The 115343-nt window shown below is 71.7% G+C and carries 85 protein-coding genes and 2 pseudogenes (2 of these 87 running past the window's edge); 52 read left to right on the top strand and 35 right to left on the bottom strand.

What is annotated here, in order from left to right; all coding sequences use genetic code 11:
- From AB0N90_RS00930 to AB0N90_RS00915, 4 genes are all read left to right on the top strand, one after another.
- Nucleotides 1-459, top strand: the 3' portion of a protein-coding gene (locus tag AB0N90_RS00930; protein ID WP_361669634.1) for an exo-alpha-sialidase. It extends 630 nt beyond the left edge of the window; 459 of the gene's 1089 nt are visible here — the last part of the coding sequence; the start codon falls outside the window, past its left edge; its stop codon occupies nt 457-459.
- Nucleotides 460-625: 166 nt separating this feature from the next.
- Nucleotides 626-1303: a uracil-DNA glycosylase gene (locus AB0N90_RS00925; RefSeq protein ID WP_361669633.1), complete on the top strand. Its 678-nt coding sequence runs from the start codon at nt 626-628 to the stop codon at nt 1301-1303.
- Entirely contained in the window at nt 1300-2343 is a 1044-nt protein-coding gene (locus AB0N90_RS00920; protein WP_365192129.1) for a BadF/BadG/BcrA/BcrD ATPase family protein, read from the top strand. The genes AB0N90_RS00925 and AB0N90_RS00920 overlap by 4 nt, the downstream gene beginning before the upstream one ends.
- 11 nt (nt 2344-2354) lie before the next feature.
- Entirely contained in the window at nt 2355-3281 is a 927-nt protein-coding gene (locus tag AB0N90_RS00915) for a sirohydrochlorin chelatase (protein ID WP_086812397.1), read from the top strand.
- A 99-nt stretch (nt 3282-3380) separates the two neighbouring features.
- Here the strand turns inward: AB0N90_RS00915 and AB0N90_RS00910 are convergent, their stop codons facing one another.
- Nucleotides 3381-4409, bottom strand: a complete 1029-nt coding sequence (locus AB0N90_RS00910; RefSeq protein WP_361669626.1) for a lactonase family protein — start codon at nt 4407-4409, stop codon at nt 3381-3383.
- A gap of 432 nt (nt 4410-4841) precedes the next feature.
- Nucleotides 4842-6332: an FUSC family protein gene (locus AB0N90_RS00905; protein WP_365192768.1), complete on the bottom strand. Its 1491-nt coding sequence runs from the start codon at nt 6330-6332 to the stop codon at nt 4842-4844.
- 249 nt (nt 6333-6581) lie between these two features.
- Here AB0N90_RS00905 and AB0N90_RS00900 point away from each other — a divergent pair, with 249 nt between their 5' ends.
- The gene (locus AB0N90_RS00900) at nt 6582-7058 is read left to right on the top strand and encodes an Lrp/AsnC family transcriptional regulator (protein WP_199573019.1); all 477 of its coding nucleotides are present in this window, start codon (nt 6582-6584) and stop codon (nt 7056-7058) included.
- 19 nt (nt 7059-7077) lie between these two features.
- Nucleotides 7078-7779: an HAD family phosphatase gene (locus AB0N90_RS00895; RefSeq protein ID WP_365192128.1), complete on the top strand. Its 702-nt coding sequence runs from the start codon at nt 7078-7080 to the stop codon at nt 7777-7779.
- Here the strand turns inward: AB0N90_RS00895 and AB0N90_RS00890 are convergent.
- Nucleotides 7721-8662, bottom strand: coding sequence for an alpha/beta hydrolase (locus tag AB0N90_RS00890; RefSeq protein ID WP_365192127.1), 942 nt, complete (start codon nt 8660-8662; stop codon nt 7721-7723). The two genes, AB0N90_RS00895 and AB0N90_RS00890, sit on opposite strands and share 59 nt — an antisense overlap.
- An 86-nt stretch (nt 8663-8748) precedes the next feature.
- On the opposite strand from AB0N90_RS00890, the gene AB0N90_RS00885 reads away from it, so the two are divergent.
- Together AB0N90_RS00885 and AB0N90_RS00880 are read left to right on the top strand one after the other, a co-directional pair.
- On the top strand, nt 8749-9252 hold the full coding sequence (locus AB0N90_RS00885) for a MarR family transcriptional regulator (protein ID WP_365192767.1): 504 nt from the start codon (nt 8749-8751) through the stop codon (nt 9250-9252).
- A 217-nt stretch (nt 9253-9469) separates the two neighbouring features.
- Nucleotides 9470-10945, top strand: a complete 1476-nt coding sequence (locus AB0N90_RS00880; RefSeq protein WP_365192126.1) for an MFS transporter — start codon at nt 9470-9472, stop codon at nt 10943-10945.
- Between the two features lie 37 nt (nt 10946-10982).
- Here AB0N90_RS00880 and AB0N90_RS00875 read toward each other — a convergent pair whose 3' ends face one another.
- Nucleotides 10983-11822 (bottom strand): LysR family substrate-binding domain-containing protein, encoded by an 840-nt coding sequence (locus AB0N90_RS00875; protein ID WP_365192125.1) that lies wholly within the window; start codon nt 11820-11822, stop codon nt 10983-10985.
- A 111-nt stretch (nt 11823-11933) separates the two neighbouring features.
- Here AB0N90_RS00875 and AB0N90_RS00870 point away from each other — a divergent pair, with 111 nt between their 5' ends.
- The 6 genes from AB0N90_RS00870 to AB0N90_RS00845 all read left to right on the top strand — a co-directional run bounded on the left by AB0N90_RS00870 (nt 11934) and on the right by AB0N90_RS00845 (nt 24979).
- The gene (locus tag AB0N90_RS00870) at nt 11934-12338 is read left to right on the top strand and encodes a DUF5997 family protein (RefSeq protein ID WP_365192124.1); all 405 of its coding nucleotides are present in this window, start codon (nt 11934-11936) and stop codon (nt 12336-12338) included.
- A 112-nt stretch (nt 12339-12450) separates the two neighbouring features.
- The gene (locus AB0N90_RS00865; protein WP_365192123.1) at nt 12451-13305 is read left to right on the top strand and encodes a DUF4132 domain-containing protein; all 855 of its coding nucleotides are present in this window, start codon (nt 12451-12453) and stop codon (nt 13303-13305) included.
- Nucleotides 13302-18296, top strand: a complete 4995-nt coding sequence (locus tag AB0N90_RS00860) for a hypothetical protein (RefSeq protein ID WP_365192122.1) — start codon at nt 13302-13304, stop codon at nt 18294-18296. Before AB0N90_RS00865 ends, AB0N90_RS00860 begins: the two co-directional genes overlap by 4 nt.
- 181 nt (nt 18297-18477) lie before the next feature.
- Nucleotides 18478-19647, top strand: a complete 1170-nt coding sequence (locus AB0N90_RS00855; protein WP_365192121.1) for an AAA family ATPase — start codon at nt 18478-18480, stop codon at nt 19645-19647.
- Nucleotides 19648-19652: 5 nt separating this feature from the next.
- Nucleotides 19653-23249: a DUF5682 family protein gene (locus AB0N90_RS00850; protein ID WP_365192120.1), complete on the top strand. Its 3597-nt coding sequence runs from the start codon at nt 19653-19655 to the stop codon at nt 23247-23249.
- Complete coding sequence (locus AB0N90_RS00845; RefSeq protein WP_365192119.1) at nt 23246-24979, top strand: hypothetical protein; 1734 nt, start codon at nt 23246-23248, stop codon at nt 24977-24979. Before AB0N90_RS00850 ends, AB0N90_RS00845 begins: the two co-directional genes overlap by 4 nt.
- A 97-nt stretch (nt 24980-25076) precedes the next feature.
- Here AB0N90_RS00845 and AB0N90_RS00840 read toward each other — a convergent pair whose 3' ends face one another.
- On the bottom strand, nt 25077-26381 hold the full coding sequence (locus AB0N90_RS00840) for a glycoside hydrolase family 3 N-terminal domain-containing protein (protein ID WP_365192118.1): 1305 nt from the start codon (nt 26379-26381) through the stop codon (nt 25077-25079).
- 215 nt (nt 26382-26596) lie between these two features.
- Nucleotides 26597-27592 (bottom strand): hypothetical protein, encoded by a 996-nt coding sequence (locus AB0N90_RS00835; RefSeq protein WP_365192117.1) that lies wholly within the window; start codon nt 27590-27592, stop codon nt 26597-26599.
- 1017 nt (nt 27593-28609) lie between these two features.
- Between AB0N90_RS00835 and AB0N90_RS00830 the strand changes: the two genes are divergently transcribed.
- The gene (locus tag AB0N90_RS00830) at nt 28610-33379 is read left to right on the top strand and encodes a DUF3883 domain-containing protein (protein WP_365192116.1); all 4770 of its coding nucleotides are present in this window, start codon (nt 28610-28612) and stop codon (nt 33377-33379) included.
- Between the two features lie 149 nt (nt 33380-33528).
- Here the strand turns inward: AB0N90_RS00830 and AB0N90_RS00825 are convergent, their stop codons facing one another.
- Nucleotides 33529-33951 carry a secondary thiamine-phosphate synthase enzyme YjbQ gene (locus AB0N90_RS00825; RefSeq protein WP_365192115.1) on the bottom strand — a complete coding sequence of 141 codons (423 nt, stop codon included), beginning with the start codon at nt 33949-33951 and terminating at the stop codon, nt 33529-33531.
- Between the two features lie 71 nt (nt 33952-34022).
- Between AB0N90_RS00825 and AB0N90_RS00820 the strand changes: the two genes are divergently transcribed.
- Nucleotides 34023-35102 (top strand): NAD(P)-binding domain-containing protein, encoded by a 1080-nt coding sequence (locus AB0N90_RS00820; RefSeq protein WP_365192114.1) that lies wholly within the window; start codon nt 34023-34025, stop codon nt 35100-35102.
- 60 nt (nt 35103-35162) lie between these two features.
- On the opposite strand, the gene mltG is transcribed toward AB0N90_RS00820, so the two are convergent.
- Together mltG and AB0N90_RS00810 are read right to left on the bottom strand one after the other, a co-directional pair.
- Nucleotides 35163-36086 (bottom strand): endolytic transglycosylase MltG, encoded by a 924-nt coding sequence (gene mltG / locus AB0N90_RS00815; protein ID WP_365192113.1) that lies wholly within the window; start codon nt 36084-36086, stop codon nt 35163-35165.
- 123 nt (nt 36087-36209) lie between these two features.
- A complete protein-coding gene (locus tag AB0N90_RS00810) occupies nt 36210-38012 on the bottom strand; it encodes an ABC transporter ATP-binding protein (protein WP_365192112.1) in 1803 nt (600 codons plus the stop codon).
- 114 nt (nt 38013-38126) lie between these two features.
- Between AB0N90_RS00810 and AB0N90_RS00805 the strand changes: the two genes are divergently transcribed.
- A complete protein-coding gene (locus AB0N90_RS00805) occupies nt 38127-38576 on the top strand; it encodes a MarR family transcriptional regulator (RefSeq protein WP_365192111.1) in 450 nt (149 codons plus the stop codon).
- Between the two features lie 46 nt (nt 38577-38622).
- Here AB0N90_RS00805 and AB0N90_RS00800 read toward each other — a convergent pair whose 3' ends face one another.
- Nucleotides 38623-40233: a peptide-N4-asparagine amidase gene (locus tag AB0N90_RS00800; RefSeq protein ID WP_365192110.1), complete on the bottom strand. Its 1611-nt coding sequence runs from the start codon at nt 40231-40233 to the stop codon at nt 38623-38625.
- Between the two features lie 196 nt (nt 40234-40429).
- Here AB0N90_RS00800 and AB0N90_RS00795 point away from each other — a divergent pair, with 196 nt between their 5' ends.
- Nucleotides 40430-41971 (top strand): M1 family metallopeptidase, encoded by a 1542-nt coding sequence (locus AB0N90_RS00795; protein WP_365192109.1) that lies wholly within the window; start codon nt 40430-40432, stop codon nt 41969-41971.
- 228 nt (nt 41972-42199) lie between these two features.
- A complete protein-coding gene (locus AB0N90_RS00790) occupies nt 42200-44206 on the top strand; it encodes an N-acetylmuramoyl-L-alanine amidase (RefSeq protein ID WP_365192108.1) in 2007 nt (668 codons plus the stop codon).
- Nucleotides 44207-44220: 14 nt separating this feature from the next.
- Here AB0N90_RS00790 and AB0N90_RS00785 read toward each other — a convergent pair whose 3' ends face one another.
- Nucleotides 44221-44967, bottom strand: coding sequence for a L,D-transpeptidase family protein (locus AB0N90_RS00785; protein WP_361669565.1), 747 nt, complete (start codon nt 44965-44967; stop codon nt 44221-44223).
- 149 nt (nt 44968-45116) lie between these two features.
- Here AB0N90_RS00785 and AB0N90_RS00780 point away from each other — a divergent pair, with 149 nt between their 5' ends.
- The 4 genes from AB0N90_RS00780 to AB0N90_RS00765 all read left to right on the top strand — a co-directional run bounded on the left by AB0N90_RS00780 (nt 45117) and on the right by AB0N90_RS00765 (nt 49729).
- The gene (locus AB0N90_RS00780) at nt 45117-46940 is read left to right on the top strand and encodes an ABC transporter ATP-binding protein (RefSeq protein ID WP_365192107.1); all 1824 of its coding nucleotides are present in this window, start codon (nt 45117-45119) and stop codon (nt 46938-46940) included.
- Complete coding sequence (locus tag AB0N90_RS00775; protein WP_365192106.1) at nt 46937-48718, top strand: ABC transporter ATP-binding protein; 1782 nt, start codon at nt 46937-46939, stop codon at nt 48716-48718. The genes AB0N90_RS00780 and AB0N90_RS00775 overlap by 4 nt, the downstream gene beginning before the upstream one ends.
- 210 nt (nt 48719-48928) lie before the next feature.
- Entirely contained in the window at nt 48929-49405 is a 477-nt protein-coding gene (locus AB0N90_RS00770; protein ID WP_361669556.1) for a DUF5709 domain-containing protein, read from the top strand.
- 60 nt (nt 49406-49465) lie between these two features.
- Complete coding sequence (locus AB0N90_RS00765) at nt 49466-49729, top strand: type B 50S ribosomal protein L31 (RefSeq protein WP_365192105.1); 264 nt, start codon at nt 49466-49468, stop codon at nt 49727-49729.
- Between the two features lie 14 nt (nt 49730-49743).
- Here AB0N90_RS00765 and AB0N90_RS00760 read toward each other — a convergent pair whose 3' ends face one another.
- Nucleotides 49744-50538, bottom strand: coding sequence for a metal-dependent hydrolase (locus AB0N90_RS00760; protein ID WP_085562886.1), 795 nt, complete (start codon nt 50536-50538; stop codon nt 49744-49746).
- Nucleotides 50539-50683: 145 nt separating this feature from the next.
- On the opposite strand from AB0N90_RS00760, the gene AB0N90_RS00755 reads away from it, so the two are divergent.
- Both AB0N90_RS00755 and AB0N90_RS00750 read left to right on the top strand, forming a co-directional pair.
- Entirely contained in the window at nt 50684-53197 is a 2514-nt protein-coding gene (locus tag AB0N90_RS00755; RefSeq protein WP_085562885.1) for a DEAD/DEAH box helicase, read from the top strand.
- 19 nt (nt 53198-53216) lie between these two features.
- Nucleotides 53217-54089 carry an acyl-CoA thioesterase II gene (locus AB0N90_RS00750; RefSeq protein WP_361669550.1) on the top strand — a complete coding sequence of 291 codons (873 nt, stop codon included), beginning with the start codon at nt 53217-53219 and terminating at the stop codon, nt 54087-54089.
- Nucleotides 54090-54390: 301 nt separating this feature from the next.
- Here AB0N90_RS00750 and AB0N90_RS00745 read toward each other — a convergent pair whose 3' ends face one another.
- The 4 genes and pseudogenes from AB0N90_RS00745 to AB0N90_RS00730 all read right to left on the bottom strand — a co-directional run bounded on the left by AB0N90_RS00745 (nt 54391) and on the right by AB0N90_RS00730 (nt 58626).
- A complete protein-coding gene (locus AB0N90_RS00745; RefSeq protein WP_365192104.1) occupies nt 54391-55983 on the bottom strand; it encodes an FAD-dependent monooxygenase in 1593 nt (530 codons plus the stop codon).
- A gap of 1 nt (nt 55984) precedes the next feature.
- A complete protein-coding gene (locus tag AB0N90_RS00740; protein ID WP_365192103.1) occupies nt 55985-56383 on the bottom strand; it encodes a hypothetical protein in 399 nt (132 codons plus the stop codon).
- Between the two features lie 911 nt (nt 56384-57294).
- Nucleotides 57295-58086: pseudogene (locus AB0N90_RS00735) on the bottom strand (DUF6397 family protein); the annotation flags it as partial.
- Between the two features lie 126 nt (nt 58087-58212).
- Nucleotides 58213-58626, bottom strand: a complete 414-nt coding sequence (locus AB0N90_RS00730; protein WP_361669545.1) for a roadblock/LC7 domain-containing protein — start codon at nt 58624-58626, stop codon at nt 58213-58215.
- Between the two features lie 92 nt (nt 58627-58718).
- On the opposite strand from AB0N90_RS00730, the gene AB0N90_RS00725 reads away from it, so the two are divergent.
- Both AB0N90_RS00725 and AB0N90_RS00720 read left to right on the top strand, forming a co-directional pair.
- Nucleotides 58719-59147, top strand: coding sequence for a PPOX class F420-dependent oxidoreductase (locus AB0N90_RS00725; RefSeq protein WP_365192102.1), 429 nt, complete (start codon nt 58719-58721; stop codon nt 59145-59147).
- A gap of 132 nt (nt 59148-59279) precedes the next feature.
- Complete coding sequence (locus tag AB0N90_RS00720; RefSeq protein ID WP_365192101.1) at nt 59280-59879, top strand: class I SAM-dependent methyltransferase; 600 nt, start codon at nt 59280-59282, stop codon at nt 59877-59879.
- A 5-nt stretch (nt 59880-59884) separates the two neighbouring features.
- Here the strand turns inward: AB0N90_RS00720 and AB0N90_RS00715 are convergent, their stop codons facing one another.
- Entirely contained in the window at nt 59885-60640 is a 756-nt protein-coding gene (locus tag AB0N90_RS00715; protein WP_365192100.1) for an alpha/beta hydrolase, read from the bottom strand.
- Between the two features lie 117 nt (nt 60641-60757).
- Here AB0N90_RS00715 and AB0N90_RS00710 point away from each other — a divergent pair, with 117 nt between their 5' ends.
- Complete coding sequence (locus tag AB0N90_RS00710) at nt 60758-61285, top strand: PadR family transcriptional regulator (RefSeq protein ID WP_365192099.1); 528 nt, start codon at nt 60758-60760, stop codon at nt 61283-61285.
- Here AB0N90_RS00710 and AB0N90_RS00705 read toward each other — a convergent pair.
- A complete protein-coding gene (locus AB0N90_RS00705) occupies nt 61268-62167 on the bottom strand; it encodes an oxygenase MpaB family protein (RefSeq protein ID WP_365192098.1) in 900 nt (299 codons plus the stop codon). The two genes, AB0N90_RS00710 and AB0N90_RS00705, sit on opposite strands and share 18 nt — an antisense overlap.
- Nucleotides 62168-62457: 290 nt before the next feature.
- Between AB0N90_RS00705 and AB0N90_RS00700 the strand changes: the two genes are divergently transcribed.
- Nucleotides 62458-63327 (top strand): hypothetical protein, encoded by an 870-nt coding sequence (locus AB0N90_RS00700; RefSeq protein ID WP_365192097.1) that lies wholly within the window; start codon nt 62458-62460, stop codon nt 63325-63327.
- Between the two features lie 23 nt (nt 63328-63350).
- On the opposite strand, the gene AB0N90_RS00695 is transcribed toward AB0N90_RS00700, so the two are convergent.
- Complete coding sequence (locus tag AB0N90_RS00695; protein WP_361669527.1) at nt 63351-63536, bottom strand: hypothetical protein; 186 nt, start codon at nt 63534-63536, stop codon at nt 63351-63353.
- A 307-nt stretch (nt 63537-63843) separates the two neighbouring features.
- Nucleotides 63844-65010 carry a xylose isomerase gene (gene xylA, locus AB0N90_RS00690; protein WP_365192096.1) on the bottom strand — a complete coding sequence of 389 codons (1167 nt, stop codon included), beginning with the start codon at nt 65008-65010 and terminating at the stop codon, nt 63844-63846.
- A gap of 207 nt (nt 65011-65217) precedes the next feature.
- Here xylA and xylB point away from each other — a divergent pair, with 207 nt between their 5' ends.
- From xylB to AB0N90_RS00655, 7 genes are all read left to right on the top strand, one after another.
- A complete protein-coding gene (gene xylB, locus AB0N90_RS00685) occupies nt 65218-66663 on the top strand; it encodes a xylulokinase (protein ID WP_365192095.1) in 1446 nt (481 codons plus the stop codon).
- A gap of 39 nt (nt 66664-66702) precedes the next feature.
- A complete protein-coding gene (locus AB0N90_RS00680; protein ID WP_365192094.1) occupies nt 66703-67911 on the top strand; it encodes an ROK family transcriptional regulator in 1209 nt (402 codons plus the stop codon).
- Between the two features lie 302 nt (nt 67912-68213).
- Entirely contained in the window at nt 68214-69698 is a 1485-nt protein-coding gene (locus AB0N90_RS00675; protein WP_365192093.1) for an APC family permease, read from the top strand.
- 234 nt (nt 69699-69932) lie between these two features.
- Nucleotides 69933-70946, top strand: a complete 1014-nt coding sequence (locus AB0N90_RS00670) for an acetamidase/formamidase family protein (RefSeq protein WP_361669516.1) — start codon at nt 69933-69935, stop codon at nt 70944-70946.
- Nucleotides 70947-71074: 128 nt separating this feature from the next.
- Nucleotides 71075-71671 carry an N-acetylmuramoyl-L-alanine amidase gene (locus AB0N90_RS00665; RefSeq protein WP_365192092.1) on the top strand — a complete coding sequence of 199 codons (597 nt, stop codon included), beginning with the start codon at nt 71075-71077 and terminating at the stop codon, nt 71669-71671.
- Nucleotides 71672-71773: 102 nt separating this feature from the next.
- Nucleotides 71774-73081: a GAF domain-containing protein gene (locus tag AB0N90_RS00660; RefSeq protein ID WP_365192091.1), complete on the top strand. Its 1308-nt coding sequence runs from the start codon at nt 71774-71776 to the stop codon at nt 73079-73081.
- A 56-nt stretch (nt 73082-73137) separates the two neighbouring features.
- On the top strand, nt 73138-74661 hold the full coding sequence (locus AB0N90_RS00655; protein ID WP_365192090.1) for an aldehyde dehydrogenase family protein: 1524 nt from the start codon (nt 73138-73140) through the stop codon (nt 74659-74661).
- Between the two features lie 460 nt (nt 74662-75121).
- Here the strand turns inward: AB0N90_RS00655 and AB0N90_RS00650 are convergent.
- Both AB0N90_RS00650 and AB0N90_RS00645 read right to left on the bottom strand, forming a co-directional pair.
- Nucleotides 75122-75214, bottom strand: a pseudogene (locus AB0N90_RS00650) (IS5/IS1182 family transposase); the annotation flags it as partial.
- A gap of 178 nt (nt 75215-75392) precedes the next feature.
- On the bottom strand, nt 75393-75578 hold the full coding sequence (locus AB0N90_RS00645) for a transposase (RefSeq protein WP_365192765.1): 186 nt from the start codon (nt 75576-75578) through the stop codon (nt 75393-75395).
- A 535-nt stretch (nt 75579-76113) separates the two neighbouring features.
- Between AB0N90_RS00645 and AB0N90_RS00640 the strand changes: the two genes are divergently transcribed.
- From AB0N90_RS00640 to AB0N90_RS00630, 3 genes are all read left to right on the top strand, one after another.
- Nucleotides 76114-76353, top strand: a complete 240-nt coding sequence (locus tag AB0N90_RS00640; RefSeq protein WP_365192089.1) for a hypothetical protein — start codon at nt 76114-76116, stop codon at nt 76351-76353.
- A 45-nt stretch (nt 76354-76398) separates the two neighbouring features.
- A complete protein-coding gene (locus tag AB0N90_RS00635; RefSeq protein WP_365192088.1) occupies nt 76399-78513 on the top strand; it encodes a BTAD domain-containing putative transcriptional regulator in 2115 nt (704 codons plus the stop codon).
- Between the two features lie 294 nt (nt 78514-78807).
- Nucleotides 78808-78939 carry a hypothetical protein gene (locus AB0N90_RS00630; protein ID WP_365192087.1) on the top strand — a complete coding sequence of 44 codons (132 nt, stop codon included), beginning with the start codon at nt 78808-78810 and terminating at the stop codon, nt 78937-78939.
- A gap of 46 nt (nt 78940-78985) precedes the next feature.
- On the opposite strand, the gene AB0N90_RS00625 is transcribed toward AB0N90_RS00630, so the two are convergent.
- Nucleotides 78986-79696 carry an alpha/beta fold hydrolase gene (locus AB0N90_RS00625; RefSeq protein WP_365192763.1) on the bottom strand — a complete coding sequence of 237 codons (711 nt, stop codon included), beginning with the start codon at nt 79694-79696 and terminating at the stop codon, nt 78986-78988.
- 95 nt (nt 79697-79791) lie between these two features.
- On the bottom strand, nt 79792-81399 hold the full coding sequence (locus AB0N90_RS00620; RefSeq protein WP_365192086.1) for an MFS transporter: 1608 nt from the start codon (nt 81397-81399) through the stop codon (nt 79792-79794).
- 99 nt (nt 81400-81498) lie between these two features.
- On the opposite strand from AB0N90_RS00620, the gene AB0N90_RS00615 reads away from it, so the two are divergent.
- Nucleotides 81499-82107, top strand: a complete 609-nt coding sequence (locus tag AB0N90_RS00615) for a helix-turn-helix domain-containing protein (protein ID WP_365192085.1) — start codon at nt 81499-81501, stop codon at nt 82105-82107.
- 113 nt (nt 82108-82220) lie between these two features.
- Here the strand turns inward: AB0N90_RS00615 and AB0N90_RS00610 are convergent, their stop codons facing one another.
- From AB0N90_RS00610 to AB0N90_RS00585, 6 genes are all read right to left on the bottom strand, one after another.
- Complete coding sequence (locus AB0N90_RS00610) at nt 82221-83561, bottom strand: cation:proton antiporter (protein WP_365192084.1); 1341 nt, start codon at nt 83559-83561, stop codon at nt 82221-82223.
- Between the two features lie 160 nt (nt 83562-83721).
- On the bottom strand, nt 83722-84207 hold the full coding sequence (locus tag AB0N90_RS00605) for a PaaI family thioesterase (protein ID WP_037659154.1): 486 nt from the start codon (nt 84205-84207) through the stop codon (nt 83722-83724).
- A gap of 12 nt (nt 84208-84219) precedes the next feature.
- Nucleotides 84220-85137: an SDR family oxidoreductase gene (locus tag AB0N90_RS00600; protein ID WP_365192083.1), complete on the bottom strand. Its 918-nt coding sequence runs from the start codon at nt 85135-85137 to the stop codon at nt 84220-84222.
- A 28-nt stretch (nt 85138-85165) separates the two neighbouring features.
- A complete protein-coding gene (locus AB0N90_RS00595) occupies nt 85166-86722 on the bottom strand; it encodes a tryptophan 7-halogenase (RefSeq protein ID WP_365192082.1) in 1557 nt (518 codons plus the stop codon).
- A gap of 39 nt (nt 86723-86761) precedes the next feature.
- Nucleotides 86762-95197 (bottom strand): SDR family NAD(P)-dependent oxidoreductase, encoded by an 8436-nt coding sequence (locus tag AB0N90_RS00590; RefSeq protein WP_365192081.1) that lies wholly within the window; start codon nt 95195-95197, stop codon nt 86762-86764.
- Nucleotides 95198-95257: 60 nt separating this feature from the next.
- Nucleotides 95258-96562, bottom strand: coding sequence for a cytochrome P450 (locus AB0N90_RS00585; protein WP_365192762.1), 1305 nt, complete (start codon nt 96560-96562; stop codon nt 95258-95260).
- A gap of 625 nt (nt 96563-97187) precedes the next feature.
- Here AB0N90_RS00585 and AB0N90_RS00580 point away from each other — a divergent pair.
- Nucleotides 97188-98408, top strand: coding sequence for a metallophosphoesterase (locus AB0N90_RS00580; protein ID WP_365192080.1), 1221 nt, complete (start codon nt 97188-97190; stop codon nt 98406-98408).
- A 136-nt stretch (nt 98409-98544) separates the two neighbouring features.
- On the opposite strand, the gene AB0N90_RS00575 is transcribed toward AB0N90_RS00580, so the two are convergent.
- A complete protein-coding gene (locus AB0N90_RS00575; RefSeq protein WP_365192079.1) occupies nt 98545-99462 on the bottom strand; it encodes a LysR family transcriptional regulator in 918 nt (305 codons plus the stop codon).
- Between the two features lie 99 nt (nt 99463-99561).
- Between AB0N90_RS00575 and AB0N90_RS00570 the strand changes: the two genes are divergently transcribed.
- From AB0N90_RS00570 to AB0N90_RS00545, 6 genes are all read left to right on the top strand, one after another.
- Nucleotides 99562-100722, top strand: coding sequence for an MFS transporter (locus AB0N90_RS00570; RefSeq protein WP_365192078.1), 1161 nt, complete (start codon nt 99562-99564; stop codon nt 100720-100722).
- A 141-nt stretch (nt 100723-100863) separates the two neighbouring features.
- Complete coding sequence (locus AB0N90_RS00565) at nt 100864-101844, top strand: DUF4129 domain-containing protein (RefSeq protein WP_365192077.1); 981 nt, start codon at nt 100864-100866, stop codon at nt 101842-101844.
- Entirely contained in the window at nt 101841-102377 is a 537-nt protein-coding gene (locus AB0N90_RS00560; protein ID WP_365192076.1) for a hypothetical protein, read from the top strand. Before AB0N90_RS00565 ends, AB0N90_RS00560 begins: the two co-directional genes overlap by 4 nt.
- Before the next feature lie 164 nt (nt 102378-102541).
- Nucleotides 102542-103549, top strand: a complete 1008-nt coding sequence (locus AB0N90_RS00555; protein ID WP_365192075.1) for a MoxR family ATPase — start codon at nt 102542-102544, stop codon at nt 103547-103549.
- A complete protein-coding gene (locus tag AB0N90_RS00550; RefSeq protein WP_365192074.1) occupies nt 103546-104892 on the top strand; it encodes a DUF58 domain-containing protein in 1347 nt (448 codons plus the stop codon). Before AB0N90_RS00555 ends, AB0N90_RS00550 begins: the two co-directional genes overlap by 4 nt.
- Complete coding sequence (locus tag AB0N90_RS00545) at nt 104889-105482, top strand: hypothetical protein (RefSeq protein ID WP_365192073.1); 594 nt, start codon at nt 104889-104891, stop codon at nt 105480-105482. The genes AB0N90_RS00550 and AB0N90_RS00545 overlap by 4 nt, the downstream gene beginning before the upstream one ends.
- 69 nt (nt 105483-105551) lie before the next feature.
- Here AB0N90_RS00545 and AB0N90_RS00540 read toward each other — a convergent pair whose 3' ends face one another.
- Nucleotides 105552-106106 carry a hypothetical protein gene (locus AB0N90_RS00540; protein ID WP_361669481.1) on the bottom strand — a complete coding sequence of 185 codons (555 nt, stop codon included), beginning with the start codon at nt 106104-106106 and terminating at the stop codon, nt 105552-105554.
- A gap of 331 nt (nt 106107-106437) precedes the next feature.
- Nucleotides 106438-107433 carry a hypothetical protein gene (locus AB0N90_RS00535; RefSeq protein ID WP_361669478.1) on the bottom strand — a complete coding sequence of 332 codons (996 nt, stop codon included), beginning with the start codon at nt 107431-107433 and terminating at the stop codon, nt 106438-106440.
- Between the two features lie 250 nt (nt 107434-107683).
- Between AB0N90_RS00535 and AB0N90_RS00530 the strand changes: the two genes are divergently transcribed.
- Together AB0N90_RS00530 and AB0N90_RS00525 are read left to right on the top strand one after the other, a co-directional pair.
- Complete coding sequence (locus AB0N90_RS00530) at nt 107684-108328, top strand: papain-like cysteine protease family protein (RefSeq protein WP_365192072.1); 645 nt, start codon at nt 107684-107686, stop codon at nt 108326-108328.
- A gap of 5 nt (nt 108329-108333) precedes the next feature.
- Entirely contained in the window at nt 108334-109194 is an 861-nt protein-coding gene (locus tag AB0N90_RS00525; protein ID WP_365192071.1) for a hypothetical protein, read from the top strand.
- Between the two features lie 384 nt (nt 109195-109578).
- On the opposite strand, the gene AB0N90_RS00520 is transcribed toward AB0N90_RS00525, so the two are convergent.
- Nucleotides 109579-110172, bottom strand: a complete 594-nt coding sequence (locus AB0N90_RS00520) for a TetR/AcrR family transcriptional regulator (RefSeq protein ID WP_365192070.1) — start codon at nt 110170-110172, stop codon at nt 109579-109581.
- Between the two features lie 95 nt (nt 110173-110267).
- On the opposite strand from AB0N90_RS00520, the gene AB0N90_RS00515 reads away from it, so the two are divergent.
- On the top strand, nt 110268-111515 hold the full coding sequence (locus tag AB0N90_RS00515) for an NADH:flavin oxidoreductase/NADH oxidase family protein (RefSeq protein ID WP_365192069.1): 1248 nt from the start codon (nt 110268-110270) through the stop codon (nt 111513-111515).
- Nucleotides 111516-111586: 71 nt separating this feature from the next.
- On the opposite strand, the gene AB0N90_RS00510 is transcribed toward AB0N90_RS00515, so the two are convergent.
- Nucleotides 111587-113419, bottom strand: coding sequence for a trypsin-like serine protease (locus AB0N90_RS00510; protein ID WP_365192760.1), 1833 nt, complete (start codon nt 113417-113419; stop codon nt 111587-111589).
- Nucleotides 113420-113588: 169 nt separating this feature from the next.
- On the opposite strand from AB0N90_RS00510, the gene AB0N90_RS00505 reads away from it, so the two are divergent.
- On the top strand, nt 113589-114497 hold the full coding sequence (locus AB0N90_RS00505) for a hypothetical protein (RefSeq protein WP_365192068.1): 909 nt from the start codon (nt 113589-113591) through the stop codon (nt 114495-114497).
- Between the two features lie 499 nt (nt 114498-114996).
- Nucleotides 114997-115343, top strand: partial view of a helix-turn-helix transcriptional regulator gene (locus tag AB0N90_RS00500; protein WP_361669462.1) — the 5' end (the start) only. The gene runs 532 nt beyond the window's last position; the window shows 347 of its 879 coding nt (coding positions 1-347); the start codon lies at nt 114997-114999; its stop codon lies beyond the right edge, outside the window.

Here is a 115343-nt window from a genome sequence, read left to right as displayed (position 1 = left end):
GCCCGGGACGCGGCCGACCCGGACCGGCTGTATCTCCAGAACCACTGGGGGGTGTACCGCAGCGACGACGCGGGGGCGCACTGGAGCGACATCGGCGCGGGCCTGCCGTCCACCTTCGGCTTCGCGGTCGCCGCCCATCCGCACCGGGGCGACACGGCGTACGTCTTCCCGATCAACGCGGACAGCGACCGGGTCCCCGCCGACCGCCGCTGCCGGGTCTTCCGCACCGCCGACGCGGGCAAGTCCTGGGAGCCCCGGTCCCGGGGCCTGCCGACCGGGGACCACTACGGCACGGTGCTGCGCGACGCCCTGTGCACCGACGACGCCGACCCGGCGGGCGTGTACTTCGGCAACCGCAACGGAGAGCTGTTCGCCTCGGCCGACGACGGCGACAGCTGGCAGCAGCTGGCCGCGCATCTGCCGGACGTCCTGTGCGTACGCGCGGCGCTGGTCGGCTGAGGCCGCGGGGCCGGAGAAGGAAGGAAGAGGGGGAGGCATGACCGAGGAGGGGGGCACAGCGGTGCCGGGAGAGCGGGTTTCCAGGGGGGCCGGGCGCGCGGGGCGTCCGGCCGGGTTCCGGCCATCGGTTGATCACCGGCGGCCGTACGGCAGTAGGGTGACGCCCGTGGCACCACGACCCTTGCATGAAATCGTCGAACCGGGCTGGGCGAAGGCCCTGGAACCCGTGGCCGGACGGATCGCCCAGATGGGTGACTTCCTGCGCACGGAGATCGCCGCGGGACGTACCTACCTCCCGGCCGGAAGCAACGTCCTGCGGGCGTTCCAGCAACCCTTCGACGAGGTGAGGGTCCTGATCGTCGGTCAGGACCCGTATCCCACCCCGGGGCACGCGGTGGGCCTGTCGTTCTCGGTCGCTCCCGAGGTACGACCCCTGCCGCCGAGCCTGATCAACATCTACCGCGAGCTGAGCGACGACCTGGGGCTGCCCCAGCCGTCCAACGGCGACCTCACCCCCTGGACCCAGCAGGGCGTCCTGCTGCTGAACAGGGCGCTGACCACCGCGCCGCGCAGCCCGGCCGCCCACCGGGGCAAGGGCTGGGAAGAGGTCACCGAGCAGGCCATCCGGGCCCTCGCGGCGCGCGGCAAACCGCTGGTCTCGATCCTGTGGGGCCGTGACGCGCGCAATCTGCGTCCGCTGCTCGGGAGCCTGCCGGCGGTGGAGTCCTCGCACCCCTCGCCGATGTCGGCCGACCGCGGGTTCTTCGGCTCGCGCCCCTTCAGCCGGGCCAACGACCTGCTGATCCAGCAGGGCGGGCAGCCCGTGGACTGGCGTCTGCCGTGACCGTCGCCGGGTATCTCGCCGTGGACTCCGGCGGCTCCGGCCTCCGGGTCGCCGTCGGCGTGCCGGGGCGAGCGCCCTCGGCACAGCGGGAGACCCGGGAGCCGGTCCGCACCGGCGCGCGCGGCATCGACCCGGCGCATCTGATGGCCCAACTCACCCCGCTGGCCAGGGAATTGGCAGCCGTGGCGGGGGTGGACGAGCTGGGTACGGCTGTCGTCGGCGCCGCCGGGTTCGCCACCCTGGGCGACGCCCTGCGCGCCGAACTGCCGGACGCCCTCGCCCGTGAACTGGGGGTACGACGGGTCGCGCTCGCCGCCGACGCCGTCACCGCGTATGCCGGGGCCCTCGGTTCCCGGCCGGGCGCGGTGCTCGCCGCGGGCACCGGGCTGATCGCGATCGGCACCGACCTGAGCGGCTGGCGTCGGGCCGACGGCTGGGGGCATCTGCTGGGCGACTGCGGCGGCGGCGCCTGGATCGGCCGGGCCGGTCTGGAGGCGGCGCTGCGGGCCCACGACGGCCGCGAGGGCGGCTCGGCCGCGCTGCTGAGGTGCGCGGAGGAACAGTTCGGGCCGGTGCGCCAGCTGCCCGGCCTGCTCTATCCGCGGACCGACCGGGCCGCCGTACTCGCCTCGTTCGCGCCCCGGGTGGCCGACCGCTGCGCGGACGACCCTGTCGCCGCGGACATCCTGCGCGCCGCCGCGCGGCACATGGCCGACTCGGCCGCGGCCGTGTGCCCGGCGGACGGGGCGCCCGAAGTGGCGCTCACCGGTGGCCTGTCCAAGATGGGCGAGCCCCTGCTCGGGCCGCTGCGCGAGGAGTTGGCGCGGCGGCTGCCGCATGCCCGCCAGGTGCCGCCCGAGGGCGACCCGTTGCACGGCGCCGTACGGATCGCGGCCGAGCTGGCCGCCGGGCGGCTCACGCTGCCGGGTGAACCGACAATGCTGCACGTCACAGCCGCCACCCGTAAGCGAGCAGACAAAACCGGACGGATACCGCTCACCTGTACCCTCCCCGAACAGGACCATCCGGGAAACCAGTAACATGCGGCGCCATGAGCTCCTCCACTGGACCCGAGTCCGGCCTCCCAGTACGAATGCCGCGACCCCGCCAGCCCGGACGGCACCGCCGGCCCGAACCGCTGGTGGCTCCCGAGGGCGCGCCCGCGCTCGTCCTCGCGGTGCCCGGTGTGCCCAGCGCTGCCACACGTGGCCTCGCCGAGGAGGTCGTGAGCATCGCCCGTTCCGAGCTGCCCGGCCTGAACGCCCGGATCGGCTACCTGGACGGTGACGACGCCGAGTTCCCCTCGCTGCGGTCGGTGCTGGCGCACGCCGCCGAGGAGCGCACGGCCCGTTACGAGCAGGCCGTCGCCGCCGGTGTCGAGGGCCTGCGGGAGCCCGACGGCCCGGTCGCCGTCGTCGTACCGCTACTGGCCGGTCCGGACAACGCGCTGCTGCGGCAGATCCGCCAGTCGGTGAACGACAGCCGGGTCGCGGCCGAGCTGACCGATGTCCTCGGCCCGCACCCGCTGCTCGCCGAGGCGCTGCACGTACGGCTGTCCGAGGCGGGCCTGGCCCGCGCCGACCGTGCCCGCCTGTTCACCGTGGCCACGGCCGCCGACGGCATCGTGCTGGCCTCCGTGGGCGGCGAGGAGGCCGTGCAGGCGGCCGGGATCACCGGCATGCTGCTCGCCGCGCGGCTGGCCGTGCCGGTGATGGCGGCGGCCCTGGACCAGGAGGGTTCCATCTCCTCGGTCGCCGAGCAGCTGCGTTCCTCCGGTTCGCAGCAGCTGGCGCTCGCGCCGTACCTGGTCGGCCCGGAGATCGACGCGACGCTGCTCGCGGCCGCCGCCGAGGAGGTGGGCTGCTCGATGGCCGAGCCGCTGGGCGCCTACCCGGCGATCGGCAAGCTGGCCCTCGCCAAGTACACGACGGCCCTGGGTATCGCGCCGCAGCAGGCGCAGGGCACCCCGGTCCGCTGACCGCACGGAACACGGAAGTCCGCACAGGCAGGGCCCGCTCCCCTCGGGGGCGGGCCCTTCGTCCTGCCGGGGATCCGGTGTCGTCCGGTGTCGTGCCGCTCAGCCGAAGACGACGCACGAAGCCGCGGCGACCTGCACCGAGCCGTCGTAGCGCGGTACCCCGGTCGCCTCGTCCACGGCGAACCAGCAGACATCGCCGGAGCGCTCGTTGGCCACGTACAGGAAGCCCTTGTGCTCGGCCAGGGCGCGGGGCCAGTGGCCGCCGCAGGGCACGGTACCGAGCGGCCTGAGGCCGTCCCCCTCGACGGCGAGCACCGACAGGACGTCCTCGCCCCGGGTCGCCGTCCACACGAAGCGGCCGTCGGGGGCGACCACGATCCCCGAGGGGTAGGCGTCGCCGGCCGGGGCGCCCGGCAGCAGGGGGACCTCGGTGAGCGGCTTCAGGGAGCCGGCCGAGGCGTCCCAGCGGCACACGGTCACCGTCGGGGTGAGTTCGTTGACGACGTAGGCGCGCTCGCCGTCGGGATGGAAGGCCAGGTGGCGGGGCCCGGAGCCGGGCCGCAGCGCGCACTCGCGGTGCAGCGCCGGGGCGCCGGCCTCCAGTGTGCACACCCGCACCGAGTCGGTCCCGAGATCGACGCTCACCGCCCAGCGACCGCTCGGGTCCGGCTGCACCTGGTGGGCGTGCGGGCCGCGCTGGCGGCGGTCGTGCGGCCCCGAGCCGGTGTGCTGGAGCCGCCCGGAGGGCTTCGCGGCGAGGGTGCCGTCCGGGCGCAGCGGTACGGCGGTGACGCTGCCGCAGCCGTAGTTGGCGGTCAGCACATGCCCGGCGTACAGGCTCAGATGGGTGGGTCCGCTGCCGTCCACCGGCACGGACGGTCCGGCGAGCTCCGTACGGCCGCCGTCGACACGGTAGGCCGCCACGGCGCCCTCGGCGGTCTCGCTGACCGCGTAGAGCATGCCGCCGTCCGGGGAGAGGGCCAGGTAGGAGGGGTCCGGTACGTCGTTGTCGGCGGCGACGAGGGTGAGCGCGCCGCCCTGTGCCGCGACCTCGGCGGTCACCAGCCCCGGGCCGCCCGCCGCCGTGAACGACCCGATGAACACCCTGCCGCCACCGCTCCGCACCACCGCTGTCCCCTCTCGGTCGAGCCCGTCACGGGCCGACGGTAGCAGCCGACCCACTTCGGTCTAGACCAAGAGAACGGCGTGGGCCGGGAGTTCTTCACTCCGGTGCGGCATCCTCCAGAGGGGACGGGGGGGGTAGGGCTGAGGCGGACGCGGGGCGGACGCGGGGCCGCTCGCCTGCGCTTGCGCGCGGCTGTGGCCGGGGCCGGCGGCAGCGGCGGGGCGGATCCGCAGCCCTTACGGGCGCGAGGCGGTGTTCAACGCGCGGCTCCCGTACGCATGCCGGGCCGGCGAGCCGTTCGCACGGAAACGTCAGCTTCTCGGCCGACGGCACGGCGGTCCCCCAGGGGCGCGGGGAACTGCGCGACCAGCCACGACGGACCCGCACCCTCGCCCCCTCGCCAGCCCCCAAGAAAGCTCACTCACCGCCAGCCATCAGGCCCCCGCCCCCACCAGCCTCGCCCCCCGCAACGGCTCCGCGAGCGCGGCCAGCGCATGCTCAAGTCCATGCACATGGGCCAGCGCCGGCGACGCCGGAGACTCGGCCGCAGCGACCACCGGCCCCGCGGAGCCCCCCGTCAGCGCCTCGACCGCCGACTCCACCCGTCCGCACGCCGCGGCGAGCCGCGCGTCGTGCGACGCCTCCGGGTCCGCCGCGACAGCGACCAGCCCCCGGATCTCGCGCGCGCAGTCGTCCAGCAGCGCCAGCACCCTGCGGGCCCGCCGCTTACGCGCCGGCAACGGGTTCAGCGGATGCACCAGCGGCGCCACGGACAGCCGTACCCGCCCGAGCAGCTGCTCCAGCTCGGCCACCCGCGGCCCGGGATCGGCCGTCGGTGAGCCCGCGAGCCGCGCCGCCGCCTCGGCCGTACAGGCGTGCACGCACCGCAGGGCCCGCTGGATCCACGCGTCCGTCGTGGCGTGCGTGGTCACCGGCAGCAGGAGCAGCACGGCGAGCGCGGCGCCGAGCGCGCCCACCGCGGTCTCGCCGAGCCGCAGCGCCAGCAGCCCGGGGGTGAGGACGCCGAGAAGGCCGTAGAGGAGTTCGGCGAGGACCGTCACCCCGAACATCATCCAGGTGTAGGAGACGGCGGCGGAGTAGAAGATGCCGAAGACGGCGACGGCGAGCAGCGCGGCCGTGGGCACCGGCGCGCCGTGCAGGGGTACGGCGACGAGGAAGCCCAGGCCGACGCCGATCAGCGTGCCGAGGACCCGGCGGAAGCCCCGTACCAGCGTCTCGCCACGCGAGGCGGTGTTGACGAAGACCCACCAGGTGGCGCCGACCGCCCAGTACCAGCGCTGGCCGGACACCAGCTCGCCCACGACCAGCGCGAAGCCCGCGCCCGTCATCGCCTGCACCGCCTGGCGCGTGGTCACCCGGGCGAGCCCGCCGCCGGTGGACAGGGGGGCGGGGACGGCGGCCGGGGGCAGCCGGCGCTCGTAGCACCACAGCCCGAAGCGCACCACGGCCGCGCTGAGCACGGACAGCAGTACGGCCGCGGACAGCTCGGGCAGCCGGTCGGGGGTGGCGTGCAGGAACTGGGCGGTGAAGAACATCATGAAGGCGAACACGCCGAGGCTGTGCCCGCGCGGCCCCCAGCGCCGGGCGTACACCCCGGCACCGACGACGGCGAGGAAGGCAAGGTCCCGCGCCACCGGGTACGGGTGCAGCGCGGCCGCGGCGCCGAGCACCGGCAGGCCCACGACCGGCAACAGCGCGGTGGTGACCGCCTGCCCGCGCACGGTGGGGTCGGCGACCGTGAACAGCGCGAGCAGCGCCGCGAGGCCGCCGGTGACCGCGCCGACGACGGAGTGCCCGACGAGCAGGCAGACCACCACGGCCAGCCCGATGCCGAGGACGGACCGGGACGCCCAGCGCAATCGCGCCCGGCCCGGGTCCGGAGCCACGAACATCTTCTTCAGCACTGCTGCCCTCCCCATGGACACCTTGGAAGACCAAGGAAGACCGGAAAACAAAAGGCGCCGCGGGGATCCGCAGCGCCATCGACATGTCCATAAGAGCATCCTCTACCGCAGTGGCTCAAGTGATGCCCGATTCAGTGGGCCAATGGTCCAGCAAAGAGCCCTGTCACGGACCCCGTGCGACGCCAACGGCGCAGGTCGAGCGGCACAGCCGTCCGAATGGGTACTGGGCCATTGGTACAGTCGTACATCATGGCCGTGGACGAGCTCGACACCCGCATCCTGCGACTGCTTCTGGAGCAGCCGCGCACCAGCGTGCGTGAGTACGCCCGGATTCTCGGCATAGCCCGCGGCACGCTCCAGGCCCGGCTCGACCGCATGGAGCGGGACGGTGTGATCACCGGTACGGGCCCCTCCCTGTCCCCCGCCGCCCTGGACCACCCGGTGCTGGCGTTCGTGCACATCGAGGTCACCCAGGGCCACCTGGACGACGTCGGGGACGCGCTGGCGGCGGTGCCGGAGATCGTGGAGGCGTTCTCGATCACGGGTGGCGGTGACCTGCTCGCCCGGGTGGTGGGCCGGGACAACGCCCATCTGGAGGATGTCATCCAGAAGCTGATCAGCCTGCCGGGCGTGGTCCGCACCCGTACCGAGGTGGCGCTGCGCGAGCGTGTCCCCTACCGGCTGGGGCCCCTGGTGGCGGCGGTGGGCCGCGCCGCCCGCGCCTGATCCCGGCATGCTGGAGCGCATGAGCGATCTCGGCGCCCTCGCGGTCATCTTCGATCTCGACGGAACGCTGGTGGACAGCGAGCCGAACTACTACGAGGCGAGCCGTCTGGCCCTGGCCGAGTACGGCGTGCCGGACTACACCTGGGCGGACCACGAGAACTACGTCGGTGTCAGCACCCGGGACACGGTCCTGCTCTGGCGGGAGCGCTACGGGCTGCGCGTCCCGGCCGAGGAACTGCTGGCCGCGACGGACCGGCGCTATCTGGAGCTGGCCCGTGCCCATACGCGCGTGTATCCCGAGATGCGGGCGCTGCTGGAGCTGCTGGCCGCCGACGGCGTGCCGACGGCGGTGGCCTCGGGTTCCTCGCCCGAGGCCATGGCCGCGGTCCTGACCGGCACCGGCCTCGACACCCTCGTCTCCGTGGTGGTCTCGGCGGCCGACGTCCCGCGTGGCAAGCCGGCGCCGGACACCTTCCTGGAGGCCGCGCGGCGGCTCGGCGCGGATCCGTACGACTGCGTGGTCCTGGAGGACGCTGCTCCGGGCGCGGCCGCCGCGCACGCCGCCGGGATGCGCTGCGTCGCCGTCCCCTATGTCGCCGAGCAGGCCGACGACCCCGGGTTCGCCACGGCGAGCCTGCTGCTGCGCGGCGGGCAGCAGGAGTTCACGGCCCGCTCGGCGTACGCCTGGCTCCGGGGGTCGGCCGCCACGGACTCCGCCTGAGAGCGTGATCTCCTTCAAACCGCGTCCGGGGCGGCTTGCTTCTCCTGTTGTCTGCCAGGAAGTCGGTGATCCGGTGGTTCGTCCGGGTCGGCATGGCGGTGGGGATGGCGAAGTGGGTGAGTTCGGCGAGGATCTCGATCCTGGCGTCGGGTACGGCTTTGCGGGCACGGGCTGCGATTTCGGCGGCGTCGTGGACGTCGCTGCGGCCGGCGAGAAGGACCAGGAGCGGAACGCTCAGTGCCGTGGGGTCCGGGCGTCGGCCGACGACCAGTTTCCGGTTCGCGAAGCCCGAGATCGCCAAGGCATAGAGCCGCTTCCAGCCCAGGTCGGTGTCGGTCCCCGCGGTCTCGCGGTCCAGGTAGGCGCGTGCGCGGGCCTGTGTCGGGCGGAGCAGCATCGGCAGCGAGCGCAGCAGGAAACCCGGGCGGAAACCGGCGAAGCACTGGGTCGGATCGAGCAGTACCAGCCGATCGACCCGCCGCGCGGCGTGCAGGGCATAGGTCAGGGCGATCCACCCGCCGTAGGAGTGGCCCACCAGGTGCGTGCGGGACACGGTGAGGCCGTCGAGCAGCGCGTCCAACCAGGCCATCAGGTCGGTGGTCGTACGCAGCGGACGCCCGCCGCGGATGCTGCGTCCGGCATCGCCCAGGATGTCCACGGCCAGCACCCGGTGGTGCGTGCCGAGCGCTGGGGCATTGGCGAACCAGACCGCGCCGGTGGAACCGCCGCCGTGCAGAAGGAGGACCGGGGTTGCGTCGGCGGGGCCGTAGGCGTGGACACGGGTGGTCCCGAACGGGGTGGGAACGTCGATCTCGGCGGTACCGGTGGGCCAGCGGGCGAGCAGAGCGTCGTAAGCGGCGAAGAACTCTTGGGATGAGGACACGGTGGACCCCCCAGGGAATCATCTCGTTGACCTAGTATCTCGCTTGGCGAGATACTTGTCCGGTGAGCGATGACATCAACCCCGCGATGCGGCTGGTCCATCTACTGCGCGCGGTGACCGTGGAACTCGATCTGCGCGGCGCCGAGTTCGCCGCACGAAACGGCCTGCACCCGACCGATCTGCGGGCCCTCATCCACCTGCTCGACGCCGACCGGGCGGGCACCGACGTCACCCCGGGACGACTCGGTGCGGCACTGCGGCTCAACTCGGCCGGCACCACTGCCCTGCTCGACCGGCTGGAGCGCCTGGGGCTCGTCCGCCGCAGACGCGATGAGAAGGACCGACGACGCGTCGTGCTGACGGTGGAGCGGAAAGCCGTGGAACTGGGTCGGTCCTTCTTCGGCCCGCTCATCGCCGACCTGGTCGAGGCGGCCGAGGACTTCACCCCCGGCGAACTGGACAGCGTTCACCGCTACCTGACCGCCGCCCTTCGAGCAGCCGCTCCCGGCCACGACGCGTCGACGCCCGCAGCCACCGCCGGGATGCCGCCAACACCACAACCGTTCCCACAGCGGTTCGGCCGGCCATGACGGCAGCGCGGGCACAGGACCTCCGGTGGTCCCGGAGCGTCGCAACTCCATGATCACGAAACCGTGCTTGCCCCCGTCTGTCGACCGGCTGCCCCCGCGACCTCCAAGGCGCCGAATACGACGTGACACTTGGCGCTCTATAGCATGACAAACACCGACGCGCCGGATTTTCCTCTCTTACCCGCTCACGGCCCGGCCGCTGCTTAGCGTGGCCCCCATGACCATGGACACGGCCCGGCCGGCCGACGACCGGCGCCGCTGGCAGGCGCTCTGGGTCTGTCTGACGGCGGGCTTCATGACGCTGCTGGACAGTTCGATCGTGAATGTCGCCCTCCCCTCGATGGAACGCGGCCTCGGCGCCGACACGGCCGCCCTGTCCTGGGTCGTCTCGGGCTACGCGCTCACCTTCGGACTCGCCCTCGTGCCCGCCGGACGGCTCGGGGACCTGCGCGGACGACGGACGGTCTTCCTGTACGGGCTCGCCCTGTTCACGCTGGCCTCGGCGGCGTGCGGGCTGGCCACGGACGCCGGCTGGCTGGTGTTCTTCCGGCTGTCGCAGGGCGTGGCCGCGGGCATCCTGGCGCCGCAGACCACCGGGCTGATCCAGCAGATGTTCCGGGGCACCGAGCGGGCGCGGGCGTTCGGCATGCTGGGCAGCGTCGTCGGGCTGTCCACGGCGATCGGCCCGCCCGCCGGTGGACTGCTGATCCATCTGTTCGGCACCGACGACGGCTGGCGCTGGGTGTTCTACGTCAACCTGCCGATCGGTGTCGCCGCCTTCTGCGCTGCGCTGCGGCTGCTGCCGCGCACCCCGCCCGCGTCCGGCCGACGCGAGGGCATCGACCTGCCCGGGGTGCTGCTCCTCGGCACCGGCGTGCTGGCGCTGATGCTGCCCCTGGTGCAGGAGCAGCAGTGGACGGGCCGGCTGAAGTGGGCGCTGCTGCCGGTGGCCGCGCTGCTGCTGGCGGGGTTCTGGGCGTGGGAGCGCTGGCAGGGCTGGTGGGGGCAGGCGCCGCTGCTGGATCTGCGGCTGTTCGCCCAGCGGTCCTTCTCGCTCGGGGTGCTGCTGAATCTGGTCTACTTCGCGGGTTTCACCACGCTCTTCTTCGTCTACACGCTGTTCCTGCAGAACGGCGTGGGCTACACCGCGCTCGCGGCCGGATTCTCCTCGCTGCCGTTCGCGTGCGGTTCGGCGATCGGCGCGGGGGTCAGCGGCCGGCTCGTCGTGCGGCACGGGCGCAAGCTGGTGGTCGCCGGTCTCGCGGTGGTGGCGCTGGGCCTGCTCGCGGTGATCGCGACGGTGCAGCTGGTGCCGGGGCAGGGCGTGGCCTGGGCGGCGGCGCTGCCCCTGCTGATCGCGGGCCTCGGCTCGGGCGTCACCATCTCCCCCAACACCACGCTCACCCTGGCGACCGTTCCCGTGCAGCGGGCGGGCGCGGCGGGCGGGGTGCTGGTGACCGCCCAGCGCATCGGTTCAGCCGCCGGGATCGCCGCCGTGGGCGCGGTGTACTTCGCCCATCTGGCCAACCACGGCAGCCCCGCGCGGGCGCTCCAGCTGGCGCTGCTGACGGCCGTGGGCATCATCGGCCTCGCCCTGGTCCTCGCGCTGGCCGACCTGCGGGAACGGCAGACGGAACCGCTGGGCACGGCACGCAGCGCGGCACGGCCGGAGGAACACGATCAGGCGGTTTGAGAAACGCTCGGCCCGAGAGCGCTGCGGCGTCCGCCGCCTATGAGCGCTTCTTCGGCTTCCCGCGCTTCGCCGCCGGCTTGGCCCCGCCCGTGCGGGCCCGCTGCCCCCGGCCGCCCGAGGACTTGGCGGCCCCGGGCTTCTGCCGGGCGCCGGAGGAAACGGCGCCCCGGGCCTTCTTGTCGCCCTGGGGCTTGCCCGCCGACCTGGCTCCCGACTTGGCCGTACGGCTCTCCGCCGTACCGCCGTCCGCCGGGCGCCCCGCCGCCCCGCGCCCCCGGGTGCTGTTGACCGTGCGGCCCCGGACGATGCCGATGAACTCCTCGACCAGGTCGGTGGTGGCCTCCTCCGGCCAGGACAGGGCGACACCGGACTGCGGCGCGTCGGTGACCGGCCGGTAGGTGAGGTCGCGGCGGTGGTAGAGGCGGGCGAGCGACTGCGGCACGACGAGGAGGCCGACGTTCGCCGCGACCAGCTCGATCGCGTCCTGGGTAGTCGCGGGCCGCTCGAACGCGGCCTCGCCGGGTGGCCGGTCCCAGTCGAAGACGTCGTCCAGGGGGTGGAAGAGCACCTCGTCGGCGAGGTCGTCCAGGGTGACCTCGTCGGCGGCCGTGATCACATGGTCCTTGGGGACGACGACCACGCTGGTCTCGGTGTAGAGCGGGATCGCGCTGAAGAAGTCGCGGTCGACGGGCAGCCGTACGAGACCCGCGTCGGCCTCGCCCGCGCGCATCAGCTCCGGTGCCTCGGCGGCGGGGACCTGCGCGAGGGTGAGCGGGATGTCGGGCAGGCGTTCGTGCCAGACCTTCACCCATTTGGCGGGTGTCACTCCGGGGACGTACGCGAGCCGGAACGACGGTGATTCCTCCGAGCCTGTCACCAGGCCAGGTTACCGGCCGCGGCGCCGCCCATGGTCACCGGCCGTGATCCCCGCCGTCCGCCGCCCGGCTCGTGGTCGGCTCCCGCACGCACGGCCGATACCCTTGTCCTCATGAAGTCGCAGCAGAGCACCCAGACGATGAAGCCCGCGACCGCGGCGAAGAAGCTGGGTGTGTACCTCCCCGCCACCCCCGCCTCCTTCCAGGAGGGTGTGGTCTCGCGTGCCGAGCTCAACGAGCTCCAGGCCGACCCGCCCCAGTGGCTGCGCGAGCTGCGTCTCAACGGTCCGCACCCGCGTCCGGTGGTCGCCTCGAAGCTCGGCGTCTCCATCGCCGGTCTGGCGCGCGGCGGCGTCACCGAGGCGCTGACCACGGAGCAGATCGAGGCGCTCAAGCAGGAGCGGCCCGAGTGGCTCCTCAAGGAGCAGGCCACCCAGGTCGAGGTCCGCAAGGAAGCGGCGCGGATCAAGGACCTCAAGCAGCAGAAGGACTCGGCGAAGGGCTCCGCACAGAGCTGATCGCCCGCTTCTCCACAGACGTATCCCCAGCGCCCTCCGTTCGTCGGAGGGCGTTGTCAGTGGTCGCCCCTAGAGTTCCCGTCACTTGATCACTGCGGTGCGGGAGGCACGTATGGGGTGGGTGTCGGCCGGTGACTACGAGGTCGCCCTCGACGGCAAGAAGGTGGTGTGCCGCAACGCGTCCGGGCGGTTGTTGAAGTCGGTGCCACCGAAGATCGCTGACGATCCCGCGGTCGTCGGTCTGAAGCAGCTCGTCGAGTGGCTGGAGCGGCATGAGGCGCAGTGCCTGGCCGATGCCGAGCGGTGGATGATCCGCTCGCTGCCGGTGCCGCTGGCCCTCCTCACTGGCGTATGGCCGGATCCCGCCTGGCAGTCGGCGCTGCGCGACCTCGTGGTCACCGGCGCGGACGGCGCGGTCGCCGGATTCCTGCGCGACGCCGACCCCGAGCGCGGTCTCGGCCTGGTGGACCTCGACGGCGACACCGTCCGCATCGCCCCCGAGCTGGTGCACATCCCGCACCCCGTGCTCCTCGAAGACCTGGAGGAGCTGCGGGAGTTCGCCGTGGAGCTGGGTGTCGAACAGCGCGCCCAGCAGCTGTTCCGCGAGGTCTGGCATTGCCCGGCCGTCCTGGATGCCAAGGCGACGCAGATCGAGGAGTACGCGGGCGGTGTCTTCAAGGAGCTGCGCTTCCTGCACGGCCGTACCGCCCAGCTCGGCTACCGCGTGCGTGGTGGCCACGCGGTGTGCTCCGTGGTGGAGGACGGCCGCGCCGTCGAGGCCCGCGTGTGGATCGGTGACTACGACGGCTACGCGCGGACCGAGACCGGCCCGCTGGCCTGGTCCGAGCCGGGCGGCCGGGTGCTGAGGCTCGATCAGGTCGGGCCGGTGGCCTGGTCGGAGGGCATGCGCATGGCGGCGGCGCTGTACGCGGGGCGGGACATCGAGGACGAGGAGCGGGCGGCATGACGTACGACGAGAAGACGGTCACCGCGCTGCTGGACGCCGGGGCCGTGCTGCCGCCCGGGAGCACCGCCCGCGAGGACGCCGACCGTCTGACGGTGCGCACGTACACGCATCCCGCGCTGGACGGGCGCCGGGTGGTGCGGCTGGTGCCGGGCACGCTGGGCGAGGCCGAGGACCTGGCGCTGGAGTTCCTGGGTCTGGCCCGGGAGCCCGAGTCGCCCGTGGTCGGGCAGGTGCGCCGGGAGACGCTGGGCTTCCCGGCCTGGGCGCTGGTAAACGACCCGGCGAACGGCCATCACGCGCTCGCCCTGGTGAAGGACGTCGAACGGCTCGCCCGGCAGGCCAAGTCCCGTCCGGGCGCCGCCAAGGAGGGCTTCGAGGCGCTGGGCGAGCGGCTGGGGCGTGCGGTGCCGCACTTCCTGCCGACGTTCTACGAGCAGGCCGCGCGGGTCTTCCTGGGACACGAGAACACCACGTACGCGGCGGCGTTCTTCGGCAAGGCCCGCGAGGCCGAGCGGGTGCACGCGCTGGCGGTGGACGAGGAGCGGCGGCGCGCGGTGTTCCTGGAGTTCGCCTTCGCCGGGGCGCTGACCGTCAAGGCCCTCAAGGAGTATGTGAAGGATCTCGCCACCCGGCTCGAACCGGCGGCGGCCTGGGCGCAGTTCCGGCAGCTGACGGTGGAGCGCTGCGCCGCCGGTATGCCGCCGTACGCCTCGCTGCCGCAGGACGCGCGCGGGCTGATCAAGGCGGCGGGCCTGGACCGGGTGACGGAGGAGTGCGCTCTGGTCGCCGACCTGATCGCCTCCCCGGCCGCGGTGCGCGCGCCCCGGTCCTTCTGGACCGCCTACCGCGCGGTGCTGCCGGTCCTCGCCGGGCGTCGGCCCGAGACGCGGATCCGGCTGCTGGAGATCATGCCGGCCGGGCTCGGCCGGGATGTCGAGGACGACGAGTTCTGGCTCGCGCTGCTCGCGGAGACGGGGGCCGAGCGGCTGCTGACGGAGCCCGCCGAGGCCGCGGCGCACGGGGTCGATCCGGCGGACTGGCTGAGCCGTTGGGCGTCCTTCCGCAAGCACGGCGGGTCGTTCTCCCTGCGCTCGCCGGGCACCCTCGCGCTGGTCCGGCGGATGACCCCGGGGCTGCTCGCCGCGGGGCGCCCGGTGGCCCTGTTCGCGGGCGGCTGGCAAGCGGGCGCGGACCTGGACCTGCTCGACCTGTGTCTGACGGAGGGCATCGCGCTCACGGTGCCGGGCGGCGGCGAGCGGATGTTCCTGCCGCTGCCCAACTGGCTGACGGACACCCGTGAGGGCGCGCGCGACCTGGCGGCGGTGGCGGCCGACCCACGGCTGCGGCGCCTGCTGCACACCGCCCTGGGCCAGATCGGCGGTCACGCGCGCGCCACGGAGATGCTGCGGACGCTCGCCGGGCACCCTGTCCTGTCCGAGGTGCTGCGGGAGTGGCTGGACGAGGCCGCCGACGACTTCACGGACGCGGTGGGTCTGCCCGGCGCCGGCCACGCGCTGTCCCGGCTGCACGCCTTCCGGACGATCGCCCCCGAGGTCAGCCCCGGGGCCGTGGCCCGGATCGCCGCCCACCCGACGGCGCCGCTGCTGACGCGTACGCTGCGCGCCGGAATCCTGGACGAACTGGGCTGGCCCGCCCTGGAGGAGGCGCTGGCCGTGCTGGACGCGCAGACCCGCGTCCAGGGGCCCGGCCATCGGCAGACCGACTCGATCGCCGTGTACGAGGCATGGCCGGCGCTGATCGTCGCGCGCGGCCACAAGGCGCTCGTGGTCGGGCCGCAGGGGGTGCTCCTGGACCACGAGCTGCGGCTGCCGCACGACCCGGACCGCTGGCAGCAGCCCCGATTCCGTTACGTGGACGGCGAGTTGCTCGTCATGTGGCGGCAGGGCAGCAAGCAGTACGGCTACTGGTCGTCCCGGCCGGCCGATGTCTTCGAGCTCGGCGGCGAGCAGCTGCCCTCCTGGTGGAACCCGAACGAGACGATCGTCCCCTCCCTCCCGCTGCCAGGCGGCGGCCGTGCGAGCGGCGGCAAGGCGCTGCACGCCGGTGACACGGTCCTGCCGCCGACCCGGAGCCTCCTCGGTGACGGCAGCACCCTGTGGCGCCGGGGCAGGGACGGCCGGCGCACGGTGTGGCTGGAGTACGACCCGGCCACCGGGACGCACGGCCGCGCCTCCCTGCCCGCCCTGCTGCGCGCGGGCATCCGCGAGGACGCCGAGCTGCTCACGGAACGCTGCGAGGTGCTGCCCCTGCAACCCGGCCTGGAGGACAGCCCGTTCGGCACCGACGGCACGGTGCTCGGACGCTGGGTGCGCATGGAGGGCGAGGGCGACGGCAAGCTGCGGACGGCGGGCACGCCGGACGGGCGGACCGTCTCGATGGCGGCGGCCGCGACCCAGCCGGACGGCATTCCGGTGGGCGCGCTGCGGCTGCCGGGCGGCGCCGAGCCGGTCGTCGTGGAGCAGTACCGCGGCATCGGGCTGATGACCCCGGGCGGCGCCGGGCACAGTCCCGGTGAGCTGGGGCGGGTGTCGCCCCAGGGTCCGGGCGGGGAGTTCGCCGCGGGCACCCGGTTCGTGCCCCCGCTGTCCTTCTGGCACGCGTTGCGCCCGCGCGACGTCCAGGGCTCTGCCGTGCTGCGCGCCCTGACCGACGAACCGGTCGCCGAGATGCTGCGCGTGGCCGCCGAGGCGCTGGCGAAGCGGCAGGAGGAGCTGTCCCGCGCCGGGGACGACGAGCAGGCCAGGGCCGCCGTGCCGAGCGCCGACCAGGTCGTCCGGCAGATCGTGGCCGACGCCCTGCCGGGGCTGACCGACGCCCGGCTGCTCATCGGTGTCGCCGCGCTGGTCAGGTCGACACTGCGTATCGCCGACTCGGCGACCGCCTTCGCCCGTCCCCCGCAGGAACGGCCCCGGCTGCCGCGCAACCGGACCGAGGGCATGTTCGCCGACTACCGCCCCACGCACGGCGACGACCACAGCGTGTACGCGGCCGTGTCCGGGCTCGGCCCCCTCCAGGGCTGGTGGCGGCAGGAGGTGTGGCACGCGCTGCGTCAGATCCGCGCGGTGAACCAGGTGCTGTCCGGCCGCCCTGCCGACGGCACCCCGCTGCCCGGCCGGGAGCGGCTCGGCGCCCTCACGGACGGCTGGGAGAGCGAGGAGTTCACCGTCCCGGGCATCGGCATGGTGTGGCCGCAGGTGCTGGGCAGGCTGCGCGCGCTGGCCTACCGGGCCGCGTCGCCCGCCCTGACCGAGGCCCGGCGGGAGCCGCTGCTCCTGCTGTTCGAGGCGCTCGCCGAAGGACCGCTCGCCGAGGCCGGCGGCACCCTCCGCCAGCTGGTGCTCGGCGAACCGCACGACAAGCAGCAGCGCGCCGGCCAGGTGCTGCGCCGCGCCGGCCGCACCGTCGTGATCCTCGGCTGCGAGAACGTCGACACTCGCCAAGGCCGCGTCAACTGGCTGGCGCTGGACCACGATCCGAGCGGCGCGTTCGGCGCGGTCGCCCACTTCACGCTGGACCAGGAGGTGCGGTACGACACCACGATCACCGGCGAGGACCTGGCCGCGCTGACCCGCCTGGTCCGGGAGAAGGGCGCCGCGCCCTGGACGGCGGGGGCACCCGAGGCGCTGGTCGCGGCGAGCGGCGGCGGTCTCGGCCCCACGCAGGCCGCCGTCCTGCTCGCCGGGCAGCCGCAGGACATCGACGCCGAGGGCCTGGCGGTGATCGGACTCAAGCCCAAGCAGCGGGAGTTCGGCGACGCGCTGCTGCACGGCCTCGGCTCGGAGCCGCGCACGGAGCTGCTGGGCGCGCTGCTGCCCCGCGACCCGGCCGGCCTGTGGACGACCGGCCCGGACACGGCGGCCGCGGGCCGGGTGTGGGCCGAGCGGCTCGGCTCGCTGGTCCGGGTGCCCGAGGACATCAGGACCGAGCTGACCGGGCTCCCCGTCGGATACGCCGAGGAGGTGCTCAACCCGTCCCGTACCCCATGGCTGAGCCGCACCACGGTCCTGCGGCCGGACAAGGACGGCGAGCTCGTCCCCGAGGACCCGTCGGCGATGCCCTCCGGACACGATCTGGTGAACGCCGTCGACGGGCTCGCCTCCCTCGCCTACGGCCTGCCGCACGGCCACCCGCTGCGCGCCGCGCTCCCGGCCGGGCTCGCCGCCGTACGCCGGCGGCTGACCGACCCCGGGCTGATACTCGGCCTCGGCGTCGAGCGGACGGAGAAGGGCGCCCCGACCGCGACCGCGCTGCGCAAGGCGTACGGGCTGCCCGCGACCGGCGGCGCCGACGCGCACGGACTGACCCGGGTGGGCGAGGCGATCGTGCTGCGCCCCTGGTACCAGGACGTGGAGACGGTCCTGATCCGGCCGGCCGGACTCGACGGGCCCGACGACGCCGTGTTCGGGCTGCTGGCGGGGCTGGTCGGACCGTACCAGGGGCGTCCGCTGCAGGCCGTACGCACGCTGCTCGGCGAGGAGTTGGGCAGCGCGGTCGACGCCGAGGGGGCTCCGGGGTACGCGCAGGACCCGACGGTCGGTGTGCCCGCGCTGGTCGCCGAGGTGGCCGAGACGTACGGGCTGGGCGAGGACGCGGCCGCGCTCTACCTCCAGTTGCTCGCCCTGCCCGACCCGACGGACCGCAACTGCGCCCGCTGGACCGGTTGGCGTCCGGCCCGGCTGAAGAAGGCCCGCGCCGAACTGGCCGCGACGGACCTGGTGGTCGAGGCCAGGCGCCCGCGCGCCGGACGGACGTTGTTCCTGCCGTGCGGCTGGCGCGACCTGGGTTCTCCCGCGCTGCCGCTGGAGACCTGGAAGGAGTCCCTGTACCCGGTGCCGCCGCACCGGCGCGCGGTACCGCTGCTCCCGGTCCCCGAACTGTTCGCCCGGGCCTGGAACCGCGTCCGGACGGGCGACGCCCCGGCGTACGAGGAGCTCACGACACGGGCGACGCGGAAGGGGAGGCGCCGGTGAGGAACGGGGGCGGGGAGGCGGCCGGGGGGTGGTTCTCCGGCGGTGCCGTGCACGATTCCGGGCGCGCCCGCACCCTCCCCCGCCGCCCCGCCCCCGATTCCGTCCGTACCACTGACCGCTCCCCTTCCCCTCGCGCCTCCGTTCCTCTTCCCACCCGCACCCCCTCGAAGGACTCCCTCCGATGACGACCGTCCTCGTTCCCGACACCACCCGACAGATCGTTCCGCCCGAGGACCGGTACGCCACCGAGCTGGCGTTCCTCGCGGCTCACGATGCCGGTCCGCGGCCGCCCGCCTGGCGGCTCACGCCCCGGGCCGTGGTCACGTTCGTGATGGGCAGCGGCGGGCAGCCGCTGCGGCTGCCCGAGGACGCCGCGGTGCCGGACGGGGTGCCCCGGCGGCTGGAGATCGGCGGCAAGTTCGTCGGCGACCGCGCGCTGGTGGAGCGGTGTGTCGTCACGCTCGCCGGGGAGCGGGGCCTGCTGCTCGTCGGCGAGCCCGGCACCGCCAAGTCCATGCTGTCGGAGCTGCTGTCCGCCGCCGTGTGCGGAACCAGCGGGCTGGTCGTGCAGGGCACGGCGGGTACGACGGAGGACCAGCTGAAGTACGGCTGGAACTACGCCCTGTTGCTCGCGCAGGGCCCCAGCAGGACCGCGCTGGTGCCCTCGCCGGTGCTCACCGCGATGGGCCGGGGCGCGGTGGCCCGTGTCGAGGAGGTCACCCGGTGCCTGCCCGAGGTGCAGGACGCCCTGGTGTCGCTGCTGTCGGAGCGGCGCATCGCGATCCCCGAACTGGCGGGCGGCGAGGACGCGTTGGCGCACGCGGCACCGGGCTTCACCCTCATCGCCACCGCCAACCTGCGGGACAAGGGCGTCTCCGAGATGTCGGCCGCGCTCAAGCGCCGCTTCAACTTCGAGACGGTCGGGCCCATCGCGGACCTCGACGCGGAGACCGCGCTGGTCCGTGGCCAGGCCCGGGCTTCGGTGGAGCGGGCGGGCGCGCCCTTCCAGGTCGACGACGCGGTCCTGGAGGCCCTGGTCACCGTGTTCCGCGACCTCAGGGAGGGGCGTTCCGCGGAGGGCTGGGAGGTGGAGCGGCCGTCCACGGTGATGAGCACCGCGGAGGCCGTCTCCGTGGCGGGCGCGCTGGGTCTTGCCGCCGCGTACTTCCCCGGCGACCGTGACGTCCTCGGGCTGCTGCCGGGGCATCTGCTCGGTGTCGTACGCAAGGACGATCCGGCGGACGCGGCCCGGCTGCGCGGCTACTGGGACGGCCCGGTCCGGCGCCGCGCCGAACAGGGCTCCGCCACCTGGCGCACCCTGTGGGACCTGCGCACGGTCCTGGAGGGCTGAGGACGGTGCGGTACGACACCCCGGACGCGGCCGTCGCCGCCCTGACCGACCCGTCGGCGCCCTACCTCATCGGCGTACGCCATCACGCGCCCTCGCTGGCCGCGGCCGTGCCCGAACTGCTGGACGCGGCCGCGCCGGACGTGCTCCTGGTGGAACTCCCCGCCGAGCTGGAGGAGTGGCTGCCCTGGCTCGCCCATGAGGACACCCGCGCCCCGGTCGCCCTCGCCGCCGCACCGGCGACCGGGGCGGACGGCACGGCGACCAGGGCGGGCGGCCCGGCGACCGGGGCGAGCGGCCCGGCGTTCTACCCCTTCGCCGACTTCTCCCCCGAACTCGCGGCTGTGCGGTGGGCGGCGCGGCGCGGGACACCGGTCCTCGCGTGCGATCTGCCGCTGGCGGACCGGGCGTGGGCGGGGGCACCGGACGCGGACGGACCGACGGCCGGTCGGGGCTCGTCCGGGGCCCCGCGGCCGCCCACCGGCACAGACCGGCCGGGGATCGCCGCCGCGCTGCGCTCCCGTCTCACCGGTCGCCCGGGGGACGATCTGTGGGACCGGTTGGTTGAGGCGGCCGCGCCCGGTTCATCGCCGGAGGCGCTGCGGCGGGCCGCGTTGCTGACGGGGTGGGCGCTGCGGCAGGAGGCGGTGGCCTCGGGCGGGGTGCCGGTGCTGGATCTGCGGCGGGAGCGGTGGATGCGGGCGTGTCTGGCGCGGGCCACGGCGCACGGGGAGCGTGCGGCGGTCGTGGTCGGCGCGTTCCACGCCCCGGCGCTGTCGGCACCGGCGGCCGGCGACGACGACACGAGCACCGCCACCACGCCCGAGAAGACCTCGGCCTGGTCGACGTCCCTCATCCCCTACACCTACGCCCTTCTGGACGCACGTTCCGGCTACCCGGCCGGGATCCGCGACCCGGAGTGGCAGCACCTGGGGCTGGACGCGGCCGGTGACCCGGCGGCCCTCAAGGACGCGCTGACCGGTGCCGCCGTACGGATCTGCGCCGAGCTGCGGGCGTTGGGGCATCCGTCCGGGCCCGCCGACGCCCGCGAGATCGCGCGGCTCGCCGGTGATCTGGCCCGGCTGCGGGACCTGCCCGCGGCGGGCCGTGGCGAACTGGTCGAGGCGGTGCAGACGGTACTGACCCAGGGCGAGCCGTACGGCCGGGGGCGGGCCGTGGCGAGGGCCATGGAGAAGGTGCTCGTCGGGACCCGTACCGGGCGGCCCGCGCCGGACGCGCCGCGCAGCGGCCTCGCCCCCGCGGTGGAGGCCGAGCTGCTCGCGCTGAATCTGCCCGGTCCCGCCGATCCGGCCCCCGGCACCGCCCAGGACCTGCGCCTCGACCCGCTCCGCTCCGATCTGGACCGGCGCCGCGAACTTCTGCTGCGCCGCCTCGCGGTGTGCTCGGTGCCGTACGCCGAGCCGAAGGCGGTGACCGCCGCGGGCGGCGCCGACGCGCTGACCTCGCGCTGGGAGGTGCGCTGGACCCCGGCCACGGCGGCCATGCTGAGCGTGGCCGGCATCCGCGGGGTCACCCCGGCCCAGGCCGCCGAGGGCGTGCTGCGGGAGCGGCGGCGCCAGGAGCGGGACGCGGGCGGACCCACGGCCGCGCAGATCCTGCGGGGCCTGGAGGAGGCGGCCGAGTGCGGCCTGGCCGCCCTCGCCGACGAGCGCCTCACCGAGACCGCCGACATACTCCCGGGCACCGCCACCCTGCCCGAACTCCTCGCCGGGCTCGCCCTGTCGGACCGGCTGCGGGCCGGGCACATCCCGGGACTGGAGGCGGCCGAGGAGCGCACCGGGCGCGCGGCGGCCGTCGCCGAGGCCCTGACCACCGCCGCCGTACGGCAGCTCGACGGGCTCACCGGAGCCGAGGACCCGGCCGACGCCCGCGCCCTGGTGGAACTCGCCCAGCGCGCCGACCGGTTGGGCGGCATCCGGCTCGGGGACGCGCTGGCCCGGCTGGCGGCCGACGGTTCCCCGCTGATGCGCGGCGCCGCCGGGGCCGTACGGGTGCTGCTGGGGCAGGAGGAGGCGCGAGCGTTCGGCGATCGCGTGGCCTCCTGGGTGGACGGCGCCGGGGACCCGGAGTCCCGTACGGCGCTCACCGCCCGGCTGGCCGGTCTGCTGACCGCGGCAGGACCGCTGCTCGAATCGGCGGCGCCCGCGCTGGAACCGCTGCTCGACCGGGTGGCGGAGTTGTCCGACCGCGACTTCCTCGACCGGCTTCCGGCCCTGCGCGGCGGCTTCGACACCCTCAGCCCGGCCGCCCGCGAACGGCTCCTGTCCACCGTCGAGGAACGCCTGGACGGCGAACGCCCCTCCGGCACCGGGGACATCGACCCGACGGCCCTGGCCCGCTGGACCGGCGCCGACCTGGCGGCCCGCGAGGCGCTGGCCGCGCTGGGCCTGCTGCCGACGGGCCGGTCCGAGGAGGACGGCAGCACCGAGGACCCCGGGGACGGCGTCGTCAAGCCCGCCGCGCCGACGGTGTCCGCCCCCACCCTCGCCCCCGCCGACCGCTGGCGCCTCCTTCTGGGCCGCCGGAGCAGCCGACTTCCCGCCGCCGCCCGCTCGTTGGCGACCGCGCTGGACGAGCTGTACGGCCAGGGGCGCGGCGAGGGCAGCCGGGGCGACATGGCGGGGCGGGGACGCGGCGGGCGCGAGGCGCCGTACCCCGGTGCCCGGGAGTGGTCCGAGGAGCTGGCCGCGCTGTTCGGGCCAGGCATCCGGGAGGAGGTGCTGGCGGCCGCGGCCGCCGCGGGGCGGCGGGACGTGCTCGCGGAGCTGGACCCGGACACCGTACGGCCCTCCGTGGACCTGCTGCGCTCGGTGCTGCGGCACGCGGGCGGGCTGCCGGAGGCCCGGCTGGCGGCGCTGCGTCCGCTGGTACGGCGGCTGGTCGAGGCGCTGACCCGGCAGCTGGCGACCCGGCTTCGGCCCGCGCTGCACGGCACCGCCCTGCCCCGGCCCAGCCGGCGCCCCGGTGGCGGCCTGGATCTTCCCCGCACCCTGCGGGCGAACCTGGCCACCGCCCGCCGCCGCCCGGACGGCACGGTCCTCGTCATCCCCGAACGCCCCGTCTTCCGCAGCCGTGCGCGGCGTGCGGCCGACTGGCGGCTGGTGCTGGTCACCGACGTGTCCGGGTCCATGGAGGCGTCCACGATCTGGGCGGCGCTCACCGCCTCGGTGCTGGCCGGGGTGCCCACGCTGTCCACGCATTTCCTGGCGTTCTCCACCGAGGTGATGGATCTGACCGGCCATGTCGAGGATCCGCTGTCGCTGCTGCTGGAGGTCCAGGTCGGCGGCGGCACCCATATCGCGGCCGGGCTGCGCCACGCGCGCGAGCTGGTCACGGTGCCCTCGCGCACCCTCGTCGTGGTCATCAGCGACTTCGAGGAGGGCTATCCGCTCGGCGGGCTGCTCGCCGAGGTCCGCGCCCTGGTCGGCGCCGGCTGCCACGTCCTGGGCTGCGCGAGCCTCGACGACTCGGGCCGCCCGCGCTACTCGACCGGTGTCGCGGGCCAGTTGGTCGCCGCGGGCATGCCGGTGGCCGCCCTCAGTCCGCTCGAACTCGCCCGCTGGGTAGGGGAGAAGATCGCATGAGCCCGCAACTGCCCCCGGTCGCACCGGCCGTGACCGCCGAACTCGTCGCGGCGCTCTCACCCCGGTTGCGCAAGCGCCTCGACTCCGGCATCACCAAGCTGGCGGACCGGCCCGTGGTCCGCGACGGCGCTGTCGTACGCATCGCCGTGGACGACGACACCGACCTCGAACTGCACGCCCCGGACGGCGCGGTGAGGGGGACGGATGCCGTGCGCTGCGGCTGTCTGCTGGCCCCGGACTGCCTGCACCGCGCCGCGGCCGCTTCCCTGGCTCCGGTCGCAAAGGACATCAACTCCCCTGCCGGGCCGGACGATCCGGCCACGGAGGAGGACGCGGCTCAGGCCCCCGAGACGGCCTCGCCGGAGCAGCGCGCCGCCGTCCGCGCCGTACAACTGGCCACGTCCGCCGTGCTGGAGGCCGGTACGGACGGGGCGGGCGCCGTGCTCCAGGCGGAGTTGCTGCGCGCCGCGCACACCGCGCGGCTCGCGGGTCTGCACCGGGCCGCGGCCACGGCCGTCTCCGTGGTCACCGCCCTGCGCGCCGCCCGCGCGGCCGATCCGGCGTACCACCTGACCGATCTCGTCGCCGGTCTCTGCGACGTGCTCTCCGTGGCCCACCGCCTGCCGGGCGCGTCCGGCGGCGAACTGACCGCGCTGCGCGGCACCGCGCGGCAGCCCTACCGCCCGGACGGTTCGCTGCGCCTGTACGGCCTGTTCTCCGAGCCGGTGCTCACCGCGAGCGGCTACGCGGGCGCGGTGACCTGGACCGCCGACGCGGAGGGCCGGCTGTACCAGGTGTCCGACGTGGCCCCGGGCGGCGCCGGGCGGGCGGTGGGCGCGGCCGACCGCGCCGTGCGGATCGGCGACACCGCGCTGACTCATCGTGAACTGGCCCGCGCCGGACTCGCGGTGTCGGGCGCCACCGTCTCCCCGACGGGCCGGCTCGGGGCGGGCACGGGGGTACGGGCCGTACGAGCCCCCGGCGCCGGCTGGCAGGAGGAGCCGGTGGCCCGGCTCTGGGCGGAGCCGGTGTCCGACCAGATCGCCCGCGCCCTGGCCGGTGGCCGTGACCTGCTGTTCCTGGACGTCATCCTCACCGGAACCGCGACGGAGGCGGCGGGCGACTGCCTCCTCGCCGACTGCGCCGGCGTGCCCCTGCGGCTGACGGCGGCGCACGACGACCCCGCGCTCCCCCATCGCGACAATCTGCGCCTGCTGTCCGCCGCCCGTGGCGCCCGGCTCCGCGTCGTGGCCCGGCTCACCCCGGCCCCGCACCCCCGGGCCCAGCTGCTGGCCGCCGAGCATCCGTCGCGGGCCGACACTCGTCTCGACATTGGCCTGGACCGGCTCCAGGGCGCCGACGTGCCCACGCCCGCGGCGGCCCCGTCCGGATCCGTACCTGTACCCGTACCCGCCCCCGTCTCCGCCTCCGACGAGGCGCCGATCCACCTGCTGCGGCGCCGCGTCCATCAGGCGGTCTCGGGCGGCCGCCCGGTCCTCGCCCTTCCCGGCGACACCCGAGCGGATGTCCGGCACCTGCGCCGGTCCGGGCTCGCGACGGCGGCCGAACTCCTCACGGATCTGCACTCCGCCGCAGCGGACCGTGCCCATGACGTCTTCGGCCGCCTGCGCCCCACCGACCCCGACCGCTTCGCCCGCGCCTGGCTGGCCGCGGCCCACTACACGAGTGAACTGGACCGCGCGCTGTGCCTGGCCGCGTGGACGTCCTGACCACGCCACGCGGCCGACCCGGGCCTCAGGGCCTCAGGGCCTCAGGGCCTCAGGGCCTCAGGGCCTCAGGGCCTCAGGGCCTCAGGGCCTCAGGGCCTCAACCGCATTGGAGCAGGCCCGCGTTGTGCTTGGCGTCGAGTATCCGGCGCACGCTGTCGTCGATCTTGGCCCGGTAGGAGGCGTCCTGCCCCATCCGGGTCTGGATGGCCTGCGCCATCGCGGGTATGACATCCGGTCGCACGGTGAGGATCATGTCCCCGCCGGCCGAGGTGAAGTTCAGCGCCCGCTGGGCGGGGGTGAAGGACCGTACGGCGACCGCGTTCCCGATGTCGTCCGAGATGACCACGCCCTTGAAGCCCATCTGGCCGCGCAGCAGTTGGCCGATGACGGTCGGCGAGAAGGCCGCGATGTGCTGGGCGTCGATCTTGTTGTAGGTGGCCGACGAGACCATCACGAAGGGCGACCCGGCCTGGATCCCGGACTTGAACGGGTCGAGGCTGGCACTGGTGCTGGTCGTCACCGAGTCCACGACATTGGCGGTGGTGTCGGTGTTGCCGATCACCTGGCCCAGCCCGGGGAAGTGCTTGAGCGTGGTCATCACGCCCGACTGCTTGAAGCCCGCGGCGAAGGCACCGGTGTGGGAAGTCACGGGGCCCGGGGTATTGCCGTACTCGCGCTGGAAGGAGCCGATGGGGATGTTGCGGGTGCCCAGCGAGGCGGGGACCACGTCGGCGACCGGTGCCAGGTTCAGATCGACCCCGGCGCGCTTGAGCTGCTGGGCCCAGATGGCGGCCTCGGCGCGCAGCATCGTGGTCGACTTCTTGCCCTGGGTCACCCCATTGGGCATGGCCGAGAAGCCGGGGCCGTTGAGCACCTGTACCTTGCCGCCCTCCTGGTCGGTCGCCACCACCAGGCCGACCTGCTTGCCACCGACCCGGTCCGCCTGGCCCCGGAACCCGTCGACGATCTTCCGGGTCGCGGCCGTACCGGCGGAGCTGCGGCCGGTCAGCATGACGGAGCCCACGTGGTTGTCCCGCAGGATGCGCAGCTGGGCCTGGTCCGGCTTGGCCGCGTTGATGCCGCCCATGAAGAGCTGTCCGACCCGCTGAGCCGTGGTCATACCGGCCAGGGTCTGATCGGTGCAGGAGGTGGCGGTCGCCATCGGGGCGGTGTGCGCGGTGGCCGTGCCGGTGCCGGTACCGGCAGGGCTCGGCGTCGGGCTCGTGGCGCCCGGGGTCGGTGTGCCCTGGGTGGCGGCGGTGTTTCGGAGGGAGGTCGTGGTCGCCCCGGGCGTGACCGATGCCCCGCAGCCGGCGACGGCGAGCGCCAGAGTGGTCAGCGGAACCCCGGTGCGCAGGGCTGTGCGGCGGCTCCTGGGCCGCTGCCGGACGCGTATTCTCATGCTTCCTCTCCCGGCCTGGACGGACCGGGGCTGCCGCGTACTGCGCAACCACTTCTGTCGCGGCGAGCCCGGCTTGCTGCGTCCACCACACCGTACGTGATTGAGCATTTGTTCGCCCCATGACGGAGGTACGCGAGCACGGGCGTCAGCGAGGCGTGCGGAAGTCGGCCATGGCTGGTCAGCCTCGCCGACTTCCGCACGCCTCCAGGAACCGGTCAGGAGCCGTAGCGCTTGGTCACCACCAACTTCGTACCCGCGAGGTCCGCTCCTACCGGCGCCTCGGCCCACTCAGCGAGCAGTAGTGGTTTCTCGTTCACGGACTTCAGCAAGTGGGCGATCTCCTCGGCGCTCGGTTCAACCCGAAGAGCACAGCAGATCACGGAGCTCCCCGTCGCACTGGTGTGGTCTTCGTACGCTTCATCGGGGTCGTCCGGCTCCCAACGTCCGATCTCGATCTCCCAGGAAGCGTCGGCATCGCCGGGTTCTGGTGCTTGGACCGTCAGGTAGAAACCGTCAGAGTCATACGGCTCCGCGAAGATGACACTGCCGGCATCGTCCAGTGACGCCAACATCCCGTCGACCCTGGAGTGTGCTGCGACCAGCACCCGGAGGTCAGCGGCGGCCTTCTCCCGTTCCTCCGGTGTGAAGTCTGCTTCACGACGATCGAATTGCTCACGCGTCTCATCACTCAGCGTATCCATATCGTCGTCGTACTGCACAAAAGGACGGCCGAACTCCCAATCGCGTTCGATCTCCGGCTCGTCCTCCGAGGAAGTCCCTGAGTATTCGGCGAGTGCCGCACGCAACTCGCTTTCTTCCAGCTCGAGTTCGGAATGGATCGCCCTACTGACCGCTTCGGGCACCGTCAGCAAGGCACTGTCCAAATCGTCGAGCGCCTGGTGAAGCCGTAGGCAGACATACTCGTACCACAGGCTATGGGCACCGGTGAGCAGAGCGGCTCGGGCAGCAGCGTCGGTCAGCGCCGCAAGGTGCTTGTGCGGGTAGGCGTGCACACGCCGCTCGCGGCGGTCGTGGACGCTGACAGGGACGGTGACGAAAGCGGAGATCCGATTGAGAGCGTCGACGATCGGAGCCGCGAGGCGCGCGTCGCCAAGACTCGTCACGGTCTTGGATACGACGCCATCCGCACTCTGATAGGTCGCCAGAATCTGAGACTTACCGCGATTGGCATGCTGAGAGTAGATGGTCAAGGAAACGCCTCTCGCCCATCCTGTAGACGACAGCCGGACAGGAGGGGTAATGGGTGCGTAGGAGTGTGGAAGGAGGTGGTGGCGAGGGCGTGTTCCGACGCTCCATACCTCAACATGACCGGAGGTGGCCCAGGTACTGTCCCAGGCTCCATTCCTGCCCGCAGGCTAGACGGATGCCCCGCCGACCGCAAGTGGATTGTCGTAACCGCTCGGGTCGGAAGGACGCCGGAGCGATGGAAGTGAACTGCGCCCAGGAGACGTTGGGCCCGCAGGTCTACCGGGCAGCGGCCCCGATCCGTCACTGGTTCTCAGACAGCCTGCGTCGTCGGCGACTCCCGCGTTACGGTCTGCCTGAGACCATCATGAAAGCAGGGGCAGATGGCCGGAACAACGTGCGAGGGCGACCCGGGTGACACGTGGGCGCGCGAGCTGTGGGACTACGCGCAGACCGTGCTCAAGGAATGGCAGTCCACTCAGGTATGGCAACCCGCCCAGCAGTTGCGGGCGGCTTCCCACAGCAACGCGCGCGACTACGCCGGCCGCTTCCTCCTGGAACTGCTCCAGAACGGCCACGATGCCCACCGCGGGGGCGGCAACGACGGAAGCGTGCACGTCCTGCTCGACGAGGATGAAGGGACGCACGGCACGCTCTACGTGGCGAACGGCGGAACTCCCTTCACCTGGGCCGGCATCCAGGCCGTCTGCAAGCTCGCCCGGAGCGAGAAGACCGTCGGCGAAGGCATCGGGAACAAAGGAGTCGGCTTCCGCAGCATCCTGGAAATCACGGACGCCCCGGAGGTCTACAGCGCCGCCGCCGCCGGAAATGGACCGGCTGTGCTGAACGGGTACTGCTTCCGGTTCGCGGTACGGGACGACCTACGGATGCTGCTCGGCGACGAGGACCTCGTACGCAGAGCGGAGGAGGAACTCCCTCCCTTCCAAGTCCCCTTTCCTCTCTCGGACGTACCCCCGACCTGCAAGGAGCTGGCCGCCGACGGTCATGTGACGGTCATCAGGATGCCGCTGCGCAACGAGGCCTCCCGGCGCGCGGCCGTCCGCCGTCTCGACGAGCTCGGCGCCGCGAAGGCCCCGGTGATGCTGTTCCTGTCCCGGCTCGACCGACTGGTCATCGAACAGCGCGGTGGCGAAAGCCCCCGGCGTACGGAACTCACCCGGCACGAAAGGCCCTTGGCGCTCGCCGGTGTCCGACTCCAGGGGCACGACGTGGCTACTGCCGGTTCGGTGCGGGCCGTCCCGGCCGTCTCCCTTGCCCATGTCGAACTCGGCTCCCTGGGCGCCTACCTCGTGGCCCGGGGGCGCATCCCCGTCACGCGTCTGCGCGCCACGATCGAGGCGGCGACCGAGCTCGGACAACTGGACGACTCGTGGGGTGACTGGAAGGAACCGGCTGTCGTCGAGGTGGCATTGCCTCTCGGCGGCACCGAGTCGTTGCGCGGTGGCCGGATCTATACCTTCCTCCCCCTGGGCGAGGACGCCGCCGCGCCCCTGCACGGGCATCTCAACGCCCCGTTCTTCACGAAAGTGGACCGTACGGCCCTCGATCGGGAACACCCGCTGAACAGCATGCTGTTCGCGGCGGCTGCCGAGACCTCCCTGATCGCAGCCGCCGCTCTGCGGGAGGGAGGCCGACCCTCCGACCGTAGGTCGGCGGTCGATCTTGTGGCCTGGGAGCACGAGTCGCGCTCCCACAGCCTGCTGCGCGAAGCGGCGTACCAGGTGCACGGGGCCGAGTTCGCGGACATTCCTGTCGTGCCACTCCTGAACCGGGAGGCCTCGCACGGTTCCTGGGGCACACCCCGCGATTCCGCGCTCTGGCCCGAGCTCGGGCTGTCGGTGCTCACGGCCGAGGCGGCCGGAGCCGTCGGCATCGGCGTGGCGGATCCGGCCGTCGGAGCCAAGCTCCTGAGACGCCTCGCGAGGTTGTGCGAGGCACTCAAGTGCCCCTTGGAGCCCTCGGCACAGCGGCGGGCGGACCACGTCGAGCAGATCGTGGGGGCCCTGCCATTGCCCGCTCCCGATGCTCCCGTCGACGACTGGAACGGCGTTTACGCTGATCTCGCCCTGCTGTTCAAGGACGAGGGCGGAGTCCTGCAAGGCAGGAAGCTGTTGCTGGCGGACGACGGGAAGCTCCGGCGTGCCAACGGCGGCCCGGCCAGGGTCACGAAGGCCGGCTCGCGGCGCACGGCAGGCAAACGGGAGGCCTTCTTCCAGCCGGCTCGCGGCGAGGCAGCGGGCGGCGAGGGCATGGCCGTACCCGACGCCTTGAAGAAGCGCATGTTCTATCTGCACCCGGGGCTGAACTGGGTGGAGGAAGAGGGCCACGTACGACGCCAGGAAGCCCGGTTGTTCCTGGAACGCTTCAGGCTCGTCCGGCGTTTCGACCCCGCCGGCCTGCTCGACCATGTCCGCCGCGCTCTCACCGAGAGCAACTCGGCGCGGCTGCGCGAGCAGGCCCTCCGCTTTGTGTTCCGCCTCTACCGGTCGAGGCAGTCCGCACAGTCTCTGCCCCTACGTCCGCTGGGGCTGTACGTTCCCTCGGCCGAGGGCCCCGCCATCAAAGCGTTCGGCGCTGCTTTCGGAGCCGGATGGGCCGGGACCCACGGTGACGAGCTCGCCTCCGTCGTGGCCGAGGGACGGGAGTCCTCCGCTGGACTCCGCTTCATGGCAGAGCGGCTCGTGGCGCCACCCGAGAGCTTCCTGAGGCGGGGCGAAACCCGGGAGGAGTGGCGGGAGTTCCTCAGCGATCTCGGCGTCACCGACGGGCTGCTCCCTATAGCATCACCCGGCGCAGGGAGGGAAGCCGAGGGTGGCGCGCTGACCACGAACAACCTGATCAGCATGGCAAAGGTGCCCGAGGCGGTCGCCGATCAGTGGCGGCCGTTCATCGACCGCGCGCGGAGCCATGTCGCACATCCGTACACCCCGTACGTCGGAACTTCTGCGTTCCGGCTGCCGGGCCAGGAGGTCGCCGAGCGGCTGAGCGAACCGGGCCGGATCGCCTATGCGCGACTCGTCCTGCACGGCCTGGCCCGGTGGACCGATACTCATCTCACGAGCGTCTGGAACCGGGACCGGACAGGCAACCAGGATCTGCAACACGTCCCGACCCCGCTGTCCGCCTTCGTCCGCGGCCGGCCCTGGCTCCCGGTGCGAGGGCCTGTGGGCACCGTCCGCTTCGTCCGGCCGGACGAGGCGTGGCATGCCCCTGCGGCCCTTGAGCAGGAACCTGCCTTCGCCCCGACCGTACTGCGGCAGCTCCGCCCTCTGCTGGACAACGATCAGGCCCTGCGCCGGCTGCGCGACGCCGGATTGCCGACGTGGGGCGACCGCAGGGACAGCGCCCGGCTCATCGCCACCCTGGGCGAGCTGGTGAAGTCGGATGCCGTGGACGACGGAGACCGGGCGGCCCTTCAGCGGGCAAACGAGCGTGCCTGGCAGAATCTGGCCGCGCAAGTGGCCTCGATCGAGCCACTCATCGGCTCTGCCCTGATCGCAGAGCGGGGCAAGCAGCTCATCGCGGTCGACTTCGCCACGCTCCTCGATGACTCAGTACGGCTGTACGTCACCGGGGACCCGAACAATCTGAAGGCACGCCTGGCCAGGGAGCTCAAGCTTTCGCTGCTCGTGGTGCCGGGGGCGGCGGCTGAAGTCACCCGCGTCCTCCGCCACCACTGCCCCGACGCGATACGGCACGCCGACGACGCCGACCTGTCGGTCGAAATCGTCAGCGCCTCCGGCACCACCGTCGTCGGATCCTCCGGCACCACCGAAGGGCTCGGAACGCCGCTCGTCGACGAGTTGCCATGGCTTCCACTCGCGGTGGGTGTCCTGGCCGACCATCCGTCCCGGGGCGGCCGTCCGACAGACGCCGAGCTCACCGAATTCGTCGCGACCGTCCGCCGCGTCCGTATCCACCGCTACTCCTCGTTGAAGATCACTCTCGACGGGGCCGCCGTGGAGCTCCCGGAGCGGCAAGACGGCATGCTCCCCCTGCCCGACTCGTCCCACCCGCTGGTCCTCACCCCGGAACTGCCCCTTTCCTGGGACTTCGTGGCCCGGATCGGCTATGCGATCAGCCAGGTCCTGGATCGTCCTGAATACGCCGGCCCGCTCAAGCTCGCCGCCCGCGAACTGGAGCGGGAGCACGCATCCCTCGAAGGGCCGGCCGAGCGCCAGCTCGCGGCGGTGCTCGATCGCTCCGTCCACCAGGTCAGGGAGACCGCTCACCGCCTCGACGGGTCCCTCGCGGGAGTACTGGAGCGCTGCTTCCCCCTCCTCGTACATGCCCTCGGCACCGACCGAGCGAGGGAGCTGACGGACCCGGATCCAGCCGACGTCCGGGAGTTTCTCGCCCGCCTCGAACCGTACGACGACGCGCTCCCCCTGCCCGCCGCGCAGCTCATCGCGGCCGCGCGCGACGCACGAGACATCGACGGCCTCCGGGCCCTGGCCGACGTCGACTTCGCGGACCTGAACCGCACCCTGGCAGAGCTCGCGCCCCGGTATCGTCCGATCAGCCATGCCGAGGCCCATGACGAGGCCGTTCGCCGACACGTGGATTTCGGTCGCGGCCTCCTCATCGACCGGCTGCGCTGGGCCCGTCGGGAAGAGTTTGATGCCCGTAGGCCCATCGCCGACTGGCCCGCCATCCGCTCCTTGAAATGGATCACGGCTCCGGAAGAATGGGCGTTCACCGTCGACACCGCCGACGACGTCCTCTTGCGCGGCCTCGTCGAACAGGCGCTCACCGCCCGTCTCGGAGCGCCCGCCCCGACCAGGGGCGAACGGCCTGCCGCCATGGACAGGTTGCGTAGCCACAATCACGCGGTCATAGCCAAGACGACCCCCGACCTGGTCGCGCTGGTCAAGGCCGCGCATCAGCCGCCACCCGCGGCGCTGGCGAAGGCGGCCGCCGCAGAGGTGATCACCACCCTGCTGGACGAGGCGGGCGCGCTCGACTTCCGCGAACTGTCGGCCGACGATGTCGTCGGCTGGCTCGCGGCCCTGGGGCAGTGGCCGACGGGCATGGCTCCCTCCTCCGAACCCCAGGCACACGGGCTCACTCCCGCCGAGGTGGACCGCGTACGGAACGCCGCAGAGCAGGCCCGCACCGAACAGGCCAAGCGCAAACGGATCATCTCTCTCGGTGAACGGGACTTCGACATCGAGTCCGGCGATTTCACGGAGTTGGCCTCGGAGCTGCGTCGCGCCCTGGCATCCGACCCTCCCCTCAGCGGGAGCGCCCGAAGTCGCTGGGCCGCGCTGAAGCCGATTCCGCCCCGAAGGACGACGGGCTCCTCAAGTGGACGGCCGGGCAAGCGCGTTGACGGAGAACGCGGGCTGTCATCGGCCCAGCGCCTGGCGATCGGTTTCGTCGGCGAGTGGTACGCCTACCAATGGCTTCGCGAGCAGGACCGGGCGACCGACGAGACCAGCTGGGTCTCGGGCAACCGGGTGCACGTCTTCCCCGGGCCCACCGGAGACGACAGCCTCGGCTACGACTTCAAGGTCGGCTCCGGAAGGAATCCGCGCTTGTACGAGGTCAAGGCCACCCAGGGGCCGGGCGGGCAGATCGAGCTCGGCGAAACCGAGGTACGGGCGGCGCAGAAGTACGGCGGCAGTGACCGCTGGCGGATCCTGGTGGTCACCTCGGTACTACACGCGGAGCACCGGCAGATACGCATGCTGCCGAATCCGTTCAGCGAGCGCGGCCGCGGGCTCTACCGAGAGGAGGGCGGCGCGCTCCGCTTCGCCTACCGGTTGTGAGGTGGCCGAGGTGGTCGGCCGGGCCATCCGCCCCAGCCACCACGCGCCCGAGCCATCGTGTCCGGTGTTTACAGGTCGCATAGCCCACGAGCAGGCACTTCCCGTATTCGTCGGCCACACTCAGGGTGATCTTGCTCGCCCCAGGAAACTCAGCCGAAGAAACTGAGACGCACCGTACGCTCGGGGTTGTCCCTGTTCGTGTCCACCAGGCACACCGACTGCCACGTGCCGAGTTCCAGCCTGCCGTTGATCACCGGCAGGGTCGCGTGGGGCGGGACCAGGGCCGGGAGGACGTGGTCGCGGCCGTGGCCGGGGCTGCCGTGGCGGTGCTGCCAGCGGTCGTCGGCGGGGAGCAGGGTGTGCAGGGCGGCGAGGAGGTCGTCGTCGCTGCCCGCGCCGGTCTCGATGACGGCGATCCCGGCGGTGGCGTGCGGGACGAAGATGTTCAGCAGGCCGTCGCGACCGCCCGCCGCCTCCCGCAGGAAGTCCTCGCAGTCCCCGGTGAGGTCGACGACGCGTTCCCGGCTACCGGTGGAGACATTCAGGATTCGGGTGGTGAAGGCATCTGACATGGCTCCCATCCTGACGCATGGGTACGACAGCGGGCGGGAAGAGCCACACACGGCACGCTGTTGGTAGAAGCGTGAACGAATTGCGTGAGGTCGAGGTGGTCGTCGTAGGCGCCGGTCAGGCGGGACTGGCCGCTGCCTATCACTTGCGCCGTGCCGGATTCGAGCCGGACCGCGGCTTCGTGGTGCTCGACCACTCCCACGCGCCGGGTGGCGCCTGGCAGTTCCGCTGGCCCTCGCTGACGTACGGCAAGGTGCACGGGATGCACGCGCTGCCCGGCATGGAGCTGACCGACGCCGATCCCGCGCGCCCCTCGGCCGAGGTGATCGGCGCGTACTTCGACCGGTACGAGCACGCCTTCGACCTGCGGGTACGACGCCCGGTGGAGGTACGGGCGGTGCGCGAGGGGGTCGGCGGGCGGCTGCTCGTGGAGACCTCCGACGGCGCCTGGTCGACCCGTGCGCTGATCAACGCGACCGGCACCTGGGACCATCCGTTCTGGCCGCGCTATCCGGGCCAGGAGACCTTCCGCGGGCGGCAGTTGCACACCGCGCAGTATGCCGGGCCCGAGGAGTTCGCCGGGAAGCGGGTGGTGGTCGTGGGTGGCGGCGCCTCCGGCACCCAGCATCTGCTGGAACTCGCCCCGTACGCCGCCGCGACCACCTGGGTCACCCGGCGGCCGCCGGTCTTCCGCGAGGGCCCGTTCGACGAGGACGCCGGGCGGGCCGCCGTCGCGCTGGTGGAGGAACGGGTGCGCGAAGGACTGCCGCCCCGCAGCGTGGTCTCGGTCACCGGGCTGCCCCTGAACGACGCGATCCTCCGGGGACTCGCGGACGGTGTCCTGGACCGGCGGCCGATGTTCGACCGGATCACCCCCGACGGCGTGGAATGGCGGGACGGCAGCCGTGTGGACGCCGATGTGATCCTGTGGGCGACCGGGTTCCGGGCGGCGCTCGGCCATCTCGCCCCGCTGCGGCTGCGCGCGCCGGGCGGCGGGATCCGGATGGAGGGGACGCGCGCGGTGACCGACCCCCGGATCCACCTCGTCGGCTACGGTCCCTCGGCCAGCACCATCGGCGCCAACCGGGCCGGTCGCGCGGCCGTACGGGACATCAGGCGACTGCTGGCGGAGGACCGGCCGGCCGCCGCATGACGAACCGCCGGACCGTCGTGCCCCGTTGAACCGGTCGGCGCAGAACCGGTCGGCGCCCTCTCAGCCTGCCTTGCCGGACCGTGTCGCGGACGGGGACGTGGAGTGGCTCGGTGACGGGCTCTGGTTCGGCGATGGGCTCTGGCTCTGGCCCGTCTGCTGCCCGGCCTTCTGCTGCTCGGAGTTGAAGTCCGCCACATTGCGCATGTGCGTGTCGTAGTCGGCCGTGAAGCGCGTGTCCCCGGGCTTGACCGTCACGAAGTACAGCCAGTCGCCCGGCGTCGGATTGATGGCGGCGCGCATCGCGTCCTCGCCGGGATTGCCGATCGGCGTCGGTGGCAGGCCCATGCGCTGATAGGTGTTGTAGGGGCTGTCGCTCCTGGTGTCGTCCTCGGTGGTGCGCGCCCGGCCCAGCGCGTAGATGAGGGTGGAGTCCAGTTGCAGCGGCATCCCGCGCTCCAGCCGGTTGAGGATGACCCGGGCGACCTTGCCCATGTCCTCCTTCTTCACGGCCTGGGCCTGGACGATGCTGGCGATGGTGAGGGCCTGGTAGACGTTCATCGAGTTGCGCTGCGCCCCGGCCGCGACCGGTGCGCCGTCGAACTTCTCGTGGGCGGTGTCCACCATGGACCGCAGCACGGACTCGGGGGTCGCGCCCTTGCCCAGGGGGTAGGAGGTGGGGAAGAGATAGCCCTCCGGGTTGCCCCCGGCGTCCTTGGGCAGTGTCAGCCGGGCCTTGCCGAGCGAGGTGCGGGTGCTGCCCGAGGGCAGGGCGAGCGCCTTGTCGATGGCGTCGTAGACCTGGCTCGCGCGCCAGCCCTCCGGGACGACGAGCGCGGCGGGCCTGGGAGCCTCGTGGTGATCGGCCACCGTCAGCAGCGGCACCGCCACGGCGGTGCCGGCGACGACGGCGCCGGCCACGACGAGAGCGAGTCTGCCCCGGCGTGTCAGTCGGGTCCTTCTCCGTGGCGGAATGTGCGTCAGCATGCGGGAACCGTAATACGCGAATCACCGCAAACCCGACATATATTCAGCTTGTCGGCCCAGTCACCCGTCTCGGCCCGAGGCTCTCGACACCCGTCCGAGCCCTTGGCCCCCCGGTCGCCGCTTTCACCCGGCCGGCTCCAGCTGCGCGTCCCTGCGCACCAGGGCGGCGTACCGCCCGTCGTGCTCCAGCAGTTCCTCGTGCGTGCCGCGTTCGGCGACCTGTCCGGAGTCCAGCACCACGATCTGGTCGGCGTCGCGGACGGTGGACAGCCGGTGGGCGATGGTGATCGTCGTACGGTTCGCCGAGAGCGCGTCGATGGCCTCCTGCACGGCGGCCTCGGTCCGGGTGTCCAGGGCGCTGGTCGCCTCGTCCAGGATGAGGACCGGCGGGTCGCGCAGGATGGTGCGGGCTATGGCGAGGCGCTGCTTCTCGCCGCCGGAGAAGCGGTGGCCGCGCTCGCCCACGACCGTGTCGTAGCCGTCGGGCAGCGCCGCTATGTGCTCGTGGATCTGCGCCGCCCGGGCCGCCGTGTGCAGTTCCTCGTCGGTGGCGCCCGGCTTGGCGAAGCGCAGGTTCTCGGCGACGGAGGCATGGAAGAGGTACGTCTCCTGCGAGACCACGCCGACCGCGCGAGCGAGGGTGTCGAAGTCCAGGTCGCGGACGTCGACCCCGTCGAGGGTGACCCGGCCGCCGGTGACGTCGTAGAGCCGCGGCACCAGGTAGCCCAGGGTGGACTTGCCCGCGCCGGTGGGGCCGACGACCGCGAGGCTGCCGCCCGCGGGGACGGTGATGTCGATGCTGTCGAGGACGGGGCCGCCCTTGTCGTCGTAGCGGAACCCGACCTCCTCGAAGCGGACTTCGCCCTTGACCCGGTCGAGGTGGACGGGGCGGGGACGCTCGGTGATGTCGATCGGCAGGTCCAGGTACTCGAAGATGCGCTGGAAGAGCGCGAGGGAGGTCTGGATCTGGACGCCGGTGGCCAGCAGGCTCACGGCCGGGCGGAACAGGCCCTGCTGGAGCGAGACGAAGGCGACGATGGTGCCGAGCGACACCTGGGGGCCGCCGAGCTGGAGGGCGAGACCGGCCGTCCAGTAGATGACGGCGGGCATGGCGGCCATCACGATGGTGATCACGGCCATCCGCCAGCGCCCGGCCATGTTCGACCGGACCTCCAGGTCGACCAGCCGCTCGGACTCGTCGGCGAAGGAGCCGGTCAGCGAGTCGGTGCGGCCCATGGTGCGGCCGAGCAGGATGCCGCTGACCGAGAGGGACTCGGTGACCGTGGCGGCCATCGCGGCCATCTGCTTCTGGCGCTCGGTGGTGATCCGCTTGCGCTCATTGCCGACGCGGCGGCTGATCCAGACGAAGGCCGGCAGCAGGAGCAGCGAGACGATGGTGAGCCGCCAGTCCAGGGCGACCATCGCGACGATGGTGGCGACCACACTGGTGACGTTGGAGACCAGGGAGGTGGCGGTGGAGGTGACCGTCGCCTGCATGCCGCCGATGTCATTGGCTATGCGGGACTGCACCTCGCCGGTACGGGTGCGGGTGAAGAAGGCCAGCGACATGCGCTGGAGGCGACCGTAGACGGCGGTGCGCAGGTCGTGCATGACGCGCTGGCCGACGGTGGTCGAGATCAGCGTCTGGAGCACACCGAAGACGCTGGAGAGGACCGCGCTGAGGATCATGCCGAGCGCGAGCAGGCTCAGCAGACCGGTGCGGCCGCGCGGGATGGCGACGTCGAGGATCTCCTTGAGCAGGAACGGTGTGGCCACCGAGACCAGCGAGGAGGCGCCGACCAGCAGGCCGACGACGGCGAGCCGCCCGCGGTAGGGACGGAACAGCTTGAGGATCCGCCGCCACTGCCGGGGGCTGTCCTTGGCGTCGGCGGGCGGGGTCCAGGAGGATTCACGGTCGGGATGCATGGGCCCCTACGGAGGTGAGCGGTCGCCGGCCGGGGTCGGCCGAGGATGACGGAACGGATCGTAGCTCATTGTTACCTATACTCACAATGAACTGCATCCTGATATTGTTCCCGCATGACCACCCCCGATCCCGAGGGACTGCTCGCCGAGCAGTTGCTGCGACTCACCCGCCGGGTGCACCGCATCCAGAAACGCCATCTGGAACAGCGTGAGCTGGGCATCACCCCCGCCCAGTCCCGGTTGCTGCGCACCCTCGCGCACTACCCCTCCCCGCCACGCATGGCCGACCTCGCCGAGCGCCTGGAGGTGGTGCCGCGCGCGGTGACCACGCTGGTCGACGGGCTGGAGGCGAGCGGCAAGGTGCGCCGGGCCGCGGATCCGGCGAACCGGCGCGTGACCCGGATCGAGCTGACCGACGAGGGGCGCGCGACCCTGCGCGAACTGCGCGGCGCGCGCCGCTCGGCGGCCGAGGAGATACTCGCCCCGCTCACCGAGAAGGAGCGCGAGGTGCTCGGCGTGCTGCTGGACACCCTGGTCGACGGGGACGCCGCCAAGCCCTGCTGACCCACGGCGCGGCGGCCGGACCCGCCGCGCCGAGGGGTTCTCGCGGCTAGCAGCCCCTGCGGTCCAGCGTCAGCGCGCCCTGGGCGGTGGCCAGTGTGCGGTCGTAGCAGCCGCCCGAGCCGTAGGACCGGTAGCGCTCCGACGAGGTGCCGACCGCGTGCCGCTGTTCACGCGGGGCGTCGAGGGTGTACGCGGCGTCGCCGCGGTAGGTGTCGTCCAGCCGTGACCACGCGGTGCGCCGACCGCCGCGCAGCTCGGTCACCGACGCGCGGTCGCCGAGCGTCAGCACGGTGCGCAGCCGGTTGTCGGAGTCGATGGTGGTGACGCCGTCGAGGGCGTACGTCCGCAGCGTGTGCGCCGACCGCGCGGGGCCGGACCCGGTGGTGGCGACGGTCTGGTCGTCGGTCCAGGTCGCGTCCAGTCCGTCGGTGTTCTCGCCGTCGGTCCAGCGGTGGACGGAGGTGTCGGCGAGGGTCCGGGTGACGGTGGTGGTCACTCGTCCGTGAGAGGTGTCGAGGTATCCGCTGACGGTGAGCCGGTGCCCGGCCTTCGTGTCCACCCGGTTCTCCGAACCCGGTGTGTAGGTCGAGGTGTTGACCAGGTCGGTCGCCGTGTCCTCGGTGACCGCCCCGGTGAGACGGTCGCGGTGCGCGTCCTGCCAGACCAGCACGTTCACCGGGGTGCTCCAGCCGGCCTGGCCCGCCGGCACGCCCACGACGGAGACCTCGACCCGGTGTGGGCGGCCGTCGTCCAGCAGTCCGGCGAAGGGCGTCAGGTCGTACTCGACGGGCCGGACGTCGAAGGCGCCCGGGGCCGGGACGACGTACCAGAGGAACGGATCGGACCAGCCGCCGGTCCACACGTTCGGGAAGGGCGCGGCGATCCCGGCCGTCCGGCCGTCGACCTTGATCTGCACCTCGCGGTAGGGGCCGTGATCGGCCTTGCAGGAGTACGACGCCGGGTCGGCCACCGTCAGGTACCAGAACTCCTCGCAGCCGCCGCCGGACCCGGTCGCGTAGACCTCGGCGACGATCCGTTCGCTGTTGCGCGGCGTGGTGAGCGTCGTGCCGTCGGGCGTGTCGGCGAGGGTGAGCACACGGTCGGGGGTGCGTTCGGCGGGGCTGCCCGCGTAGAACGTCAGGGTGACGTGCACGTCGATGACGCCGGTGTAGGTGTCGTCGACCACGTTGCCGATCAGCATCTCGACGTCCCGCGGGCTTTGGAAGGTGTCGCTGTAGCGGGTGACGTCCTTCTCGACGTGCCAGGCGATGCCGTCCGGCGAGGGCTCCGGGGTGGAGGTGCGCAGGATCTCGACACCGCCGACGTGCAGATAGCCGAGCCGGTCGTACTGACGCCCCTTCACCGTGCCGTCCAGGCGGAGTACGACCTTGCTCCAATGGTCGCCGCAGCCCTTGGGCGGGGTGTACGCGCCCCGGTAGGGGGTGAAGTCGCGGAACTGCGTGTCGGCCAGGGTGACCTGACAGGACTTGGTGTGCGGCCGGGCGACGGGCGGGGCGGCGGTCACCGGGTCGTGCCAGTCGGTGCCGAACTCGGCGGGGACGTCCGCGGCCCGTGCGGTCGCGGTCCCGGCGCCGAAGAGCGCGCCGACCAGAAGGACCGCGGTCGCAAGCATGGACATGACTATCCGTTGTCTCATGGGCGGTGTTCTACGGGGAGTTGGGCCCGGCCGCAATGAGGCATCGAGGGGACGCGCCACCACACGGGGCGCATCTGGCGCATCGTCACCCTGACAGACATTTAGTGCTATAAGCGGATCTCGCTGACATAGTGCGTTCATGGAGATCATGTCCGCAGGAAGCCCGGCGGGTCCCCCGAGCCAGGGGGCACGGAAGGTGCGCGGAACGAGGCGCCCCCGCCGCACGGCCCTCGCCCTCGCCGGCGCCCTCACCCTCACCGGCGCCGCCCTCTGCTACGACCTGCTCCCGCGCGGGGGCCATGGCTCGCGCGCCCCCGGCCCGGCCGCCGCACCGGGGCGCGCCGCCGCTTCGGGCCCGGCAGGAGGCGCTCCCCCGTCCCCCGGCGCCCGCGGCATCGGCGACCCGCTGATGCCGCTCGCCGGGAACGGGGGCTATACGGTCCGCCGGTACACGCTGGACTTCGACTGGCAGGCGCCCCGGACGCCGTTCGAGGCGGGCGCCACCATCAGCGCCGCCGCCACCCAGGCCCTGTCCCGCTTCGACCTCGATTTCGCGGGCAACACGCTGCACCGGGTCACCGTCGACGGCTCCCCGGCCAGGTACGTGCGCGACGGCGACGAACTCGTCGTCACCCCGGCCCGGCCGATCCCCCGTGGCCGGGCCTTCACCGTCCATGTCGCCTACACCGCCGACCCCACCCAGCAGCGCCACCGCGACGACGCGATCCGGGACTACGGCTGGGTGCCCACACCCGACGGCACCGTGGTCTGCGCCCAGCCCGACGGCGCCAAGATGATCTTCCCGGCGGACGACCATCCGAGCCTGCGCGCACCGATCACCTTTCATGTCACCACCCCCGCAGACATCGGCGCGGTGGCCAACGGACGGCTCGTCAGCACGACCGCGCGGCCCGGCGGCCGCGTCGAACGGACCTACGACTCCGAGGAGCCGATCGCGGCCCAGCTGGTCCAGCTGGCGATCGGCAGGTTCCGTGTCGTCAACGGCACCGGCCCGCGCGGGCTGCCGGTCCGTGACGTGGTCCCGGACGACCTGGTCGGCGACACCGAGGAGTACCGCTCGCTCACCCCGGAACACCTGGCCTGGCTCGAACAGCGGCTCGGGCCGTATCCGTTCCGCCGCTACGGCGTGCTGGTCGGTGACACCGAGCTGCCGGTGGCGCTGGAGACCCAGTCGCTGTCCGTCGTACCGAAGGACGATCTGCTCGGTGACCGGGTCGACGCCGAACGCAATCTCGTGCACGAGCTGACGCACCATTGGACCGGGGACAGCGTCGCCGTCCGGCGCTGGTCCGATCTGTGGCTGAGCGAGGGTCACGCCCGTTTCTACGAACGGCTGTACTCCGACTCGCACGGCGGCGTCAGCCTGGACGACGCGATGCGCGACGCCTACGAGCAGCACGACCAGTGGCGCCACGACGACGGCGCGCCGGCCGAACCCACCGCCGACACGCTGTTCAAGGTGATGCGCTACGACGGCTCGGCCCTGGTGCTGTACGCCCTGCGGGAGAAGGTCGGCGCCGCGGTGTTCGAGCGGATCGAGAAGTCCTGGGTGAGCACCTACCGGGGGCGCGCGGCCGGCACCCTGGACTTCATCGACCTCGCCTCCCGGGTCGCGAAACAGGATCTGAAACCCTTTCTGACCGCCTGGCTCTACGGCCCGCACACCCCGCCCATGCCGGGCCACCCCGACTGGCGGGTCGACCCCGTCGAGGACTGACCCGGATGCCCTCCGTCACCGTCCCGTACGGGCGCCCACGCTGACGGGCCGTCGGAGCGGAGCCGCTGCCGCCGACCGGGTGGCCTCTGCCGGGCCGCTGGTCCACCCCGGTGACGGTTGGCGCGACGGGACACGCGGGGCACGGAAACGTACAAGGGGTGGTTGTCAGGGGCAACTCCTTTGTCCTGGCTGCGAAGAGCGCGATGAACATGTTTGGAGACCCGTGCCATGAAAAGACCCACCGCCCCACGTGTCCCCAACGGCCGCGTGTGCCGCCGGACCGCATGCGCCATCGGATCGGCGGCCCTGCTGGCCCCGCTGCTGCTCACCCCGCTGACCGACGACGACGCGCCCGAGCAGCGCCTCCAGGTCGCCTTCACCGATGCCGCCCACGACTTCCATGTGCCGCGCAGTGTGCTGATGAGCGTGTCCTATGTGCAGACCCGCTGGGACGCCCACCCGGGCTCCCCGAGCGTCGCGGGCGGCTATGGGCCGATGCATCTGGTGGACACCAGCCGGTTCCCGGCCGCCTCGCCCACCCCGGGCGTCCAGGGCGGTGGCGCGCTCCAGCCCAGCGCGGGTGCGGCGGGGGCGCCCGCCGCGCGGCCGGACGGTGTTCTGGCCGGCCGGTCCGTGAAGCCTGCTGACCTCCAGCGCGCCGCCCGGCTGACCGACGCCCCGGCCGGGCGGCTGCGGACCGATGCCACCGCCAATGTGCGCGGCGGCGCCGCCCTGCTGGCGGCGACCCAGCAGCAGCTGGGCAAGCCCTTGAGCGACGATCCCGCGGACTGGTGGGAGGCGGTGGAACGTTTCCCCGGCACCCCTGACGTCAGCTCGGCCTCGACCTATGCGAACGACGTCTTCGCGGTGATCCGCAAGGGCGCCCACCGCACCACGGCCGAGGGCCAGGATGTCTCCCTGCCCGCGAGCCCCTCCGTGCGCCCCCACACCGTCCGCACCGAGAAGCCCCAGCACGCCAAGGGGACGGAGTGCCCGACCGAGGTGGCCTGCGACTGGCTCGCGGCGCCGTACGTGGAGATCGACGACGACGGCGACTACGGCAACCACGACCTCGCCGACCGGCCACGCGACCAGAAGATCGAGTACATCGTCATCCACGACACCGAGGCCAAGCTGTCGAGCATGTTCCAGACGGTCCAGGACCCGACCGAGGCGTCCTGGCACTACTCGATCCGCTCCAGCGACGGGCATGTCACCCAGCACATCCAGACCAAGGACGAGGCCTGGCACTCCGGCAACCAGTACGTCAACGCCCGCTCCATCGGCATCGAGCACGAGGGCTTCCTCCGGCAGCCGGGCACCTGGTTCACCGAACAGATGTACAGGACCTCGGCCCGCCTGGTGCGCTATCTGGCCAAGAAGTACGACATCCCGCTCGACCGGCAGCACATCTTCGGCCATGACAACGTGCCCTCGCCGACCGGCGACTCCATCCCCGACATGCACGACGACCCGGGTCCCTTCTGGGACTGGCGCCACTACTTCGACCTCCTCGGCGCACCTCTGAAGGCCACCGCCGGGCCGAACAGCGACATGGTGACGATCCTGCCGGACTACGCCACCCACTCGCCCAAGTTCACGGGCTGCCTGAAGCCCGGGGCGCCGTGCCCGAAGCACGGCTCCAGCGCCGTCCGCATGTACACCCGTCCGGACGAGAAGGCGCCGCTGATCCAGGACCCGGGCCGCCACCCGGACGGCGGTGACTCCACGCTGGACGTCGACGACCTGGGGGCGCGTGCCTCGGCCGGGCAGACGTTCGCCGTCGCCGAGCGCCGCGGCGACTGGACGGCGGTCTGGTACCAGGGCCGCAAGGCCTGGTTCAAGAACCCGAAGAAGCAGGCGACGGCGGTCGGCGCGGCCGGAAAGATGGTGACGCCCAAGGAGGGCCTGGACGAGATCCCGGTCTTCGGCCGCGCCCTGCCCGAGGAGGACGCCTACCCGGAGGGCATGGAGGAGGAGCCGGAGGCGCCGCTCCCCTACCACTTCCGCGCGGGCCAGCGGTATGTCACCGAGGGCACCATCGACAGTTCCTTCGTGCCGCGCTCGGCCTTCGTCGACAGCCCCGAGCCGGTCGTCAAGGGCGACGAGACCTACTACCAGATCCAGTTCGACCACCGGATCGCCTACGTCCGCGCCGGCGATGTGGACGTGATCGGCTCGGCCGTCACCGCGGGACCGTCCTCGGCACCCCAGGGCGGCTCGACGGGCAACTGACGGCCGCGCGGTCCTCAGGCGCCGAGATCCGCCCGGTCCCCCATCACCACCACGGGGTGCCGGGCCGGATCGAGCGTGCGCAGCAGCGTCTCCATGGCGCTCTTCGGCATGCTCACGCAGGCCGAGGTGCCGCTGCCATGGTCCAGGTGGAGCCAGATCCCGCCGCCCTTGGCCGCGCCCAAGGGGCGTGCGCCGTCGCGCGGCGGGGTGCCCGGCACGCGGTTGTAGTCGATGGCGATGACATAGCCGAAGTCGTGCTGATACGCCTTGGGCCACTCCTTCGGGGACGCGTAGGCGTAGGTGTTGTGGTCGTACGGCAGCTTGCTCCCCGGGTCGGCGAACGTACCCCCCGCGGCGGACAGCGTGAACACACCCACCGGGCTGCGCTTGTCGTCCTCGTGGTGGTCGAGGGTCCAGCCGCGCCGCCCGTTGTGCGCCGCCCAGCTGCCCTCCTGGTGCCAGCCGCCGCCCTGCCGCACATAGAGCACCACTTCGGACTCGGCCGACTCCCGGCCCTTGCCGTACACGGCCACGACCTGGCGGGACTGTGCGGGTATCCGTGCGTACAGACGTCTGCCGACACCCGGGACGCGGGCCGGGTCGGGGGCGGGCGCGGAGCCGGAGGCGGTCGACGCGGCCGGGCCGTGGTGGCCGGGCGCGGAGCCGGAGGAGGCCGTGCCGCAGGCCGAAAGGGTCGTCAGGAGCAGGGTTCCGAGGGCGGCCGCCCAGCGCGTCGAGCGCCGCACACTGTCTATATGCACCCGGCCATGCTGACATGACGCCCGATTGACTCGAAAACCGTTTGAAATTCCCGACTCCGCGAAGCGACCCTTTCACGGCCTGTCCCGGGCCGCCGCCACCCCCGGCTGCCGCCGTTCCCTGACACGCTGTCACGAGCCATCTGGACGTCATGCAGATTCACGACCTTCCCTATCCCGACCCCGGTGTGCCCGACGCACGCTCGGGGCCCCGATTCCTGTGGTGGCTCTGGCGCAACCAGCTGGGCGGTCAGCTCAAGGCGCTGGCCTGGGGCCTGCTCCACTTCGTCGCCGTCTCCGCGCTGCCCTTCTGCGTCGGCTTCGCCGTACAGGCCGTCGTGGACCGGTCCGGCGACCGGCTGGCCCTGACGGGCGCTCTGATGCTGCTGTGCGGCACGGCCGTCGCGGTGGGCGACACCTTCCTGCACCGGGCCGCCGTCACCAACTGGATCACCGCCGCCGCCCGCGTCCAGCAGCTCCTCGCCCGCAAGGCGGCCGAACTCGGCTCGGCACTCACCCGGCGGGTGGCGGCGGGTGAGGTGGTCGCCGTGTCCACCGGAGACGTGGAGAAGATCGGCTGGTTCGTGGAGGCGGTGTCCCGCTTCACCGCCGCCGCGGTGACGGTGGTCCTCGTCTGTGCGGGCCTCCTCGTCTACCAGCCCGCGCTCGGCACGGTCGTCGCCGCCGGACTCCCCGTCGTGGCCCTCGCCGTGCTGCCACTGCTGCCCCGCGCCACCCGCCGCGCCGACGTACAGCGCGAGAAGGCGGGCCGCGCCACCGAGCTGGCCTCGGACACCGTCGCCGGACTGCGGGTGCTGCGCGGCATCGGCGGCGAGGAACTCTTCCTCGACCGCTACCGCCACGCCTCCCAGGAGGTGCGCCACGCGGCCGTACGCAGCGCCCGCATGTGGTCGCTGATCTCGGCCGTGCAGGTGCTGCTGCCGGGACTGCTGCTGATCGCGGTCGTCTGGTACGGCGTCCACCTGGTCCGCGAGGGCCGCATCGCCGTCGGTGAACTGGTCACCGTCTACAGCTCCGTGATGGTCCTGAGCTATCCCTTGCAGCACTTCGAAGAGATCGCCATGTCCTACTCCTTCTCCCGCCCGTCGGCCAAGCGCGCCGCACGGGTGCTGTCGCTGGAGCGGTCGGCGGCGGGCGGAGACATTCGCGAAGCGGCGGGCGGCGACCAGGTGAAGGCACCCGGCGGTGATCTGTACGACCCCGCCACCGGGCTGGCCGCTCCGGCCGGCCGGCTCACCGCGGTGGTCTGCGGCGACCCGGACGCGGCCGGCCGGCTCGCGGAACGGCTCGGCGGCCACCCCACGGAACCGGGCCGCTCAGTGCTGCTCGGCGGGACGCCCCTGGACGAACTCCCCCTGGACCTCGCCCGGACCGCCGTCCTCGTCCAGGACAAGGACCCGGTACTGCTCTCCGGCACCCTGCGCGAACTGCTCGACGTGCCCGCGTCCGGCGCCGTCACGGCCGCCGACGCGCTCGCGGCCGCGCGGTGCGAGGACGTCCTGGACGCCCTGGTGCAGGGCTCTCTGGACGCCGCCGACCCGATGGACGCCCGCATCACCGAACGCGGCCGGTCCCTGTCTGGCGGCCAGCGCCAACGGCTGGCTCTGGCCCGGTCCCTGGTCACCGACCCGGAGGTGCTGGTGCTGGACGAGCCGACCTCAGCGGTCGACTCGCACACCGAGGCCCGCATCGCCGACGGACTGCGCCGGCTGCGCTCGGGGCGCACGACGGTGGTGTTCACCTCCTCGCCGCTGCTCCTGGACCGCGCCGACCGGGTGGTCCTGGTCCACGAGGACGAGGTCATGGCGACCGGCACGCACCGGGAGCTGTTCGAGCACGAGCCCCGGTACCGCGCCGTGGTGACACGGGAGACGGAAGCCGAACCCGCCACCGCCGACGAGGACACGCTGCTGGACGCGCTCGGGGAGCTGGCAGAGATCGAGGAGAGCGCATGATCGGCGTCGCACCACCGGCCCACGACCCGGCGGCCCCGACGACCGCCACCACCCTGCCCGTCGGCACGGCCGCGACCGTACGGGCCTACGTCTCCGAGCTGTTCCGCCGGCACCGCCGGGCCTTTCTGCTGCTGATCACCGTGAACACGGTGGCCGTGATCGCCTCCATGGCCGGCCCCTATCTGCTCGGCGACCTGGTCCAGCGGCTGTCGGACGGAAGCCGGGAACTCCATCTCGGCCTCACCACCGGCCTGTTCCTGCTGGCGCTCGCCGTACAGGCGGTGTTCGTCCGGCAGGTGCGGCTGCGCGGCGCCATGCTCGGCGAACGGATGCTCGCCGACCTGCGCGAGGACTTCCTCGTCCGCTCGGTCGGCCTGCCGCCCGGCGTGCTGGAACGAGCGGGCACCGGCGACCTGCTCTCCCGTATCACCACCGACATCGACCGCCTCGCCAACGCCATGCGCGAGGCCGTACCGCAGCTCGCGATCGGGGTCGTATGGGCCCTGCTGCTGCTCGGCGGGCTGGTGGTGACGGCGCCGCCGCTCGCGGCCGCCGTGCTGCTCGCCGTGCCGGTGCTGGTGGCCGGGTGCCGCTGGTACTTCAAGCGGGCGCCCGCCGGCTACCGCTCCGAGGCCGCCGGATACGCGGCCGTCGCCGCCGCGCTCGCCGAGACGGTGGACGCGGGCCGCACCATCGAGGCGCACCGCCTGGGCGCCCGCCGCGTCGCCCTGTCCGAGCAGCGGATCAAATCCTGGAGCGCGTGGGAAAGGTACACACTCTGGCTGCGGTCCGTACTGTTCCCGGTCATCAACGCCACCCACATCATCGTCCTCGGGTCGGTCCTGATGGTGGGCGGAACGCTCGTCCTGCACGGCTGGCTCGGGGTGGGCCGGCTGATCACGGGCGCGCTCGTGGCCCAGATGCTCGTCGACCCGGTCAACCTGATCCTGCGCTGGTACGACGAGGTGCAGGTGGCCCAGGTGTCGCTCGCCCGTCTCGTCGGGGTCCGGGAGATCGAGCCGGGTGCCGGGGACGCGTCGGTGGCGCCCGAGGGGCGGGACGTGCACGCCGACCGGGTGCGCTTCGGCTACCGGGAGGGCGTCGACGTGCTGCGCGAGGTGTCCCTCAAGGTCGCGCCGGGCACCCGGCTCGCCCTGGTCGGCCCTTCCGGCGCGGGCAAGTCCACCCTGGGCCGGCTGCTCGCCGGGATCTACGCGCCCCGGGACGGCCGGGTCACCCTCGGCGGGGCCGAGCTGTCCCGGATGCCGGCCGAACGCGTCCGCTCGCACGTCGCCCTGGTCAACCAGGAGCATCACGTCTTCGTCGGCTCCCTGCGGGACAACCTCCTGCTGGCCCGCGACGGCGCCGACGACGCGGAGCTGTGGGCGGCCCTGGGCGCCGTGGACGCCGACGGCTGGGCCCGGACGCTGGACGAGGGCCTGGACACCGAGGTCGGATCCGGCGGGCTGACGCTGACCCCGGCGCAGGCCCAGCAGATCGCGCTGGCCCGGCTGGTGCTGGCCGATCCGCACACCCTGGTCCTGGACGAGGCGACCTCGCTCCTGGACCCGCGCGCGGCCCGTCATCTGGAGCGGTCCCTGGCCAAGGTCCTGGACGGCCGTACGGTCGTCGCCATCGCCCACCGGCTGCACACCGCCCACGACGCCGATGTGATCGCCGTGGTGGAGAGCGGCCGGATCAGCGAGCTGGGCAGCCATGACGACCTGGTCGCGGCGGGCGGCGCGTACGCGGCCCTGTGGCGGTCCTGGCACGGCTGAGCACCCGGCCCGGACGGTCCCCTCGGGGGCTGTCCGGGCCCCGTGCCGTTGCGCGGTGGTGAGCAGCAGTGGAAGGCTGGAGAACGGCACCGGCGCGAGTTTCGCCCGGGAACCTCCCGGTTCGCGCCGTGCGACATCCGTGCCGCGTGTGCCGACGGCCCGCCGCCCGCTTCGGCGGTGTCCGGCCGTCCTCACCACCTGGAGGTAGTCGTGGACAGCGCCGACAGCTGGGGGGACGACGTCTACCAGCCCGATCCCGATCCCTCGGAGGTCCGGGAGGACTCGGGGGTGCTCGACGTCGAGGACACTCTGGACTTCGACGGTGTCGACGACCCCCTCGACCGCGGCTGGTCGCCTCCGGAGCGCCCCTGGGCGGTGGAGCACGACGGCGTGACCGCGGCCGAGCGAAATGCGGGCGAGACCCTGGACCAGCGCCTGGCCGAGGAGATACCCGACCGGGAAGTCCCCGACGGCGACGGCATCGGCGATTGCGAGGGCACCGACGGGGAACTCCTCGACAACGAGGTCGGCGATCTGCGCTCCGGCCGTCTGGTGGCGCCCGACGAGGGGGCGCACGAGGACGAGGAAGCCGCCCTCGTGGCCAGCGACGTCGGCATCGACGGCGCCGCCGCCTCCGCCGAGGAGGCCGCGATGCACATCGTGGACGAGGACTCCGTCTCCGGCTGACCTCCGGGTCGCGGCCGTCCCGTCCATGCCCTGCCCGACCGCCCCGCACAAGGAGCCGCCATGCAGCAGGACAAGCACCCCGACTACCACGCCGTGGTCTTCCGCGACCGCGCCGCCGGCTACGCGTTCCTGACCCGGTCCACCGCGCAAAGCGAGCAGACCATCGACTGGGACGACGGCGAGTCCTACCCGGTGATCGACGTGGAGATCTCCTCGGAGAGCCACCCCTTCTACACCGGCAAGGCCCGTCAGGTCGACACCGAGGGCCGCATCGCCCGCTTCGAGCGCCGCTACGGCCAGGCGGACGCGGGCGACGCCACCTGATCCGGGAGGCGGCCTCAGATCACATTGAGGGCCGCCGCACAGCCCACGCCGCCGAGCACCATGAACACGGGCATCAGCACCTTCAGCTCGACCCAGCTGCCCGCCCGGAACCGGATCGCCTTCGGCGGACCCACCGGGTACCAGCGCCTGCGGCCCAGCGGGATCGGCCACAGGATCGGGCAGCCCGAAACCGTCAGCGCGTCCCCGATGTCGTGCACCAGCGCGCCCAGCACGATCGGCAGCCCCAGCCACAGGTACTGCTGACCGGGCTCGGTGAACAGCCAGTCCGAGCCGTTGCCGGGCTTGTCGAGCACACCCGCCAGGATCCACGCGGAGGCCGCCGCCAGCAGCCAGACCAATATGTCGCTGCTGGAGCCCCGGGCCGCGCGCCACAGCAGGCCCTCGATCGCCAGCACCATGTGCACGAACAGGATCGCCAGCACCGCCCAACGGCCCCCGGTGATCGCCGCCGCCGAGGCGCCCGCGCCGATCAGAACCGCCCAGACCCAGGTGTGCGTCAGGGTGCGGTGGCCGCCGGAGCGGCGCGGGTCGCCCTTCATCCTGGTCGCCTTGTAGACGGCGTAGGACAGCTTGTCCACGATCTCGCACAGCCAGCGCGATATCGGCCCGAAGGCGTGCGAGATGGTGGCGGCCTTGTGGTCGAGGTCCGGTGCGAGCGCGGCGCCCGCGCAGATCAGGGCGCCGACCAGCAGGACCGGCCAGGGCATCGGGTGCCCGGCCGCGGCGGCGGCCGCCCCGACGCCGAGCCAGGCCGCGGCCCCCGACAGTGAGTGTGCTGGTCCCATCATGGCCGCTTCCCGCCCCATTCCTCGTATACCGCTGTCCAGTTGACACGGAGCGCTGACGCCCCATCGGCGACACAGCGTAGCTGCCGTGATCTTCCTGGCCCCAGCCGATTCCCCGATCGGGGAGGAGGACAGGCAAGATGGGAGGGTGACCCTCATCGATCAGCTGCCGCCGACCGCCGACCCCGACGCCCTGTACGAAGCCTTCGAGTCGTGGGCCCAGGAGCGCGGCCTCACCCTCTACCCCCACCAGGAAGAGGCGCTGATCGAAGCGGTGTCCGGGGCGAACGTGATCGTCTCCACACCCACCGGCTCCGGCAAGAGCATGATCGCCGCGGGTGCGCACTTCGCGGCGCTGGCCCGGGACGAGGTCACCTTCTACACGGCACCGATCAAGGCGCTGGTGTCGGAGAAGTTCTTCGAGCTGTGCAAGCTGTTCGGCACCGAGAACGTCGGCATGCTCACCGGCGACGCCTCCGTGAACGCCGACGCACCCGTGATCTGCTGCACCGCCGAGGTGCTGGCCTCGATCGCGTTGCGCGACGGCAAGAACGCGGACGTGGGCCAGGTCGTCATGGACGAGTTCCACTTCTACGCGGAGGGTGACCGCGGCTGGGCCTGGCAGATTCCGCTGCTGGAGCTGCCGCAGGCGCAGTTCATCCTGATGTCGGCCACCTTGGGTGATGTGTCGTTCTTCGAGAAGGACCTCGCCCGCCGCACCGGCCGCCCGACGGCGGTGGTTCGCTCGGCGACCCGTCCGGTGCCGCTCTCCTACGAGTACAAGCTGACCCCGCTCACCGAGACGCTCACCGAGCTGCTGGAGAGCAAGCAGGCGCCGGTGTACATCGTCCACTTCACCCAGGCGCAGGCCGTGGAGCGGGCCCAGGCGCTGATGAGCATCAACATGTGCTCGCGCGAGGAGAAGGACCAGATCGCCGAGCTGATCGGCAACTTCCGCTTCACCACCAAGTTCGGCCGCAACCTCTCGCGGTACGTCCGGCACGGCATCGGTGTGCACCACGCCGGCATGCTGCCCAAGTACCGGCGGCTGGTGGAGAAGCTCGCCCAGGCCGGCCTGTTGAAGGTCATCTGCGGCACGGACACGCTCGGCGTCGGGGTCAACGTGCCCATCCGTACCGTGCTGTTCACCGCGCTGACCAAGTACGACGGCAGCCGGGTGCGGACCCTGCGGGCGCGCGAGTTCCACCAGATCGCGGGCCGCGCGGGCCGCGCCGGGTTCGACACGGCGGGCCTCGTCGTCGCCCAGGCGCCCGAGCACGTCATCGAGAACGAGAAGGCGCTGGCGAAGGCGGGCGACGACCCGAAGAAGCGGCGCAAGGTGGTGCGCAAGAAGGCGCCGGAGGGCTTCGTCGCCTGGACGGAGAACACCTTCCAGAAGCTGATCGACTCGGAGCCGGAGCCGCTGACGTCCCGTTTCCGGGTGACGCACACCATGCTGCTGTCGGTGATCGCCCGGCCGGGCAACGCCTTCGAGGCGATGCGCCATCTCCTGGAGGACAACCACGAGCCGCGCAAGCAGCAGCTGCGGCACATCCGCCGGGCGATCGCGATCTACCGTTCGCTGCTCGACGGCGGCATCGTGGAGAAGCTCGACAAGCCCGACGCCGAGGGGCGCATCGTACGGCTCACGGTCGACCTCCAGCAGGACTTCGCGCTCAACCAGCCGCTGTCCACCTTCGCCCTCGCCTCGTTCGAACTCCTCGACCCCGAGTCGCCGTCCTACGCCCTCGACATGGTCTCCGTGGTCGAGTCCACCCTGGACGACCCGCGGCAGATCCTCGTCGCCCAGCAGAACAAGGCGCGCGGCGAGGCGGTGGCCGCGATGAAGGCCGACGGCGTCGAGTACGAGGAGCGCATGGAGCGCCTCCAGGACGTCACCTACCCGAAGCCGATGGAAGAACTGCTCTTCCACGCGTACAACACCTACCGCAAGAGCCACCCGTGGGTCGGCGACCACCCGCTGTCGCCGAAGTCGGTCGTCCGCGACATGTACGAACGCGCCCTCTCCTTCACCGAGTTGGTCTCCTTCTACGAGCTGGCCCGCACCGAGGGCATCGTGCTGCGCTACCTCGCCGGCGCCTACAAGACCCTCGACCACACCATCCCGGACGACCTGAAGTCCGAGGATCTCCAGGACCTGATCGAGTGGCTCGGCGAGATGGTGCGCCAGGTGGACTCCAGCCTGCTGGACGAGTGGGAGCAGCTGGCGAACCCCGAGGAGATGACCGCCGAGCAGGCCCAGGAGAAGGCCGACGAGGTCAAGCCCGTCACCACCAACGCGCGCGCCTTCCGGGTGCTGGTCCGCAACGCGCTGTTCCGCCGGGTGGAGCTGGCCGCGCTGGACCAGGTCGAGGAACTGGGCGAGATGGACGCCGAGTCCGGCTGGGACGCCGACGCGTGGGGCGAGGCAATGGACAAGTACTGGGACGAGTACGAGGATCTCGGCACCGGTCCCGATGCCCGCGGCCCCAAGCTGCTGGTCATCAAGGAGGAGCCGCAGAACGGTCTGTGGCGGGTCCGTCAGATCTTCGACGACCCGAACGACGACCACGACTGGGGTATCAGTGCGGAGGTCGACCTCGCGGCCTCGGACGCCGAGGGCCGTGCGGTCATCCGCGTCACCGACGTCGGCCAGCTGTGACCACAGGAGAATCCCACCCATGACGACGAACCCGGCCGAAAGACTGGTCGATCTGCTCGACCTGGAGCGGATCGAGGTCGACATCTTCCGCGGCCGCAGCCCGCAGGAATCCCTCCAGCGGGTCTTCGGCGGCCAGGTGGCGGGCCAGGCCCTGGTCGCCGCCGGCCGCACCACGGACGGCGACCGCCCGGTGCACTCCCTGCACGCGTACTTCCTGCGCCCGGGCCGTCCGGGCGTGCCGATCGTGTACCAGGTGGAGCGGGTCCGCGACGGACGTTCGTTCACCACGCGCCGTGTCACCGCGGTGCAGCAGGGCCGCACGATCTTCAATCTGACCGCCTCCTTTCACAAGCCCGAGGAAGGACCGTTCGAACACCAGCTGCCGCCCGCCCGTGAGCTGACACATCCCGAGTCGCTGCCGACCGTGGCCGAGGAGATACGCAAGCATCTGGGCACACTGCCGGAGCAGTTGGAGCGGATGGCGCGCCGCCAGCCCTTCGACCTCCGGTACGCCGACCCGCTGCGCTGGAACGACGAGGAGGTCAAGGGCGCCGAGCCGCGCAGCGCGGTGTGGATGCGCGCGGTCGGACCACTGGGCGACGACCCGCTGGTCCACACCTGCGCGCTGACCTACGCCAGCGACATGACGCTCCTGGACGCGGTGCGCATCCCCATCGAACCTCTGTGGGGCCGCCGTAACTTCGACATGGCCTCGCTGGACCACGCCATGTGGTTCCACCGGCCGTTCCGCGCCGACGAGTGGTTCCTGTACGACCAGGAGTCGCCGATCGCCACCGGCGGCCGGGGTCTTGCCCGCGGGCGGATCTACGACATCGAGGGGCGACTGCTCGTGTCCGTGGTGCAGGAAGGCCTGTTCCGCCGACTGGGCTGACCCACGACCGTACCGGTCCGGCCGAGCACCCCACCGCGGACCGGAAGCCCCCCACTTCACCTCAACACCTCAGACCCCCAACCGCCGGGCCAGCCCCCGAGCGGAAAGGAGCAGCACCGACCCGGCCCCAGAACCAGGGCGATGACCGCAGGGCCTGGGGTGCGAGCCGGCGAAGTACTTCCCGGGGTATCAGGTGCGGATCCTCGGCGTCGTCGCACTGTTCCGGGCGACCGCCGGCTGGGGCCCGCCCCGGTGTACGGAGGGCGCCGGTCCCGTATGGGGACCGGAGCCCTCGTACAGGTCAGGCAGTGACGGAGAGGATCCGGCGGAGTGCGTCGGTGAGCGCCGCCGCCGGGTGGGCGCGGAGTTCCTCGCTGCGCCAGGCGACATAGCCGTCGGGACGGATCAGCGCCGCGCCGCCCTGGCCGAGACGGTAGCGGGTCGCCCACTCGGACTCGACGTCGGTCAGCTCGGCACCGGAGGCGGCCGGACCGACCCGGTAGGCCCGCACGGGCACCGAGGTACGCGCGGTGACCTCGGCCGCCGCGCTCGTCCACTCGTCGCCGGAAGGGCCGGTGACGAGGGTGAAGGCGTCGTGGAACAGGTCGTGTACGCCGATGCGGCGCCCGTCGTGGTCGAGCCAGAGGTGCGGCGCGCGGGTGCCGGGCCTGGCGTGCTGGTCGACCTGCTCGCCGATGACGCCGGTGTGCTCGGCGCCGATCATCGCCGAGGAGCGGTATCGCTGGGCCAGGATGCACAGTGTCGGTTCGAGCGGGTCCTCCCGCGGGGCGGGCCCGAACCGCGACTCCTGGCTGCGCACGGTGAGGTCGGCCAGCTCCATGGCGACGGCGCGCCGTTCGTCCTCGTAGCTGTCCAGCAGGCCGTCGCCGGCCTGCCCTCTGATCACTGCGGCGAGCTTCCAGGCCAGGTTGTGGGCGTCCTGCACCGCCGAGTTGGCGCCCAGCGCGCCGGCCGGCGGCCAGACATGCGCGGCGTCCCCGACGAGGAAGACCCGGCCGGCCCGATAGCTGTCGGCGACGCCGACCGCCTCCTCCCAGGATGCCTTGTCGGCGACCTGGACCGGCACGTCCCGGCCGATCAGGGCCTGGGCCGCGGCGGCGCACCGTTCCAGGGTGTAGTCCTCCGGCGACTCCACCGCGGGGTCGTAGGTGAGCGCGACGCCCCAGTGGTCTGGCTGGGCGTGAGTGACGAACCCGCCGGCAACGCCCTCGCCGCCGATGATCCAGAACAGCGCGGTCTTCTCGATCAGGTCCGACAGGTCGGCCTTGATGACGAAGGAGACGTAGGAGCGGATCGTGCCCCGGCCGGTGCGCGCGATACCGAGGCCGTCGCGGACGGTACCTCGATAGCCGTCGCAGGCGACCAGATACTGGGCCCGTACGGTACGGCGCTCACCTGTGGCGCGGTCCTCGATCACCGCTGTGACGCCGTCCGCGTCCTGCTCCACCGACACGCACTGGGTGTGGTGCCGGATCTCGGCGCCCTGGGCACGGGCGCTCTTCGCCAGCACCGGTTCCACGGTGCTCTGGTCGGCCATGCCGAACTCGCCGGCGGTGAACTCGGGCAGGGCGCGCGGAGAGTCCTGCTCCAGGATCCAGTGCCACTCAGAGCTGAGGTTCGCGCAGCGCACGACCCCCGAATCGGCGTCGAAGGGGCGGCCGGCCTCCTTGATCTCCGCTTCCAGACCGAGCGGCCGGTAGATCTCCATCGTGCGGGGGTTGATGCCGCGGGCACGTCCCTGGACCGCCACCCCGGCGTGCCGGTCCACGAGCAGCGACCTCACTCCCTGATGCGCGAGAAAGAGCGACGTCGCCAGCCCGGCATAGCCGCCGCCGACGATGAGTATGGGCACGGCCTCGTCGTACGGTGTCACTTCATGAATTCCTTTCCGGTATGGTCCCGGCCCAGCTCTGCAGCTGCCGGGCCGCCTCGCAGAAGGCGGGCTCGTGGTAGGCCTCGTGCAGGAAACCGTCTTCCAGGAGCGCGAGTTCGGCCTCGGACGCGGTCGCGGTGAAGTCGTCGATGAGCGCGAGGTAGGCCTCGACGTAGCCGTCGAAGCCGTCTCCCGAGCAGTACTGGGCGTTCCGGTCCGTGTAGCGGGTGCCCGGCACCAGGGGCCGCCGCAGGCCGACGCAGACCTGCTGGCGGAACCAGGTCGTCGGCAGCAGACCGCCGATCGCCGCGGCCAAGGAGGCGGTCGAGACCGCCGTGCGGAACGCGGTGTGGGCGAGCGTCGTAGGACTGATGCCGCCAGCCGGTGCCAGAGTGCCCAACCGGTCGGCCAGCACATCGAATCGAATTCACGGGACATCCGGCTGAGCGACTCGGGCGGCAGGGTGTCGTCGCACAGGCCCATCCAGAAGGGGTGTACGCACACCTGTTCGAGCAGCGGCTCGGCACGCGAGCACATCCTCTGACGCAACGTCATGTGGCTCGTCCCCCTCCCGCCCCCGTCGGGCGAGTTCTACCTGGCGCGGCTCCCCTCGAAACCCGACCACGCTGGTCGAGAACGGCTCAAGTCCCGCCCCACCAGGCCCTCGTGCCGATGCGCACGCCAGTCAGGCTGGCGCCACCACGGCCATGATCGGAGCTCAGCCGCAGGTCTCGACCGCCCTCGGATGTTCCGGTCCACCGGAGCACTCGCGGTGCTTATCGGGCCGGCCCGGCGAGGGAGGACGTCGCCGATCGCCACCGGCGGGCAGGGTCTCGCACGCGAGCGCGTCTACGGCTCTACGACCCAGGGGGCGACTGCTCGTCCCGGCCGTCGAGGAGGGCCTGTTCAGGTGCCTGTAGCAGGCTGTCGACCGGGCGCGACCGCAGGGTCTCGGACTTCTGCTGAGGGCCGAGCCGTGCCGCGTCGCAACCAGGCGCGCAGACGGCGAGTGGAGCGCGGCGGTGTGGGCCTGGTTCCGGGGAAGCGGGGTACGGGGGCCGGGGCGGGCCGTACCCGCGGCACATGTTGCCGCTCGGGCGTGCGCCCGCCGGGGATCCGGCGCGGCTCGACGGCCCGCACCCGCGGCTCCGCCGCCCTCGTCGTCGGCTCGGTCCTGCCCGCCATCGACTCGTCCATGGACTCCGTCGGATTCACCGGCGTCGGCATCGGCATGGATTCCACCGGTGCCGTGACCGTGCGTGCCAGTGGCGGGATCGGCCGTGCCGTCGGACGCGTCGTCGGCCTCGTGCGGTGGACGGCCGGGCGCGGGGCCGGTGAGAGGGCGCGTGCTTCCTCGACCGAGTGCGCGAGGTCGCTGCGCAGCCACTCGATCTCGTCCGCGTCCTGCGCGGTCGTGATCCGCTCGGCGACGTGGGCGAACGAGGTTCCGGCGAGAGTCTGGCCGGGCAGGGCGGGCCGCAATCGGTTCACCCAGGCGCGTTCGTACGGGTCCTCGACGACGTCGGCGACCTCGACGGGCGGAAGCAGGGCGGCCAGGGCCCCGGCTCGGGCCCATGGGTCCTCGGCCTGTCGCAGCAGGCATCCCAGTTGCCGCATGCGCCAGTTGCGGGCGCGCAGGTCCACGCCCTCCGCGAGCTGGCCGCGCAGCGTCTCGGGTGTGCGCCCCTTGAGCAGGTGCGTGTTCTCGGTGACGGCCGCGAAGTGCTTCAGTTCCTCGGTGAGATAGAGCCAGACCACGGCGCCGTACCGGTTGACGTAGACCTTCGCGGGGACGAGCAGGCCCAGGCGGGCGAGCCGGGTGAAGCGGCCGGCGGAGATGTCGATCAGTTCGGCGCCGTCGGTGGTGCCCACGACGCGCACCCGATCGCGGAGCGTGTCCGGGAACCCGTCCTGCGCCCGGAGTCGGTCGATCTCCGCGCGCTCCACCAGTCGACCCCCTCCCCCGCCCTCGTCGGGTACGGTCCGGACATGGCCGAGCTGGACGGCGAGGTCGAACTCGCCTCGCAGGAAGCCCAGTTCACGAGCGGCTCGGCTCGGTGTGCAGGTGTCGGAGCGGACTGGTTCAAAGGTGTGTGCCGACATGGTCGCACTCCCCCATGGAGTCGGTGGCTCACGCCCTGTGCGATCGCCGTGCACACACCGTAGCCGGATCGGCGCATCGCGTGGTGGGCCTGTGGATAACTCCGCGGGACTTGGAGAACGCGCAGGTCAGAGGTCTGTGCTCGGTTCCCGTTCGGGTTTACGGGCATCGACGCCGAGGTGTTCGCCGACCCGGTTGACGAGCAGGGTCATCTCGTACGCTATCTGCCCGATGTCGGCCTCCGCCCCGCTGAGCACGCACAGGCAGCTGCCGGAGCCGGCCGCGGTCACGAACAGCACGGCGTCGTCGTACTCGATCATCGTCTGGCGTACCGCGCCCGCGCCGAAGTGGCGTCCCGAGCCCTTTGCCAGGCTGTGCAGTCCGGACGCCACGGCGGCGAGGTGTTCGGCGTCCTCGCGGCGCAGCCCGGTGCTCGCGCCGGTGACCAGTCCGTCGTTGGACAGGACCAGCGCGTGCCGTACATCGTCGACACGTTCCGTCAGATCGTCCAGGAGCCAGCCGAGTCCCTGGTTCTGCGCCATTTCCGTCTCCCCGTGCGATCTCTCCCCCCTGGCCGGAGGAACCCCCCGCAAGCCTTCCCCACGTGCGGCGTACGGGCAAGCAGGATGGGGGCATGGCACAGAAGATGACCGATGAGGAATGGCGGGCGTTCGTCTCAAAAGGCACCCGCACCGGCAAACTGTCCACTGTTCGCGCCGATGGGAGTCCGCATGTGGCCCCGGTCTGGTTCCTGCTGGACGGGGACGAACTGGTCCTTCTCACCGGCCGGGACACCGTGAAAGGGCGGAATCTCGCCCGTGACGGGCGTGTCGCCCTATGCGTGGACGACGACCGGCCGCCGTTCCATTTCGTGACGCTCAGCGGCCGCGCCCGGCTGTCCGAGGATCCGGCGGAGCTGCGCCATTGGGCCGCGCGGGTCGCCGCCCGGTACATGGGCGAGGACCGTGCCGAGGAGTTCGGTGCCCGCAACGGCGTTCCCGGTGAGCTGCTGGTGCGCGTCCCCGTCGAAGAGGTGGTGGCGATCCGGGACCTGGCGTCCTGAGCGGCGGTCCCGGCCGATCGGCACCCGACCGTTCGGCACCCGACCGTTCGGCACCCGGCCGTTCGGCACCCGGCCGTTCGTCGTCGGAACGCGAAGCGCACCTGGCCCCGGAAGCAGGGCATCATGCGAGTCATGAGCGACGACCACGCACATGTCCAGGAGTTCTTCACCGCGCGGGCCGCCGGCTGGGACAGCAGGTTCCCCGACGACGGGCCCGCGTACGCGGCCGCCGTGGCCGACCTCCGGCTGCGGGCGGGTGACCGCGTGCTGGACGCGGGCTGCGGGACGGGGCGCGCACTGCCTGCGCTGCGGGCCGCCGTGGGTCCTACCGGTGTGGTGCTCGGCGCCGATCTGACCCCGGCGATGCTCGCGGCCGCCGTGGCGGCGGGCCGGGACCGGGAGGGGGCGTTGCTGCTCGCGGATGTGGCCGCCCTGCCGCTGCGCCCGGGGTGCCTGGACGCGGTGTTCGCGGCAGGGCTGATCGCCCATCTGCCGCGCCCGGTGGAGAACCTGCGGGAGCTCGCCCGGGTGGTACGGCCCGGCGGGCGGCTCGCCCTGTTCCATCCCATCGGCCGTGCGGCCCTGGCGGCGCGGCAGGGCCGGCAGATCACTCCGGAGGACCTGCGTGCGGAGCCCAATCTCCGCCCTCTGCTGGCCCGTTCGGGGTGGCGCATGACGTCGTACGTCGACGAGGACGCCCGTTTCCTCGCCCTGGCCGTGCGCGATAACTGAAGGAATCAGATGTTTGCGGCGACGGCGGCCGCGAAGGCGTCCGGGTTGTCGAACATGATGTTGTGCCCGGCGCCGGGCACTGTCAGCACCCGCACACCGGCCGCCGCCAACCGCTCCCGGTCATCGAGTTCACCGCTCTTCTCCCCCTGGAGGTAGACCCGGTCGATGTCCAGGCCTGCCAGGATCGTGCGCATGACCGGGTCGGAGCCGCGCCGCAGGCCGACGGCGCTGCGGTGCAGGGCGCGCGGGTCCGCAAGGCGCATGGTGGCCGCCCACAGTGGACCGACGGCTGCCAGGACACGCGGGTATGCCTCCTGGACGAACTCGTCCTCCTCGTAGGTGGCGATCGCGCTGCTGCCCGCCGTCAGCGGTGGGAAGGCGTCCAGATTGGCCTCGGAGAGCACCAGTCGGGAGACCAGTTCGGGCCGCCGGTGCGCGAGCACGATGGCGACGGCGCCGCCCATGCTGTGCGCGATCAGCTCGGCGCCGCCGACTGCGGCCGCGTCCAGCGCGGCCGCGACCGCGTCGGCGTGCTCCTCCAGCGTGTAGCCGAAGTGCCGGGGCCGGTCGCTGAGGCCATGGCCGGGCAGGTCCATGAACAGGCTGCGTCTGCCCGCGAGTTCGGGGCGAGCCGCGATATGGGCGTGATAGGGCGCGGACATCGACCCCAGCCCGTGGAGGTAGACCCGGGCGGGCTCCGCCCCCGAAACCTCGGTCCAGCGGATCCGGCTTCCCTCGCCATCGAACACAGCCTGCTGCACAGCGCCCTCCCTGTCGGCCTTGATCATCGATTCCGACAATACATCGACGCCGATGTATTACGGCAACGCAGTATCGATGAATCGCTGTACAGCGTCGCCGTACGGAAGAATGCGGGCATGCTCGAACTCGCCATCCTGGGATTCCTGTACGAGGCCCCGCTGCACGGATACGTCCTGCGCCGTCATATCGCGGCGCTCACCGGGCATGTGAGGCCGGTCGCGGAGAGCACGCTGTATCCGGCGATCAAGCGCCTGGAGAAGGCCGGACTGCTGGTGCGGGCCACCGAGCCGGGCGCCGTGGCCGCGCCGCGTCATGTGCTGCGGCTGACCGAGGAGGGCCGACAGGAGCTGCGACGCCGGCTCGCCGAACCCGGGCAGCGCGAGATCACCGACGAGAACCAGTGGTTCGTCCTGCTCGCCTTCCTGCGCCACCTCGCGGACCCCACCGCCCAGGCCGCGGTGCTGAGCAGGCGGCTCGCCTTCCTGGAGGAGCCGACGAGCTTCTTCTACGACGGCGACCGGCCGGTCCGCGCCGAGGAGGTGGACGACCCCTTCCGGCAGGGGATCCTCACCATCGCGCGGGCCACGAGCCGGGCCGAACTCGGCTGGCTGCGCGACACCCTCGCGTCACTCGGCGGAGTCTGAGGTGTCCAGGTGCCGCACCGGGCAGCCGCGCACTCCCGGGACCGGACGGGTGCCGAGGTCGGCCACGCGATAGCCGTTCGGGTAGCCCTTGATCTCCCGGTTCTGGCGCGCGAAGTGGGGTGCGCGGCGCGGCGGCAGCAGTCGCACCATCCGGCCGCGGGCCCGGACGGCGCGGCGCACCAGGGCTACGGCGGCCGGGCCGGGCCGCTCATAGCGGAAGGCGTTCAGCAGCGGCTCGTCGAGCAGTGCGAGCACACCTGTGCGCAGCAGGGGCGCCAGAGGGCGTGGGTACCAGGACGCCATCAGGCCGAGGGTGGCGTCCGAGACGCGCCGGACCCCTTCGTCCCAGCCGAAGTTCGCCTCCTCGTAGGTGTCGAGAAGGGTTTCGAACTCTTCGTAGGTCTTGGGGAGATCGGGGATGCCCATATGGCGGCCGAGCGTCCGGTAGTACTCGGTGGCGGCGACGATCTCGTGCCGGGACAGCCGGCGCCAGCCGTAGGTGTCGATCCAGCGCCTGGGCACCACGACGAAGGTGCTGAGCACATACCGCATGTCGTCGTCGCTGATGTCGTAGCTGCGGTGCATCTGGTTGATGCGGCGGATCGCCGTGCGCCCCTGTTCGGCGGCGAAGCCGTGCTCCACGACGGTGTCGAGGAGCAGCGCGGTGTCGTCGTACCGCTTCTGGGTACGGTCGGTCAGCTCGGCGGTGCGTGCGAGGAGCCGGCCGATGCTCGGGACGGCGTAGGTGCGGTACAGGGCCAGTTCGAGGGCGCGTGTGTAGTCCCAGGGGAATTCGTAGACGGCGCTGAGCCGGTAGATCTCCGGGGCGTCCGCCACCGGGTCCAGCCGGCGGATCCGCTCCAGCCGTTCGAAGCGCTTCACCGCGTCGTCCCCCTTCTGTCGCCGGATGCCAACTCTATGGGGAGCACGGGGAGATGAACCATCACCGATCTCCCCATTCCGGAAGGAGGACGGGCGCTGCTCGTTCGGCGGGTTCCGCGCCCTTCGCGGCCCCAGGGTGGGGGCGGTCTGGGGAAGTCCCGTGGAGACCGTGGTCGTTTCGCCCCTGTCCAGGGGGAAAGTTGCAGGTCCGCGTGGTGTGAGGAGTCGTGACAAGGGCCTTCCGTCCGCATTAGGGTGCGCGCGGTTGGACAAGCCACTGGGAGGCAGGGATGGCCGGGACGGACGGTGGGGCCGTCGCCGCCGCGGACGATGCGCTGTATGTGCTGACGGCGGTGCTGCTGACGCCGGCGCAGTTCCCGAGCGTGCTGGGCGACGATTATCCGGAGTCGTGCGCGACGCTGGGGCTCGCGCCCCGCGCCGACGGGTACGGCCTGGTGCTCGGGCAGGACGGTGACGGCGCCCGCTGGACGGTCGTCATCGACGATGTCTCGCTGGTCGCGGTGGCGATCGCGTCCTGGGACTGCGGCCTGGAGTACGAGCTGTCGCCGGAGGAGCACGCGATCGTGACCGCGCTGCCCGGCTGGCCGCTGGCGGTCGCCGTGGCGGCTCCCGGTGTTCCCGCGCCGCACGATCCCGCTCCCGAGACGGGCGAGCGGCCCCCGCTGTGTCCGCCGGACACCAGCGTCTGGGGCCCGGCGCAGCGGCGCCTGGGCGCCGACGAGATCGCGGCGCAGTGGGCGGCCTGGAGACAGCAGATCGACGACGCCGAGTTCGCCGTACCCGGCGGCCGGACCTCGGCCACCGGACCCTCGGCGCGGCCCGAGGAGCGCGACAAGGCGGCCGAGGGCGCCGCGGAACAGCCGAAGGGCGGACACCGGGGGATCCGGCGGGTGCTCACGGAGGCGCGCGCCTACGTCGACTCACCGCCGCCGCTGGGCCGGGTGCGCTCCACCTTCGCCCCCGGTGACGCCCGCACGCTGCGCGCGGACGGCCCCGGCTGGTCGATGGTGGCGCGCACCGACGACATCGCCTTCGTCCTGCTCGACGAAGAGCCCGGCGAGGTCCTGCCGGTCGGCCGCGGCCCGGAACTGCCCGGACTGCTGGACGCCCTCGACAGGATGGCCGTACGGCCCCTGTGATCAGCGGTGGCGCGGTGTCCGTCTCAGCGGCCGATCTCCTTGCGGCTGAGCCTGCGGAGCCTGCGCCGCTGGGACGGATCCAGCGCCAGGTAGCCGGCGACCGGGATTCCGACCACGACCAGGAGCACCACCCACAGGGGCAGCCCCAGGAGCAGCAGCACCAGGCCGACCGCCACACCCCCGACGGCGATCTTCGCGTTTCTCGACATGAACGTCGCCTCCTTCAACGGCCACTGCCGTTCTCTGCTGTGAGAACGGCCTCCGGCTCCCCGCGGTTCCGGGCCTCGCCCCTGAGACATCCCTGATGTGTGCCCCTAGTGGGCCGCTTTCCCCGGATCGGGCGGCGGCCACGGAGCGTGGCGAGGTGACCCGGGTCACGACGTCAGCATAGGGGGTCGCCGCGAGACGCCCATGCCGTGCGCGACTGTCATGCGCAACGGAACGGCCGGGGGCACGGCACGCGTCCGTGTGCCGTGCCCCCGGCCTTCTTTCGTCAGCGCCTCGCGCTCATGGCCGTCAGCCGCGCGCGCCCAGCAGGTGGTCCATCGCCAGCTGGTCGAGGTGCTCGAACGCCATACCGCGCGCGGCGGCGGCTTCGACGTCGAAGTCCTCGAACGCGGTGCGATCGGCGAGCAGGGCGTCCAGGCCGTCGGCCGCGGTCGGCTGGGCCAGCTGGTCCAGGCGCGCGGCACGCAGCGCCGCCTGCACCTCCGGGTCGGCGCGGAAGGCGGCCGCGCGGTCCTTGAGGATCAGATAGTTGCGCATGCAGCCCGCGGCCGAGGCCCACACACCATCGAAGTCCTCGGTCCGCGGCGGCTTGAAGTCGAAGTGCCGCGGGCCTTCGTAACCGGCGCTCTCCAGGAGGTCGACCAGCCAGAACGCCGCCCGCAGATCGCCGGCGCCGAACCGCAGGTCCTGGTCGTACTTGATGCCGGACTGCCCGTTGAGGTCGATGTGGAAGAGCTTGCCCGCCCACAGGGCCTGCGCGATGCCGTGCGGGAAGTTCAGGCCGGCCATCTGCTCGTGGCCGACCTCCGGGTTGACGCCGAACAGCTCCGGGCGCTCCAGGCGCTCGATGAAGGCCAGGGCGTGGCCGACGGTGGGCAGCAGGATGTCGCCGCGGGGCTCATTGGGCTTGGGCTCGATGGCGAAGCGGAGGTCGTAGCCCTGGGCGGTGACGTACTCGCCGAGGAGGTCGAACGCCTCCTTCATGCGGTCGAGGGCGTCGCGCACATCCTTGGCACCACCGGACTCGGCGCCCTCACGGCCGCCCCAGGCGACATACGTCTTGGCGCCCAGTTCGGCCGCCAGGTCGATGTTGCGGATCGTCTTGCGCAGCGCGTACCGGCGTACGTCGCGGTCATTGGCGGTGAAGCCGCCGTCCTTGAAGACGGGGTGGGTGAAGAGGTTCGTGGTGGCCATGGGCACCGTCATGCCGGTGGCGTCCAGGGCCTGGCGGAAGCGCTTGATGTGCGACTCGCGCTCGGTTTCGGAGGACCCGAAGGGGATCAGGTCGTCGTCGTGGAAGGTCACTCCGTGGGCGCCCAGCTCGGCCAGGCGCTGCACCGTCTCGACCGGGTCGAGGGCAGGGCGGGTGGCGTCGCCGAACGGATCCCTTCCCTGCCAGCCGACGGTCCACAGACCGAAGGTGAACCTGTCCTCGGGGGTGGGCTGGAAGCTCATGGTGCGGCTCCTTGTTCCGTACGACTGTTCCGTACGACTATTTCGTCATGGCCGTTTACAAATTAGTATGCGACCACGCCTCTGGGAAGAGACAAGGTGTCTTCGACCACAAGGTGTCTTCGACAGATGTCTTCCACGGGCGCCCTCGGGTGTCCTCGGGAGCGCCCCACAGCACATCCCGCTGAGCCGCGGAAGAGGGAGAGCCCCATGTCAGCAGCGGAGGGTCCGCTCGTCGTCGGCGTGGACACGTCCACCCAGTCCACGAAGGCGCTGGTCGTGGACACGGCCACCGGGCAGGTGGTGGCGAGCGGCCAGGCGCCGCACACCGTCACCACCGGCGGGGGCCGGGAGAGCGATCCGCGCCAGTGGTGGGACGCCCTGTGCGAGGCGCTGCGCCAGTGCGGTGACGCGGCGCACGAGGCGGCCGCGATCTCGGTCGGCGGCCAGCAGCACGGCCTGGTCACCCTGGACGAGCGCGGTGAACCGGTGCGGCCGGCGCTGCTCTGGAACGATGTCCGCTCCGCGCCGCAGGCCCGTCGGCTGGTGGAGGAGTTGGGCGGCCCGAAGGCATGGGCCGAGCGCACCGGCAGCGTGCCCGGGGCATCGTTCACGGCGAGCAAGTGGGCTTGGCTCGCCGAGCACGAACCGGAGGCGGCCCGCGCGACCAGGGCCGTACGACTCCCTCACGACTACCTCACCGAGCGCCTGACCGGGCAGGCCGTCACCGATCGCGGGGACGCCTCCGGCACCGGCTGGTGGGCGTCCGCCACGGAGCACTACGACGAGAACACCCTGGCGCACCTCGGGCTCGACCCGGCGCTGCTGCCCCGGGTGGTGCGTCCCGGCGAGGTGGCCGGGACCGTACGCGACGGACACGGACTGCCTTTCTCCAAGGGCACACTGGTGGCCTCCGGCACGGGTGACAACGCGGCGGCCGCGCTGGGCCTCGGGCTGCTGCCCGGCACCCCGGTACTGAGCCTCGGGACCTCCGGCACGGTGTACGCCGTGTCCCGGCACCGCCCGGCCGATCCCACCGGCACGGTGGCGGGCTTCGCCGACGCACGCGGCGACTGGCTGCCGCTGGCCTGCACCCTGAACTGCACGCTCGCCGTCGACCGCGTCGCGACCCTGCTGGGCCTGGACCGCGAGGCCGTCGCACCCGGCGGCTCCGTGACGCTCCTGCCGTACCTGGACGGTGAACGCACCCCCGATCTGCCGAACGCCTCCGGGCTGCTGCTCGGGCTGCGCCACGACACGACCCCGGGCCAGCTGCTCCAGGCGGCGTACGACGGTGCGGTGCATTCGCTGCTCGGCGCGCTCGACCTGGTCCTCGACGAGGACGCGGACCGCGAGGGCCCGCTGCTGCTGATCGGCGGCGGCGCGCGGGGCCATGCCTGGCAGCAGACCGTACGACGGCTGTCCGGGCGGCCGGTCCAGCTCCCCGTGGCCAAGGAACTGGTCGCCCTGGGTGCGGCGGCCCAGGCGGCCGGGCTGCTGACCGGCGAGGATCCGGCCGCGGTCGCCCGGCGTTGGAACACCGCGGCGGGACCGGTGCTGGAGCCCGTGTCCCGGGACGAGGAGACGCTGGCCCGGATCGGCGGGGTACTCTCCGACGCGGCCCCGCTGCTGGAGCGGGGTACGGAAGACCGCTGAGCCGCGCCACCCGGCCCTGGAACGAGGATTGACGCAGGCATGACCGCACCGCTGCACGAGGCCCGACCCACGGGGGTCGGCCGGGCTCTGCCGGACACCCAGCAGGGCATGCGCCGGCGCAATCTCGCGCGGGTGTTGCACGCGGTCAGCGCCGAGGGTTCACTCTCCCGGGCCGCGGTGGCCTCCCGCATCGGTCTGACCCGGGCCGCGGTGTCGACCCTGGTGGACGAGTTGATCCGCTGGGGACTGCTGGAGGAACTGGGCCCCGAACGACCGGGCCGCGTGGGCCGGCCCGGATCGGCGCTGGCAGTGAGCGGCCGCGGCCCGGCCGGCATCGGGGCCGAGATCGGCGTCGATCATCTCGCGGTGTGCGCGGTCGACCTGCGCGGCGCGGTCCGCGCGCGGGCCGTGCGCCGAGGTGCCAACCGCGGCCGGGCCCCCGAGCAGGTGATCGCGGAACTGACGGCGCTGGTCGGCCAGGTGGTCGCCGAGGCCGAGCAGGAGGAGCTGTGGCCCGCCGGGCTCGCGGTCGCCGTGCCCGGACTGGTGGCGCGGGACGGCCGCACCGTCGTACGCGCCCCCAACCTCGAGTGGCGCGACACGGACCTCGGCGCCCTGCTGCCCGGCGACTGGCCGCTCACGGTGGACAACGAGGCCAACTTCGGCGCGCTGGCCGAGCTGTGGCTCGGCGCCGGTACACCGCGCGAGTTCCTGCATGTGTCGGCCGAGATCGGCATCGGCGCGGCGATCGTCGTGGACGGGCGACTGCTGCGCGGGACGCGGGGGTTCGCGGGCGAGCTGGGCCATGTGCCGGTACGACCGGACGGCCCGGCCTGCGCCTGCGGCGGACGCGGCTGTCTGGAGCAGTACGCGGGCCAGGAAGCGGTGCTGCGCGCGGCGGGGCTCCAGCCGCGCGAGGATCTGGTCGGTCTGCTCGCGGAGCGCGCCGGGAAGGGCGAGGAGGGGGTGCGGGCGGCGCTGCGGGACGCGGGCACGGCCCTCGGCATCGCGCTGACCGGGGCGGTGAACCTGCTCGACCCCGAGACGGTGGTCCTGGGCGGTGCCCTGGCGGGCCTGTCGCCCTGGCTGCTGCCCTCGCTGGAGGCGGAGCTGACGGGCCGTACGGCGGGCCCGGCCTGCCCGGTGGCGGTGTCACCGCTCGGCCCCGAGGGTCCACTGCTGGGCGCGGCGCACTCTGTCGTCCGCGCCGTGCTGGACGATCCGGCTTCGGTCGCCAAACGGTCCTGACGCTTCGCCACACGCCTGCGGACGGTGGTGGCAGGCCACGATGCCCAGGTGTCCGCCGGAGGCTCCGGCGTGGTCGTGCGGTCCCCGGCGCACTGTCCTCGCCCGAATGAGTGGCGAAGTTATCCACAGGCTTCCGCTTGTCCACGGAACCGTGGCGCACCCTTCTGCCGGGCCCGCCCGCGCCGTACCGTGAATCGCACGAGGCACGCGCTGCCGGAGCGTCAGAACCTGCGCGGACCTCGTGACTTGAGCGGCATTCACCCAGATCGGGCGGCAACGGACGGACAGACATCGGGGGACACATGCACGGGGAGAGCACCGGGGCTTTGCGGCGTGACGCCATCGGGTTACGCGAGGTCCTGTTCCAGAGCATCACGGCGATGGCGCCGGCCGCCGCGGTGGCCGCTTCCATCCCGGCCGGTGCGGCCTTCGCGGGCGGCAGCCTGCCGCTGGCCTTGCTGGTCGCCCTGGTGGCCTGTCTGTTCACCGCCTCCTGCGTCGCCGAGCTGGCCCGCGAGCTGCCCGCGGCCGGCTCGGTCGCCACCTACGCGGCGCGGGGACTGCATCCGGCCGTCGGCTTCCTCGTCGGCTGGGGCTATGTCTTCGTGGAGATGCTGGTCCCCCCGCTGCTGCTCCTGCAACTGGGCTTCACGGTGGCGGGAACACTGCACGACGAGTGGCCCTCGTACCCGGCGGATCTGTGGTGGCCGTACTCCCTCGCGGGAGCGGTCGTGATCGCCGTCGCCGGTTACCTGGGCGTGCGCGCCTCGGCCCGCTTCGGCACCGTCCTCGGAGCCTTCGAGGTCCTTGTCCTCCTGGTGTTCGCCGCGCTGCTGATCGGTAGAGCGGGCGGCGCCAACACCCTTTCTGTCTTCGGCACTTCGCATACCGTGGCAGGCCATTCCGGGATCGGCGGGGTGTTCGCGGGATCTGTGTACACCGTGCTGGCCTTCGCCGGATTCGAGGCGGCGGCACCGCTCGCGGAGGAGACCCGCGAGCCCCGGCGGACGATGCATCGCGCGGTGCTGGGCGCGGCCCTCGGAATCGGCCTGTTCTACGTCGTCACCACCTATGCGATGACCGTCTACTTCGGACCGGACCGGTTCGCCGGGTTCGGCGCGTCGGGCAACGCCTCCTGGGAGGGGGTCGCGCGGGCCTCCTTCGGCTTCTTCTGGGTGCTGCTGTTCCTCGCGGTGGTCAACTCCACGATCGCCAACGCCAACGCGTGCGCGAACGTGTCGACCCGTACGGCCTTCGCCCTGGCCCGCATCCGGGTCCTGCCCGGGGTGCTCGCCACGCTCCATCCTCGGCGCCGCTCCCCCGTGGCGGGCATCACGGTGCAGACCGTCGTGGCCGTCGGCGCCGTGCTGGGCCTCGGCCTCGGCTACGGCCCCGAGACCGCGTTCCTGCTCCTGGCCACGGTGATCGTCACGGTCGTCATCGGCGTGTACATCGTGGTGAACCTCGCGTGCGCCGGCCACTTCACACGGGTCGGCGGCAGTGCCCTCAAGCCGATACGGCATCTGCTGTTCCCGGTGCTGGGCATCGTCGCCTTCGTCCCGGCGCTGCTGACGGCGGCCGGTCTGCCGGTGTTCGACTTCGTGACCGAGCTGACGGCTCCGGTGTCCTACGCGGGTCCGATCGTCGGCGTCTGGATGGCGGCGGGCGTGGTGGTGCTGCTGGTCCTGGCCCGGCGTCACCCCGAGCGCATAGCCGAGACCGCGCGGGTGCACATCGAGGAGGACGCCCCGGCCGACCCACGGCAGGACGGCAGCGTGGTCGGCTGACCGGTCCCCTCACCGGCGCCGCGTGCCGTACGACCGCCCGATGCCTGGTGGTCACAGGCCCCGCCCACCGAACACACCGAACACCACGCCGCCCCACGCCACGCCGACCACGACGACCACTCCGACCACTCCACGTTGCGGCTGCTGCCCGGCGGACCGCACTCTCCTCCGCCGGCCCGCACTCTCCCCCGCCCTCCCCTACGACCCGCCCCATCAGAAGGGACCCACGACACGATGACCGACCCCCGGATCCTCACCGTGCGACCGGAGCCGGACGAGTACGCCTGGACGTTCGGCGGCGCGGCACCCGTGGCCCGCATCGCGCCCGGCACGGTGCTCGACCTGTTCACGGAGGACTGCTTCGCCGGGCGGGTCCGCTCCGAGAAGGACCTTGTGTCCGAGGTCTGCGAGTTCCCGTTCCTCAATCCCCAGACCGGTCCCTTCCACATCGAGGGCGCGGAGCCGGGCGACACGGTGGCCGTGCACTTCGTGTCGATCGAACCGGCCCGCGACTGGGCGGCGTCCACCACGGTCCCCCTCTTCGGGGCGCTCACCTCCACCCACGCCACCGCCTCGCTCCAGCCGCCGCTGCCGGAGCGGGTCTGGATCTGGGAGCTGGACCGTGCCCGGCGCACCGCCCTCTTCCGGGCGCGGGACAGCGACTTCGAGAGGGAGCTGCCCCTGGAGCCGATGCACGGCACGGTGGGCGTGGCGCCGGCCAACCTGGAGGTCCGCTCGGCGCTGGTCCCGGACGCGCACGGCGGAAACATGGACACGCCCGAGATGCGCGCCGGCGTCACCTGCTACCTCGGGGTCAATGTGGCGGGCGCCCTGCTCAGCCTCGGCGACGGACATGCCCGCCAGGGCGAGGGCGAGACCTGCGGGGTGGCGGTGGAGTGCGCGATGAACACCGTGGTGATCGTGGACCTCCTCAAGGGCGTCGCGACCCCGTGGCCCCGGCTGGAATCGGACACGCACATCGTCTCGACCGGCTCGGCGCGCCCGTTGGAGGACGCGTTCCGGATATCGCAGGCGGACCTGGTGCGTTGGCTGGTGAGCGACTACGGGTTCAGCGAACTGGACGCGTACCAGTTCGCCACCCAGACCGTCGAGTCACCGCTGGCGAACGTGTGCGACACGAACTACACCTGCGTGGCCAAGCTCCGCAAGGAGTGGCTGCCCGCGCGGGAGACCTACCGCGGTGTGCACGCGCGGCTCCGGGAGACCGCACGGACGCTGCGCGGCTGACGACCGGTCACGGGAGACCGCGCACACCACGACGCCCGACACCCGCCCCCCCACATGCAAGCGCACCACCACCCGTAGTCCCATCACTCCCCGACTCCCCCACTCCAGAAAGGCTCCCCACGATGGACATGGACCGGGAAAGGCCGCGTCTGAGCAGACGTTGGATTCTGAAAGGCGCGGCGCTCGCCGCCGTTCCGTACGCGCTGCTTCCCGAACCGCAGGCCGGGGCGAGCGGTTCCGTCGACTATCCGCCCGCCGAGTGGACGCCCGCCAGCACCTCCAACTACACGGACTCCAGCCGGCCCGGCAGCTACGCGATCGACCGGGTCATCATCCATGTGACCCAGGAGACCTACGCCAACACCCTGGCCATCTTCCAGGACCCGGAGAAGCAGGTGACCGCGCACTACGTGGTGCGGTCGGCGGACGGACACGTCGCCCAGTGCGTGCGCGAGAGCGACATCGCCTGGCACGCGGGCAACTGGAGCTACAACACCCGCAGCGTCGGCATCGAGCACGAGGGCTGGGTGGACCAGCCCTCCTACTTCACCAACGCCCTCTACGAGCAGTCGGCGAAGCTCACGGCGTCCGTCTGCGACAGATACGGCATCCCCAAGGACAGGGAGCACATCATCGGCCACTACCAGGTGCCCGGCACCGACCACACCGATCCCGGCCCCAACTGGGACTGGGTCCGCTACATCAGACTCGTCAACTTCGCCTAGCACAGATCCCGAACCGGCGTCACACCGGTTGTCTGCGCGGACACGGCACGTGACGATGGTCCCGGCCGGATCATCGCCGTCACACCGTCCGGGGAGGCCGAGTTGACCGATCCGTGGGTGGCCCTGGAACCGGGGGCCGATCCCGCCGAGCGGGTCCGGGTGCTGCGCCGCGCGCACGAGACGTTCACCACGGTGGGCGCGGTGCCGCGCCCGGTGCGGTCGGTGGTGGCGGAGTCGTGGCGGCGCAGCGTGCGGGCCGGTGTCGTACCGGATGGCACGGCGTGCGTGGAGTTGTCCGACGGTGATCTCGGCGCCTATCGGGCGGAGCATCCGCTGGCCCGGGTGATGCCGTTGTTCCGGGAGTTGCTGGGCACGTTCGCCGCCGAGGACGAGCAGTTGCTCGCGGTGTGCGACGCGCAGGGCAGGCTGCTGTGGGTCGAGGGGCACCCGGGGGCGCGGCGGCGGGCGGACGCGATGAACTTCGTACCGGGTGCGCGCTGGTCGGAGGCGGCGGTGGGCACCAACGCGCCGGGGACCGCCGTGGCGCTGGACCGGCCGGTGCAGGTGTTCGCGGCGGAGCACTTCACCCGGCGGGTGCAGCCCTGGACGTGCGTGGCCGCTCCGGTGCACGATCCGCGCACCGGGCGGGTGCTGGGCGCCGTGGACGTCACCGGTGGGGACGGGCTGGCGCATCCGCACAGTCTGGGGTTCGTGCAGGCCGTGGCGCGGGCGGCGGAGGCCCAGTTGGCGCTGCTCGCTCCGGCGTGGTGTGCCGCGGACCCGCCGATGCTGCGCGCGCTGGGCCGGGACGAGGCCGAACTCATCGCCCAGGGGCGGCGGATGAGGCTGAGCCGTCGGCACAGCGAGATCGTGCTGCTGCTGTCACGGCATCCCGAGGGGCTGACGGGTGACGCGTTGCTGTGCGCGCTGTACGCGGACGAGTCCGTGACCCCGGTGACGTTGCGGGCGGAACTGGCGCGGTTGCGGCGGTCGTTGGGGCCGGGGCTGCTGGCCTCGCGGCCGTACCGGCTGACGGCCCCGGTCGACGCGGACGCGACCGTGGTGGAGCGGCGGCTGGCGTCGGGGGCGCTCACCGCGGCGGCGCAGGCGTACGCCGGTCCGCTGCTGCCCGGTTCGCAGGCCCCGGCGATCGTACGGCTGCGGGAGCGGCTCGCGCGGGGGCTGCGGACGGCGCTGGTCGCGCAGCGCGATCCCGATCTGCTGGCCGACTGGGCGCACGCGCCGTGGGGCGAGGACGACATCGAGGTGTGGCGGGCGCTCGCGACGGTGCGCCCGACGGCGTCGGTGCGGTCCCGACTGGCGTCCCTGGAGATGGAGTTGGCGGTGCCCGCCGCGCGGGCAGGAGGGTGGGCCGGGGGTGCAACGTACTTGCAACGTCGGCGCGCCTAGCCTCGCGCCGAGAGCTGCCCAAGGGCGGGCAGCGCTGCACCGGGAGGCACACCAGGATGACTCGTTACGCGGCGCCGGGCACCGAGGGCGCGATCGTCTCCTACCAGTCGCGCTACGACCACTTCATCGGCGGCGAGTACGTGCCGCCGGCGCGCGGGCAGTACTTCGAGAACCCGTCGCCGGTCAACGGACTGCCGTTCACCGAGATCGCGCGCGGCACCGCGGAGGACGTGGAGCGGGCACTGGACGCGGCGCACGCGGCCGCCCCCGGGTGGGGCCGTACGTCGGTGACGGAGCGCTCGGACGTCCTGCGGAAGATCGCCGACCGCATGGAGGCCAACCTCGAAGCCCTCGCGGTGGCGGAGAGCTGGGAGAACGGCAAGCCGGTGCGGGAGACGCTGGCGGCGGACATCCCGCTGGCGATCGACCACTTCCGGTACTTCGCCGGTGCGATCCGCGCGCAGGAGGGGTCGCTGGGCGAGATCGACGACGACACGGTGGCGTACCACTTCCATGAGCCGCTCGGGGTCGTCGCGCAGATCATCCCCTGGAACTTCCCGATCCTGATGGCCACATGGAAGCTCGCGCCGGCGCTCGCCGCGGGCAACGCGGTGGTGCTCAAGCCGGCCGAGCAGACCCCTGCGTCCATCCATTACTGGGTGAGCCTGATCGCGGACCTGCTGCCGCCGGGCGTGCTGAACATCGTCAACGGCTTCGGTGTCGAGGCGGGCAAGCCGCTGGCATCGAGCCCGCGGGTGGCGAAGGTGGCGTTCACCGGGGAGACCACGACGGGGCGGCTGATCATGCAGTACGCCTCGGAGAACATCAAGCCGGTCACCCTCGAACTGGGCGGCAAGTCGCCGAACATCTTCTTCGACGACGTGTGGGCGCACGACGACGACTTCCGCGACAAGGCGCTGGAAGGCTTCACGATGTTCGCGCTCAACCAGGGCGAGGTGTGCACCTGCCCGTCGCGGGCGCTCGTCCAGCGCGGCCACTACGCGGAGTTCCTGGCGGCCGCGGTCGAGCGCACCCGGCAGATCAAGCCGGGGCACCCGCTCGACACCGACACGATGATCGGCGCCCAGGCGTCCAACGACCAGCTGGAGAAGATCCTCTCCTACCTGGACATCGGCCGGCAGGAGGGCGCGAAGGTCCTCACGGGTGGTGAACGCATCGAGTACGACGGCGAGTTGAAGGGCGGCTACTACGTGCAGCCGACCATCTTCGAGGGCGACAACCGGATGCGGGTCTTCCAGGAGGAGATCTTCGGCCCGGTCGTCTCGGTGGCCTCTTTCGACGACTTCGACGACGCCATCAAGATCGCCAACGACACGCTGTACGGGCTCGGCGCGGGCGTGTGGACCCGGGACGCCAACACCGCCTACCGCGCGGGCCGCGCGATCCAGGCGGGCCGTGTCTGGACCAACTGCTACCACGCCTACCCGGCGCACGCGGCGTTCGGCGGCTACAAGCAGTCCGGCATCGGGCGCGAGACGCACAAGATGATGCTGGAGCATTACCAGCAGACCAAGAACCTCCTGGTGTCGTACTCGCCGAAGCGGCTGGGATTCTTCTAGACATATGCGAAAGGGCGCCTGAACTGGGTTTTCACCCGTCAGGCGCCTTTCGTTCAACCCACTCTCGACCGAGCCCGGCCTGCGCGCTGACTCCCAATTCCTCTCACGACTGCACCCCTACTGACCAGTGCTTCCGGACCAGTCACGGACCAAACACCCGGTTCAGCCCTCGGGTACGTCACCTTGACTGACGCGCTGTTACTCGTTCATGGACTGCTCGATGAGACGGTTCGCCTGCTCTCGAAGGTCGTCAAGGAACTTGGCGTAGTGGCGAAAGGGAACCTCGATGCTCTGGCCGGCGCGGCGGCCGCACTCGGCCGGGTCCACTCCGGAGTAGAGCCAGAACGAGATCCCGGCGTGCCGAAGATCGTAAGGCCGCTTGGCCGGACGAGAAATCCGCTCACATGGGCACGCAGCAATGTGCTGGTCAGAGCCACTCGCCCTTGTCGGGTTCGGTGCAGCGGATGCCGCGTCGTCGCAGGTAGGCGCGGTTCTTGCGAGAAGCGTGCGCCTTGTCCGCGCGCACCCGCCTGGGCCGGGTGCGTGGCCTGCCCGGCCCCAGCCGGGGAACCCGGACACGGCCCAGGACGGCCTCGAACTGCGAGGAGTCGCCCCGCTGCCCCGCCGTGATGACGATCGACATGGGCTTCTGCCGTTGCTCCACAGCCATACCCATGCAGCGTGCTGGTGGGCACGGACGACGGTGGAGTCGACGTTGATGTCCCCAGTGATCAGGTCCTTGGCGTCCGCCTGGGCAACAGGTAATACGCCCGGCTCCACGGCCCGTATTCGGCAGGCAAGTCTCGCCACGGGATGCCAGTACGGACCCGGAAGTGTATGCCGTCGATCAGTTGCCGCCGACTCCATGTCGGCGGCCGACCGGACTTCTTACCCTTCGGCAACAACGGCTCCAGCACCGTCCATTGCTCGTTCGTCAGGTCTCCACCCGCCACGAATCAAGATCGTCTCACGGCCGAGATCCAATTTCGATACACGCATAGATGATCGGCAAGACCGCGGCAATTGATCGTTGGCTCACCGCTCGGTATCCGACCTCACCGCGCCGCATGAACGGCCAAAAAAACTCTTGTCTCCAGGGTATCTTGTTCTTGAGATCCCATCCGGCGAGAGCCTCCGGCCCGTCATGTGCCCGTCCGCATCGCCGTTGAAAGCCCCGGATCACGCGTGCTACTTTGTCGAAGATTCGATGTCATGACGTGCCGTTGGCCGTACCGAGGCTCTAGCACGTCCTGACCCATTGACGTCAGCTTTTGCGGCGTGGATCGCCGGTCTGGAGATCGAAAAAAGATGGCTGAATCATCAAGGTGGCGCGAAAGCCGAGAGGTATGGCCCGGCACCACCCTTCGGACCGCGAACCTGTGCGCCCCTGTCAACGTCGACAACGGCGAAGCGATCGGGCAACGTAAGCCAAACCGGAATTGAGCGAACTTCTTGGCGTTCCCGAAGAAGATGATGAAGCCGCGTACCGGCCAGGCTTCCAACCCGACTGAGGGCCGCTTCGGCATCCAGATCACGCAGTCGATGTGGTGCCGCGCCCCGCGCGACCGCACCGACTCGTGGAACGCCGACACCGCCCCTCCCCCTCGAACCGCGACCGCCGGCGAGATTCCGGCGCAGATCCGGCGCGTCACGGCCGACGTCAGGCAACCTCGTCAACGCAACGCAAGCTGATCCCATCGGAGTCACAAGCACATATCAATACGGGGGAAGTCCATCATGGAGTTCGGAATTCTCGGCCCCTTACTCGTTCGCGACGACCGGGGAGAGGAACTGGTCATTTCGAGCACGCGACTTCGCATACTGCTCGCGAGCCTACTCCTCAAGCACAACACTTTGGTGCCCGCGACCGACCTCTTGGAGACCGTGTGGGACGGCCGGCCCGCGGCCAAGGCTCGCGCCACGCTGTCGAGCTACGTCATGCGGCTGCGAAAGAAACTCGGCCCGGACTCGGCCAAGAGAATCCGGACGCTGCCCACCGGCTACCTGATTTCGGTGGCCGACGACGAAATCGACCTCCGAAGGTTCCTCATGCTCAGCGCCGCAGGCCGTCAGGCAGCGGCTCACGAGAACTGGGAGCTCGCATCCGACACCCTCACGAATGCCTTGCGCTTGTGGCGAGGTGAAACCCTGGCCGATGTGCCGTCGGAATCCTTGCGGCACAGCGAGTGCCATCGCCTCCAGGAGACCCGGCTGCAGACGATCGAACTGTGGGCGGAATCCTGCATCCGGATCGGCAATGGTGCGGTTGCCGTCACCGAGCTGCAAAGGCTGACGGAGGAACACCCGCTGCGGGAACAGTCCTGGAAACACCTGATAAACGCGCTGGCAGAGACGGGACGCTCGGCAGAGGCGCTCCACGCCTACCAGCGACTCAGGGAGACACTGGCCGACGAGTTGGGATCCGATCCCAGCCCGCCCCTGCAGCGTCTCTACCATCAGATTCTGACACCGGGAAGCTCGCCGCCCACCGACGACGAACCACAGATACCGGGCTCGCCTCAGGTCACCGCCATGAGCGGCGACACGCAGTCGGCCGGGGAATTCACGCCGAACCCGTTGCCGCCAGCTCCTCCCCACTTCACAGGCCAGGCGTCACAGATCGAGGACATCGTCGGCAGGTTGACCGACAATCGCCATGACGTTCCCCTGGTCACGGTGTCCGGCCCGCCCGGGGCCGGCGCGAGTACTCTTGTGGCCCATGTGACGCACCGGCTGAGCCAGGAGTTCAAGGACGGCGTTCTGTACGCCGACCTGGGCGGCGCTGCGTCCAGGACACACGCGGCTCTGAAATCCTTCCTTCAGGCATTGGCGCCCGCGGGACTCGAATTACCGGTGCACCCTGTATCGCAAAAACGTCTTTGCCGATCGCTGTTCGCGGGCCGGCATTGCCTGGTGGTGCTCGACAACCCGGCCGACACGATGGATGTCCGGGACCTGATCCCCGCGGAACCGGGAAACGCCGTGCTCATCGCCAGCTGGGGCCGGCTCACCGCCCTCCCCGGCGCGTACAACGTCGAACTCGCCATGCTGCCCCCCGATGAGAGTCTGGCTCTGGTGGCCAAGAGCATCGGGCGTGATCGCCTCCTGGCCGAACCGGAGGCCGCTGCGGCACTGATCGATTTCTGCGGTGGGCTGCCCCTGGCCCTGCAATCGGTCGCTGCGAAGCTGGCCGCCCGTCCTCATTGGCGCCTGGTGGATCTCATCAGCAGCCTTCAGCGGGACCGGGCCGATGTCGACCAGTGGCACCTGAGCGGCCTCGAAGTCCGGAGCAGCTTCGACGTACGCTACGCAATGCTCTCCGAGAGCCAGCAAACCCTCTTCAAGCTACTGTCCAACCTGGACGTCGACGACTTCACGCTGACCACCGCGGGAATCCTTCTCGGCGACTCGGCGTGGAGGGTCAGCCAGGACCTGGAGACGTTGGTGGACATCAATATGCTGAGCTCACCTGCCCCGGGCCGCTACGCCTTCCACACCCTACTGCGCGAGTACGCCCAAGGGTTGTCTCGCAATACAGCCGACATGGCGCTCTTGAGCAGGGCACTGCACCGTCTCTTCCGGCACGAGATCAGCCAGCTCCAGCTCGTGAGCGATGTCCTGCTGCCCGAGGACGCCACCGGTATCCTGGCTCGCCCTCATCCGTTCTCCTGCGGAGAAACCGCCCAGCAGTGGTCCGGTGACCAACTCCAGCTGCTGATGAACATGCCCCACCACGGCATCGGCGCCGAAGACGCAGACGGCCTCGACCTGACGACTTTCTGCGAGCTTCTCCAGCGTCTCCTCGCGCTGACGGATCACTGGGAACATCTCCAGTCCGCGGGGAATCGCTGATCGAATTCGCCGTACCGCGAGGCGCCCAAGCGGCCGAATCACTGGGGACCGCGCTCTGGGCAGGTCTTCTTGCGTCGTGGCGAGCACCGTGCGGCGCGCAGGCATGCGACCCGTTCACGTGTATCTCGCCCGCCGCCTGGGCGACAAGGGCAGCAAGGCGAAGGCGCTGAGCCTGCTCGGCCAAGTCCACGGGGCGGAGACGTCACCAGCGGGCGGTGCAGCGCCTCGTCCAGGATCTTTCGTTTGGATCACCTCGGGAGCCCGGCATGATCCAAACGAGAGGCCCTTTAAGCCATGGAGTTCTTCCAGGGTCTGGATCATCAGGCGGGCGAGTCGCTCACGCTCGGCTACCTCGACGTGCAGCACCTCCCGTTCGGGCAGCCGCAGCGCGACCACGTCCCCGGCGGCGAGGCCCGCGTGAGCTGAGGAGCGCTGCGGATGGCGGGTCCGCCGGACGGCCCGGCCCCCGGCCTCACCGGTGGGACGCGCGGTGTTCCGCCGCAGTCAGAAATGCCTCCAGCATCGGATTGAAGCCGGGCGCGCGCTGGACCGCGTGGCCGGCTCCGGTGACGCAGATCCGCTGCGCGCCGGTCCGGGCGGCGACGGCATCGCACACGACCTCGATCGCCGGTGCGTGGCCGCCCGAGACGACGAGCACAGGTATGCCGGCCTCGACGATCCTTCCGAACCGCGGGCTCGCCTCGCCCGGGGAGCGAAAATTGCGCGCGAGCTCGATCGCCTGACGCATGTCGTCGTCCCGGGTGTCGAGACACTGACGATCGAGGCCGGCCACGGCCAGGAACTCGCGTTCGGTCGGCGCGTCACGATGCCCCTCGGCAAATCGATCGGCGACCTCCGCCAGCCTCCGCACCGATTCGTCCGCGCCGGCGGCACTCCACAACGGCACCTCGATCAACGTCAGGGACCGGACCCGGGACGGCTGCAGACCGGCTGCCACACACATCCCCAATCCGCCGTAAGAGAACCCGACGAAATGCGCGCCACCAGGAATGCCGGCGACGAGCGCCGCCATGTCTTCGGCGTCCACGAGGAAATCCTGTCGCGGCGCAGGGGGACTTGGTGAAAACCCCCGGCGGCTCGGGATCATCAGCGACCACCGGGCTGCGAGTTCCTGCTGGCGGGCCCAGGCGTGGCGAGCGGGAAGTCCGCCGTGCACGAGCACGACGGGCGGACCCGCCCCCGCCTTCCGGACGAACAAAGGCGCGTGGGACCGCGAGACGGCGGACTCGGTCGACTGTCCGGTGGCCACGGGCGGTGCTACCTCGACCCCACGGACACATCGGCCTTCCGGGCCGATGACGGTTCCCGCGGTTCCCGCTTCGGCAGCCACAGCATCGCGGCCGCCGCCGCCAGCAACGCCACACCGGCGCTGACCACCATCGTCACCCGCATCGCGACGAGGAAGGAGTCCTGTGCCGCGGTGACCAGTTCCGCGGCCCGGCGCGCGAACCGGGATAGTTCAGCGGGACCGGACCCGTCGCCTCCGGCGCGTGCCCGCTCGACCGCGAGCAGGGTCGATCCGATGGAGTTGCCCGCCTCGCCGCGCGCCTGCTGGGGCAGGATTTCGATACGGTCGCCCAACTGGTTCCGGTATATCGTCCCCAGCAACGACCCGAGCACGGCCACGCCGAGCGCCGTTCCCAACTGCCGGAACGTGTTGGCGAGGGCCGATCCGGCGCCGGACCGCGCCTTCGGCACCACCGACAGCGCTGCCGTCATCGAGGGCGCCAGAGTCGCACCGAACCCCAGGCCGGAGACGAACTGCAGCACAATGAAGACCCAGATGCCGGTGTGGAGATCGAGCAGCGCGAAGCCGGTGCACCCGGCGCACAACGTGATGGCGCCCGCCGCGACCACCGCCGCGGAGCCGAACCGGTCCATCAGCGCATCGCTGCGTTGTCCCGTGAGGACTGCCCCCACCGCCACCGGCAGCATCAGCAGACCTGACTGCAACGGCGAGAAACCGCGCAGGATCTGCACATAAAACACCAGGACGAAACTGGCGCCATTGACCAAGAGGAAGGTCAGCGACATGGTGGCGGCCCCGGCCGCGAACTCCCTGGTGCGCAGCAACGGCAGGTCCAGCGCCGGATTCGCCGCGCGTCGGGAATGCCATACCAACGTCCCCAGCAGAACGCCGCCGGCAGCGATCGGCCCGAACACCGGAGCGCGCAACCACCCCGCGGGTTCGCCGCCCGCGATGACGCCGTAAACGATCAGCCCGACCCCGGAGGCCGACAGAGCCACCCCTGCGATGTCCAGGCGCCCGGGCTGCGGGGCCTTGGTGTTGGGTACCAGGAGCACGATGGCCAGCATGGCCAGTCCTGCCAGCGGCACGTTCACCAGCAGGGCCGACCCCCACCAGAACTCGCTGACCAGCGCCCCGCCGATCACCGGGCCGCAGGCGATACCGAGCCCGTTCGACACGGACCACAGCCCGATGGCCTTGGCCCGCTCGGCCGGAGGGAAGGCATTGGTGATCACCGCCATGGTGCAGCCGGGGACCACGGCCGCCCCTACACCCATCAGCGCGCGCCACAGCGTCAGCTGTGCGGTGTCGCCGGACCACGCGCCGAACGTGGACACGACGGTGAAGAAGAGCATCCCGAAGACCAGTACATTGCGGTGGCCGAGACGGTCGCCGAGCACGCCGGTGGTGAACATCAGCGCCGCGTACGTCAGGGTGTACGCGTCCATCGTCCACTGCAACTGCGCATTGGTCGCGGAGAGGGACTGCTGAATCGACTTCAACGCCACCACGAGAATGGTGTTGTCCATCACCACGATGAACATGCAGAACGACATCACCGCCAGCACAGCCCACCGGCGTCGATCGGGGTGAACTGTCGGGTCGGCTTCGGCCACGGGGGGCTCCTCCGGTCAGAGTTGATCTGTACACGCCTCTGTACCTTGAGTGCCCAATGTAAGGAGGGGCGCCTTGGCCCGTCAAGGTAATCTGGGCGGGTGACCACGCGAGTACGGCGCGACCCGGATGTCGCCAAGCGTTTGATCCTGGAAGCGGCGAGCGAGCTGCTCGCCGCCGGCGGCCCGTCCGCCGTGCAGGTGCGGGCCGTGGGCGCCGCGATCGGCGTGTCGGACGCCGCGATCAACCACCACTTCGGCACCCGTGACCAACTACTGGAAGCGCTGCTGCGATTCGGCGGAGCCAAGCTGAGGGCCGAACTGCGCGCCGTCCTGGAGACGTGGAACCACGGCCCGGCGGACCCGGCCGGCCTGGTCCGTGCGCTCCACCGGATGTACGCCGAAGGCTACGCACAACTCGCGCTCGCCCTGCACCGGTCCGGTTGGCGCGATACGGGCAGCGGAATGCTCAACGAGGTCGTCGACCGGCTGTACACCGAGGCCCGGCGGCAGTCCACGACCAGCGGGCGCAGGGCGCCGTCACGCGAAGACATCCAAGTGACCGTGGCCGCGATGCACCAGGCCATGGTGATGGAGCCACTGTTCGGAGACGAGTTCCGCCGCAGCGTTGGCCTCGACGGGACCGCGGCCGATCGGCTGATCGACTGGTGGATTCAGGTGTTGCGTACGACCATGAGCTGTTCGACGTAGGGCCGCGCGGGCGGACAGACGTCAACTGCCCTGTGAGGCGGCACGGTAGAGCAGGAACCCCTCACCGACGCCGGCCGGAGGCACGATATCGCGGTCCGGTCGGCACGGAGGGCTTACGCGGGTGCGCGCTCGCCCTGCGGCACCGCGGCCCCAGCGGGGCCGGATTCCCCCGGGGTGGGCAGCATCCGCGCTTCCAGCCGTTCGGGCAGGGCCAAGCGGTACAAAGGTATGGCGCCGGCGGTGGTGATCACTGCGACCAGGACCAGCATGGCGAACACCTGGGGTGTGATCATGCCCTGGGCGAGGCCGATGTTGATGAAGATGAGGATCATCAGGCCGCGGGCGTTCATGAGGCCGCCGACGGCCCAGGACTCGCGCCAGGTGAATCCGACGGTACGCATGGCGGCGGCGCAGCCGGCGTACTTGCCGATGAAGCCGGCGGCCAGGATGATCGCGAACGCGGTCCAGTTGGTGATGCCGCCCAGTTCGGTGTTGAGTCCGGAGAAGGCGAAGAAAATCGGCAGGAGCAGCACACAGACGATGTCCATCATGCGGCCGTGCAGGGCCTCGCGGAACGCCGGGTTGCGGGGCATGGCCAGGCCCGCGATGAAGCCACCGAACACGGAGTAGATGCCGATGTAATCGGTGAACAGGCCGGACAGCAGCACGATGCCGACGACGAGGTACATGTGGTCGAAGCCGAACTTGCCGGTGCGCTCCACCCGATCGCCCAGCGGGCGCAGCAACGGCTTGACAACCAGGAGCATGACAGCGGCGAACACAGCGGTCAGGCCGATGGTGCGCAGGGCCTGCGGGGCGCCGGAGCCGGTGTGCATGGCAGAGAGCACGGCAAGGAAGCACCAGGCCGCGGCGTCGTCGACGGAGGCACCGAGCAGGGTCATTCGGCCGATCGGGGTGTTCTGCAGATTCCGTTCGTACAGGATGCGGGCCAGCATCGGGAACGCGGTGATGGACAGCGCGCCGCCGAGGAACAGCGCGAACTCGAAGGTGCTGACGCCGGGGCGGGAGAGCTTGCCGTACAGGACGAAGGCGGCTGCGGCGCCGAGCAGCAGGGACGGCAGGATGCCGGAGAGGGCCAGCACGCCCGCGTTCCTCATGTCCTTGGTGCCCTTGCCCGAGCCATGGTCGAGGCCGGCACCGACCAGGAACATGAACAGCGTCAGGCCGATGGTGCTCAGCACGTACAGGATCGGCTTGACCTCGGGCGCGAAGACGGCTCTTTGGGCATCCGGGAAGAGCGCCCCGAACAGGGTGGGGCCGAGCAGGACGCCGGCGACCATCTCACCCAGGACGCGCGGCTGTCTGAGCCAGATGGCCAGCCGCCCGCACAGTGCCGAACCAGCCAGGATGACCACGATCGCGGGCAGGACCTTGAGGGCGAGTTGCAGGTTCTTGTCGGTGGTGGCGGATGCCAGATGAGCAGCGTGGTGCACGGATTCCCCCGTGATCATCAAGTCCGTGTGGCCGTGACTCCTGCCCCCGCGTGAACGCGGGGGCAGAGAACTCCGCGGCTTCGCGGCTCCGGGCCAAGGATGCATTGCCTCCCCGGCCGAAACCGGGGACACCCCGCACTATCAGGGATGGATACGCGGCTCAGGTTTGCGGCAGCCCCACTACCTGAAGCGTGGAGACCGCCGTCGCCACCAGCTTGTTCTTCTCGTTGTGTGCCTCCGCGGCCAGGTAGATGGCTGTCCGGCCGGCCTTCTGGACCGTGGCGGTCAGGGTCACGCGTTCGCCGACGAACACCGGACGCAAGAAATGCGTCGTCAGGTCCATGCTGGTCGTGGGGTTCTTCGCCGTCAGATAGCTGAGCGGCGCCATGAGGTCGTCGAACATCGCCGCGATGAAGCCGCCTTGGAGTATGCCCATGACATTGCCGTACTGCGGGGGTATCTCCACCGTCGCCGAGATCGACCGGCCCGGTACGAACTTCTCGTATTGCAGGGCCAGTGTCGTGGTCGACGGCGGAGGCAGCTGCAGGCGGATGCCGGGCGGGACGGGAAGGTCGTCGAACGCCGCGATCACGTGCGCCACGATCTGTTCGTGGCCTTTGATCACGTTGTCGCTTTCTGTGTCCATGGAGGGTCCTCTCTAGCTGCCGGCCGGCGGCGAAGCCGGTTGTGCGCCGTCGGCCGCCGTCATGGCCGCGAAGTACATCTGCTGTGCGACTTCGGCGACAGCGTCCCACAACTCCCATGTCATCGGGGTCGGTTCGTGGTCCGGCACGAAGCGGTACCGGGTCAGGTCCTCGATTCCCTTGAGGCTCGCGAGGACCTCGTCGTCGATCAGGGCGTTCCCTGTGAACTTCGCCGGATTCTGCTCCAGCACGGCCATGACGGCATCGACGACGATGTCCTCCGTCCGCCAGTCCCGCGGGTTACCGATGCCGAGGTTCTGCGTCGCCAGCGTCCCGATCAGCGTGCGCGTCCATACCGTGTTGCACGCGATGCCGTCTGCCGCGACCTCCTTGCCCAGGCCAAGGGTCAGCAACGTCGCGTTGAGCTTCGAGGACATGTACGCCACCTTGCCGCCCATGTGCTGAATCCCCTCCAGGTCCAGCGGCGGACTCAGGTTGACGATATGGCCCCATCCGCCGCGGCGCATGTGCGGAATGCAGTGGTGGGCGAGCAGGAAGGGCGCTCGGGCGTTGATGGCCATCACCAGGTCGTAGCGTTTGCGCGTGGTGCCTTCGACCGACTGCAACCACATCGCTCCGGCGTTGTTGACCAGGATGTCCACGCGGCCGAAGCGTTGCACCGTCCGGTCGACAAGATTCTTCAGATCCGCTTCGTCGCGCACATCACAGCGCAGCCCCAGGGCCTCTGCGCCCAGCGCCTCGATCTCCCGGACCGTATCCGGGACGCTGCCCGGGAGCCGCCCGCCGGATTCCATCGTCTTGGCACCGATGGCGATACTGGCCCCCTGCCCGGCCAAGGCGAGGGCGAGTGCCTTGCCGATGCCCCGACTGCCGCCAGTGATGATCGCTACGCGCCCTTCGAACCCTGTCATACGCGCTCCTCTCGCTCTCCGGCCGGCGTCATGCGCCGACCGCCTCCCGGTCGGGGAGGTCGTACCTCTTGGCGACTTCCTGCTCGAACGAATCCGCCCACGCCTCCAGCCGGTCGACGTTGTGCCGCATCTCGCGGAATGTCCGGTCCGGCGTCTTCTCGGTGAGCAGATCCAGGTGCAGCTGTGCGCAGATCGGCACCTTGCTGTACTCCACGAACAGGTATTTGTCCGGTTGCGTCGCTTGGGCGCCGAAAGCACGCAGATTCGCCTGCATCCGTGACTGGATGCTCTTGAACCTCGTCGCGATCGGATGGAACTCGGCGGCCGCTTCCTCGTTCGCGATCAGGCCCCGGAAGAGCAGTTGGGAGGGAAGCGCCCAGTAGAAGGACGTGTCCCACATCACCTTGGTGAACATGGCCGGCGCGCTTCCGAAGATCGCGTAGTTCTGGTGGTACATCTCCAGATAGTTCGGCCACATGTCCTCCAGCATCAGCCGGTTGTAGGTCTGCGCGACCTCCGCCGTGAGGCTGCCCTTGCGGTCCAGTTCGACCAGGCGCGTGGCGATGGTGTTCGTGTAGGCGATGTAGTCCGACCCCGGGCTGTAGAAAGCGTCCAGGAAAATGCCGGCCTCACCGACGCAGGCCCACCGATGGTGGGAGAAGATCTGCTCGGAAGCATAACTGGCGTTCCGCACCCGCAGGAAGTCGATCGGCTCCGCGCGCTCGATGAACGACGCCAGCGTCGGCTCGTGCTCGCTGATCCACTCCCGCGCCTTCTCCTGCGTGGAGTACGACTGGAACGGATGGATGGCGTCGTCGGTGACGATGCCGACGCTGGTGTTCCCCGAGGACAGCGGGATCATCCACACCCAGTACCCGGTGCCCATGAGGTGGTTGGTCGAGAACCAGCGACGCTCCTGGGTTTTCGGCCGCCACGTCGGGCCCGCGGTATCCGTCATCCTCTCGACGTCGTACTCGCCGCGGAACCGCCACCACGCGGCGTTGATCTTGTGCGGACTCGGGGCCCCGAGGCGCAGCTTGCGCTGCAGCAGCCGGCGGCGCCCGGAGGCGTCGACGACGAAACGCGCCAGTGCCCTCTGCGCACCGCCCTCAGGGGTCTCGAAGTGCACCACGTGGTCGTCATCGTCCGTCGACAGGTCGATGTCCACCACCTGTGCCTGCTCGACGAGATCGACCCCGAGCTCGCTCACCCCCTCGCGCAGGTCCCGCTCGAACCTGCCGCGGTCGATCTGATACGACGTCACCCGTGGGAACCGTCGCGCGCCCAGCTCGGGCCGTGCTTCGAGCGGCCCGTGCGAGTCGCCGAAGAACATCCGCAGGCCGAGTTTGTGCAGGTGCCGTCGGTTCATGTACCCGGTGAGGCCCAGCTGTTCACTGAAGTAGTGCGCGCCACCCTCGACCGTCGCCTCACCCACCTTGTAGGCGCCGTCGGGGAACTCTCGCCCGCTGCGTTCCAGCACGAGCACCGTGAGATCGGGCATCGCCCGCTTGAGCTGCCTGGACAGCGTCAGCCCCGCGAGGCCGCCACCGCAGATCACGACGTCGTACCGGTGTGCCGGTTTCATCAGTCTTCTCCTTCGGATCGCCCGTGCGCGGCGGCCGGTTCAGTGGCCGTCCACAAGGCTCGTGAAACTCGGGAAGGCGTCCTCGGCGGACAGTTCCTGGGCGATCGTCCGCATGACTGCCGGGTCCGCGCCCTGGATGAACAGATGACCGCCGGGCACGGTCGTCAGGGAGAAGGCGCCGCTGGTCAGCGCTTCCCACCCGCGCATCTGGTCCGGCGTGAACACCGGGTCGGCGGCGCCGCGCAGTACGGAGATCGGAGCCCGCAGCGGGGTGCCGCTCTCGAAGCGGTAGTCGCCGAGCATCTTCAGGTCCGCCCGGATCGCCGGCATCCAGTGCAGGATCGAGGCTTCCTCCTCGACGGGGATGTCGAGCAGGTGGTTGTCCCGCAGCACGGCGAACACCCTGCTGTCGGGTTCCCGGTCCAGGTCGAAGCCGTCGCGGATGTGCGTGAGGTTGCGCACGTAGTCCTCGACCAGCGTCGGCGCGGGCCAGCCGCCGATGATGAGTTTCATCGGCACCTCGTTGTAGTGCTGTTCGAGGTGCTTGGTGAGCTCGTAGGCCAGGAGCCCGCCCATACTGTGCCCGTAGACCACGAAGGTCCGGTCGAGATGCGGCAGCATCGCCTCGGCCAGCTCCGCCACCATCTCCGGCATCTTGTCCACCGGAATATCGTCGAGTCGCTCCTCGCGGCCCGGGAACTGGATGCCCACCACCTCGATGGAGTCAGGCAGGTGATCGGCCCACGGCGTGAAGACCGAGGCGCCGCCGCCGACGAACGGCAGCGCGAACAACCGCATCGAGGCGGTGTTGGAGCGGCCGATCACCGTGCGAATCCAGCGCTCCGGACCGGTGACGGGCAGCACCGGCGCCGCGCCGGTGGACTCACCGACGACCTGAGCGAGCACCTCGCCGGCGAGTTCGGTGATCGACGGGCCGCGCATCAGGCCCATGGTCGGGAAGTCGATCTCCAGATGCTTCGCCAGGATGTTCCGGATCTGGCCCGCCATCAGCGAATCCATTCCGAGGTCGGTCAGGCCGACGTCCTGGGGGAGCCGATCGACCGGCATGTCGAAGATCCGTGATATCTGCTGTGACAGCGCGCTCGCCAGCCGCGGCATCCGCTCGTCATCCGGCAGTTCGAGGAGTTCTGCCCGCAGGCCCTCGGGGCCGAACCCGGCCGCGGGGTGAGCCGCGTCCTGCGCCGCGAGGTGGGCGAGCCGCGGCGAGCTCCGGATGATCGGCATGACCTGATTCATCTTCGGCCAGTTCACGCCGAAGACGCTGGCGCTGCTGACGCCCTGGACCAGGCAGCGGCCTATGAAGTCGAGTGCGTGATCGGGCGAGATCGGCGTCCAGCCGAGCCAGGACAGGGTGTCGAGCTTGTTGCGCGCGACGAAACCGACTTCGGCGATGGCACCCCAGTTGACCGTCAGCGCGGGCAGGCCGGTCTGCCGGCGATGCAGGGCCAGCGCCTCCAGGAATCCGTTCGCCGCCGCATAGTTGGACTGGCCGGGAGTGCCGACATTCCAGCTCATCGACGAGAACATGACGAACGCGTCCAGGTCGAGTCCGCGAGTGTGGTGGTGCAGGTGCCAGGCGCCGTCCACCTTCGGCCGCACCGCTCGCAGGAATTGCTCCTCGGTCATCGCGGCGAGTGGGCCATCCGCGATGACCATGGCGGCGTGGTAGACGCCGCGCAGCGGGGGCAGCGCCGAGATGCGCTCGATCAGCCTCCGGACTTCCGCCTCGACCGAGACGTCGGCACGCTCCAGGACGACGTCGACGCCCTTCGCGCGCAGCGCCGCGATCGGCTGCTCGTTCTCGGCATCGATCTGTGCCCGGCGTCCGACCAGCACGACGGTCCGGGCCCCCTTGGCGGCGAGCCACCCGGCGGTCCGCAGACCGAACCCGGTGTAACCGCCGGTGATCAGGTAGGTGCCCTCGGGATCGATCGCCACGTCACCGGTCGCGCCCGGGTACACCAGGACCTCGTCCTCCGCATCGAATCCGACGACGACCTTGCCGATCTGTTTGGCGCCCGCCATGAACCGGAACGCCGAGGCCACCTCCGCGGCGCCGAATTCGGTGTGCGGCAGCGGCGGCAGCGCCCCCGCTTCCACATGCCGCAGGACCGTGGTCATGGCCTCCCGGCAGCGGTCCGGGACCTCGCGCAGCATGCGGTCGATGTCGACAGCCGAGTAGCTCAGGTTGTTGCCGAACGGCCTCAGCCCCAGCTGGTAGTTGTCGTAGATGTCCTTCTTCCCGATCTCGACGAAGCGGCCGTGCGGGCGGAGCAGCTGGAGGCTCTTCGCGATGGTCTCGCCCTGGAGGGAATTGAGCACGACATCGACGCCGTCGTAGCGCCGGCGGATCTCGTCGGCGAACCTCAGCGAGCGGGAGTCGAAGACGTCTTCCACACCCAGGGACCGCAGGTACTCCCGCTTCTCCTGGCCGCCGGCGGTCGCGACGACCGTCGCACCCAGCATGTGCGCTATGTGGACCGCGGCCAGGCCCACACCGCCGGCGGCGGCATGCACCAGCACCCGCTCGCCCGCGCGCAGCCGGCCGACGTCAACCAGCGCGTACCACGCGGTCAGATACGCCATCGGCAGCGTCGCGGCGTCAGCGTCGGACAGCCCGCGGGGGGCGGGATACACATGCTGCTCGCCGGTGACCACACGGGAGCCGAAGCAACCGCGGGCGAAGGCGACCACGCGGTCACCCGGTGCGCACCCCTCGACCTCGGCCCCGGTCCCCACGACGACACCGGCGCATTCCACACCGAGGTTCTTCTCGTAGAAACCGCCTGAGGCCGCGCCCTCCGACAGTACGCCGAGGGTCAGCATGATGTCGCGGAAGTTCAAGCCGGTCGCCGTCGGCTGGATGGCGACGTCGTGCGGGCCGAGATCGGGCAGCGTCACCTCCTCGTACCGCAGCTCGTCGATTCCGGGTTCGGCGGGCACGCCCAGCGCGAACGTGGTCCCGTCCGACACCCGCACGGGGGCCGCGACGGAAGCCTCGAACTCGGCGGGCGAGAGGTGCTCGAAGCGGTCGGTGAAGCGGTTCCCGCCGCGGTAGGCGACCTCCTCCTCCGGCGTCCGCACGTGCCGCAGCTCGTCGAACAGCTGCGTGGCCCGCACGTCGGCGCCGGACGCCGGATCGAAGTCGATGATCTTCGCTCGCAGGCTGCTGTGCTCACTGAGCAGCACCCGCAGAATGCCCCAGCTCGGCAACTGTGACGGCACGGTCCGATCGGCCCGGTCCACCACCGGGCCGCCGGCCGTGGCGACCCAGAACCGCGGAGCCTCGGTCCAGTCCAGTTGCTCGACGGCCTGCGCCAGAGCGATCACGCTGTAGGCGCCGTCGCGTTCCACCTGCGGCAGCAGCGCGCCGGTCAGCTCGGTCGCGGCGTAGTCCAGGTTCCACAGGTGCAGGACCCCGGGCACGGCGCCGGCCTCTTCGCGTACCTGCTCAAGCACGCGCCGGAGGTCGTCGGCGCTGGCCGGGTTCGCCCGGTAGCGGCTGTCGCCGAGCGACTCGAAGGCTTCGCCGCGGGTGACGAGGACGCTGCCGCCGGCGGCCTCCCCGAGCCGGTCGAGGAAGTGTTCGCCGACGCCGTCGGCGTCGGCCAGCACGACCCAGGAGCCCGGTTCGACACGCGGCTGGTGGGGTGCGAGGTCCAGCTCCTTCGCCCGCGCGGTGATGACCGAGCAGCCGGTCTGCCGCGGGTCGGTCATGTCGGAGAAGATCTGGACGCTCTCGAAGCCCGCCGTGGGCAGGAACTCCTGCCACTGTGCCTCGGACATCAGCGGGTAGTGCGGCCGCAGTTCGCGGTCGGCGAACCGCCACCACCCGTCGGTCATGCCGAAGGTCAGGTCGACCCAGTGCGGCGGGTTGGTCTCCTCGACGACGATCATCAGCCCGCGCGAGGTGAGCAGCTGCTCGACGTTGCCGAGGGTGGTACGCAGCTCCCGGGTGGCGTGCAGGACGTTGGCCGCCACGACGATGTCGAAGTGGTGCGGATCGAAGCCCTGCTCGGCGATGTCCTGTTCGATGTCGAGAATCCGGTAGTCCACGATGTCGTGGCCGGCGAACCGCTGCTGTGCCTTGTTCAGGAAGAGCTGGCCGATGTCGGTGAACACGTATTCCGCGCGGTCCGAGGGCAGCTGGTTCAGGACCCAGCCGGTCGTGCCGGCGGTGCCGGCCCCGATCTCCAGCACGCGAATGGGCCGGTCCTCCGGCAGCCTCCGCACACATTCGGCGACGGCTTCGGCGACCATGCGATTGCACCGCTCGAACGAGAACGAGGTCTCGTAGAGGTCGACGACCGACTGGAATTCGCTCTCCGGGAAGATGAGCTCGACGGGGTTGACCTCGTCACGCAGCACGGCCGCCTGCTCGGTGCCGCAGCGTTCCAGCACGGCGTACTCGGACTCGCATCCGGGATGCTGCTCGCGCAGTCGCGCGAGCGCCGCTGCGGTGTCGATGCGGGCGGGCGTGAGCAGCAGTTGCCAGGCGTCGCCGTCCTCGCCGGTGATGCCGTGCTGGGAGAGCAGTTCCAGCAGGCGGGCCAGGTAGTCGTGGTGCTTGCGGTGAACGCCCAGCTCGCGCGCGAGGTCATCGAGGGTGAAGCGACGTCCCGGCGTGAAGTCCATGCCGAGCTGGTGGAACGCCTCGGTGACGTAGGCGATGCAGAGCCGGTTCATCTCGGCTTCCGTCTCCGCGTGGTATTCGCGGTTGAGCGGCCAGTCACGGATCTCGTCGGCGATCGGGGTGATGGCGGCCCACAGCGCGGACGCGTCCGGCACGAAATCGGCGGGCAGCAGCGTCCGCTCGCGTACCGGCGCTGGACTCCACTGGTACTCGTAGAGCCACTGGAGCAGCGCGTCACGGTCTTCGGTGGGCTGAGTGATGGACTTGCCCTTGAACCCCTCGAACTCGGCCACCAGCTCGCCGTCCTCGTTGAACAGCCACAGATCGCCTTCGCAGTAGGCGATGTCGTCGAGGACGTGTGCCTGCCCGTAGCAGTACAGCCGCTTGCCTGCCTTGGCGTGGAAGCTGAACCGCTTGACGTCGAACGGTATGTAGAGCGTCTTGTCCTCGGTGTTCGGGTCGTTGCCCATCGCGATGGACAGCGACTGGAAGCACGCGTCGAGCAGCGCCGGGTGGATCATGTGCCGCGGCGCTTCGTCCGCGATGGTGTCCGGGGTGTCGATCCGTCCGAGCGAGCGGAGTTCGCCGTACTTCAGCTGCGAGATCACCCGGAACGTCGGACCCAGCATCAGGCCGTTGTTGCGGAACTTCGCGAAGACCTTCGCCGGGTCGAATTCGAGCGGGCAGTGGGCTTCCAGCTCGGCGAACGGAACGGGCGGCTCCGCGTCGGGGGCGCCGGAGCGGACCGTGCCCTCGGAGTGCAGGACCCATTCCTTGTCGCCGTCCTGCAGGCTGTAGACCCCGAAGTGCATCGACGCGGACAGCACCACCTGGACGAGCGGCGCCGGCCGGTCGTCGAAGACGAACAGCGGGCGGCGGAACTCGACGTTCTCGACCGAGTACCGGCCCGCGCCGAACACCTCGGTCGCGCAACCGACGACGAGATCGAGGTGGCCCGCGCCGGGGAACACGATCGGCCCCTGCACGCGGTGGTCCTCTAGCCACGGGAACGTATCGGTGTCCATCGTCAGTTCCCACACGTACTTGTCCGGCTCGTCGGCGACAGGGGAACGGGTCCCGACGAGCGGATGCCCCTGCGACGGGAAGCGCCGGCTGCGCGAGAACGGCGTTTCCAGCCAGTGCTCTTCGCGCTGCCACGGGTAGAAGGGCAGCGGCACGCGCTGGGTGCTGCCGTCGAACACGCGCTGCCAGGCGAGGTCGAGACCGGCCGCGTACAGCGATCCCAGCGAGGACCGCAGGGTGAAGCCGTCGGGCTGCTTGCGGTGCAGCGACGGCACGGCGGTCCCCGTGGTCTGCCGCATGGACAGCAGCTCGCCGATGGCGGTGGAGTGGATGGGGTGCGGGCCCAGTTCGATGAAGGTCGGGTGCCCGTCCTTGATGAGCCGGTCGATGGTGGGGGCGAACCGGACGGGCTCGCGGATATTGCGCCACCAGTACCCGGCATCGAGTTCACCGGCCGAGACCGGGGCGCCGGTGACCGTGGAGTACATCGGTACGTCGGCCGGGCCCGAGGTGATGCCGGACAGCGACTCGAACACGTCGTCGCGCAGCGGGTCCATGTGGTGGCTGTGGAACGCGACCTTCACCTGGAGCATGCGGCAGAAGATCCGGTCCCGCTCCAGCTGGCTGCGGATCTCCTCCAGCGCGTCGGGGTCACCTGCCAGCGCGGTCGATTCCGGGCCGTTGAGCGCCGCCACCGAGACGCGTCCGCGATAGCCCCTGACGAGCTGCTCCGCGGCGTGCTGGGGCAGGCCGACGGCCAGCATCGTGCCCTTGCCCGACGCCTGCTGCTGCACCCGGCTGCGATGGTGGATGACGCGTACCGCGTCCTCGAAGGACAGCGCGCCCGAGACGCACGCGGCGGCCACCTCGCCGATGCTGTGACCGACGACGGCCGCCGGGGTGATGCCCCAGCTCTGCCACAGGGCGGCCAGTCCGAGCTGGATGGCGAACACCGCGGGCTGCGCGACGAAGGTCTCGCCGATGCGGCTTTCGCCCTCGTCCCGGTTGAGTTCCTCGAGCACGCTCCAGTCGGCGTGCCGGCGAAGCTCGGCGTCGACGCGCTCGACGGTCTGGCGGAAGACCTTGTTCTGGGCGAGCAGTTCGCGCCCCATGCCCCACCACTGCGGGCCCTGGCCGGAGAAGACGAAGGCGACATTGCTCGCGCCGGATGCCTTCACACCGCGGTGCAGCCCCTCGGGATCGGCTCCCCTGGCCACATCACGCAGCGCGTCGCGCAGTTCCTCCGCAGACGAGCAGGCCACGGCCAGCCGGTAGTCGTAGTGCGAACGCGTCCGGGCCTGCGCGGAGGCGATCTCGGGCAGGGCGGCCGTCTTCGGAGCCGCCAGGAAGTCGGCGTACGCCCCGGCATAGGCACGTAGCGCGGCGTCCGTTTTCGCGCTGAGGGTGAACAAGACCGGCTCGTCCGCCGCGCTGCCCGCCGCCAGGGTCTCCGTCGGCTCCCCCGCCGGCGGAGCTGCCACGATCACATGCGCGTTGGAGCCACCGAAGCCGAACGAGTTCACGCCTGCCAGTCGCGGTCCGGTTCCGGGCCAGGACTGGCGGGTCTGCGCGAGCCGCAACCCCAGCTCGTCGAACGGGATGGCCGGATTGGGCTCCTCCGCGTGCAGGTTCGCGGGGATCTCACCCTTCTGGACGACGAGGCACGCCTTGATGAGGCCGACCATTCCGGCGGCCGACTCAAGGTGGCCGACGTTCGACTTCACGGAGCCGACGACGCAGGGGCCCCGTCCGATGCGCCCGGTTCCCAGTACGCGGCCCAGGGCGCGCGCCTCGATGGGGTCGCCGACCGGGGTGCCCGTGCCGTGGGCTTCGAGGTAGGAGATGTCGGCCGGAGCGACCCCCGCGTCGCGGCAGGCGTCCGCGATCATCTGCGCCTGGGCGTCCTCACTCGGCACGGAGATGCCGTTGGTGCGTCCGTCCTGGTTCGTCGCACTGCCGCGCAGCACCGCGTAGATGCGGTCGCCGTCGGCCACGGCCGCGGACAGCGGCTTGAGCACCACCGTGCCCGAACCCTCGCTGCGGATGTAACCGTCGCCCGTCCGGCTGAACGACTGGCACCGGCCGCTGGGGGAAAGAAATGTCCCCTGGCTGAAGCCGATCGTTGCCTCCGGGAGCAGCAGTGTGCTGACGCCGCCGACGATGGCCATCGTCGCCTCGCCCGAGCGGATGCTGCGGAGCGCGAGGTGGATGGCGACGAGCGACGAGGAACACGCCGTGTCGACCGTCATGCTCGGACCGCGGAGGTCGAGCAGATAGGAGACCCGGTTGGCCACGATGCAGTTCGTCACGCCGGTCATCGTGTGACCGCCGATCAGATGCCGGTTCTCCGGATTGAGCTGGATGATGCCGTAGTCGTGTCCTGACACACCGGCGTATACGGCCACCTTCTGGCCGGCGATGTGCTCGGGCGGGATTCCCGCGTCCTGCAGCGCCTCCCAGGTGGTCTCCAGGAACAGTCGCTGCTGCGGGTCGATCCGCGCGGCCTCGGTCGGCGTGATGCCGAAGAAGTGGGCGTCAAAGGAGGACACGTCGTCCAGGTAACCGCCGGTGCGGGTACGCATGTGCCCGGGCCGGCCCGCGTCGCGGTCGTAGAAGGCATCGGCGGTCCACCGGTCCTCCGGCACCTCCCGTACCGCGTCCCGCTCCTCGACCAGCAATCGCCAGAACTCCTCCACGTTGCCGACCTGACCCGGGAACCGGCAACCAATTCCTACGACGGCGACGCCCTCATGTGCCGGTGACCCGCTCTCGGTCGGGGAGCCGTGGGCAGCATTCATCATTCAACCTCGTTCTGAGCGATGCTTCGGTCGACTGGGTAAACCGCGCTGTTCCTGTGTTCAGGCCACCGTGGACGGTGTGACCTGCACCTTGCGTCCCAAGTGGACGGGCACCTGCGCATAGCCACGGAACGTGAGCTGCCGGCGGAGCCGGGGCGGTGCCGCGGCGCGCATGTCGGGGAAGCGCTCGAACAGAGCGCGCACCGCGTGCGTGGCTTCCATCCGGGCCAGACTGGCCCCGAAACAGGCGTGGACGCCATAGCTGAAACTCAGGTGTTCGTTGGCGTTCGGCCGGGCCACGTCGAACCGCTGCGGGTCGGTGAACACCGCGGGGTCCCGGTTGGCGCCCGCCAGCGACAGCATGACCATGGAGCCCTGCGGCAGCTGGACGCCCTCCAGCTCCAGATCGGTCAGCGCCTGACGGGCCGTGATGAACACCGGTGGCTCGTACCGCAGCGCCTCTTCGACGGCGTTGGGCCACAGCTGCGGTTCCGCGCGCAGCCGGTCCAGCTGCTCCGGGAAGCGGAGCAGGAGGGATACGCAGTGACCTATCAGATTGGCGGTGGTCTCGAATCCGGCGCCGATCACGATACTGGCGTTGGCTTTGAGGGCGTAATGGTCCAGATCGCCGCTCCGCACCAAATTGCTGAGGATGTCGTCGCCCGGTTCCCTGCGCAGCTTCTCGATATGCCGGTCGAGATAGTCGTTCAGGCTCTGCGCCGCTTGCATCGCGCGGCCGTACGTCCGCCGGGAGATGCCCACGTCGAGCATGGGCGTCATGTCTTTGCCCCAGACCAGAAACTTCTCCTGGTCTTCCCAGGGCATGCCGAGTATGTCGAAGATGATCGCGATGGGCACGCGCGAGGCGAAGGATTCGACCAGCTCGATCGAACCGCCGGAGGGCATGGCGTCGAGCAGTTCCTCGGTGACGGTCTCGACCGTATCGCGCAGCTTGTTGACCGCGCGCGGCGTGAACGCGGATACGACCGGCTTGCGCATTGCGGTGTGGTCCGGGGGATTCATGCGCAGCATCGCGGGCGGATCGGCCGGATTGGCCGGCGGTGGCACCCGGTTCGCAAATCTCTGCAATACCTTGGGAATCTGTATCCTGGCCGAGCTGCGCACGCCGAACCTGTTGTCCCGCAGGACCGACCGCACCAACGCGTGGTCACAGGTCACCCACGGCAGCGGCGTCTTCACCAGCCTGCCCTGGCTGCGTATCGTCTCGATGTACGGGTGCGGATCGGCGATCCCTTCAGGACCCATCATCCGGGCGAAGGTGTCGCCTTTCCGGGACTGCACGCGCAGCACCACCCGCGGGACACCATGCAGGGAAAACCAGCGAAGCCAATATTGCCGCGTCATGAGCAGCACCCATTCCCGACGAGAGGTGTCATCACTACGACTCCGAGCAGATCGACTCGGGCGTGTGGCCGGGTTCCTGAGCGGCGCCTGGTGGATGGCCTCGGCCGCATGACCCTGCCCCCTCGTTTCCGCTGCCCAGCGGACAGCGCCCCCGAATCGCTTTCGGCCATCATGCCGAGCGGCTCTGGCATATCGATGGCACGCAGATGGCGCGGCGCTGGCCTCGGTCGCCTTGGGCCCGCTCCCACCGGCTGCAGCTGCATGAGTTGGCCGCCCAGACCCGGTTCATCTCGTACATGCCGTCGATGGGGCCAGGATCCGGCGACGGCGCTCCCGGCTTCGGCTGGACGCCCCGGACACGGGTTACGACCTGTGCCAGGTAGGACCTACGAGCGGTTGCAGCAGGGCCCGGCAGCCGACTGCCGCGCGACAGCCGCCCCAGATACAGCAAGATTCGGACCACTTCCAGTCGGTCCCGCATGCCTGGCAAGTCCCTCGTCGGCCGCCTGGCGCGCTCTCCACCGGCGGCAGCACCGAGCACGGCCGTACTCATGAGGGCCGGGTCGGCCCCCGGGGGTGACCGGATACAGTGCGCGAGACGGCAGCCCGGTCAGAGAGGGGAAGCGTGACCGAGACCAGCAGCACTCGACCCGCCGACAGCGAGGCGCGGGCGCCGGAGCGGAGCCGGCTGCGCCGCCTGATGCGTTTCATACCTCTGGTCGCCCCCGTCCTGTTGTGGGCCGTGCCCTGTTGGGTGCTTCTGCACGCCGGGCAGCACTGGCCGTTGCCCGTCGCGCTGGTCGGCACCGTCCTGTTCGTCCTCGGCCTCATCGGTATGCCGCTCGCGATGATGCGCGGCCACGGCCGGCGTCAGCAGGACCGGGCGGCGATCATCGGTGACGCCCTGCTGGGCGCCGGCTGGGTGCTGTTCACCTGGTCCGTTCTGCTCGGCGTGCTGTTGCGGCTCGCCCTGACCGTGGCCGGTGTCGGCGGGAGTCAGGACAGGGCCCGCATCGTCACGTGGGCCGTCCTCGGCGTGACCGCCGCCCTGCTCGCCTGGGGGTACGCCGAGGCCCGCCGGGTGCCGCGCGTGCGCCGACTCGACGTGCAACTCCCGCGGCTGGGACCCGGGTTGGACGGCCTTCGCGTCGCCCTCATCACCGACACCCACTACGGTCCGCTCGATCGCGCCCGCTGGTCGGCGCGGGTGTGCGAAACCGTCAACACCCTTGAGGCCGACCTGGTCTGCCACACCGGGGACATCGCGGACGGCACGGCCGAACGCCGCCGTGCGCAGGCTGTCCCGCTCGGTACCGTGCGGGCCACCCGGGCCCGGGTGTACGTCACCGGCAACCACGAGTACTACAGCGAGGCCCAGGGCTGGGTCGACCTCATGGGCGAGCTGGGCTGGGAGCCGCTGCGCAACCGCCATCTGCTGCTCGAACGCGGCGGCGACACCCTTGTGGTCGCCGGTGTGGACGACGTCACCGCCGAGTCGTCCGGCCTTGCGGGCCATCGCGCCCACCTCGCCGGAGCCCTGGACGGCGCCGACCCCGATCTCCCCGTCCTGCTCCTGGCGCACCAGCCCAAGTTCGTCGACCGGGCGGCAGCCGCCGGCATCGACCTCCAGCTCTCCGGCCATACGCACGGCGGCCAGATCTGGCCCTTCCACCACCTGGTCGGCATCGACCAGCCCGCCCTCGCCGGCCTCAGCCGCCACGGCGCCCGCACGCTCCTCTACACCAGCCGCGGCACCGGCTTCTGGGGCCCGCCCTTCCGTGTCTTCGCCCCCAGCGAGATCACCCTTCTCGTGCTCCGCTCCCCGCATCCGGCCACCGCGCCGTAGCACGGGGGCGGGCCGACGCATCGGCTCGGAGCCGTCCACGAGCCGAGATGTGCGGCGGGGCAGCAGATGACCGGGCTCGTCGATCCGGCAGGCTGAACCCGTCTCCTCGGGCCTGCGTGGTGGCGCGGGGCGCGCGCTACAGAGCGTTGATCCCGGGGCCCAGGTCCTTCGCGAGGGCCACCGCGAGCGCCCGGAAGATACGTACCTCCGGGTTGTCGTCACCCGCCCGCACCGCGAGATAGCTGCTCTCCCACGGTGCGTCGAGGACGGGTATGAACACGGCGCCCGGCCATGCGTAGTACCGCGCGAAGGAGCGCAGGCCGGAGCCCGCGGACCGGCCGGTGACGACGCCGGTCAGGACCTCCTGCGGGGTGACGGCGTACTCGGAGCTGCGGCGCTGGGCACGGTCGCCGAAGTACAGATAGTCGGTGAAGGAGTGCGGGGTGTGTCCCGGGACCCGGAACAGCGGCAGTTCGGCGAGGTCCGCGACGCCGATCCCGGACGTCCGGGCGTCGGCCAGTGGCGACCTTTCGTGCACGACGATGATCCGCTGCTCGGTGGTGAGGACATCCGCGACGAGCCGCTCGTCCTCCGGGGACGGCCGTACGAAGGCCACGTCCACCCGGTCCTCCACCAGCGCGGTGACATGTTCCGTGAAGTCCAGCTGCCGGATCTCCACCCGTACTTCGGGCCGGGCCCGCCGATAGGCGTTGATGGCCGCGGGCGTCAGCTCCGCCGAGCCGTGGCCCATGATCCCCACCCGCAGCGGCCGCCCGATGTCGGTCTCCTGTGCGACATCCGCCAGGTCGTCGAGCGCGGCGTTCGCGGCGTCGAGGAGGGTGCGCGCGTGTCCGGCGAACCGCACTCCGGCCGCCGTCGGCATGACGGGGGAACCGGAGCGGTCCAGGAGCCGTGCGCCGACCTGGCTCTCCAGGCGGCGGATGTGCTGGGTGACGGCGGGCGGCGACAGGAAGAGCCGCGCCGCGGCCCGTCCGAAGTGTCCCTCCTCGACGACCGCCAGGAACGACGACAGCAGCCGCAGGTCAAGCGCCATACGTCCAGGGTAGACGGGGCTCCGGGTGTCCGGCGCGGGGCGTTCACGAATCGTGAAGGCACGGCGCGGGCCGAACGGTCGGGCCGGTACGAAGGGGGCATGACCGCACCTCCTGTCACGGCCCCGACCACCGCGCCCGTCACCGCCCGTCCCCCCGCCACCGGCGCCCGGAACGCCCGCGCCGCATGGATCATGCTGGCCTCCGGCTGGAGCGCCAACCAGTTCTCGGCCCTGCTCGGCGCCTACCAGAGCCACCTCGGTCTCACCGAGTCCACGGTGACCGGCCTGTTCGCGGTGTACGTCGTCGGTCTGATACCCGCGCTGCTGGTCGCGGGCCCGCTCGCGGACCGCAGGGGACGGCGCCCGGTGGCGCTCATGGCCCTCGCGCTCAACGTCCTGTCCACCGTGCTCCTCATGACGGGCGGCGCGTGGGGCGGGACCTGGCTGCTGCTGCCCGGCCGTTTTCTGACCGGGGTCGGCGCGGGCGCGCTGCTGGCGGCGGGCAGCGCCTGGATCAAGGAACTCTCCGGCTCGCCGCGCCGCCCCGGCCTGTTCGTCTCCGCGGGCTTCGCGACGGGCGGCCTCGCGGCGGCGTGCATAGCGCAGTGGGCGCCCTGGCCGATGGTGACGGCGTACGTCCCGCACGTCGTCCTCGGCGCGGTGGCGGGGTGGCTCGCACTGGCCGCGCCGGAGACGGGCGGATCGGCCGCGGTCCACGGCTCCGAAACCGTCCGCGAAGACACCGGCCACCGCTTCCGGCGCACGGTCCTGCCCCTGGCGCCCTGGGTCTTCGCGGCCCCCACCATCGGCTTCGTCACGCTGCCGAGCACGCTCCACAGCGGTCTGATCCTCACCGGCGTCGCGACGGCCCTCGTCCCCGGCGCCGGTCTGCTCACCGCGCGGCGAGCCCCGTCCACGCCCGCCGCGGGCCTGCTGACCGTGGCGGTCGGCACGGCGATCGCCGCCGTCGCCGCCGCGGCGGAGAACGAGCCCCTCGCCCTCCTCGCCGCGGTCGTCCTCGGCGCGGGCTACGGACTGGCCCTCACGCAGGGCCTCACCCGGACCGCGGCGCTCGCCCCGCCCCACCGGCTCGCCCGCTGGACGGCCTGCTTCTGGACGGTGGCGTACCTCGGCATGTTCACCCCGTACGTCCTCGCGCTCCTCGGCCACATCACGACGACGCCCGCACTGCTGACGGCCGTCACCCTGCTCGCCCTCGCCCACGCCGGGTTCGTCGCCAGGAAGGGGAGGAAGCAGTAAGAGAGGAGAAAGGGGGGCCGAAAGGGGGAGGAGATCTGTGGCGCACCGGGGGTTCCGGAGAGGCCGTCCTGCCGGTACCCCCTGCTGACACGCCGTCAACCAGTATGCAAAGCTGCCGATCACACGGGAGGGGTGTGGGCGGTGGGGCGGGAGCATACGGGGCGACAGCGACGGCGGCACGGGACGATCGGTGCCGCGCAGGTCGCGTCGGCGGTGCTGGTGGTGAGCGGAGTGGCGCTGGGAGCGCTGCTGTTGCGCCCCGGCACGGGACTGTCGGCCAAGGGGCGCGGGCCGCTCGGTGGCAATCCTGTGCTGGTGATCGGTCTCGTCCTGCTGGCACTCCTCGGCGGCTTGGCGTTGCGCGAGAAGTACCAGGAGCGGGTCCGCGCCGTGCGGGGGCTCGACCCGGTGGAACAGCGGGTGGTCGACGTCGTGAGCCGCGTGCTGCCGGCCGCGTCGCTGGTCGTACCGCTGCTCGTCCTGGCCCTGCACCGGTTCGGTTCGTTCGGCGGCGGCCATGAGGCCGAGCACAAAGGCGGCGACGGGCCGACCGCGTTCCCCAGTCCGAAGCAGGATCCGGTGCCCGATCTGCCGGCCGCCGAGCACGCCGACCACGGCCTGCGCCTCGGGCCGACGCCCATCCTGCTCGGTCTCGGCATCGCCCTGTTCGTGGTGGTCGTCGTGATCGCGGGGCTGTACCTGCGGCGGTATCTGACGCGGTCCCCGGTGCTCGAAGCACCGGCGACCCACGGGACGGCCGGGGACGAGCGGGAACGGCTGACCCGGGCCGTGGACTCCGGGCGCCGTGCCCTGCTGGACGGAACCGATGCCCGCGCGGCCGTCATCGCCTGCTACGCCACCATGGAGGAGTCGCTCGCCGCCTCCGGGGTGGCCCGGCGCGCCTCGGACAGCCCGCAGGACCTGCTGGAGCGGGCTGCCGCGGGCGGGCTGCCCGCGCGGGCGGCCGTCGTCGAGCTCACCGCCCTGTTCCGCGAGGCCCGTTACTCCACGCATCCGATGGACGACGGCCACCGCGAGCGGGCCGCGGCGGCGCTGACCGAGATCGCAGACGGTCTGCGCTCGCGGGCGCCCGGGGCCGAAGCCGTGGCGGGTGCCTCATGAAGGTGCCCGCGCGGACACAGAACTTCGTCAACTCCGTGGTACGGACGCCCGGATCGATACGGCACTCGGTCGTCGTCCTGGGCACCGTCGCGGTCGCGGCCGAGGTGCTGCTCGCCCTGGCCGACGGTGCCGCAGCGGCCGCCACCGGCTTCGCCCTCCTCACCGCGGTCGCGCTGGTCCTGGTGCGCTATGCCGCGGGCGGCGGCGCCCAGGACAGCGACCACCGCAAGCGGGTGCGCCTGCTCGGCAGCCACGCCCCGGCGCTCGGCGGGTGGCTGCGCATCGTGGCCAAGACCCTCGCGGACGACAGCGAGGTGCATCTGCGAACCGTCATGAGGCCGCAGTTGCAGCGGCTGTTCGCCGCCCGGCTGGCCGAGGGGCACGGCGTCGTGATGCACCGGGACCCGGGGCGGGCCCGGGCGCTGGTCGGCGCCGAGCTGTGGCCGTGGATCGACCCCGGGGCGTCCGCTCCGGGGCCCGCTCTCCCCGAGCCCGTCCTGCGTGCCCTGCTCGACCGGCTGGAAGCCCTGTGACCGGTGGCGCCGCGGCCGACCCCGCGGCCCGCGCACCCGTCTCCGCCCCCGCCCTCGCCCTCGCACAAGCCCCGCCTCCGTCTCCGTCCCCTCTCCCCCTCCAGTCCCCCTCCTTCTCCCCCTCTCCCTCCCAGTCCCAGTCCCAGTCCCGTGAGGATCCGACCGTGACCAGCACGCAGCCCATCCCGGACCACGACACCCTGACACCGCGGCAGGCGGGTGAAGCGGCCGCGGCCGTGCTCGACGAGATCGGCACCGCCGTGGTCGGCAAGTCGGAGTCCCTGGCGCTGGTGATGCTCGGTATCCTCGCCGGCGGTCACGTCCTCATCGAGGACCTGCCCGGGCTCGGGAAGACGCTGCTGGCCCGCTCCTTCGCCACCGCGCTCGGCCTGGACTTCCGCCGGATCCAGTTCACCCCCGATCTGCTGCCCTCCGATGTCACCGGCGCCCCGTTCTACGACCAGCGAAGCGCCGACATGGTCTTCCGGCCCGGCCCGGTCTTCACCCATCTGCTGCTCGCCGACGAGATCAACCGCACCCCGCCCAAGACCCAGGCCGCGCTGCTGGAGGCGATGGCCGAGTCCCAGGTGTCCATCGACGGGAGCACCCGGCCGCTGCCGGATCCCTTCGTGGTCGTCGCAACAGCCAACCCCATCGAGTACGAGGGCACGTACACCCTGCCCGAGGCGCAGCTCGACCGGTTTCTGCTGCGCGTCCGGATGGGCTATCTGACGGCGGCCCAGGAGACCGGGATGCTGCGCGCGCGTATCGACCGGGCGGCGCCCGAGGCAGTGGTGCGCACGCTCAGCGGACCGGGCGAGGTACTGGCGATGCGGGCCGCTGTCGAACGCGTCGAGGTGGACGACGACCTGCTGGAGTACGCCGTCGCACTGGTCGGCGCCACCCGGGCCCACCCGCACATCCAGGTCGGCGCCTCACCGCGCGGCGGCCTCGCCCTGGTGCAGCTGGCCCGCGCCCGTGCCGTCCTGGACCTGCGGGACTACGCGACCCCGGAGGACGTCAAGTCCGTGGCGGTGCCGGCCCTCGCACACCGTGTCACCCTCAAGCCGGAGCTGTGGGTGAGGCAGATCGACGGCGACGACGTGATCCGGGAGATCGTGCAGTCCGTACCCGCCCCGGCGACCCTGCCGCGCACGTCGGCCGTGTCATGACGGAGCCGGTGCCGACCGGCCGAGCGGCCGCCGCCGTCCGACGGGCCCTGGACGGCCGCCCGGAGCTGACCGCCGAGCCTCCGCCGCCGCCACCGCCCGGCTGGCGTGCCGGCGAACGCGCGCTGCGGCTGGGCACGTCGGCGGTCGTCGCGCTGGTCGCCGCGCTGGTCACCGGGCGCCCCTGGGTGCTCGCCCTCGCCGCCGCGCCCCTGGTGCTGCTCGCCCTCGCGCTGCCGGGCGGGCCGCGCCCGGACACGGTGACGGCCGAGGCCGAGGTGGAGCCGCGGCGGTGCTTCGAGGGCGAGCGGGTGACGGTGCGGATCGCGGTGGCCTGCGACGGTGAGACCGGCCGTCTGGACCCCGGCATCACCCTCGGCCACGGGGTCCGGCTGGACCGGCTGGCGGTCGGCCCGCGCCATATCGATCTCGTCCTGACCGTGCGGCGCTGGGGCCGCTGGACGCTCGGCACGGTCGACGTCGACGTCTACGACCGCGGTGGGCTGGCCCGGCGCACCGTGCGGGTCGAACTCGGTGAGATCGCCGTCTTTCCGCTGCCCGGGCACGCCGGTCTCACGCCCATCCCGGTCCGGCTGCCGCAGCGGCTCGGCGAGCACACCGCCGCGCAGCGCGGCGAGGGCATCGAGGTCACCGGCGTACACCCGTATGTGCGCGGCGAACGGCAGCGGCGGATCCACTGGCCGGCCACCACCCGGCGCGGCACCCTCCAGGTCCATCAGTTCGCCGCGGAGCGCACCGCCGACACCGTGGTGCTGCTGGACGTGCTCGCCGATGTGGTCGACCCGGTCACCGGCGCGTCCTCGCTCGACGAGACCTTCCGGGCCGCCGCGGGGCTGGTCCGCGCCTACCTGCGCGCCCATGACCGGGTCGGCGTCGTGTCGGTCGGCGGCGCGACCCGCTGGCTGCAACCGGGCGGCGGACAGGGGTACTTCTACCGCATCGTCGAGAGTGTGCTGGACGTCCGCAAGGACGCCGCGTACCGCACGGAGGGGATCGGCCTGCTCCCGCCGCCCGCGTTGCCACAAGGAGCGCTGGTGTACGTCATCACACCGCTGACCGACCAGCGGATCTTCGACATCCTGCACCAGGTGCGCGGCCGGGCCAATCCGATGGTCGTGGTCGAGATCCCGAGCGGCGAGCCGGCCCTGGAAGCCGGCGACACCGAGGGCGAACTCGCGCTGCGGCTGTGGCGGGCCGACCGCGCCGCCATGCGCTTCGCGTTGGTGGAACGCGGCATCGCGGTCGTCGCCCACCGGCCCGGTGAGAGCCTGGACCTCGCGCTCGCGCCGCTGCTGCGCACCCGCATCCACGGGGGGACCCGATGACGACCGCCGCCGCCCGGCCGGGTCCGCGCCCGGCCGACAGCCGAGCCGCGCTGTTCCGCGCGCGTCTCACCTCCCGGCTCACCGATCGCCTGCTCGGCACGGCACTTGCCGTCGCGGCCTGCGATCCGCCGGCCGCCCTGCACGCGTCGTGGCCGGTCAAGGTGCTGGTCCTGGGGGCGGCGGGGGCCGCGTGGTGGGCCGCTCCGATGGTCGACGCGCGCCCCGTCCTGACGTCCATGCGCTGGCGCGCCGTCGCGGCCCGCCGCAGGACGACCGTGCTGCCGGCCGCGGCGATCGCGGTCGCGGCGGCCGCCGGTCCCCCGCTCTGGCTGGTCGTCTGCGTCGCCGCGCTGCTGCTCGCCTATCTGCTCGTCACCGACGCGTGGACCGTCGGTGTCACCGCCCCGCCCGGCCGACCGCAGGCGGCGCCCGCGTCGGCCGCCGCCGCCGCGACCGCGGTGGTGCTGCTCGCCGCCCAGGCACCGGTCGTGGGCACCTCCTGGGCACGGCTGCTCGCCTCACTCGCCATCGCCGCGACCGCGCTCTGCCTGGTACTGGCACTGCGCGCCCGGCGCAGGCCGCCCGGCTGACCACCGCGCCGACACAGCGCGGTGGCCGCCAGTGGGCGCGGCCTCGTGAACAGCTCCGGTGGCCCGCCGTCAGGCGCTCAGGTGGTCCCGGTCCCCCATCACCACGACAGGGTGGAGGCGGGGGTTCAGGGTGCTCAGCAGCGTCTTCATCCCGGACTCGGGAACGGTGACACAGGCGGACGTACCGTCACCGTGGTCCAGGTGCAGCCATATGCCGCCGCCCTTCTCCACTCCCTCGGGGCGGTTCCAGTCGAACGGCGCGACGCCCTTGAGCCGGTTGTAGTCGATGGCGATGACGTAGTCGAAGTCATGGACGTGCTCGTCGCCGTCCTCCGTCATGGCCGCATAGGCGTTGTCGTCGTACCAGTAGGGCAGCCGGCTGCCGGGGTCTTCGAGCGACCCTCCCGCGTCCGTCAGGGAGAACGCGCCGACGGGGCTGCGCTCGTCGTCCAGGTGATGGTCCGTCGTCCAGCCCTGCCTGCCGTTGTGCGCGGGCCAGGTACCCGAGAGTTTCCAGGCGGTGCCCTTGCGCTCGTAGAGCACGACGGTGCTCTCGTCCGAGTCCCGGTCGTCGCCGTAGACGACCACCGCCTGGCGGGTGTCGGCCGGTACACGCTTCGACATACGGCTTCCGATGCCCGGAAGGCGGGGCACCGCGCCCGGGTTGGGAGACCCGGACGCCACCGGGACGTTGAGACCCGGTGCGCCGACGTGGTTCCTGCGACCGCCGTCCGAGCCGCACGCTGCGGTGCCGGCCAGCAGCACACCGCAGACGAGGGCCACGGGTATGACATGACGCGCCCCACGGCGCCGCGCCGACACTGGACTGGTCCGTACCGCAGTTGATATCCGCATGATCAGGATGCTGCGGCGGTCGACCGCGGCGTGCATCCGCAGACGGCATCCGGCCTAACAGAGGGACGTTCGCGTCGGGCCCCGCTTTCGGGACCGGACCCTAGTCCCACTCCCAGGTGATGCCGAGGACGCCCGGGCGGATCTGCTGTTCCACGAGGTGGACCGAGCCATGGGCGTTGAGGGTCAGGTCGGTGACCGCTTTGCGGGGGGCGGTGGCCGAGGGGCGGGTGAAGCGGCGGCAGTGGACGGGCAGGGCGGCGCGGTCGAAGCCGATCTGCAGGGCGTACTGGCCGCCGCCGTAGGTGAAGCCGCGCACGTACTCCTCGCTGGGCGCGCCGGTTCCGTCCTCGAAGCGGTAACCCAGGACGGCGGTGTCGCCGGCTCTCAGCCGTGCGTCGAAGAGCAGCTCCACGACGACGATCCCCGCGGCGGCGTCGCGCCGGGTCCGCCCGACCCGGCAGTTGCCGAGGCCGTGCACCCGGACCCGCTCCGGGTCGCAGCCCGGGTCGCCGAGGTGGATGGCGAGATAGCGGTCGACGCCGTCGCGGTGGGCCCGTACGACATGGTGCGAGTCCCGTGCGAGCAGTTCCCGGCGGGCGCCGATGTGCACGTGCTCGTAGTGGATCACGGTGTGCAGCCCGCCGTCCTCCGGTGCGGCGAGGCTCGCCAGCAGCGATTCGAGCGCGGCGGCCGGTTCGAGGATGGCGCGGTACGGACGGGCCGGGGGACGATCGCCGTTGGCACGCGGCCCTATCAGCCGGGTGAGCGCGTGCGGGGGCAGCTCCAGGACCTCTTCGAGCACGGCGACGGCGCGCAGCGACTCGGGCCGGTCGGGCCGCCGTAAACCGCGCTGCCAGTAGCTGAGGCTGGTCACCCCGACCTGGATGCCTCGCTGGGCGAGCCGGTGCTGCACCCGGTGCAGGGCAAGGCCGCGCGCGGCGAGCGCGGCCCGGAGCGCGACGGCGAACGGGCCGGTGCGCAGGGCTTCGGCGAGTTCGGCCTCGGGGGTGGACCGGGGGGCGGGGCGGCGGGAGGGGCCGAGGGCCGGATCACCGGGGCGCGGGGTGGCATGGCGATCGGTAGCACGTGCTGCCATCGGGGCTCTTCCCTCTCCCGGCCCCCGTGCTCGCTTCCCGTGAACGTTCACTTCCCGTACGGGCACGGGGTGTTGCCTAGGGGCCGCCACCTGCCGGCACCACGGGGGCGTTCACAACCGTACGCGCGCAGTTTACTTCAGCACCATCCCGCCGCGGAGGGCGTTGACCGGGGCCCGGTGGGTGATCAAAGCTGCTGTGGCAGCGTCCGGACGCGCACCGCCACCCCCCACCCTGACTGGGAGCACTGCCATGTCCACCTCCAACCGGGGCCGTATACGGCTGGCGTCGCTGGCCCTCACGGCCCTCGCCGTCCTGACCCCCGCGTTCCTCCCGGCGGCCACCGCGCACGCCGCACCCGACTCCCTGCGACCGGCGGCGCCGCGGGCCGCCGCTCGCCCCGCGGCCGCCACCGCCACCGCCAAGCGTCTGAACATCACCATGCAGGCGCAGCAGAACAGCAATTGGTGCTGGGCGGCGAGCGGCAACACCATCGCCTCGTGGTTCGGGCGCGACTACAACCAGAACCAGTTCTGCGACGCCGCGTTCGGCCGTCCCCAGGGCAGCCCCTGCGGCAACTGGCAGGCGGCGCTGGACAATGTGCAGGACGCCCTCTACTGGATGGGCATCAACCCCGGTACGTACGTGCGGGGTTACTTGCGCTACGCCACCGTGCAGAAGGAGATCGACGCCGGCCGCCCCGTCGAGACACGCATTGAGTGGAGCTCGGGGGGCGGGCACATGCATGTGCTCTACGGCTACGACGCCTCCGCCGGCCAGGTCTACTGGGGCGATCCCTGGCCCTCCAACTCCCGTTACAACTGGGCGGATTACGACTACTACGTGGACAACAACTCGTTCACGTGGACGCACTCGCTCTACGGGATCGGAGCGTGACCCCCATGACCTCGACCCACCCGCGTACGGCTGCCGTCGCCCTGCTCGCCGCCACGGCTCTCGGCGTCCTCACCCCCGCCGCCGCGCACGCGGCCTCCGCGCCCGCCGGTTTCCCCGCGCCCTTCACCACCTCGGCCACCGCCCAGGCGCGCGAGGCGGCGTCCAGTCCCGCCACCCTCGACACCCTGTCGCGCTTCTTCGCCCGCGGCGGCGCCCTCAAGGCGAGCGCGGCCCGCCCGCATCTGGTCGGGCCCTCGGTGACCGTCTACTCCCTCGCCCCCGGGTTCGTCGCCGGGCGCCCGGGCGCTCCCGTCGCCGCGCCGCAGTTCGTCGCGAGCAAGGCGGTCTCCGCCGACGGCCAGGTCGCCTCGCTGTGGACCGTACGGACGGCGCAGGGGTGGAAGGTCGTCAACATCGCGACCGGCGGCGACGAGACCGACTACGTCGGCAGGGCGCACGGCCGCGGAACCGTCTTCCAGGAGCCGCAGATCGACGCCTGGTACGTGGTGCGCGACGGCCGGGTGCTCCCGCTCGACCCCGACGCGCGCCGCGCCGTGGGCAAGTCCGGTGTCTCCCTCGCCGCCTATCAGCGCCTGGTCCACAAGAAGTACGGCGACAAGCTCCCCGGCTCCGCGTACGACCGGGCGGGCAAGGGCGGCGGCTACGACGGCGCCCCGGCGCCCGCGCCCATGTCCTCCGCCCACGCGTCCCCGCCCGCGTCCTCCGCGCACGCGGCCACCGCGACGGCCGAATCGTCAACCACGTCGACGGCCTTCACCGCGGCCGCCGCCACAGCCGCCGCGGCCGTGCTCGCGGTCTGCCTCCGCCTCCGCCGCACCCGGCGCTCGCGCCGCGTCACGGTGTGACCGGACACCGAAGGCCCCGGCCGAGATCCACGTAGGGCCGGGGCCCGGACGAGGCCCACGTAGGGGCGGGGACCGGCGCGGTGCCGCTGAGGCGCCGTTTCCGGTCCCCGCCCGAGGCTGCGTCGGCTCCGCGCCGGGGGAGGTGGCCGCAGCCCCGAAGCCCGGCGCCGCCCGCACGCCCGCTTCCGTGCGCTGCGTGCGCTGCGTGCGCTCACCGGCCGGACCGCCGACGCGCGCTCCCGCCACGCGCCCGCGCGCCCGTCCGAGTTCCAGCACCGCGCCGCGAAGTCGCCCAGCGGAACGGACGGTTGTACGACCCCGCCCCCGACCGGCCCCGACCCCGACCCCGACCTCGCCACTGCCACGCGACCCGCCGCTACCCCCTTACGTGGCCGCCACCCCCGCCGCCGCGGTGAACAGCGCGCGCACCGCGGCGCTCACCCGGTCGGCGACCGCCTCGGGAGTGGACGCGTCGAGCTTGCCGTCGAGGTGCAGGAACGCCAGGCCGTGGACCAGGGCCCACACCGTGGTGGACAGCACGTCCGGATCGGCGCCGGGGAAGGCGCCGCGGACGATGCCGTGGACGTATTCCGAGATGGCGGTGGTCGCGCCGACCCGTTCCTCGTTGCCGGGATCGCAGGGCTCCGCGAACATCACCCGGAACAGCGCCGGGCGGTCCAGCGCGAAGCGGACGTAGGCGACGGCGACCGCCGCGAGTTCATCAGGGGTCGTGGGCGAGGGGTGCGCCGCGGCCAGATGCCCGGCGAGTTCGCGGTAGCCCTGCGCGGCGACCGCGGACACCAGCGCGTCGCGGTCCGCGAAGTGACGGTAGGGAGCCGCCGCCGAGACGCCGGCTCGCCGCGCCACCGCCCGCAGGGAGAGCCCGGCGGTGCCGTCCTCCTCCAGCAGTTCCCGCGCGGCCCGCAGACAGGCGGCGCGCAGATCGCCGTGGTGGTACGTGCCGCTCGCTTGCGACATGGGTCACACTCCCTCATGTTTACAGCGCTTACATCGTCGACCTAATGTGAACGCTGCATACATCGTAAGCGACCGAGATCGAGAGGAGAACCCGGATGACCAGCGAGCTGTTCTCGCCCTTGTCCCTGCGCTCCGGGAACGTACTGGACAACCGGATCGCCAAGGCGGCCATGGAGGAGAACATGGCCGACGACGGCCAGCTCCCCGGCAAGGAGCTGTTCGCGCTCTACCGGCGCTGGGCCGCCGGCGGCGCCGGGCTGCTGATCACCGGCAACGTCATGGTCCATGCCGAGGCGCTGACCGGTCCGGCCGGAGTGGTGCTCGACGACGCCGCGCCGCTGGAGCCGTTCGCCGAATGGGCCGAGGCGGGCCGGTCCGGCGGCGGAGCGATCTGGATGCAGATCAATCACCCCGGCCGCCAGATCGGATCCGACATGCCCGGAGTCGTCTGGGGCCCCTCCGCGGTCGGCGTCGACCTGGGCAGGCACAGCGGCCGGTTCGGGCGGCCCGTCGCCATGACGCCCGAGCAGATCCGGGCCACCGTGAACCGGTACGCGCTCACCGCCCGGCGTGCCGAGCAGGCGGGCTTCGACGGTGTGGAGGTGCACGCCGCGCACGGCTATCTGCTGTCGCAGTTCCTGTCCCCGCTGGTCAACAGGCGCACCGACCAGTGGGGCGGATCGCTGGAGAACCGGGCCCGGATGCTGCTGGACGTCGTCCGCGCGGTCCGTGCCGCCGTCTCCCCGTCCTTCGCGGTCGCGGTGAAGCTCAACTCGGCCGACTTCCAGCGCGGCGGGTTCGACGCCGACGACGCGCGCCGGGTGATCGAGATGCTCGCACCGCTCGGCGTCGACCTGGTGGAGCTGTCCGGCGGCAGCTACGAGAGCCCGGCGATGTCGGGCCGCCCCGCGGACGCGCGCACCCAGGCCCGCGAGGCGTACTTCCTCGACCTGGCGAAGGACCTGGTCACGAGCAGCCCGCTGCCGCTGATGCTCACCGGCGGCATCACCCGGCGCGACACCGCGGAGCGGGTCCTCGACAGCGGGGTGGCGCTCGTCGGGATGGGCACGGCCCTCGCCGTCACGCCGGACCTTCCCGAGCGCTGGCGCCGGGGCCGTGAGGCCGACGCGCGACTGCGGCCGGTGACCTGGTCCGACAAGGCGCTCGCCGCGGCCGCGGGCATGGCACAGGTCCGCCACCAGCTGCGCCGCCTCGCCCGCGGCGGCCGCCCCACGCCCCGCACCCATCCGGCGTTCGCCCTCGTCTCCGAACAGCGCAGGCAGCGGCGGGCACTGCGCCGCTATCGCGCCTGGCTGTCCGCGTCACAGCGCACCGCCGCGTAGGCGTGCGCCGACCGGGCCGGGCCCGGGTGAGCGAGCCCGACAGCGGCCGCACAGGCCGCCCTTGCGGACCGTCAGGAGGTCGGGGCGACGAGCATGTGCTCCTTGCCCAGACTGCTGCCCGATGTGTCGGTGTACATCGTGGTCTCGCCGTCGGAGCGCCGGACCAGGAGGTCGTCGGTGCGGCCGTTCTCGGTGAAGTCGCCGGTCGTCATGGTGGCGACCTGGGTCCACCGCCCGCTGGGGTTCTGGACGCGCCGCTCGGGGCCGAGGCCGGATGTGCCGGTGCCGGGGTAGCCGTCGAGTTCGCCGTCGGTCCAGCGGACCATGAGGTCCCACTTCTGGCCGCCGGAGAACTCCCCGCTGGTGAGGAGGGTGGCCTTCTTCCAGGTGCCGTTGGGCGCCTTGAGCCGGTGCTGCTGCCCGAAGGTGCCGGCGCCGACGTTGGTGTACAGGGTGAGCCCGCCGTCGGCCCAGCGCACGATCAGGTCGGTGACGTATCGCGTGGTGCCGAAGCGGCCGGCGCTGATCTGGGTGGCGTTCTTCCAGGTGGCGTTGGGTTTGATCATCCGGGTGCCGGCCCGGTTCAGCCCCTTGGAGCCGACGTCGCCGTACAGGGTGACCTCGCCGTCCGCCCAGCGGACCAGCAGGTCGAACTGATCGGACCCGGTGAAGTCGCCCGCCGTGATGGTCCTGGCGTTCTTCCAGGTGCTGTTGGGCGCCATCAGCCGCCGCTCGGTGCCGTAGCCGCCGTGTCCGTCGCCGGGGTACAGCGTGACCTCGCCGTCGGTCCAGACCACGATCAGGTCGCTGTGGCCGGTCCCCCGGAAGTCACCGGAGGCCATCAGCGCGGCGTTCTTCCAGGTGCTCGCCGATCCGGGCAGCCAGGGGTCCGTCGTCCCCGCGTAGGGCGGGTTCTTGCCCAACTGCTGGTGTGCGGCGGCGTGTTGGAAGAGGTTCTGGGCGTCCTTGCCGTAGACCGGCGCGTACGTCACCCAGTCGTCGTCGGCGTCGTTGCCGCCGCCGTTGTATCCGCCGGTGTTGCCGATGACCCTGCCCTTGCCCGTGGCGCTGTCGTAGCCCTCGATCCAGGGGCCGCCGGAGACACCGCCGTAGAAGCCCTTGCAGGTCATGCGCATCTGCCGGAACCCGGGCAGCTGGGAGGTGGTGACGGGGCAACGGACCGGCAGATGGCCGGGGTTGACGCTCCCGGAGCCGGGATAGCCGATGACGGTGACCTTGTGGTTGTAGCCGCTCGTGGGGGTGAAGGTGAGGGCGCCCGTGACGTCCTCGACCTTCCCGCGGCCATTGGCGTCGACCTGGGCGAAGGACAGATCGAGGTCGGAGGCCGCCGACTTGGTGTTCGACGTGTAGCGGGGGTCCGTGTAGACCTGGAGGACCGGGAACACGCCGAACGGCTGCTGCGCGGCGCTCTTGCCGCTGCGGTACTGCGGCACGAAGACCCGGTGCGTGGCCTTGCTCAGCCCGATGCCGCAGTGTCCGGCGGTCAGCACGATGTCCTTGGCGGCCGTGTGCACGACGCTGCCCGTGCAGTAGGTGTCGCCGCCGAGCGGCTTGCCGTCGAAGAAGAAGGTGCCGACCATCGGGTGGCCCGGGAAGTGCTGGGGCGCGGGCGTGCCGGACGGCGGTGAGCCGTGGCCCGCGACCCGCTGTGCGCCGAGGCCGTGCCGCGGGGCGGCCGGGGCCGAGGGCCCGTCGGCGGGGACCGCGTTCTTCATGCGGTCCGCCGTCCAGTACTGCTCCTCGCCGACGAGACCGGGCCCGTTCGGGACGGCCGCGGGGGCCGTGGCCCTGGCGGCCTCCGTCGAGGAGGCCGGGGCGGCACCGAACATGCCCGCGCCCAGTCCGAGCGCGAGGACCGGAACCCATCTGTAGCTGGAACGCACCAAGGTGTCTTTCCGTCTTGGAGGAAGCCGAACGGTGCGCGATACCGGACCGTTGAAATCGCATATATCGCACATGCGTTCGCCATGAAGAGGATCAGCATACCGACCGGCGGCGCCGCCTGACACGGCGTTGAAAGACAGACGTCGAAAGACAGGCAGGGCACAGGCGATGGACAGATTCCGCGGGGCCGCGTGGGCGGCCCTCCCCCTCCTGCTGCCCCTGCTCGCGGCCGGGCCGGCGTCGGCCGCGCCGTCGACGCCGTCGCTCACGTACGGCGGCCTCGCATCGGTGCGGCCCGGCGACACGCTGACGGTCGACGCCCGCTCCGGCGAGGCCTCGTACGGCGACACCATGCACGCGTCCGTGTTCCTGGCGACGGGCAGGCTGCGCATGATGGATCCGCTGCTGACCACCACCGTCACCATCGCCTGCGACGCCCGGCCCGGCACTCGGCCGGTCATACGGCGCGGCGCCGGGGACGTGGGCCCGGACGAACACCCCTTCCGCTGGGCGCGGGTACGCGTCCAGCCGGTCGACGAGGACGCGCGCCGTGCCTGCCGGGACAAGGTGAAGCGGCTGCCCGCGCCGAAGCTGGCGGAGCGCTGGGCTCCGGATTCCACGTGGCCCCAGTCGGAATGGGATGTGCGGACCTTCCGGGCCGGCAGCCGTATCACCGTCACCGACAACGACGACGAAGGCGCGGACGGGGACATCAGCCTCACCTCCCGCGCGTTCGCCGACCACCCCGTCCTGCGGGGTGCCCGAGCCGTTCTGACCGCCACCGCCACCCTCAAGTGCGGTGCCGCGCCCGGCCTTTACGTCGTCTACCGGCACGATGCCGGTCAGAGCGGTCCGGACAGGCGATGGGCCCGCCTGCGCGTCGCCCCCGCCGCATCCGGAAAGTCCTGCTCCACGGACCAGGCGGCGGGCCGCTCCGCCGGGACGTCCCGCACCGCCGTGGTCGCCTGGACCGCGGGCGGTGTCTTCCTCGCCGCCGCGGCGGGCACGGTGCTCTTCCGGCGGGCCCGGAACCGCCGCCTCCGGGCGGACGGGGCGCGCGCCCGGTCCGCGGCCTGACGGAACCCACCGCGCGGCACACGGTATTCGTGCGGCTCGCGGGGGGCATGTCCTTGGCGGCCGGCCTCGAAGACCTGCGCCGGCACGCCGAGGACTTCGAGCGCCGCAGCGGCTTCACGTACACCGTCCTGTCGGTTTCCGGGAGCGGCCGGTGAAGCCGGATCCCCACCGGTCTCCCGCGAATATCGGCCGCCTCCCCATCCCGTGCGCCAACTCCCGCCAGGGGTCGCTACGTTGACCCCTGAGGCGTCCTCGTCTTCTCCTGGTGAGGTGTCCGCGAGGGGCCGTACGCCGGTGGACATCCGTGCCGATACGGGTTTTCCGGTGATTCGGACGCCGTGCGGCGCGAGGCTGTGCACACTATGGGGCTCCGCGGGGCGGGGGCGCGGGCAGTCCCAGGGGCAGAGGCGAGGAGGGCACGTTGATCAGGCGCATAGCAGGGCTCCCGGAGCCGGTCGGGAGCGGGAGCGGCAGGGACGGGTCGGGGCGCCGGGGCACCGTGCGCTACCTCAGGGACGAGGCCGTTCCGTCCGCGCCCCGGATGCTGCTCGGGCACGCGCTGCGGAGCCGCCGTCACCGTCTCGGGCTGAAGCAGGAGGAGGTGGCACGCCGGATGGGCTGCTCCTCCTCGAAGCTCAGCCGGATCGAGAGCGGCATGCACCACTTCAAGGAGAAGGACCTGCTGCGGCTCTTCGTGGTGTACGAGATCAGCAGCGAGAAAGAACAGGCCGTCCTCCTCGAACTCGCCGAGATCGCCAACCAGCCGACATGGTGGCAGGAATGGTCGGCCGTGGCGCAGCCGTACCTCCAGGCCGTGATCAGCTTCGAGGACATGGCGACGCGCAT

Origin of the sequence: Streptomyces sp. NPDC093018, assembly GCF_040684035.1 — a bacterium.
GTDB classification, from domain to species: domain Bacteria; phylum Actinomycetota; class Actinomycetes; order Streptomycetales; family Streptomycetaceae; genus Streptomyces; species Streptomyces murinus.
The sequence above is the reverse complement of the archived record's forward strand: the minus strand, read 5'-3'. Positions and strand labels throughout refer to the sequence as shown.

Coding starts and splice junctions, on each gene's coding strand:
- AB0N90_RS00600 (WP_365192083.1), bottom strand. CDS start 85,137: ATGACAGGGTTCGAAGGGCGCGTAGCGATCATCACTGGCGGCAGTCGG.
- AB0N90_RS00780 (WP_365192107.1), top strand. CDS start 45,117: ATGCAGATTCACGACCTTCCCTATCCCGACCCCGGTGTGCCCGACGCA.
- AB0N90_RS00545 (WP_365192073.1), top strand. CDS start 104,889: ATGACGACCGCCGCCGCCCGGCCGGGTCCGCGCCCGGCCGACAGCCGA.
- AB0N90_RS00535 (WP_361669478.1), bottom strand. CDS start 107,433: ATGGCAGCACGTGCTACCGATCGCCATGCCACCCCGCGCCCCGGTGAT.
- AB0N90_RS00595 (WP_365192082.1), bottom strand. CDS start 86,722: ATGAAACCGGCACACCGGTACGACGTCGTGATCTGCGGTGGCGGCCTC.
- AB0N90_RS00515 (WP_365192069.1), top strand. CDS start 110,268: ATGACCAGCGAGCTGTTCTCGCCCTTGTCCCTGCGCTCCGGGAACGTA.
- AB0N90_RS00675 (WP_365192093.1), top strand. CDS start 68,214: ATGCACGGGGAGAGCACCGGGGCTTTGCGGCGTGACGCCATCGGGTTA.
- AB0N90_RS00750 (WP_361669550.1), top strand. CDS start 53,217: ATGACGACGAACCCGGCCGAAAGACTGGTCGATCTGCTCGACCTGGAG.
- AB0N90_RS00525 (WP_365192071.1), top strand. CDS start 108,334: ATGACCTCGACCCACCCGCGTACGGCTGCCGTCGCCCTGCTCGCCGCC.
- AB0N90_RS00720 (WP_365192101.1), top strand. CDS start 59,280: ATGAGCGACGACCACGCACATGTCCAGGAGTTCTTCACCGCGCGGGCC.
- AB0N90_RS00800 (WP_365192110.1), bottom strand. CDS start 40,233: ATGAGACAACGGATAGTCATGTCCATGCTTGCGACCGCGGTCCTTCTG.
- AB0N90_RS00710 (WP_365192099.1), top strand. CDS start 60,758: ATGCTCGAACTCGCCATCCTGGGATTCCTGTACGAGGCCCCGCTGCAC.
- AB0N90_RS00895 (WP_365192128.1), top strand. CDS start 7,078: ATGAGCGATCTCGGCGCCCTCGCGGTCATCTTCGATCTCGACGGAACG.
- AB0N90_RS00865 (WP_365192123.1), top strand. CDS start 12,451: ATGGGGTGGGTGTCGGCCGGTGACTACGAGGTCGCCCTCGACGGCAAG.
- AB0N90_RS00540 (WP_361669481.1), bottom strand. CDS start 106,106: ATGTCGAAGCGTGTACCGGCCGACACCCGCCAGGCGGTGGTCGTCTAC.
- AB0N90_RS00630 (WP_365192087.1), top strand. CDS start 78,808: ATGGAGTTCTTCCAGGGTCTGGATCATCAGGCGGGCGAGTCGCTCACG.
- AB0N90_RS00665 (WP_365192092.1), top strand. CDS start 71,075: ATGGACCGGGAAAGGCCGCGTCTGAGCAGACGTTGGATTCTGAAAGGC.
- AB0N90_RS00860 (WP_365192122.1), top strand. CDS start 13,302: ATGACGTACGACGAGAAGACGGTCACCGCGCTGCTGGACGCCGGGGCC.
- AB0N90_RS00570 (WP_365192078.1), top strand. CDS start 99,562: ATGACCGCACCTCCTGTCACGGCCCCGACCACCGCGCCCGTCACCGCC.
- AB0N90_RS00775 (WP_365192106.1), top strand. CDS start 46,937: ATGATCGGCGTCGCACCACCGGCCCACGACCCGGCGGCCCCGACGACC.
- AB0N90_RS00520 (WP_365192070.1), bottom strand. CDS start 110,172: ATGTCGCAAGCGAGCGGCACGTACCACCACGGCGATCTGCGCGCCGCC.
- xylA (WP_365192096.1), bottom strand. CDS start 65,010: ATGAGCTTCCAGCCCACCCCCGAGGACAGGTTCACCTTCGGTCTGTGG.
- xylB (WP_365192095.1), top strand. CDS start 65,218: ATGTCAGCAGCGGAGGGTCCGCTCGTCGTCGGCGTGGACACGTCCACC.
- AB0N90_RS00810 (WP_365192112.1), bottom strand. CDS start 38,012: ATGCATCCCGACCGTGAATCCTCCTGGACCCCGCCCGCCGACGCCAAG.
- AB0N90_RS00550 (WP_365192074.1), top strand. CDS start 103,546: ATGACGGAGCCGGTGCCGACCGGCCGAGCGGCCGCCGCCGTCCGACGG.
- AB0N90_RS00845 (WP_365192119.1), top strand. CDS start 23,246: ATGAGCCCGCAACTGCCCCCGGTCGCACCGGCCGTGACCGCCGAACTC.
- AB0N90_RS00700 (WP_365192097.1), top strand. CDS start 62,458: ATGGCCGGGACGGACGGTGGGGCCGTCGCCGCCGCGGACGATGCGCTG.
- AB0N90_RS00655 (WP_365192090.1), top strand. CDS start 73,138: ATGACTCGTTACGCGGCGCCGGGCACCGAGGGCGCGATCGTCTCCTAC.
- AB0N90_RS00605 (WP_037659154.1), bottom strand. CDS start 84,207: ATGGACACAGAAAGCGACAACGTGATCAAAGGCCACGAACAGATCGTG.
- AB0N90_RS00870 (WP_365192124.1), top strand. CDS start 11,934: ATGAAGTCGCAGCAGAGCACCCAGACGATGAAGCCCGCGACCGCGGCG.
- AB0N90_RS00635 (WP_365192088.1), top strand. CDS start 76,399: ATGGAGTTCGGAATTCTCGGCCCCTTACTCGTTCGCGACGACCGGGGA.
- AB0N90_RS00790 (WP_365192108.1), top strand. CDS start 42,200: ATGAAAAGACCCACCGCCCCACGTGTCCCCAACGGCCGCGTGTGCCGC.
- AB0N90_RS00830 (WP_365192116.1), top strand. CDS start 28,610: ATGCCGCTGCGCAACGAGGCCTCCCGGCGCGCGGCCGTCCGCCGTCTC.
- AB0N90_RS00575 (WP_365192079.1), bottom strand. CDS start 99,462: ATGGCGCTTGACCTGCGGCTGCTGTCGTCGTTCCTGGCGGTCGTCGAG.
- AB0N90_RS00670 (WP_361669516.1), top strand. CDS start 69,933: ATGACCGACCCCCGGATCCTCACCGTGCGACCGGAGCCGGACGAGTAC.
- AB0N90_RS00900 (WP_199573019.1), top strand. CDS start 6,582: ATGGCCGTGGACGAGCTCGACACCCGCATCCTGCGACTGCTTCTGGAG.
- AB0N90_RS00585 (WP_365192762.1), bottom strand. CDS start 96,562: ATGACGCGGCAATATTGGCTTCGCTGGTTTTCCCTGCATGGTGTCCCG.
- AB0N90_RS00590 (WP_365192081.1), bottom strand. CDS start 95,197: ATGAATGCTGCCCACGGCTCCCCGACCGAGAGCGGGTCACCGGCACAT.
- AB0N90_RS00855 (WP_365192121.1), top strand. CDS start 18,478: ATGACGACCGTCCTCGTTCCCGACACCACCCGACAGATCGTTCCGCCC.
- AB0N90_RS00825 (WP_365192115.1), bottom strand. CDS start 33,951: ATGTCAGATGCCTTCACCACCCGAATCCTGAATGTCTCCACCGGTAGC.
- AB0N90_RS00880 (WP_365192126.1), top strand. CDS start 9,470: ATGACCATGGACACGGCCCGGCCGGCCGACGACCGGCGCCGCTGGCAG.
- AB0N90_RS00695 (WP_361669527.1), bottom strand. CDS start 63,536: ATGTCGAGAAACGCGAAGATCGCCGTCGGGGGTGTGGCGGTCGGCCTG.
- AB0N90_RS00505 (WP_365192068.1), top strand. CDS start 113,589: ATGGACAGATTCCGCGGGGCCGCGTGGGCGGCCCTCCCCCTCCTGCTG.
- AB0N90_RS00760 (WP_085562886.1), bottom strand. CDS start 50,538: ATGATGGGACCAGCACACTCACTGTCGGGGGCCGCGGCCTGGCTCGGC.
- AB0N90_RS00885 (WP_365192767.1), top strand. CDS start 8,749: ATGCGGCTGGTCCATCTACTGCGCGCGGTGACCGTGGAACTCGATCTG.
- AB0N90_RS00560 (WP_365192076.1), top strand. CDS start 101,841: ATGAAGGTGCCCGCGCGGACACAGAACTTCGTCAACTCCGTGGTACGG.
- AB0N90_RS00915 (WP_086812397.1), top strand. CDS start 2,355: ATGAGCTCCTCCACTGGACCCGAGTCCGGCCTCCCAGTACGAATGCCG.
- AB0N90_RS00765 (WP_365192105.1), top strand. CDS start 49,466: ATGCAGCAGGACAAGCACCCCGACTACCACGCCGTGGTCTTCCGCGAC.
- AB0N90_RS00725 (WP_365192102.1), top strand. CDS start 58,719: ATGGCACAGAAGATGACCGATGAGGAATGGCGGGCGTTCGTCTCAAAA.
- AB0N90_RS00805 (WP_365192111.1), top strand. CDS start 38,127: ATGACCACCCCCGATCCCGAGGGACTGCTCGCCGAGCAGTTGCTGCGA.
- AB0N90_RS00730 (WP_361669545.1), bottom strand. CDS start 58,626: ATGGCGCAGAACCAGGGACTCGGCTGGCTCCTGGACGATCTGACGGAA.
- AB0N90_RS00840 (WP_365192118.1), bottom strand. CDS start 26,381: ATGAGAATACGCGTCCGGCAGCGGCCCAGGAGCCGCCGCACAGCCCTG.
- AB0N90_RS00680 (WP_365192094.1), top strand. CDS start 66,703: ATGACCGCACCGCTGCACGAGGCCCGACCCACGGGGGTCGGCCGGGCT.
- mltG (WP_365192113.1), bottom strand. CDS start 36,086: ATGCTGACGCACATTCCGCCACGGAGAAGGACCCGACTGACACGCCGG.
- AB0N90_RS00530 (WP_365192072.1), top strand. CDS start 107,684: ATGTCCACCTCCAACCGGGGCCGTATACGGCTGGCGTCGCTGGCCCTC.